This is a genomic window from Nocardia sp. NPDC058499, from assembly GCF_042719915.1.
Taxonomy (GTDB): domain Bacteria; phylum Actinomycetota; class Actinomycetes; order Mycobacteriales; family Mycobacteriaceae; genus Nocardia.
Genome location: NZ_JBHXMZ010000003.1, coordinates 221541 through 332428 on the forward strand (window position 1 = coordinate 221541; position 110888 = coordinate 332428).

At 65.8% G+C, this 110888-nt stretch carries 121 protein-coding genes and 3 pseudogenes (1 of these 124 only partly in view); 67 read left to right on the top strand and 57 right to left on the bottom strand.

What is annotated here, in order from left to right:
* Together ACFWPH_RS11135 and ACFWPH_RS11140 are read right to left on the bottom strand one after the other, a co-directional pair.
* Positions 1-324, bottom strand: partial view of a 3-oxoacyl-ACP reductase gene (locus tag ACFWPH_RS11135; RefSeq protein ID WP_378749871.1) — the start only. Its footprint begins 582 nt before the window's first position; only the first 324 of its 906 coding nucleotides appear in the window; it begins with the start codon at positions 322-324; its stop codon lies beyond the left edge, outside the window.
* Between the two features lie 44 nt (positions 325-368).
* Positions 369-557, bottom strand: coding sequence for a ferredoxin (locus ACFWPH_RS11140; protein ID WP_378749873.1), 189 nt, complete (start codon positions 555-557; stop codon positions 369-371).
* Positions 558-781: 224 nt separating this feature from the next.
* On the opposite strand from ACFWPH_RS11140, the gene ACFWPH_RS11145 reads away from it, so the two are divergent.
* Together ACFWPH_RS11145 and ACFWPH_RS11150 are read left to right on the top strand one after the other, a co-directional pair.
* Positions 782-1975, top strand: coding sequence for an acyl-CoA dehydrogenase family protein (locus tag ACFWPH_RS11145; protein ID WP_378749875.1), 1194 nt, complete (start codon positions 782-784; stop codon positions 1973-1975).
* A gap of 35 nt (positions 1976-2010) precedes the next feature.
* Complete coding sequence (locus ACFWPH_RS11150; protein ID WP_378749877.1) at positions 2011-3117, top strand: acyl-CoA dehydrogenase family protein; 1107 nt, start codon at positions 2011-2013, stop codon at positions 3115-3117.
* A gap of 314 nt (positions 3118-3431) precedes the next feature.
* Here ACFWPH_RS11150 and ACFWPH_RS11155 read toward each other — a convergent pair whose 3' ends face one another.
* The gene (locus ACFWPH_RS11155; protein WP_378749879.1) at positions 3432-4541 is read right to left on the bottom strand and encodes an alpha/beta hydrolase family protein; all 1110 of its coding nucleotides are present in this window, start codon (positions 4539-4541) and stop codon (positions 3432-3434) included.
* Between the two features lie 420 nt (positions 4542-4961).
* A complete protein-coding gene (locus ACFWPH_RS11160) occupies positions 4962-5789 on the bottom strand; it encodes an SDR family NAD(P)-dependent oxidoreductase (RefSeq protein ID WP_378749881.1) in 828 nt (275 codons plus the stop codon).
* Positions 5790-5861: 72 nt separating this feature from the next.
* Here ACFWPH_RS11160 and ACFWPH_RS11165 point away from each other — a divergent pair, with 72 nt between their 5' ends.
* Positions 5862-6278 carry a winged helix-turn-helix transcriptional regulator gene (locus tag ACFWPH_RS11165; protein WP_378749883.1) on the top strand — a complete coding sequence of 139 codons (417 nt, stop codon included), beginning with the start codon at positions 5862-5864 and terminating at the stop codon, positions 6276-6278.
* A complete protein-coding gene (locus ACFWPH_RS11170) occupies positions 6275-6526 on the top strand; it encodes an AbrB/MazE/SpoVT family DNA-binding domain-containing protein (protein WP_378749885.1) in 252 nt (83 codons plus the stop codon). Before ACFWPH_RS11165 ends, ACFWPH_RS11170 begins: the two co-directional genes overlap by 4 nt.
* Before the next feature lie 42 nt (positions 6527-6568).
* Here the strand turns inward: ACFWPH_RS11170 and ACFWPH_RS11175 are convergent, their stop codons facing one another.
* Genes ACFWPH_RS11175 through ACFWPH_RS11185 form a run of 3 tightly spaced genes read right to left on the bottom strand, consistent with a single transcriptional unit; the run spans position 6569 to position 8939 of the window.
* Positions 6569-6910 (bottom strand): type II toxin-antitoxin system death-on-curing family toxin, encoded by a 342-nt coding sequence (locus ACFWPH_RS11175; RefSeq protein WP_378750650.1) that lies wholly within the window; start codon positions 6908-6910, stop codon positions 6569-6571.
* Between the two features lie 26 nt (positions 6911-6936).
* The gene (locus tag ACFWPH_RS11180) at positions 6937-7263 is read right to left on the bottom strand and encodes a hypothetical protein (RefSeq protein WP_378749887.1); all 327 of its coding nucleotides are present in this window, start codon (positions 7261-7263) and stop codon (positions 6937-6939) included.
* Positions 7264-7292: 29 nt separating this feature from the next.
* Entirely contained in the window at positions 7293-8939 is a 1647-nt protein-coding gene (locus tag ACFWPH_RS11185) for an acyl-CoA synthetase (RefSeq protein WP_378749889.1), read from the bottom strand.
* A 61-nt stretch (positions 8940-9000) separates the two neighbouring features.
* On the opposite strand from ACFWPH_RS11185, the gene ACFWPH_RS11190 reads away from it, so the two are divergent.
* Positions 9001-9783 (top strand): crotonase/enoyl-CoA hydratase family protein, encoded by a 783-nt coding sequence (locus ACFWPH_RS11190; protein ID WP_280414535.1) that lies wholly within the window; start codon positions 9001-9003, stop codon positions 9781-9783.
* Positions 9784-10182: 399 nt separating this feature from the next.
* On the opposite strand, the gene ACFWPH_RS11195 is transcribed toward ACFWPH_RS11190, so the two are convergent.
* Positions 10183-10602 (bottom strand): VOC family protein, encoded by a 420-nt coding sequence (locus ACFWPH_RS11195; protein WP_378749891.1) that lies wholly within the window; start codon positions 10600-10602, stop codon positions 10183-10185.
* A gap of 197 nt (positions 10603-10799) precedes the next feature.
* Here ACFWPH_RS11195 and ACFWPH_RS11200 point away from each other — a divergent pair, with 197 nt between their 5' ends.
* The 5 genes from ACFWPH_RS11200 (at position 10800) to ACFWPH_RS11220 (ending at position 14531) form a co-directional block, all read left to right on the top strand.
* Complete coding sequence (locus tag ACFWPH_RS11200; RefSeq protein ID WP_378749893.1) at positions 10800-11144, top strand: helix-turn-helix domain-containing protein; 345 nt, start codon at positions 10800-10802, stop codon at positions 11142-11144.
* A complete protein-coding gene (locus ACFWPH_RS11205; RefSeq protein WP_378749895.1) occupies positions 11128-12375 on the top strand; it encodes a type II toxin-antitoxin system HipA family toxin in 1248 nt (415 codons plus the stop codon). The genes ACFWPH_RS11200 and ACFWPH_RS11205 overlap by 17 nt, the downstream gene beginning before the upstream one ends.
* A gap of 432 nt (positions 12376-12807) precedes the next feature.
* Entirely contained in the window at positions 12808-13812 is a 1005-nt protein-coding gene (locus ACFWPH_RS11210; RefSeq protein WP_378749897.1) for a sigma-70 family RNA polymerase sigma factor, read from the top strand.
* Positions 13813-13890: 78 nt separating this feature from the next.
* Positions 13891-14112 (top strand): Arc family DNA-binding protein, encoded by a 222-nt coding sequence (locus ACFWPH_RS11215; RefSeq protein ID WP_378749899.1) that lies wholly within the window; start codon positions 13891-13893, stop codon positions 14110-14112.
* Positions 14109-14531 (top strand): type II toxin-antitoxin system VapC family toxin, encoded by a 423-nt coding sequence (locus tag ACFWPH_RS11220; protein WP_378749901.1) that lies wholly within the window; start codon positions 14109-14111, stop codon positions 14529-14531. The genes ACFWPH_RS11215 and ACFWPH_RS11220 overlap by 4 nt, the downstream gene beginning before the upstream one ends.
* A gap of 129 nt (positions 14532-14660) precedes the next feature.
* On the opposite strand, the gene ACFWPH_RS11225 is transcribed toward ACFWPH_RS11220, so the two are convergent.
* From ACFWPH_RS11225 to ACFWPH_RS11250, 6 genes are all read right to left on the bottom strand, one after another.
* A complete protein-coding gene (locus ACFWPH_RS11225; protein ID WP_378749903.1) occupies positions 14661-15194 on the bottom strand; it encodes a DUF3558 domain-containing protein in 534 nt (177 codons plus the stop codon).
* On the bottom strand, positions 15191-15637 hold the full coding sequence (locus ACFWPH_RS11230) for a hypothetical protein (RefSeq protein WP_378749905.1): 447 nt from the start codon (positions 15635-15637) through the stop codon (positions 15191-15193). The genes ACFWPH_RS11225 and ACFWPH_RS11230 overlap by 4 nt, the downstream gene beginning before the upstream one ends.
* 42 nt (positions 15638-15679) lie before the next feature.
* Complete coding sequence (locus ACFWPH_RS11235; RefSeq protein WP_378749907.1) at positions 15680-16921, bottom strand: hypothetical protein; 1242 nt, start codon at positions 16919-16921, stop codon at positions 15680-15682.
* 26 nt (positions 16922-16947) lie between these two features.
* On the bottom strand, positions 16948-17754 hold the full coding sequence (locus ACFWPH_RS11240; protein ID WP_378749909.1) for a hypothetical protein: 807 nt from the start codon (positions 17752-17754) through the stop codon (positions 16948-16950).
* Positions 17755-18301: 547 nt separating this feature from the next.
* Positions 18302-18508 carry a DUF397 domain-containing protein gene (locus tag ACFWPH_RS11245; protein ID WP_378749911.1) on the bottom strand — a complete coding sequence of 69 codons (207 nt, stop codon included), beginning with the start codon at positions 18506-18508 and terminating at the stop codon, positions 18302-18304.
* On the bottom strand, positions 18505-19383 hold the full coding sequence (locus ACFWPH_RS11250) for a helix-turn-helix domain-containing protein (protein ID WP_378749913.1): 879 nt from the start codon (positions 19381-19383) through the stop codon (positions 18505-18507). Before ACFWPH_RS11250 ends, ACFWPH_RS11245 begins: the two co-directional genes overlap by 4 nt.
* 409 nt (positions 19384-19792) lie before the next feature.
* Here ACFWPH_RS11250 and ACFWPH_RS11255 point away from each other — a divergent pair, with 409 nt between their 5' ends.
* Both ACFWPH_RS11255 and ACFWPH_RS11260 read left to right on the top strand, forming a co-directional pair.
* On the top strand, positions 19793-20053 hold the full coding sequence (locus ACFWPH_RS11255) for a hypothetical protein (protein ID WP_378749915.1): 261 nt from the start codon (positions 19793-19795) through the stop codon (positions 20051-20053).
* Entirely contained in the window at positions 20043-20498 is a 456-nt protein-coding gene (locus tag ACFWPH_RS11260; RefSeq protein ID WP_378749917.1) for a hypothetical protein, read from the top strand. The genes ACFWPH_RS11255 and ACFWPH_RS11260 overlap by 11 nt, the downstream gene beginning before the upstream one ends.
* A 113-nt stretch (positions 20499-20611) precedes the next feature.
* Here the strand turns inward: ACFWPH_RS11260 and ACFWPH_RS11265 are convergent, their stop codons facing one another.
* From ACFWPH_RS11265 to ACFWPH_RS11280, 4 genes are all read right to left on the bottom strand, one after another.
* Positions 20612-21400 carry an ESX secretion-associated protein EspG gene (locus tag ACFWPH_RS11265; protein WP_378749919.1) on the bottom strand — a complete coding sequence of 263 codons (789 nt, stop codon included), beginning with the start codon at positions 21398-21400 and terminating at the stop codon, positions 20612-20614.
* A gap of 202 nt (positions 21401-21602) precedes the next feature.
* Complete coding sequence (locus tag ACFWPH_RS11270) at positions 21603-22784, bottom strand: hypothetical protein (RefSeq protein ID WP_378749921.1); 1182 nt, start codon at positions 22782-22784, stop codon at positions 21603-21605.
* Positions 22781-23233 (bottom strand): hypothetical protein, encoded by a 453-nt coding sequence (locus ACFWPH_RS11275; RefSeq protein WP_378749923.1) that lies wholly within the window; start codon positions 23231-23233, stop codon positions 22781-22783. The genes ACFWPH_RS11270 and ACFWPH_RS11275 overlap by 4 nt, the downstream gene beginning before the upstream one ends.
* Before the next feature lie 43 nt (positions 23234-23276).
* A complete protein-coding gene (locus ACFWPH_RS11280; RefSeq protein ID WP_378749925.1) occupies positions 23277-23876 on the bottom strand; it encodes a DUF3558 domain-containing protein in 600 nt (199 codons plus the stop codon).
* 636 nt (positions 23877-24512) lie between these two features.
* Between ACFWPH_RS11280 and ACFWPH_RS11285 the strand changes: the two genes are divergently transcribed.
* Positions 24513-24887, top strand: a complete 375-nt coding sequence (locus ACFWPH_RS11285; RefSeq protein ID WP_378749927.1) for a hypothetical protein — start codon at positions 24513-24515, stop codon at positions 24885-24887.
* A 131-nt stretch (positions 24888-25018) separates the two neighbouring features.
* On the opposite strand, the gene ACFWPH_RS11290 is transcribed toward ACFWPH_RS11285, so the two are convergent.
* The 4 genes from ACFWPH_RS11290 to ACFWPH_RS11305 form a co-directional block, all read right to left on the bottom strand.
* Positions 25019-26614, bottom strand: coding sequence for a serine/threonine-protein kinase (locus tag ACFWPH_RS11290; protein WP_378749929.1), 1596 nt, complete (start codon positions 26612-26614; stop codon positions 25019-25021).
* A gap of 1 nt (position 26615) precedes the next feature.
* Positions 26616-28232 carry a serine/threonine-protein kinase gene (locus ACFWPH_RS11295; RefSeq protein ID WP_378749931.1) on the bottom strand — a complete coding sequence of 539 codons (1617 nt, stop codon included), beginning with the start codon at positions 28230-28232 and terminating at the stop codon, positions 26616-26618.
* A 128-nt stretch (positions 28233-28360) separates the two neighbouring features.
* Positions 28361-28612, bottom strand: a complete 252-nt coding sequence (locus tag ACFWPH_RS11300) for a helix-turn-helix domain-containing protein (RefSeq protein ID WP_378749933.1) — start codon at positions 28610-28612, stop codon at positions 28361-28363.
* A gap of 89 nt (positions 28613-28701) precedes the next feature.
* A complete protein-coding gene (locus ACFWPH_RS11305; protein ID WP_378749935.1) occupies positions 28702-29742 on the bottom strand; it encodes an LLM class F420-dependent oxidoreductase in 1041 nt (346 codons plus the stop codon).
* Positions 29743-29803: 61 nt separating this feature from the next.
* On the opposite strand from ACFWPH_RS11305, the gene ACFWPH_RS11310 reads away from it, so the two are divergent.
* The 5 genes from ACFWPH_RS11310 to ACFWPH_RS11330 are packed head-to-tail and all read left to right on the top strand — an operon-like array spanning position 29804 to position 34389.
* Complete coding sequence (locus ACFWPH_RS11310; protein ID WP_378749937.1) at positions 29804-30817, top strand: Zn-ribbon domain-containing OB-fold protein; 1014 nt, start codon at positions 29804-29806, stop codon at positions 30815-30817.
* A 13-nt stretch (positions 30818-30830) separates the two neighbouring features.
* Positions 30831-31898 carry a thiolase domain-containing protein gene (locus ACFWPH_RS11315; protein ID WP_378749939.1) on the top strand — a complete coding sequence of 356 codons (1068 nt, stop codon included), beginning with the start codon at positions 30831-30833 and terminating at the stop codon, positions 31896-31898.
* Positions 31895-33061, top strand: coding sequence for a thiolase domain-containing protein (locus ACFWPH_RS11320; RefSeq protein WP_378749941.1), 1167 nt, complete (start codon positions 31895-31897; stop codon positions 33059-33061). The genes ACFWPH_RS11315 and ACFWPH_RS11320 overlap by 4 nt, the downstream gene beginning before the upstream one ends.
* 2 nt (positions 33062-33063) lie before the next feature.
* On the top strand, positions 33064-33939 hold the full coding sequence (locus ACFWPH_RS11325; RefSeq protein WP_378750652.1) for a TIGR03619 family F420-dependent LLM class oxidoreductase: 876 nt from the start codon (positions 33064-33066) through the stop codon (positions 33937-33939).
* Positions 33940-33972: 33 nt separating this feature from the next.
* On the top strand, positions 33973-34389 hold the full coding sequence (locus ACFWPH_RS11330; protein WP_033244047.1) for a nuclear transport factor 2 family protein: 417 nt from the start codon (positions 33973-33975) through the stop codon (positions 34387-34389).
* 465 nt (positions 34390-34854) lie between these two features.
* Here ACFWPH_RS11330 and ACFWPH_RS11335 read toward each other — a convergent pair whose 3' ends face one another.
* Positions 34855-36111, bottom strand: coding sequence for a cytochrome P450 (locus tag ACFWPH_RS11335; protein WP_378750654.1), 1257 nt, complete (start codon positions 36109-36111; stop codon positions 34855-34857).
* Positions 36112-36269: 158 nt separating this feature from the next.
* Between ACFWPH_RS11335 and ACFWPH_RS11340 the strand changes: the two genes are divergently transcribed.
* Positions 36270-37433 (top strand): steroid 3-ketoacyl-CoA thiolase, encoded by a 1164-nt coding sequence (locus tag ACFWPH_RS11340; RefSeq protein WP_378749943.1) that lies wholly within the window; start codon positions 36270-36272, stop codon positions 37431-37433.
* Positions 37434-37866: 433 nt separating this feature from the next.
* The gene (locus ACFWPH_RS11345) at positions 37867-38283 is read left to right on the top strand and encodes a helix-turn-helix domain-containing protein (RefSeq protein WP_033244044.1); all 417 of its coding nucleotides are present in this window, start codon (positions 37867-37869) and stop codon (positions 38281-38283) included.
* A 234-nt stretch (positions 38284-38517) separates the two neighbouring features.
* Here ACFWPH_RS11345 and ACFWPH_RS11350 read toward each other — a convergent pair whose 3' ends face one another.
* From ACFWPH_RS11350 to ACFWPH_RS11370, 5 genes are all read right to left on the bottom strand, one after another.
* On the bottom strand, positions 38518-39540 hold the full coding sequence (locus ACFWPH_RS11350; RefSeq protein WP_378749945.1) for a hypothetical protein: 1023 nt from the start codon (positions 39538-39540) through the stop codon (positions 38518-38520).
* Complete coding sequence (locus tag ACFWPH_RS11355) at positions 39537-40049, bottom strand: ImmA/IrrE family metallo-endopeptidase (RefSeq protein WP_378749947.1); 513 nt, start codon at positions 40047-40049, stop codon at positions 39537-39539. Before ACFWPH_RS11355 ends, ACFWPH_RS11350 begins: the two co-directional genes overlap by 4 nt.
* Before the next feature lie 5 nt (positions 40050-40054).
* A complete protein-coding gene (locus ACFWPH_RS11360; protein WP_378749949.1) occupies positions 40055-40894 on the bottom strand; it encodes a hypothetical protein in 840 nt (279 codons plus the stop codon).
* 1594 nt (positions 40895-42488) lie between these two features.
* A complete protein-coding gene (locus tag ACFWPH_RS11365) occupies positions 42489-43400 on the bottom strand; it encodes an SDR family oxidoreductase (RefSeq protein ID WP_378749951.1) in 912 nt (303 codons plus the stop codon).
* Between the two features lie 61 nt (positions 43401-43461).
* A complete protein-coding gene (locus ACFWPH_RS11370; protein WP_378749953.1) occupies positions 43462-44268 on the bottom strand; it encodes an SDR family oxidoreductase in 807 nt (268 codons plus the stop codon).
* A gap of 66 nt (positions 44269-44334) precedes the next feature.
* Between ACFWPH_RS11370 and ACFWPH_RS11375 the strand changes: the two genes are divergently transcribed.
* The 6 genes from ACFWPH_RS11375 to ACFWPH_RS11400 all read left to right on the top strand — a co-directional run bounded on the left by ACFWPH_RS11375 (position 44335) and on the right by ACFWPH_RS11400 (position 49290).
* Positions 44335-45099 carry an enoyl-CoA hydratase family protein gene (locus ACFWPH_RS11375; RefSeq protein WP_378750656.1) on the top strand — a complete coding sequence of 255 codons (765 nt, stop codon included), beginning with the start codon at positions 44335-44337 and terminating at the stop codon, positions 45097-45099.
* A gap of 41 nt (positions 45100-45140) precedes the next feature.
* Positions 45141-46022 carry a CoA transferase subunit A gene (locus ACFWPH_RS11380; protein ID WP_378750658.1) on the top strand — a complete coding sequence of 294 codons (882 nt, stop codon included), beginning with the start codon at positions 45141-45143 and terminating at the stop codon, positions 46020-46022.
* The gene (locus ACFWPH_RS11385) at positions 46019-46777 is read left to right on the top strand and encodes a CoA-transferase subunit beta (RefSeq protein WP_378749955.1); all 759 of its coding nucleotides are present in this window, start codon (positions 46019-46021) and stop codon (positions 46775-46777) included. Before ACFWPH_RS11380 ends, ACFWPH_RS11385 begins: the two co-directional genes overlap by 4 nt.
* A complete protein-coding gene (locus tag ACFWPH_RS11390; RefSeq protein ID WP_378749957.1) occupies positions 46774-47856 on the top strand; it encodes an NAD(P)H-dependent flavin oxidoreductase in 1083 nt (360 codons plus the stop codon). Before ACFWPH_RS11385 ends, ACFWPH_RS11390 begins: the two co-directional genes overlap by 4 nt.
* 202 nt (positions 47857-48058) lie before the next feature.
* Positions 48059-48328 carry a hypothetical protein gene (locus tag ACFWPH_RS11395; protein WP_378749959.1) on the top strand — a complete coding sequence of 90 codons (270 nt, stop codon included), beginning with the start codon at positions 48059-48061 and terminating at the stop codon, positions 48326-48328.
* 83 nt (positions 48329-48411) lie between these two features.
* On the top strand, positions 48412-49290 hold the full coding sequence (locus tag ACFWPH_RS11400; protein ID WP_378749961.1) for a hypothetical protein: 879 nt from the start codon (positions 48412-48414) through the stop codon (positions 49288-49290).
* Between the two features lie 74 nt (positions 49291-49364).
* Here ACFWPH_RS11400 and ACFWPH_RS11405 read toward each other — a convergent pair whose 3' ends face one another.
* The 5 genes from ACFWPH_RS11405 to ACFWPH_RS11425 form a co-directional block, all read right to left on the bottom strand.
* A complete protein-coding gene (locus ACFWPH_RS11405; protein WP_378749963.1) occupies positions 49365-50306 on the bottom strand; it encodes an esterase/lipase family protein in 942 nt (313 codons plus the stop codon).
* Positions 50307-50347: 41 nt separating this feature from the next.
* Positions 50348-51094 carry a DUF427 domain-containing protein gene (locus ACFWPH_RS11410; RefSeq protein WP_378749965.1) on the bottom strand — a complete coding sequence of 249 codons (747 nt, stop codon included), beginning with the start codon at positions 51092-51094 and terminating at the stop codon, positions 50348-50350.
* 94 nt (positions 51095-51188) lie between these two features.
* Positions 51189-52421, bottom strand: a complete 1233-nt coding sequence (locus ACFWPH_RS11415) for an MFS transporter (RefSeq protein WP_378749966.1) — start codon at positions 52419-52421, stop codon at positions 51189-51191.
* Entirely contained in the window at positions 52418-52888 is a 471-nt protein-coding gene (locus tag ACFWPH_RS11420; RefSeq protein ID WP_378749968.1) for a MarR family winged helix-turn-helix transcriptional regulator, read from the bottom strand. Before ACFWPH_RS11420 ends, ACFWPH_RS11415 begins: the two co-directional genes overlap by 4 nt.
* 19 nt (positions 52889-52907) lie before the next feature.
* Complete coding sequence (locus tag ACFWPH_RS11425) at positions 52908-53453, bottom strand: TetR/AcrR family transcriptional regulator (protein WP_378749970.1); 546 nt, start codon at positions 53451-53453, stop codon at positions 52908-52910.
* A 147-nt stretch (positions 53454-53600) separates the two neighbouring features.
* Here ACFWPH_RS11425 and ACFWPH_RS11430 point away from each other — a divergent pair, with 147 nt between their 5' ends.
* Positions 53601-54821: a cytochrome P450 gene (locus ACFWPH_RS11430; protein ID WP_378749972.1), complete on the top strand. Its 1221-nt coding sequence runs from the start codon at positions 53601-53603 to the stop codon at positions 54819-54821.
* Positions 54822-54879: 58 nt separating this feature from the next.
* Here the strand turns inward: ACFWPH_RS11430 and ACFWPH_RS11435 are convergent, their stop codons facing one another.
* Together ACFWPH_RS11435 and ACFWPH_RS11440 are read right to left on the bottom strand one after the other, a co-directional pair.
* Positions 54880-56034, bottom strand: a complete 1155-nt coding sequence (locus ACFWPH_RS11435; protein WP_378750660.1) for an acetyl-CoA C-acetyltransferase — start codon at positions 56032-56034, stop codon at positions 54880-54882.
* Positions 56035-56077: 43 nt separating this feature from the next.
* The gene (locus tag ACFWPH_RS11440; RefSeq protein WP_378749974.1) at positions 56078-56689 is read right to left on the bottom strand and encodes a TetR/AcrR family transcriptional regulator; all 612 of its coding nucleotides are present in this window, start codon (positions 56687-56689) and stop codon (positions 56078-56080) included.
* Positions 56690-56897: 208 nt separating this feature from the next.
* On the opposite strand from ACFWPH_RS11440, the gene ACFWPH_RS11445 reads away from it, so the two are divergent.
* Positions 56898-57404 (top strand): nitroreductase family deazaflavin-dependent oxidoreductase, encoded by a 507-nt coding sequence (locus ACFWPH_RS11445; RefSeq protein ID WP_378749976.1) that lies wholly within the window; start codon positions 56898-56900, stop codon positions 57402-57404.
* A gap of 122 nt (positions 57405-57526) precedes the next feature.
* On the opposite strand, the gene ACFWPH_RS11450 is transcribed toward ACFWPH_RS11445, so the two are convergent.
* Complete coding sequence (locus ACFWPH_RS11450) at positions 57527-58324, bottom strand: SDR family oxidoreductase (RefSeq protein WP_378749978.1); 798 nt, start codon at positions 58322-58324, stop codon at positions 57527-57529.
* Positions 58321-59481 (bottom strand): acyl-CoA dehydrogenase family protein, encoded by a 1161-nt coding sequence (locus ACFWPH_RS11455; protein ID WP_378750662.1) that lies wholly within the window; start codon positions 59479-59481, stop codon positions 58321-58323. Before ACFWPH_RS11455 ends, ACFWPH_RS11450 begins: the two co-directional genes overlap by 4 nt.
* A gap of 180 nt (positions 59482-59661) precedes the next feature.
* Between ACFWPH_RS11455 and ACFWPH_RS11460 the strand changes: the two genes are divergently transcribed.
* From ACFWPH_RS11460 to rsgA, 7 genes are all read left to right on the top strand, one after another.
* Positions 59662-61242, top strand: a complete 1581-nt coding sequence (locus ACFWPH_RS11460; protein ID WP_378749980.1) for a FadD3 family acyl-CoA ligase — start codon at positions 59662-59664, stop codon at positions 61240-61242.
* The gene (locus tag ACFWPH_RS11465; protein WP_378749982.1) at positions 61242-62153 is read left to right on the top strand and encodes an enoyl-CoA hydratase; all 912 of its coding nucleotides are present in this window, start codon (positions 61242-61244) and stop codon (positions 62151-62153) included. The genes ACFWPH_RS11460 and ACFWPH_RS11465 overlap by 1 nt, the downstream gene beginning before the upstream one ends.
* Positions 62154-63293: an acyl-CoA dehydrogenase family protein gene (locus ACFWPH_RS11470; RefSeq protein WP_378749984.1), complete on the top strand. Its 1140-nt coding sequence runs from the start codon at positions 62154-62156 to the stop codon at positions 63291-63293.
* Positions 63290-64324, top strand: a complete 1035-nt coding sequence (locus tag ACFWPH_RS11475) for an acyl-CoA dehydrogenase family protein (RefSeq protein WP_378749986.1) — start codon at positions 63290-63292, stop codon at positions 64322-64324. Before ACFWPH_RS11470 ends, ACFWPH_RS11475 begins: the two co-directional genes overlap by 4 nt.
* A gap of 147 nt (positions 64325-64471) precedes the next feature.
* Positions 64472-65524 carry an acyl-CoA dehydrogenase family protein gene (locus tag ACFWPH_RS11480; protein ID WP_378749988.1) on the top strand — a complete coding sequence of 351 codons (1053 nt, stop codon included), beginning with the start codon at positions 64472-64474 and terminating at the stop codon, positions 65522-65524.
* 217 nt (positions 65525-65741) lie between these two features.
* Positions 65742-65912: a hypothetical protein gene (locus tag ACFWPH_RS11485; protein WP_378749990.1), complete on the top strand. Its 171-nt coding sequence runs from the start codon at positions 65742-65744 to the stop codon at positions 65910-65912.
* A gap of 139 nt (positions 65913-66051) precedes the next feature.
* On the top strand, positions 66052-67095 hold the full coding sequence (gene rsgA / locus ACFWPH_RS11490) for a ribosome small subunit-dependent GTPase A (protein WP_378749992.1): 1044 nt from the start codon (positions 66052-66054) through the stop codon (positions 67093-67095).
* A 194-nt stretch (positions 67096-67289) separates the two neighbouring features.
* Here the strand turns inward: rsgA and ACFWPH_RS11495 are convergent, their stop codons facing one another.
* The 3 genes from ACFWPH_RS11495 to ACFWPH_RS11505 all read right to left on the bottom strand — a co-directional run bounded on the left by ACFWPH_RS11495 (position 67290) and on the right by ACFWPH_RS11505 (position 70348).
* Complete coding sequence (locus ACFWPH_RS11495; protein ID WP_378749994.1) at positions 67290-68711, bottom strand: hypothetical protein; 1422 nt, start codon at positions 68709-68711, stop codon at positions 67290-67292.
* Positions 68712-68802: 91 nt separating this feature from the next.
* A complete protein-coding gene (locus ACFWPH_RS11500) occupies positions 68803-69132 on the bottom strand; it encodes a hypothetical protein (protein ID WP_378749996.1) in 330 nt (109 codons plus the stop codon).
* A gap of 1 nt (position 69133) precedes the next feature.
* Positions 69134-70348: a Rieske 2Fe-2S domain-containing protein gene (locus ACFWPH_RS11505; protein ID WP_378749998.1), complete on the bottom strand. Its 1215-nt coding sequence runs from the start codon at positions 70346-70348 to the stop codon at positions 69134-69136.
* 215 nt (positions 70349-70563) lie between these two features.
* Here ACFWPH_RS11505 and hsaA point away from each other — a divergent pair, with 215 nt between their 5' ends.
* The 4 genes from hsaA (at position 70564) to hsaB (ending at position 74219) form a co-directional block, all read left to right on the top strand.
* Positions 70564-71727 carry a 3-hydroxy-9,10-secoandrosta-1,3,5(10)-triene-9,17-dione monooxygenase oxygenase subunit gene (gene hsaA, locus ACFWPH_RS11510; RefSeq protein WP_378750000.1) on the top strand — a complete coding sequence of 388 codons (1164 nt, stop codon included), beginning with the start codon at positions 70564-70566 and terminating at the stop codon, positions 71725-71727.
* The gene (hsaD, locus tag ACFWPH_RS11515; RefSeq protein WP_378750002.1) at positions 71727-72605 is read left to right on the top strand and encodes a 4,5:9,10-diseco-3-hydroxy-5,9,17-trioxoandrosta-1(10),2-diene-4-oate hydrolase; all 879 of its coding nucleotides are present in this window, start codon (positions 71727-71729) and stop codon (positions 72603-72605) included. Before hsaA ends, hsaD begins: the two co-directional genes overlap by 1 nt.
* A 2-nt stretch (positions 72606-72607) precedes the next feature.
* Positions 72608-73507: an iron-dependent extradiol dioxygenase HsaC gene (hsaC, locus tag ACFWPH_RS11520; protein ID WP_378750004.1), complete on the top strand. Its 900-nt coding sequence runs from the start codon at positions 72608-72610 to the stop codon at positions 73505-73507.
* Between the two features lie 91 nt (positions 73508-73598).
* Positions 73599-74219 (top strand): 3-hydroxy-9,10-secoandrosta-1,3,5(10)-triene-9,17-dione monooxygenase reductase subunit, encoded by a 621-nt coding sequence (gene hsaB / locus ACFWPH_RS11525; RefSeq protein ID WP_378750006.1) that lies wholly within the window; start codon positions 73599-73601, stop codon positions 74217-74219.
* On the opposite strand, the gene ACFWPH_RS11530 is transcribed toward hsaB, so the two are convergent.
* From ACFWPH_RS11530 to ACFWPH_RS11540, 3 genes are all read right to left on the bottom strand, one after another.
* The gene (locus ACFWPH_RS11530; RefSeq protein WP_378750008.1) at positions 74216-74632 is read right to left on the bottom strand and encodes a PIN domain nuclease; all 417 of its coding nucleotides are present in this window, start codon (positions 74630-74632) and stop codon (positions 74216-74218) included. The two genes, hsaB and ACFWPH_RS11530, sit on opposite strands and share 4 nt — an antisense overlap.
* The gene (locus ACFWPH_RS11535) at positions 74629-74844 is read right to left on the bottom strand and encodes a type II toxin-antitoxin system VapB family antitoxin (RefSeq protein ID WP_378750010.1); all 216 of its coding nucleotides are present in this window, start codon (positions 74842-74844) and stop codon (positions 74629-74631) included. The genes ACFWPH_RS11530 and ACFWPH_RS11535 overlap by 4 nt, the downstream gene beginning before the upstream one ends.
* 124 nt (positions 74845-74968) lie before the next feature.
* On the bottom strand, positions 74969-75544 hold the full coding sequence (locus tag ACFWPH_RS11540) for a TetR/AcrR family transcriptional regulator (RefSeq protein ID WP_378750012.1): 576 nt from the start codon (positions 75542-75544) through the stop codon (positions 74969-74971).
* A gap of 92 nt (positions 75545-75636) precedes the next feature.
* On the opposite strand from ACFWPH_RS11540, the gene ACFWPH_RS11545 reads away from it, so the two are divergent.
* Genes ACFWPH_RS11545 through ACFWPH_RS11555 form a run of 3 tightly spaced genes read left to right on the top strand, consistent with a single transcriptional unit; the run spans position 75637 to position 77112 of the window.
* Positions 75637-76026, top strand: a complete 390-nt coding sequence (locus ACFWPH_RS11545; RefSeq protein ID WP_378750014.1) for a hypothetical protein — start codon at positions 75637-75639, stop codon at positions 76024-76026.
* A 2-nt stretch (positions 76027-76028) separates the two neighbouring features.
* A complete protein-coding gene (locus ACFWPH_RS11550) occupies positions 76029-76631 on the top strand; it encodes a pyridoxamine 5'-phosphate oxidase family protein (RefSeq protein WP_378750016.1) in 603 nt (200 codons plus the stop codon).
* Between the two features lie 25 nt (positions 76632-76656).
* Positions 76657-77112, top strand: a complete 456-nt coding sequence (locus tag ACFWPH_RS11555; protein ID WP_378750018.1) for a nuclear transport factor 2 family protein — start codon at positions 76657-76659, stop codon at positions 77110-77112.
* A 221-nt stretch (positions 77113-77333) separates the two neighbouring features.
* Here the strand turns inward: ACFWPH_RS11555 and ACFWPH_RS11560 are convergent, their stop codons facing one another.
* On the bottom strand, positions 77334-77708 hold the full coding sequence (locus ACFWPH_RS11560; protein WP_378750664.1) for a MerR family transcriptional regulator: 375 nt from the start codon (positions 77706-77708) through the stop codon (positions 77334-77336).
* A gap of 65 nt (positions 77709-77773) precedes the next feature.
* Here ACFWPH_RS11560 and ACFWPH_RS11565 point away from each other — a divergent pair, with 65 nt between their 5' ends.
* Entirely contained in the window at positions 77774-78877 is a 1104-nt protein-coding gene (locus ACFWPH_RS11565; protein WP_378750020.1) for an alkene reductase, read from the top strand.
* 75 nt (positions 78878-78952) lie between these two features.
* Here ACFWPH_RS11565 and ACFWPH_RS11570 read toward each other — a convergent pair whose 3' ends face one another.
* The 5 genes from ACFWPH_RS11570 to ACFWPH_RS11590 form a co-directional block, all read right to left on the bottom strand.
* Positions 78953-79615: a GyrI-like domain-containing protein gene (locus tag ACFWPH_RS11570; protein ID WP_378750022.1), complete on the bottom strand. Its 663-nt coding sequence runs from the start codon at positions 79613-79615 to the stop codon at positions 78953-78955.
* Complete coding sequence (locus ACFWPH_RS11575) at positions 79612-80403, bottom strand: phytanoyl-CoA dioxygenase family protein (protein ID WP_378750024.1); 792 nt, start codon at positions 80401-80403, stop codon at positions 79612-79614. Before ACFWPH_RS11575 ends, ACFWPH_RS11570 begins: the two co-directional genes overlap by 4 nt.
* Before the next feature lie 330 nt (positions 80404-80733).
* Complete coding sequence (locus tag ACFWPH_RS11580) at positions 80734-81765, bottom strand: class I SAM-dependent DNA methyltransferase (protein ID WP_378750666.1); 1032 nt, start codon at positions 81763-81765, stop codon at positions 80734-80736.
* Positions 81668-82666: an NAD-dependent epimerase/dehydratase family protein gene (locus tag ACFWPH_RS11585; RefSeq protein ID WP_378750668.1), complete on the bottom strand. Its 999-nt coding sequence runs from the start codon at positions 82664-82666 to the stop codon at positions 81668-81670. Before ACFWPH_RS11585 ends, ACFWPH_RS11580 begins: the two co-directional genes overlap by 98 nt.
* 352 nt (positions 82667-83018) lie before the next feature.
* Positions 83019-83234, bottom strand: coding sequence for a hypothetical protein (locus ACFWPH_RS11590; protein WP_378750026.1), 216 nt, complete (start codon positions 83232-83234; stop codon positions 83019-83021).
* 453 nt (positions 83235-83687) lie between these two features.
* Between ACFWPH_RS11590 and ACFWPH_RS11595 the strand changes: the two genes are divergently transcribed.
* From ACFWPH_RS11595 to ACFWPH_RS11620, 6 genes are all read left to right on the top strand, one after another.
* Positions 83688-84584, top strand: a complete 897-nt coding sequence (locus tag ACFWPH_RS11595) for a helix-turn-helix domain-containing protein (protein WP_378750028.1) — start codon at positions 83688-83690, stop codon at positions 84582-84584.
* The gene (locus tag ACFWPH_RS11600) at positions 84581-84790 is read left to right on the top strand and encodes a DUF397 domain-containing protein (protein WP_378750030.1); all 210 of its coding nucleotides are present in this window, start codon (positions 84581-84583) and stop codon (positions 84788-84790) included. Before ACFWPH_RS11595 ends, ACFWPH_RS11600 begins: the two co-directional genes overlap by 4 nt.
* A gap of 317 nt (positions 84791-85107) precedes the next feature.
* The gene (locus ACFWPH_RS11605; protein ID WP_378750670.1) at positions 85108-85392 is read left to right on the top strand and encodes a WXG100 family type VII secretion target; all 285 of its coding nucleotides are present in this window, start codon (positions 85108-85110) and stop codon (positions 85390-85392) included.
* Positions 85393-85413: 21 nt separating this feature from the next.
* Positions 85414-85719, top strand: a complete 306-nt coding sequence (locus ACFWPH_RS11610; RefSeq protein WP_378750032.1) for a WXG100 family type VII secretion target — start codon at positions 85414-85416, stop codon at positions 85717-85719.
* Between the two features lie 129 nt (positions 85720-85848).
* Positions 85849-87048, top strand: a complete 1200-nt coding sequence (locus ACFWPH_RS11615) for a hypothetical protein (protein WP_378750034.1) — start codon at positions 85849-85851, stop codon at positions 87046-87048.
* 36 nt (positions 87049-87084) lie between these two features.
* Positions 87085-87621: a hypothetical protein gene (locus tag ACFWPH_RS11620; protein ID WP_378750036.1), complete on the top strand. Its 537-nt coding sequence runs from the start codon at positions 87085-87087 to the stop codon at positions 87619-87621.
* A 114-nt stretch (positions 87622-87735) separates the two neighbouring features.
* Here the strand turns inward: ACFWPH_RS11620 and ACFWPH_RS11625 are convergent, their stop codons facing one another.
* Positions 87736-87909, bottom strand: a complete 174-nt coding sequence (locus tag ACFWPH_RS11625; protein ID WP_378750038.1) for a hypothetical protein — start codon at positions 87907-87909, stop codon at positions 87736-87738.
* Between ACFWPH_RS11625 and ACFWPH_RS11630 the strand changes: the two genes are divergently transcribed.
* From ACFWPH_RS11630 to ACFWPH_RS11665, 8 genes and pseudogenes are all read left to right on the top strand, one after another.
* Positions 87892-88053 carry a colicin D domain-containing protein gene (locus ACFWPH_RS11630; protein WP_378750672.1) on the top strand — a complete coding sequence of 54 codons (162 nt, stop codon included), beginning with the start codon at positions 87892-87894 and terminating at the stop codon, positions 88051-88053. The genes ACFWPH_RS11625 and ACFWPH_RS11630 overlap by 18 nt on opposite strands.
* Positions 88050-88352, top strand: coding sequence for a colicin immunity domain-containing protein (locus tag ACFWPH_RS11635; protein ID WP_378750040.1), 303 nt, complete (start codon positions 88050-88052; stop codon positions 88350-88352). The genes ACFWPH_RS11630 and ACFWPH_RS11635 overlap by 4 nt, the downstream gene beginning before the upstream one ends.
* 310 nt (positions 88353-88662) lie before the next feature.
* Complete coding sequence (locus ACFWPH_RS11640) at positions 88663-89058, top strand: hypothetical protein (RefSeq protein ID WP_378750042.1); 396 nt, start codon at positions 88663-88665, stop codon at positions 89056-89058.
* A gap of 163 nt (positions 89059-89221) precedes the next feature.
* Positions 89222-89509, top strand: coding sequence for a hypothetical protein (locus tag ACFWPH_RS11645; RefSeq protein WP_378750044.1), 288 nt, complete (start codon positions 89222-89224; stop codon positions 89507-89509).
* 158 nt (positions 89510-89667) lie between these two features.
* Positions 89668-90765: pseudogene (locus ACFWPH_RS11650) on the top strand (DEAD/DEAH box helicase family protein); the annotation flags it as partial.
* 46 nt (positions 90766-90811) lie between these two features.
* Entirely contained in the window at positions 90812-91045 is a 234-nt protein-coding gene (locus ACFWPH_RS11655) for a type ISP restriction/modification enzyme (RefSeq protein WP_378750674.1), read from the top strand.
* A gap of 111 nt (positions 91046-91156) precedes the next feature.
* Complete coding sequence (locus ACFWPH_RS11660) at positions 91157-92149, top strand: Rpn family recombination-promoting nuclease/putative transposase (protein ID WP_378750046.1); 993 nt, start codon at positions 91157-91159, stop codon at positions 92147-92149.
* Positions 92150-92181: 32 nt separating this feature from the next.
* Positions 92182-92397 carry a hypothetical protein gene (locus ACFWPH_RS11665; RefSeq protein WP_378750048.1) on the top strand — a complete coding sequence of 72 codons (216 nt, stop codon included), beginning with the start codon at positions 92182-92184 and terminating at the stop codon, positions 92395-92397.
* A 60-nt stretch (positions 92398-92457) separates the two neighbouring features.
* Here ACFWPH_RS11665 and ACFWPH_RS11670 read toward each other — a convergent pair.
* Positions 92458-94078 (bottom strand): annotated as a pseudogene (locus ACFWPH_RS11670) (FAD-binding protein).
* Between the two features lie 104 nt (positions 94079-94182).
* On the opposite strand from ACFWPH_RS11670, the gene kstD reads away from it, so the two are divergent.
* The 7 genes from kstD (at position 94183) to ACFWPH_RS11705 (ending at position 101004) form a co-directional block, all read left to right on the top strand.
* The gene (kstD, locus tag ACFWPH_RS11675) at positions 94183-95892 is read left to right on the top strand and encodes a 3-oxosteroid 1-dehydrogenase (protein WP_378750050.1); all 1710 of its coding nucleotides are present in this window, start codon (positions 94183-94185) and stop codon (positions 95890-95892) included.
* Between the two features lie 14 nt (positions 95893-95906).
* Positions 95907-96770 (top strand): MaoC/PaaZ C-terminal domain-containing protein, encoded by an 864-nt coding sequence (locus ACFWPH_RS11680; RefSeq protein WP_378750052.1) that lies wholly within the window; start codon positions 95907-95909, stop codon positions 96768-96770.
* Positions 96771-96894: 124 nt separating this feature from the next.
* Positions 96895-97341, top strand: a complete 447-nt coding sequence (locus ACFWPH_RS11685; protein ID WP_378750054.1) for an Rrf2 family transcriptional regulator — start codon at positions 96895-96897, stop codon at positions 97339-97341.
* Between the two features lie 89 nt (positions 97342-97430).
* Positions 97431-98882: an MFS transporter gene (locus ACFWPH_RS11690; RefSeq protein ID WP_378750056.1), complete on the top strand. Its 1452-nt coding sequence runs from the start codon at positions 97431-97433 to the stop codon at positions 98880-98882.
* A gap of 110 nt (positions 98883-98992) precedes the next feature.
* On the top strand, positions 98993-99646 hold the full coding sequence (locus tag ACFWPH_RS11695; protein ID WP_378750058.1) for a Uma2 family endonuclease: 654 nt from the start codon (positions 98993-98995) through the stop codon (positions 99644-99646).
* A gap of 5 nt (positions 99647-99651) precedes the next feature.
* Positions 99652-100236, top strand: a complete 585-nt coding sequence (locus ACFWPH_RS11700; RefSeq protein ID WP_378750060.1) for a putative glycolipid-binding domain-containing protein — start codon at positions 99652-99654, stop codon at positions 100234-100236.
* Between the two features lie 162 nt (positions 100237-100398).
* Positions 100399-101004 (top strand): class I SAM-dependent methyltransferase, encoded by a 606-nt coding sequence (locus tag ACFWPH_RS11705; protein ID WP_378750676.1) that lies wholly within the window; start codon positions 100399-100401, stop codon positions 101002-101004.
* Between the two features lie 55 nt (positions 101005-101059).
* On the opposite strand, the gene ACFWPH_RS11710 is transcribed toward ACFWPH_RS11705, so the two are convergent.
* On the bottom strand, positions 101060-101806 hold the full coding sequence (locus tag ACFWPH_RS11710) for an esterase/lipase family protein (protein WP_378750062.1): 747 nt from the start codon (positions 101804-101806) through the stop codon (positions 101060-101062).
* Positions 101807-101996: 190 nt separating this feature from the next.
* On the opposite strand from ACFWPH_RS11710, the gene ACFWPH_RS11715 reads away from it, so the two are divergent.
* On the top strand, positions 101997-102152 hold the full coding sequence (locus tag ACFWPH_RS11715; protein ID WP_378750759.1) for a hypothetical protein: 156 nt from the start codon (positions 101997-101999) through the stop codon (positions 102150-102152).
* Positions 102153-102270: 118 nt separating this feature from the next.
* Here ACFWPH_RS11715 and ACFWPH_RS11720 read toward each other — a convergent pair.
* Positions 102271-102834: pseudogene (locus ACFWPH_RS11720) on the bottom strand (SDR family NAD(P)-dependent oxidoreductase); the annotation flags it as partial.
* A gap of 646 nt (positions 102835-103480) precedes the next feature.
* Between ACFWPH_RS11720 and ACFWPH_RS11725 the strand changes: the two are divergent.
* Both ACFWPH_RS11725 and ACFWPH_RS11730 read left to right on the top strand, forming a co-directional pair.
* A complete protein-coding gene (locus ACFWPH_RS11725; RefSeq protein WP_378750064.1) occupies positions 103481-104605 on the top strand; it encodes a lipase family protein in 1125 nt (374 codons plus the stop codon).
* A 97-nt stretch (positions 104606-104702) separates the two neighbouring features.
* Entirely contained in the window at positions 104703-106016 is a 1314-nt protein-coding gene (locus ACFWPH_RS11730; protein ID WP_378750678.1) for an alkane 1-monooxygenase, read from the top strand.
* A 323-nt stretch (positions 106017-106339) separates the two neighbouring features.
* Here the strand turns inward: ACFWPH_RS11730 and ACFWPH_RS11735 are convergent, their stop codons facing one another.
* From ACFWPH_RS11735 to ACFWPH_RS11750, 4 genes are read right to left on the bottom strand one after another with little or no spacing between them, the layout of a single operon-like run.
* Positions 106340-107614: a DUF58 domain-containing protein gene (locus tag ACFWPH_RS11735; protein ID WP_378750066.1), complete on the bottom strand. Its 1275-nt coding sequence runs from the start codon at positions 107612-107614 to the stop codon at positions 106340-106342.
* The gene (locus tag ACFWPH_RS11740) at positions 107611-108573 is read right to left on the bottom strand and encodes an AAA family ATPase (RefSeq protein WP_378750067.1); all 963 of its coding nucleotides are present in this window, start codon (positions 108571-108573) and stop codon (positions 107611-107613) included. Before ACFWPH_RS11740 ends, ACFWPH_RS11735 begins: the two co-directional genes overlap by 4 nt.
* Before the next feature lie 28 nt (positions 108574-108601).
* On the bottom strand, positions 108602-109096 hold the full coding sequence (locus tag ACFWPH_RS11745; protein ID WP_378750069.1) for a hypothetical protein: 495 nt from the start codon (positions 109094-109096) through the stop codon (positions 108602-108604).
* The gene (locus ACFWPH_RS11750; RefSeq protein ID WP_378750071.1) at positions 109093-110115 is read right to left on the bottom strand and encodes a DUF4129 domain-containing protein; all 1023 of its coding nucleotides are present in this window, start codon (positions 110113-110115) and stop codon (positions 109093-109095) included. Before ACFWPH_RS11750 ends, ACFWPH_RS11745 begins: the two co-directional genes overlap by 4 nt.
* Positions 110116-110888 lie beyond the last annotated feature (773 nt).

The window sequence follows — 110888 nt, forward strand, 5'->3', positions numbered from 1 at the left end:
GGACAGGTTGAACAGCATCTTGTCGCGGGTGATGCCCGCGTTGTTGACCACGATGTCCAGGCCGCCGAAGGACTCGTCGGCGGCGGTGATCAACGCGTCGGCGGTGGACCGCTCGGCGACACTGCCCGCGACGAACTCCGCTTTGGCACCGAGGGCCCGGATCTGCTCCAGCGTCTCGGTTACGGCGTCGGACTCGGCGAGGTCGTTGACCACCACCGAGGCCCCGGCTCCGGCCAGAGCGAGCGCTTCGGCCTTACCCAGGCCCGCACCCGCTCCGGTCACGATCGCAACTCGCCCGGCAAGGCTGGTATCTGTATCGCTCACCGGGCCGACTCTAGAACGTGTTCTTATTCACGGCAAGAGCAGATTCACAGCAAACGCAAAGCCGCTTTCGGACATTGCGCAACCGCGTCCGCGACTGCCGTCTCCTGATCGGGCGCCACCTCGCCCTCGGCGACGTGCAGCATGTCCTCGTCATCGAGTTCAAACACGTCGGGAGCGATTCCCGCGCAGATTCCGTTTGCTTCGCACTGATCGAAGTCAACGCTGACCTTCATCGAAACTCCTTTTCCCGCCCGATGGCGCAAGCCTAACAAGCGAGGTTCGCGCGGGCGGGCTACATGGGCTGATTACCTTTCAATACTGGAACATGTTTCAGCGCATATGCAATGATCGGAGCCAGGTATCGGAGATCCATTCCGCGCTCCACGAGGCCGAGCGCGGCACGATCCCACGTCCAGGCACATCTCCAACCCGCAGAACGAAGGCTCGAGGTACCGCCATGCGCATTGCGTATACCCCGGAACACGACCAGCTACGCGCCGAGTTGCGCGATTACTTCGCGCGTCTGATCACCCCGGAACGGCGGGCTGCTCTCAGCGCGCAGACCGGCGAATACGGCGAAGGAAATGTGTACCGTGAGGTCGTCGCCGAGATGGGCCGCGACGGCTGGCTCGCACTGGGCTGGCCCGAGGAGTACGGCGGCCAGAACCGGCCCATGCTGGACCAGCTGATCTTCACCGACGAGGCCGCCATCGCCGGCGCCCCGGTGCCGTTCCTGACCATCAACTCGGTCGCGCCGACGATCATGCACTACGGCAGCGAGGAGCAGAAGAAATTCTTCCTCCCCAAGATCGCCGCCGGTGAACTGCACTTCGCCATCGGCTACTCCGAGCCCGGCGCCGGTACCGATCTGGCCTCGCTGCGCACCACCGCCGTCCGCGACGGCGACGATTACGTGATCAACGGCCAGAAGATGTGGACCAGCCTCATCGCCTACGCCGACTACGTCTGGCTGGCCGTGCGCACCGACCCCGCCGCCAAGAAACACAAGGGCATCAGCATGCTGATCGTGCCCACCACCGCCGAAGGTTTCTCCTGGACCCCGGTGCACACCATGGCCGGCCCCGATACCAGCGCCACCTACTACCAGGATGTGCGCGTCCCGGTGACCTCCCTGGTCGGCCCGGAGAACGGCGGCTGGCCGCTGGTCACCAACCAGCTCAACCACGAGCGGGTCGCGCTGACCTCCGCCGCCGCCCTGCAGCTGGCCGTGGCGCAGACGACAGCATGGGCGAAGGAGACGAAGGCCGCCGACGGGTCACGGGTGTTCGACCGCGAATGGGTTCAGCTGAACCTGGCCCGCGTGCACGCCAAGGTCGAATACCTCAAGCTCATGAACTGGGAGATCGCCAGCCGGGCCGATGCCGGCGGCGACGCCGCACCCCGGCCGTGGGACGCCTCGGCGTGCAAGGTGTACGGCACCGAACTGTCCACCGAGGCCTACCGGCTGCTCATGGAGGTGCTCGGGCCGCAGGCGGCGCTGCGCCAGGACTCCCCCGGTTCGGTACTGCGCGGACGGTTGGAGCGGATGCACCGCTCCGCACTGATCCTCACCTTCGGTGGCGGAACCAACGAGGTACAGCGCGACATCATCGCCATGACCGCGCTGAAGCAGCCCGCCTCCGCCCGCTGACCTCCTCGCCCGATTCCAGAAGTAGGTAGTTCACCATGGATTTCACTCCCACCGAAGCCCAGCTGGACCTGGCCCGGCTCACCGGCGAGGTCTGCGAGAAACTGGTCACCGCCGACCGGCTGCGCGAACTGGACGGCGGCACCGCCAAATTCGACGAACCGCTGTGGAAATCGCTCGCCGAGACCGGGGTGCTGGCGGCCGCGCTGCCCGAGGAAATCGGCGGTAGCGGTTTCGGCACGCTGGAACAGACCGCGATCCTGCGCGAACTCGGAAAGTCCGTGGCGGCCGTCCCCTATCTGTGGTCGATCGCGCTCGGCGCGGGCGCGCTGGCCCGGTTCGGTTCCGCACCTCAGCGCGAACTCGCCGCCGCGGCCGCCGCCGGTACGTCGATTCTCACCGTCGCCGTGGCCGAGGAGCACAACTGGGATCCGGCCCGGCCCACCACCACTGCCGCCGAATCCGACGGTAACTGGCAGGTGACCGGCGTGAAAACCACCGTCCCCGTCGCCGACCGCGCCGCCCGCATCCTGGTGCCTGCCTCGGTGTCGGGTCAGCCGGCCGTTTTCCTGGTCGATCCGGCGCATGAATCCGTCACCGTGACCGCGCAGCAGGTCACCGACCGCAGTGCGGAATCGCTGGTCGAATTCGCCGGCGCCCCCGCCGAACTGCTCGGCACCGTGGCCGACGGCGCACAGATCCTGGCCTGGCTACTCGACCGCGCCTGGCTCGGCCTGGCCGCGCAGCAGCTGGGCACCCTGGAACGCTCGCTCGAGCTGGTCGCCGGTTACGGCCGCGAACGTGAACAGTTCGGCCGCGCCGTCGGCAGCTTCCAGGCCGTGGCCCAGCGCCTCTCCGACGCCTACATCAGCGTCCAGGGCCTGCGCCTCACCACCACCCAGGCCGCCTGGCAGCTCAGCGAAGACCTCGACGCCACCGGCGCCATCCACACCGCGAAGTTCTGGGCCGCCGAAGCCGGCCACCAGGTGGCGCACACGCTGGTCCATGTACACGGTGGGGTCGGGATCGACCGCGACCACATCGTGCACAACTACTTCACCGCAGCCAAACACAACGAATTCGCCCTCGGCGGAGCAACCAGCCACCTGCTCCCCCTGGCCGAGTTCGTTCCCGAAACCGCCTAGGGTCCGCGCGCTGGTCGGCGGAGTTTCCGCTGACCAGCCCGGAGGGAGCATGCCGACGGTCGCACAGTTCGACGGAGTGCTCGGTGTTCAGCGAAGGCGCGACCCCGTCCTCGCGAATGTGGCGCCCACACAACGGTGCCGGCCGGCGCCGAACGGGCTCCAGGTGGAGGGGCGCGGAAAAGGAGTAGTCGCTTCCTGTCCGGGTACAGATGCGGACCAGCGGTGGAACGTCGTAGCGGCGCAACCGGAAACCGCGGCCCGCGCCGGTTCACCGTTCCTCTGGATATGGCGACAAGGCGATCGGATCGCACCGATCAGTGGAAACGGACCTCGGGGTGGGCCGGATCCGGTGCATCGAGGAGCGGCTGCGGGATGCCGCGCAGGTGGAGGTCGACGAAGGCGGTGACGTATCGCCGGGTCAGATCCATCGCGCGGTTGCCGTCGATTGTCGTGTCCGGGACCTGGTAACCGAGTGCCGCGGCGATCGGCGCGTAGTCGGTGAAGGACGAATGTGACGTGCCGTCGACCGTCACCCAGCGTTTCCAACCGTGGAACGCATCGTAGGCGGTACCCCATCGGGCACCGGACTTTCCGTCGGGTGCGTGGCCCGGTGCGCCCATCATCAGGAACGGCCGGTCGACAGCGCGGCCGTAGGGCGCGGCGGGGAACGTTCCGTCCAGGTTGAATCCGGCGCTGATCCTGCCGTCCTCGGCGAGTGCGTACGGCGCGGTGAACCCACCCGCGGAATGACCGCCCATGGCTATCCGGGACAGATCGATCGGCAGGCGGCCGGTCAGTTCGTCGAGGACGAAGGACACGTCCTGTGCACGGCTACGCGCGACCGAAACGGCGTCCAGACGCCCCACGCACGCCTCGCATTCGGTGATGCGGCCATCCGGGAAGGTCACGGCGGAGGCCTCATATGTGTGGTCGATACCGAGCACGAGATAGCCGCGAGCGGCCAGTTCCTCGGCGAGGCCGGTGAGCGATGCCCGCGGCATGGTGAAGCCGGGCGAAAGCACGACCGTGGGCAGCGGGTGTCCCCACCGCGGCGCGTCCACATAGGCGTGCGTTCGTATCTTGCTGAGCGAGTCCGGTGCGAAGCCCGCCAATCCCAGCGAAGCGAGGATCAGCGCCGATTCCTCCGGTGTGGCATAGGGGTCCGGCCGGCCGATAGGTGCCAGTGCGGGATACCAGGCGGAGACCATCAATTCGCGGTCGCGATCCGGCATCCACGGGTCGGGCCGATCGTCGACGAGGTGGAACTCCTGAACACCGACCGGGAATGGGCCGGTCGGGGGCGGCAGCGCCACACCGAGATCGGACCCCGAGGTGATGGGCGCGGCCGTCGCGGGTGCGGTGGCCGCCGCCCCCAGCGCTACCGCGAGAATCGCTGCGAAGGCGAGGAAACGAGTGATACCCACGGACTCACTTTCGATCGGGACGATCACGTCCCGCCGAGTTTCGCAGACGGTTGTACTGACTGCATCAGGTGAATCCCCCAAATCTCGCCCCGGGGCCGATGAATCGGACAGCGAGCCGCAGAACATCGCGCCGATCGAACTCCGTCCTCTTGCGGCGCGGAACTCGCACCGCGCGACGTCGCGTCGCAACCAGCACGAGCGGCCCGGCTGTGCCCCGGACAGCCGGCCCTTCGCTCGAGTCCCGGGCCGACGCCACGAGGGAGGCAGAAGCGCTGCCGGCCGGCGATCTTGGTGGCGCGTAAGTCACCGCGACGCCATGAGGGTGGCAGGAACGGTTGCCTCCGCCCGCGCCCAGGGGTGACACTCCGGAACAGGCGGTTGGCGGACCCGGTGATCACCTCCAGGGCGTCCGGCAATCCTTTACGCCTGTGCTGCCAGCAGCTCCTCGGTGAGCTGGGAAAGGCGTTCGGCTGCCCCCGGATCGAGGGTGGGCAGCGACAGATCCAGGGAGCGGCCGCGATCGATTGCGCGGAGCGGCACCGCGGCCGGAGTATCGATGAAATCGTGGATCGGGTGAATCGCGGTGCGTACGGGCCGGGCGGCGAGCGCGGCGAGCGTTCTGATGACTGTCCTGGCGACCGGATTCAGTGGTGAGAGGTCGCCGCTGCGAGTGAATCCGGGGTGGTAGAGGACGTACCCGACCTTCCCGCCGCATTGTCCGGCGAACGAAACTCCCAACAGGTCGTTCGCCCGCCCGGCCTGCAACTGGGCGCGGACCACGCTGTAGTCCTGCGCGAGATGCGGATCTTCCCAGTTCACCGCCCCTTTCCGGACACCGACTCCGGCGATGTTCACGATCACCGGCTGTGCACTGCGCTCGAGCAGCGGAACCAACCCGTACGAGAGCAGATACCGGCTGAGGTAGTAGAGGGCGAAGGTGCGCTCGAATCCCTCCTCGGTCTGGATGCGCTGAGGTGAGGTGCGGTTCGCAAACAGCAGCAGCGCATCGACTACCTCGTACTCCGACGTTATTTCGGCGACGACTTTTCGCGTCGTCGCTACAGAACTCAGGTCGGCCCGCAGGAAACGCGCACGGTCCGAATCGGGTCCGGCGGCAGCCAGCAACGAATCACCCTTGGCCGGATTGCTGCCGATCGCCACGACCCGATCACCCCGGGCAAGCCGCTCCAGCGCGAACGCGCGCCCCATACCATCGGTACCACCACTGACAACAACGGTTTTCGTCATCGCACCTCCATCGGTCCACCTGTCGATCCCCATCCTCGACAACGGTTACCGACCCCGGAAGAAGGCACTTCTATGTTCCCCACCCCAGCGCAGGCCCCCTCCTTCGCCACGGCGGAACTCCCCGCGACCGTCCCCAGCGCCGACTATCAGGCCTGCCCGGTCACCGATATCGTCCGACTCCTCGGCGACAAATGGACCCTGCTGGTGATCGCCCGACTGGCCCGCCGCCCTTACCACTACAACGAACTACACCGTTCGATCGAGGACATCAGCCGCCGCATGCTGACCCGAACCCTGCGCACCCTCGAAGCCGACGGCCTCGTCGACCGGACGGCCTACCCGACCGTCCCACCAACGGTCCGATACAGCCTCACGCCCCTGGGCGAAACCCTCCTCGATCCCCTCTCGGCCATCGCCGGTTGGGCAGTGGATCATGCAGGCGATATCGCTGCCGCCAGACTGGCCCACACCGGAGCGGCCGCGCGGTGATACTGAACAGCAAAGGACAGGTCACGATCCCCTCGGCGCTACGCACCAAATTCAACCTTCACGAAGGAGACGACGTGGAGGTGATCGAGGTCGATGGCACACTTCGGATCGTCCGCAGCGATAACGCCCCCACCCGCGGCCGGCGCCTGGTCGATCGAATACGTGGCACCGCCGACAGCAAAGAGGTCGAAGGTATGAGTACCGACGAGATCATGGAATTGCTTCGCGGCGACCGACCTGAGCGATGAACCGCTGTCCGAGTTCCTGCCACACCGATTCGAAACCTGGAGTTACTGCTCGAACCTCGTCAGCTGCTCGGTGATTTTCGGCAGATCGAGCTGGCCTTGGGCAACGGCCAAGACGAACTGTTCGGCTTCGTCCACATCGAAGTTCCTGTCCAGCGGATGCCCGTTCATATGCAGGAACACCCATGTCGCGTACCAAGCCAGCCGCTTGTTCCCATCGATCATCGCGTGGTTCCGCGCAATCGACTCCATCAGTGCAGCGGCCTTCTGCCATAGATCCGGGTAGGCATCCTGGCCGAAAACGCTCGCTTGCGGACGCGCCAGCGCCGACTCCAACAGCCCATAGTCGCGTACCTCCGGTGTCCCGAGACGGTCGGCGAGATTCATCAACTCGACAAGCGTGAGGTACTTGATCAAGCGAGCCTCCGGTTCAGCTCTTCACTGGCCGCCAGCACATGATCTGCAGCCTCGTTGAACAAGCGCGAATGCTCGTTTATCGCGGTGATCACTGCGTCGTGCGCGAACTGTTGCATGCTCCTGCCCTCCCGCTCGGCCCGCTCTCGTAGGGCTTCCAGTTCCTCGTCGCTGAACCTGACATTCAAACCGGCCATACCGGACGGTACCACGTGGTACCACCAGATGCCACGACTGGTCGCGGCAGAAACACGCAGGTAGCGACCCGACAAGATGGCGACACCATCGAGTTCGCCGCCCGAGCACAAGACGAGGGGCTGCCGCATCCATGCGGCAACCCCTCGAGTCGTCCGAACTACGACGAACTACCCGCCTGGGAATGCTCGTCGGCGTCGCGTTCCTCGGTATACGCCTTCGCCCACTTGTAGTCGGGCTTACCGGCCGGGGACCGCTTGATCTCATCGACGAACCACAGGCTGCGGGGCATCTTGTAGGAGGAGATCTCCTGGGTCAGCACCGGACGCAGCTCCTCGAGGGTGGGTCGCTTGTCGCTGCGGCACTGCACCACGGCCGCCACCCGCTGGCCCCAGCGTTCGTCGGGAACACCGACCACCAGTACATCGAAGATCTCGGGGTGGCATTTCAGCGCGCCCTCGACCTCTTCGGGGTAGATCTTCTCGCCGCCGCTGTTGATGCTCACCGAGCCGCGGCCCAGCATCGTGACGCTGCCGTCTTCCTCGACCCGTGCGTAGTCGCCGGGAATCGAGTACCGGACGCCGTTGAACTCCTTGAACGTCGCCGCGGTCTTCACCGGGTCGTTGTAGTAGCCGACCGGGATATGCCCCTTACGGGCCAGCAGGCCGACCTGCCCGGAGCCGGGCGCCACCGGGTTGCCGTCGTCGTCGATCACGGCGGTGGAAGCGTCGATCTTCACACGCGGCCCACCGGTGTGGGTGGCGCCCTTGGCAGCGATGGAGATACCGCCGAACCCGGTCTCCGACGAGCCGATCGAATCGGTGATGACCGTATTCGGGAGCAGCTCGATATACCGGTCCTTGAGCGACGGGGAGAACAGCGCCGCGCTGCTGGCCATGGCCCACAGATTGGTGTGCTGGTAGGGCTCACCCTTCTCCGGATGGCCGGTCTCGAGCGCGTCCAGCATCGGCCGGGCCATGGCATCGCCGGTGATGAAGATCATGTTGATGCCGTGCGCGTCGACGGCCTGCCAGACGGTGTGCGCGTCGAACTCCGGGATCATGATGGTCTTGCCGCCGTCGAACAGACCGTGGAAGACGGCGGTCTGCGAACCACCGTGGATCAGCGGCGGGATCGGGTATCGCACCATCTGGCCGCCGGCCGCGCCGTTCTTGGCCTGCTGCCATTCGTCCTGCACGTATTCGCCGGTCATGAAGTTGATGCCGCCACCGAGCACGCGCCACCAGTCCTCGTGGCGCCACATGACGCCCTTCGGCATCCCGGTGGTGCCGCCGGTGTAGAGCATGAAGGTATCGTCGTTGGAGCGGTCGCCGAAATCGCGTTCGCCGGATGATTCCGCCAGGGCCGCTTCGTAATCCACCGAACCTTCGGCGGTGGCGGCGCCGGTGCCGTCGTCGACCACGAGCACGGTCTTCAACTGCTGCACCTTCGACCGGACATTGGTCACCTTGTCGGTGTAGCGGCGCTCGTGGATCAGCGCCACCATGTCCGAATTTTCGAAGATGTACTGCAACTCGTTCTCGACGTAGCGGAAGTTGACGTTGACCATCACTGCCCGCGCTTTGAAGACCGCCAGCATCGACTCGACGGCTTCGATGGTGTTGCGCGAGTAGATGCCGACCTTGTCGCCCGGCTGAACACCGTGTTCCAGCAGGTAGTGCGCCAGTCGGTTGGCACGGTCCTCCAGTTGGGCAAAGGTCTCCGAGCGGTGGTCGTCAGCCAGCGCAACCCGGTCCGGCACGAGATCGATTGTGTGTTCGACGAGGTCGGCTATGTTGTACGTCACAAGGTCAAAAATAGAACGTGTTACTGTTTCTTGCAAGGTCCGAGTAACAGGAGAAACAACGATGCCTCAATGCCTCGTCGAGAAGCGCGGCCACGTCCTCATCGTCACCATGAACCGCCCCGAGGCCCGTAACGCACTCTCGGGCGAAATGATGGCGATCATGCGCGACGCCTGGGATCAGGTGGACAACGATCCGGAGATCCGGGTCGCGATCCTGACCGGCGCCGGCGGCGCGTTCTGCGCGGGCGCCGACCTCAAGGGTATGACCCAGCAGCATCCCGGGGACTCGTTTGCCGGAGGCGGCTGGGATCTGTCCAAGATCGAGGCACTACTCAAGGGCCGCCGCCTCACGAAACCGCTCATCGCGGCTGTCGAGGGGGCTGCCATCGCCGGCGGTACCGAGATCCTGCAGGGCACCGATATCCGGGTCGCCGGTGAGAGCGCCAAGTTCGGCGTCTCCGAGGCGCGCTGGGGCCTGTTCCCGCTGGGCGGCTCCGCGGTCCGGCTGGTCCGTCAGGTCCCCTACACCGTCGCCGCCGATATTCTGCTCACCGGCCGGCATCTCAGCGCCGCGGAGGCCAAGGAGATCGGCCTCGTGGGCCATGTGGTGCCGGACGGCCAGGCGCTGGACAAGGCCCTCGAACTGGCCGACCTGATCGCCGCCAACGGACCGCTCGCGGTGCAGGCGATCCTGCAGACCATCCGCGATACCGAATGCATGCCCGAGGAGGAAGCGTTCCAGATCGACGCCAAGCTCGGTATGGCGGTCTTCCAGTCCGCGGACGCAAAGGAAGGCCCGAAGGCCTTCAAGGAGAAGCGCAAGCCCACCTTCAGCGGCAAGTGAGCTTCCAGGTTCACGCATAGCCACCGCCCTGTGCGGCTTCATGGCGGCGACCGCGTCAGCGTCCTGCTGGACGCCCTGGCCGTATCGGCGGGCGAGTTAGTCGAGTGAGCCGGGCGCCTCGAGCACCTGGTCCACCTGGGCCTGGCGGGATCGCGCAACCCTCCAGGTCGCAGAGCCCGCGGGGCTCCGCCCAAAACCAGCGAGGCTCCACAGGACCGAACCCGGAAAGGTGGTCCACGCAGACTGTGGTGCCGTGGTTGCGCGGGCCCGGAGGCACAGTCGCCGATTATGGACCCGGTAATACTTCTTCAGCCGGATCCTTTGTCGCCGCAGAGCCGAGACAGCAGAAATGTCCCGGTCGACAGCTGTCGACCGGGACATTCGCATAACGATGCGCTGTTATTCGGCGCCGGGGTAGTTCATGTAGAACGGCTCCCACTGGTGCCCGTCCGGATCCAGGAAGGTGCGGCCGTGCATCCCGACCTGCGCTTCCTGCGCCTGCTTATCGGTGTTGACCTCTTCGGTACCACCGGCGGCGACGGCCGCATCGGTGAGCCGGTCCACCTCGTCGGCGCTGCCGAGCGATAGTGCGTAAGCGGCTCCGGTGGCGGCCTTGGTGTCGGCGATCGGGCGCTTGCTGAACACCCCGAAGTGGTCGTGGGTGAGCAGCATCAGGCAGATATTGTCGTCGACCACGATGCAGGCGGCGTTCTCGTCGGTGAAATCGTCGTTCACCTTCCAGCCCAGCGATTCGTAGAAATTCTTGGAACGTGCCAGGTCGGTGACGGGCAGGTTCACGAAAATCATCTTGCTGCTCATGGTTTCGGTCCTCTCGAAGCGGTGGTCTGATCTCTGGCCGGCTTGTGGGTAGAGACGGCGGCCGCTTCGGAAACTCATCGGCGGCACCAAAAATCTATCCGCGGCGGCGGAAGTCCCAGATCGACGCCACAATCAACCCTTCATGGGTACTATAAAATGACAGTAGGTCTATCTACTTACTATTTATCGGAGGTTCGATGGCGAAGCGGGAGATTGCTCCGACTCGTGCGGCGACGGATGCGCTAGTGGTTCTCGGGACGCACATCCGGCTGGCCCGGCACGCGAACAACTGGACCGCAGCCGACCTCGCGGCGCGTATCGGCGTCGGACCCCGGACCGTCACCGCCATCGAGAAAGGCAGCCCCGGCACCGCCATCGGGACGGTTTTCAGCGCGGCGTCCGTCGTTGGAGTTTCGCTCTTCGGGGCAACCGATGATGAGCTGACCCGATTGCGTCGGCGGGGCGAGGAACGCGTCGCGCTGATCCCGGCCAGGGAATACCGGCCGCGAATGACAGGAGACGACGATGGCCTCGACTTCTGACCCGCATCGTGACGCCTACGTCTGGGTGTGGCTCCCGGGCCACACCGATCCGGTGGTCGCCGGCCGTGTGCAGCGTGACGGCAGCCGGTACCGCTTCGGATACGGGCGCAGCTACCTGAACCGGCAGGACGCCATCAGCCTGTACCCGCCCGAACTACCGTTGGTCAGCGGCTGGCAGGCACCGATCGGCAATATGCCGATAGCCTCCGTGCTCCGCGACAGTGGACCCGATTCGTGGGGCCAGCGAGTGATCCTGGAAAGGCTGCACGGCTATCGGGGCAGGGATGCCGACCCGGGCGAGCCGGACCAGATCACGTACTTCCTCGAATCCGGCTCCGACCGAATAGGCGGACTCGACTTCCAGGCGAGCCCGTCCACCTATGTCCCGCGCGGCACCACGGCCACGATCGATGAACTACATGCCGCCGCCGACGCGATACAGGAGGACCGGCCTATCGGGGAGGAGCTCGGGGCGGCGCTGGTGCGCGGGACCTCCATCGGCGGTGCACGGCCCAAAGCGCTGATCGATATCGACGGCGTCCCCGGCATTGCCAAATTCTCCTCGACGTCGGACCACTACCCTGTGGTAAATGCCGAAGCGCTGGCCTTCGAACTGGCTCGCCGGGTCGGCATCGACGCGCCGCGGTCGTTCGTCACTTCATCACTGGGCAAAGACGTGCTCGTGGTCGAACGGTTCGATCGTGGCCCCGAAGGCGAACGGCGCATCGTGGTCTCGGCGCTGACCATGCTGGGTCTCGACGAGATGGAAGCGCGATACGCCACCTACCCCGACCTGTTGGACGTGTTGCGCCGCGACGGCGCCGATCCGGATATCGGCCGAAAGCTTTTCGAACGCATAGTGTTCAACGTCGCCATCGGCAACAATGACGACCACGCACGCAACCACGCCGCGTTCTGGACCGGGCACGCCCTCGACCTCACCCCAGCCTACGATCTGTGCCCGCAACCGCGTTCTGGTGAGACTTCGGCGCAGGCCATGGCAGTCGGGCGGGATGGTCGGCGCGACAGTTCCTTCGCCGCGTGCCTGGAATGTTGCGCGGTCTATGGACTGTCCAAGGGCGAGGCCCGCACCATAATCGACAATCAGATCCACATCATCGAACGGGACTTCGCCGAGGTCGCCGACCTTGCCCGGCTGACGCGCGGCCAGCGGAACAGCCTGTGGCGCAGGCAGATACTCAATCCATTCGCCGGCTACGGCTACCGGTAGAGGCACGCCGACGCCGGTCGGCGTCGTCTCGGAGAGTTCGGTGAGGACGGCTTTTCCTTGCCCTTCCCACGGCACCTTGTCGGCTTCGACCTCAGCGGCGCCGCCTCCTCGGCGGGCGTCGATCTTCGAAAGAAGGGAAGACCGCGCTGTCCGCGTCCATAGGGGTGGACGCGGACACGGTGCGGGTGGTCCCCGGCACGTGATCCGCTCGGGAGAAGCAGCTCAGGCCCGGACGACCGGGCGCACCGCGACCGGAAGCGCGAGACCGGCAGTTTCGCGGCACAAACCCGCCGAACCGGGATACCGGCGGACAGCGCCTCGACGGATGTCGCACATGTGGCGGTTGTGCCTGCCGGGACTGCAGTGGCGCACCTGTGAACAGGCTTTTTCATCCTCTGTTCACGTGTCGGTGTGCTGTGCCACAGTGGCACCATGAGCGAGCAGACCGGCACGATCGACGCCGACGTACTGAGATCCTTCGAATCACATCGGCGTGAGCTCTGCGCCTACGCCTACCGCATGCTGGGTTCGTCCTTCGAGGCCGAGGACGCCGTCCAGGACGCCTTCACCCGCGCCTGGAAGTCCTACGACTCGTTCGAGGGCCGGTCCAGCCTGCGTTCCTGGCTGTACAAGATCACCACCAATATCTGCCTGGATATGCTCGACGGTCCGCAGCGCCGGGCCAGGCCGATGGATCTGTCCAGCCCCGGCACCCCTGATCATCCGCTCGGTCCGCCCAAACCCGATTACGTCTGGGTCGAACCCATCCCGAACTCGCTCGCCTTCGGGTCCGATCCGGCCGATCATGCCAGCGCCAAGGACAGCCTGCGCCTCGCCTTCGTCGCGGCCTGCCAGCACCTGCCCGCCACCCAGCGCGCCATCCTGATCATGCGCGAGGTCCTGCGTTTCTCGGCCAACGAAACCGCCGAGGCACTCACCATGAGCACCGCGTCGGTGAACAGTGCCCTGCAGCGCGCCCGCGCCACCATGAGCAAGGTCAAACCGGCCGAAACCGACAGCTACGACGAAACCGATACCGACCAGCGCAAACTGATCAACGATTTCGTCGCCGCCTTCGAGTCCTACGATATGGACGCGCTCACCGCGCTGCTGAAAACCGATGTGGCGCTGTCCATGCCGCCTTTCGATCTTTGGGTCTCCGGCCCGGAGAACGTGGCCGCCTTCATGCTCGGCACGGGCGCGGCCTGCCGCAATTCCCGGCTGGTCCCCCTGGGCGGCGCCAACGGCCACCCGGCTTTCGGCCATTACAAGCCGAGCGGCGAACCCGGCCGCTGGGTGCCGTGGTCGGTGACAGTGCTGGAAATGCAGGACGGCGTGATCGCGGGCCTGAACTTCTTCCTCGATACCGAACGGCTTTTCCCGCTGTTCGACCTGCCGCCGGAATGGACGGAGGAACCGACAAGCGAACCGGCGTGAGAATGCTGAGGTCGGAGGTATCGACCGTCGGCCTCAGCATAGCGACACCACGATGCAATCATTGCTAGCATTGATTGCATGGCAACGATCACTATCCGCGACCTCGACAGCGACGTCAAGGAACGGCTGCGCCGACGTGCAGCCGCACACGGGCGCAGCATGGAAGCAGAAGCCCGGGACATACTCGCCGCGGCAGTGCGTCCGAAACGGCTATTGCACGAGCTCTACGAACGCAGCCGGCCCTACGCCGCCGAGTTGGACATCCCGGATCAGCCCGAGGCCGGGTCGGTACAGCTGTGATCATCGCCGATACGAACGTGGTGTCCGAGCTCTTCAAACCCACTCCCGACGACCAAGTACTCACCTGGCTTGGGGAATCGGACGACGTCACGATCAGCACAGTGACCATCGGCGAGATCTGGGCAGGCATCGAGAATCTACCGGAAGGGGCGCGTAAGGCGGGCCTGGCCACATTGGCGACGGAACTGTTCGACGAATTCGGCGACGAGGTCGAAGCCTACGATTCCCGTGCGGCTCGTATCTACGGTCGAATTGTCGCCGAACGTCGTCGCCGAGGCCGGCCGATCGGATACGCGGATGCACAGATCGCCGCGATCTGCCTCGCCAACGACTGCCCGGTAGCGACCCGGAACGTCAAGGACTTCACCGATCTGGGCCTCGCCATCATCGACCCCTGGGAAACGACCGAAAAGCACTGAATCGGCACTCGATGTTCGATGTTCGGTACCGGCACGATCAGTGCGGTCCGGAACAGGTGACAGGCGCCTCGTCATCGGCGACAAGTTTGCGCAGAGCCACTTCTGTGTAGCGCAGGACAACTGCCGCGATCATTCCGGCAGATATGGGCTCAACTCGGTGGCTATGCGTTTCCCCTCGGCGCAGAGATCGCCTTTGGGCTCGTTCCCGCCGGGACCTACCGGTATCCGCGACCAGATCCACGCCATACCGTCCGGAATATCCACGGCGAAATAGCATCGCTCCTGGCGTTCCGGATCCAGTCTGTCCGCGAATTCTGCCGCCGGCCGGTCACCGACCGTAGTCGAGCCGACCGAACGATAATCCTGATATTTGGGGTCTTGCCGGAACGCGTCGACCGTGGCCGGGCCGAAGTAGACGGCTGCGTCGTACCATCCGGCGGTAGACTTCCACATGCATCCCTGCCAACCGGAGAACTCGACACCGAACGGCTCGGTCATCAGCGGCTTCGAATCCAGTCCGGCCTCGGTCAAGGCAGAATCCGGAACGTCGCAGGGGTGTTCGACGCTCGCAACCTCATCGACAGAACCACTCCCGCCCCCGCACGCTGCGCTCGCGGCCAGCACAACCCCGGCGATCGCCGTTCTAACGAGCGTTGTCTTCATACCAGCCATGTCCTCTGCGTCGGGTATTCGTCGAAGTCGTCGGGCCAGTCGCTCGGTCCGACGACGTTTTCTGTACGTTTGAGAACCGGTCGCGGTACCGGGGTTTCCGGGACCGGCGGCGCACCCCAGGCCCACGAGTACGAGGGCGAATTCTTCAATTCGGCGACCTCCGGCGGGACAGGACGCGCGATGTGCTCGATATCCGGCCACAAGCATTCACCTGCTGCCACACGTGCCGCGTAGCTTTTCAACTCTGCGGACGCATTCGGCATGGACGCCACAGCAGCCATGAGCCCCTCCGTCACCGGCACGGGCTCATTCCACAGATCCGCGAGATCCGTCCGTTCGACTCGCAGGCTCGCGGTTTCCAGCCGTTCGGCAGCCGCGAGAACACGACGGGCCATGCTCTCGACACCCTGGTCCAGGTTGGGATCATCGAACATCAGCGCCACCCCGGTCGCCTGTTACGAGACAGTTCCTGGTTGTCATACCGCGTTCTCCCACGGCGCGCGGCCCGACCCGACCTCATAGGCTTGGCCGGGGCGGTTCCTCGTATCCTCCGCGTGCGCGACCTTACTGACATCGTTGACCAGCGCCGCCCGCCGGGCGGCGTCGTCGATGCCACTGGTGACGGGCTCGAGTTTCTGAGCTACCCACTCTTTGCCTTTGCCGACAGGGTTGCCGAGCCACTCGAGGAACTCCTTCGCCCGATTCCGAACCTCTTCTATCTCGGTAATGATGGTCTGCACGAGGTCGACGATGTTCCAGATCTTTCTGGCCAGATCGGCGATCTCTATCGCGGTGCCGATACCAGGAATCTTCTTCACCAGCGCTTTGAAGATCTCTTTGGTACTGCGAAAATCGATGAACGATGCCACAAAATCTCGCAGCTTCTCGCAGGCACGCCGGACACCGTCACGGATCTTGTCCGCGATTATATTGAGGAGATCGGAAATTACCCGTCCTACAGGGCCTTCCCATTTCATTGCCGCGATCTGGTTGCCGGCCCATGTCTCGAAGGCAATGGCGGCCTTCCCGTCCCAGTGCGGTCCGGCCCGGCGCACCGCGTCTTCGAGATTCGCGCCACTACTTTCCATGGAGTTGCCGGCCACTTTGTAGGTTTCGCCGATCCGGCGCAACTCGTTCCAGTTCGCTTGAATTGGCGAGAGGACCATTTCGATGATGTTTACTTCACTTCCGGCCATCCTCGTGACGTTCTTTACCGCTTCGTTGACATCGCCGACCACGCCGGTGGTTTCCGCAATGAGATCCGCCAGCTCCGGCGGTGCGGCAGAAGGTGGGTCCAGTTGGATATCGTTCGGCTTGGGATACCCAACCGGGTCCGGATAGTCCTGCACCAGACCGGTGTTTTCGCGGTCGGCGTCCATCGCGACTGCCTCGCCGGTGATAAGGTTCGTCGTCGCCGCGTTGAGGGCTTCGTAGGTCTGGTTGTCCTGGCTGTGATACATCCACGCAGCCCGGTTCAACTCGTCACCGCTGTTTGCGGTGGTATTCCCGATACCCGCCATACGCGTTTTGAAGGAACCCGCCGCGAGCTCGAACGGCACGTTGAGCGGCTCGAGTATGGCCCCGCCGAGCCCGGCCGCGCCCACCGGACAGTGAGCGCCCACGAAATCGGATATCGCCTTGACGTCGGCCCCGATGGCATCGAGCGCATTGCCCAACCCGGCGATATGCGCCGGCTCCGCCACGAGCATCTCTGACATCTACCCCACCTTCTGTGCAATCACTATCAGCTGGTCCGTATCGAAGTCATAATCGTTTCGGCCTGCTTCTTGCTCAACGCTTCCGGTACATCAGTGCGCCGCTGCAGCACCAGTAACATCACCTCTGCCGAAGCCTTTGCCGGTGTTGCGATGACATCGAATTGCGCGGAGACCGGGTCACAGGGATTGTCCTGTACCGCACCGGTGATCGTCGCGGTGTACCGGATTGCCGGCATGCCACTGAGTTCGAGCTGCTCCGGACCACGAATTTCGACGTCGGGCTCAGTCCCCGAAGCATCGGCGAATATCGCCCCGGCTTTGCCGACCTCCGCGCGGGCTGCGGTATCGATATCGACTCCGTTACGGCCGGTCACTCCCACCCTCGCCAGGGCTGCCCCCTCGCTTTCCGGGCAAAACCCGTAGCCGTAATCGCTCACGGCACTGTACGCGGTGATCGATCGTCCGTCCCGCGACCAACTCACAGTCCGGTCGTTGGACGGACGCCAGCCGTTCCCGGCGGGGACCATATAGTCCAGCCCGTAACGGGTCGGGACCGGCTGCAGCCCTCCCTCAGGAGTTCCGGGCATCGGTGGCGGGAAGGCCATCGATGGAATGCCCGGCGGTAATGTCGCCTCCGGCGTCGGCGGCCCAACAGGTGGTGGCGGCAGCCAGGACGTCGCAGCCTCGCCGGCTTCTGACGCTTTCTCTGCGTAAGGGTTACCTACCCAGACAATGACAAGCATGACAACAGCGGCGGCCGCCATCCAGCCGGCAATCTTGACCAGCGGCGCGACCACCCCGGAGCGGAGCAAAGCGTCGAGAAAAGCACGCATGGTCGACTTACCGGCGTCGCTCTCGATGAACCCACAACCACCGCAAAACTTCCACCGCCCCCTCCTCACACGGACCGATCCTCGGTGCAGTCAACCACACACGAGACTCTGTGCGCAGCGCTGTCCAAAAGTACCGTCCAGACGGTACTCGGCAAATCAACCTACCCGCCACCGTTCTGGTCCGAGCACGTCGGTGCCGTTGGGCAGTCTCTGCTACGGGCCGATGCCCTGGTCCCGGGCGGGGCGTCGATAGAGTTGCCGAACGTAACTGCGATCGGGAGCCGTACCGCCGTATCGCCTACGCCCCGGCTGCACCGATCCGGCGGCGGCGGCCCCGCCACCACGAAGGCCGGCGGCGATGCCGCGTGCCTGTGCCGCAGGATCGGAACGAATCGCGATCGACACCGGCGTTCGGCCGTTCATGATTACTTCACCATCCCGCTCGACCAGGCGTCATAGAGCCGGAACCCATGGCCGCGGACGATTTCTCGGGTGTGGCGTGCACGCGGAGGGACAGGTGGTCGACTGCTGGACTTCCCGTTGTCGACTACGGCCGGTCGAATCGGCCGGAGCGGGTATTCGAGGTGAAGGCGTCCCAGGCCGCGGGAGTGAAGGACAAAGCCGGACCGCGGCGGTTCTTGGAATCGCGCACACCCACCACATCGCCCTCGATGAACGCCACCTCGACGCAATCCTGGCTGCCGCCGCTGTAGCTGCTCTTGAACCAGCGGGTTTCGGATCGATCGACGTTCATCTTGCGAACTCCCTTGCCTTCTCGCGTAGCAGTTGCCTGCTTTCCTGCTCACCCAACGCTACCCGCCACAGGCCCGCATGTGCGCCCCTATACCGGTCGATAAGTCGCAGGTCGTCGAAGTACATAGCTCCGGTGTACCCCTCGGCATAGACCACGGGTGGCGCGAAGGGACCGGCACCCGCAGGACCATCGAAGTCCAGGATTGTGAATGGCCCGGTCAGATCTCCCAACGGCACGCCTGCGCCGAACGGGAGGATTCGGATGCCGATATTCGCCCGCGTACCTATATCCGCCAAGTGTCGGAGCTGTGCTTCCATGATTCGACGGCTTCCGATCACCCTGTGCAGAACCGATTCATCCAGGATCACTTCGAACGGAACAGGATTGTTTTTCTTCGTCAGCATGATCTGGCGACGCCCGCGCAATTCGACCCGCCGAGCGATCTCACTGTCCGGTTCGGATGGGTGGGCAAGCCGGGTCAGCGTCCGTGCGTAATCCGAGGTCTGCAACAACCCTGGGACGAGCTCCTGGAACGAGGTCAGTTTTCGCGCGTCCGCTTCCAGGCCCATGTAGACGTCGAAGTTCAGCGGGATCAAGTCGCCGTACTGATGCCACCAGCTTTTGCTGTTGCCCTGTTGAGCAAGTCCTTTCAGCGCATCGATCGTTGTCTCATCGGCACCGCATACGCGGCAGATTGCTTCGATATCCCATAGCCGGATCCGTTCGGCTGCCCCGGTTTCCAGTCGTTGCACGGTGGTGGCGCCGCGTTCGATACGCCGCGCTACTTCCGCGATAGTGAGCCCGGCGCCCTGCCGTAGGTCCCGCAGATATCGCCCGATTTGGCGACGCGGAAGGGTCGACCCGATATCTGTCATGACAACCTACTTTCCCCTGAATCACGCCCTCGAATTTGTTCTGACCAGTCCGGTCGGATTCCCGCGCATCGCGCTGGAGCCAGCCGATACTCGCACCGATTACGACCAAAGCACAACTGCCCCACTGTGCATCGTTCCATTTGGATACGGCAGTTCCACCGTGGAACAGGTGGGCCGATGCGCGGTACACCGACCCGAGCCGATATCCACAAATGGCATCCGTTTTCTCTGGATGAGAGGGGTGCGGTTCGCGGACGAGCGTCCGACATCCGCCGGATCGTGTTCTCGGCCTTCGGATCACTTCGCTCGGATCATCCGCAGCACGGCCGGATTCGCCGGTGAATCCGCTCTAATGGGCCGGCGATAAAGCACGGCACCAACGAGAAGCGATCGACGAGCGGAGGCAATCATGCCGCGGATCCACACCGAACAATCCCAGACCGAGGCAGCCGCGCTACCGCAGCGCACGACACCGAGCCGCACGGCGACCAGGGCGGCGCGGCTGTGGCCAACGACCGAATGTGCCGACCTCGATGTTCTCGAGCGAGTTGCCCGCGGACTACGCGATCTCGACACCGGCAGCGCACCCGTGATCCGTACCCAATACGAAATCGACGGGGTCATCGCCCGATACCGCGCAACCCACCCCGAGGCGCGGCATGGCCGGTAACGGCTGCGAGCTGCATACCGAGCCGTGGGTCCCGCTGGTCGCGCTCACCATCACGCGACACGACCACAGTGAACTCATCGTCCGGTGCCCGGATTCGCTGTTCTGCCTGCGCGGCGCACTGGTCGCCGGTGGGCAGATCGCGCCGCATTTCCGTAATGTTGCCGGCCTGTGCCCATGGATCGGGGTGGGGGTTCGGCAGACCACGCCGCCGTGCGGTTGCGGACCGTTCATCACCACACGTCAACTACGCATCGTCACCCATCACGGTAGGACGCCGCGGGGGCCCATCGCCTCGATCGCCTGCCCCGGTGGATGCCGGGAGTTCGCCCCGATCCAGGCCGGCCAGATCGATCCGCACGGTCACCGGGCCTGCCCCTGGACCGGGATCCGAGTGGTCGAGAAGGGGCTGTATCCACCATTGCTGTGCGCCGAGGACTACCATTGAACACAGGTTGCGATCGAGCAACAGCGAGGGACGGATGCGTCCGGACAGCGCGCAGGACCTACGGCCGCAGGTGCCCTGAACACGCTCAGCGCGGTATCACCGTCAGCCTCAGATCAGTAAGCGGCTTCGTCCGCTTCTTCGCGGAGTGCGCGTTCGGCCTGTTCTATCCAGCCGGTGAACACGGCGGTGAAACTCTGCGCGGTCGCGGAGCGGAATTCGAGATGGGTGCGGTTTCGGTGTTCGAGGTAGCGGCCGTCGCCGGTGATATCGAACCATTGCAGGGCGCGGTACCGGTTGTGGGGTGCGTGGAAATTGCCGAGTCGCAGGATGGCGCGCCCGCCACCGTCGGCGGGGCGGCGGGCCAGTTGCGCGAATTTCCGGCGGGGGCTTCTCGGGTCGGTGTCGGCGAAATGTCCCTCGGCGGGTTTCACATCCGCCAGGTCGAAGGTGGCGGGCTTGTCGCGGCCGGGTTCGCAGGGCGGAAGGGCGGCGGCGAGGGCGGCGGGCAACTGGTCTGCGCGCAGCAACTGGGCCCGGATATCGCTGTCCTCGCCGCGGACAGCGGTCTGGCTCAGCACCACCGCGTGCGCGTAGGTTCGGGCGCCGACGACACGCAGATCCTTGCGAGTGTGGCCGTCGCCGCCCCGGTGTTTCACCGAACCGAACAGGATTTCGATCCGCATATCGCATTGCGTGAGGGTGTGCACGAGCAGGCCGATGCGCTCCCGCTCATCGATATCAGCACCGGCACGAACGGCCGCGCGGTGCGCCTCGAACCCGCCGACCGTGGGGAATCGGCTGCGGTAGCGCAGGGGTGCGGGCATCCGGTCGTTGCCCTCGTCGAACCAGTGCGCGGCAAAGGTGTCCGGTTCCCAGGTCCAGGCCATGCGGGTGAAATCCATTCCAGGAGAGCGTTCGCGGGCCGACGATCGGATGATCGCCGACCGAAGGACAGAAGTTTCAGCGGGCGGTATCGGATGGGTGTTGCGCAGCCGGGGAATGGTCATCTGCCGCAGCGCACCACCCGGCCGGTACCGCCCTGCAACGCGGCCCGACCGGCCCCGGCCGGGTGGTCGTCCGACCGCGCCAGGCGGTGCGGCGCGGTCAGTAACCCGGAGGTCGTTCGAGGGGCTGCGCGGAGGGGGCATCGGCGCCGAGCACACCGCCGGGCAGGCTCGGTGCCTCCTCCCCGAGGAGTTCGCGGGTGTTCTCCTCGTTGATCAGGTAATCCGGGGTCTGCCGGTCGCGATCGTCGTCACCGGAACCGCCGCGGGCCCCGCCAGGGGCGCCCATCATCGGCATACCGCCACGCCCGGCGGGCGCACCGGACGGTGCTTTGGCCCCGGCAGTGCCCGCCGGGACCCCGGCCGGTGCCGGCGAACCCTGCACGGTCTGGCCCGGTCCGGGCACACCCGGCCCCGGAGCCCCCGGGCCGGGAGTACCGGCCGGGCTTCCAGGGCCACCGGGGGCACTCGGCATCCCAGGGCTACCGGTCGTGCTCGGCACCGTGGATTGCGGTGTGGTACCGGCAGGTTCGGTGGATGCCGGCTGTGTATCTCCCGGGCCGGTTTCTTCCCCGGCCGGTTGCTGTGCGCCGGGCTGTTCTTCGCCGGGCTGGTCCGCACCGGGGAGTTCCTGCCCCGGTGCGCCCGACCCAGTCGAATCGTCCGAGGGGCCTGCCGGGCTTCCGCCGGTGCTGGTGTTCCCCGGGACTCCGGGATCACCCGAGCCGGGCTGCTCCACCGCCGCCGGGTCCTTTGGCAGCGGCAATGCCGGGATCTGGGAGTCCGCCGCCACCACACCGCTTCGGTAATGGGTGACGAACTGTTCACGAGCCTTCTCGTCGGCCTTACCCACGTCACCTTCGTGGTCGTCGAACCAGTCTCCGGGGTTCCACCAGCTCTGCGGATCGTCCACCACCGGCGGAAGGTTGCGCTGGGTGTTCAATACCGCGTTCGCCGCATCGTCGACCCGGTTCGCCAATCCCTGCAGGGCCGGAGTCAAGTTCGTGGCGTCGGTCGCGTAATCGTCGATCGCCTTCCGCGCGGACTCTGCCGCCGGGCCCTCCCACGCCGACTGGCTCGAACGCCGGATCCGGGCCGCGAACGTGGTGATGCCTTCTTCCCAGCCCGACGCGAGCGCCGCGTAGTCATCGCTGGCGGCGGAGGCCTCCGTCGGGATCATGGTGTCGAAAACCTGTTTGATCTCCACATGCGAATAGGCCGCCGGATTATCCTCCGCGTCCTGCCCTCGGATCCTCGACTGCTCGTAGCCGACGTCACTCACTGCTTCCCCTGAAATCCCTGCGGCGCGGACGCCATCACCTCGTTGTAGCGGGACGCGAACTCGCTATCGGTGTCCAGATAGCGTTGCGCGATCACCCGATGCAGCTCCTGGATACCGTCGATGATCTCGTAATGACGCTGCAGAATGGCGTGCGCGCTGTTGCCCGAATCGTCCCCCTTAGCTTTGTCGCGAAAACGCTTAACCAAGACCTTGCCCGATCTGATCCAGCTCGCCGGGGCCTCACCCAGACCCCATATCTCACGGCCTGAGATCCCTTCGGCGATGCGCTGGAGCTCGCCTATCTTGTCCTTCATCGCCTGGCAGTCTCGGTCCAGATAGACGAACTCCTCCGCGTTGAGCCGGACATCCGCACTGAACGACACCGACAACTGGCCCTCATTGGCCGCGTCGATGTGATTCTGGAAGGGACGCTTACCCTCATCCGCCATAGCCCACCCCTGAACGAGCGATCATATATGTCACTACACTCCCCTATGCGTCTGCCGGAACCAGCGGAAGCACCTTCTCCGCCAAACGAATCGCGATATCACACGGATCCTGATTCCCGGTCAAGCGCCGAGATGATGGATTGTCTACTCGGAATTCGAGGCTTCCCCCCACCAATTCCGCATTCAACCCGCACGCCTCCGGCCCCGTGGATTGGGTGATAACAACCGTTCGACCATCCACCACCTCTTCCCGCGCACCCGCCACACCCTTGTCCCGAACCATATCGATTGTCAGGTTCGTCGCACTGATGCTGGTGGAGTAACCGTCGGATACCACCCACCCGCAACCGCTCCACGCGATATCACCGCGCCGCATCTCATCCTTGGACGTAGAGCTATTCGTCGAATGCAGGTTTTCCGTATCGAGAATTTCCTGCGGGATGTCTACACAGGGGTCGAACTTTTCCGGTACCTGCGGCGCCACCGGCTGCCCGGCCGCCGACGTATCCGGCTCCGCAGACCCATCTGTGGAGCCCCCACACCCCGCCGCCAGAACGACACTCGCCCCCACCAGCACGGCGTACCCCGACCTTCGCCAGTTGCCCACTTTGCTCCCTGCACCGATCCGGAACGTCTCCCGCAAGACCGGACCGGCTCCTCCGCCCCCGCGAGCTTGCAGCGACGGTATCGGACGTTTGTCCACCACCGCAACCAGAACCGGAACCGAGGCCTGAGCCACACTGCACCGGTTCGGGATCGTTCCATTTGGATACGATAGTTCCACGGTGGAACAGCTGGGTCTACGAGACGGACGCCGAACCGATCCGATATCCACAAATGGCATCCGTGTTCTCTGGATGAGAGGGGTGCAATTCACGGACGAGCGTCCGACGTCCGCTGGATCGTGTTCTCGGCCTTCGAATCGATTCGATCGGATCATCCACAGCAGGACCGGATTGGCCACTGGATCCGCTCTACTGGGCCCGCGATAGAGCAGCGCCCCAACGAGAAGCGATCGACGCAACCATGCCGGGGACCCACACCGAGCAGTCCGAGACCTGGGCATCCGCGCTACCGCGGCGAACCACACCCAGCCGCCGAACGAAAGAGGCAGCGTCCCGACTTTGGCAGGCGGCCGAATGCTACGACCTCGGCGTGCTCGAACGAGTGGCGCGAAGCCTGCGCGACCTCGACACCGGGCGCGGATACCAGCCCCGGACCGAGCACGAAATCGACGGAGTCATCCCCCGATAGCGCGCGAACCATCCCGGGGCGCAGCGTGACCGTTGATACCTGCGACCTGCACACCGAGCCGTGGGTCCCGCTGGCCGCGCTGGACATTGCCCGGCATGACGAGGAAGAGCTCATCATCCGATGCCCGGAATCGCTGTTCTGCTTACGTGGCGCCCAGGTGATCGGTGGTCGGATCGCACCACATTTCCGCAACGTCGCCGGCCTGTGCCCCTGGATCGAGGTCGGGGTCCGGGACACCGCGCCGCCGTGCGGTTGCGAACCGTTCATCACCACAAGACAACTGCGGGTCGTCATTCATCACGGCGGCAGACCGTGGGTACCGATCGCATCGATCGTTTGTCCTGGTGGATGCCCGGAGTTCGCGCCGGTCCGAGCCGGCCGCATCGGCCCCGCGCGGTAACCGGATCTGCCCGTGGAACGGTATTCGGGTGGTCGAGAAGGGGCTGTATCCGCCAGTGTTGTGCGCCGAGGACTACCGATGAATCGGTGAGCCGTCGCGGCAAATGAACACGCCGACGGTCGCGGGTCGCCTCACCGGCCGAGCGGCGCCTTCCGCCACATATTTTCGATAACTTGCTCAGCAGAGAGAGCGTCACCCTTTTTGTAGAAGTTGATCACAAACCTGCCGCGTACCGGGTCGTCCGGAAACCCAGTAAGGATGTCGGTGCCTATGCCGGCAGAACCGTGGCTGACGATCGGAAGTGGTGTCGGAAGGTCGGGGTGCCGCTCATTCCAGACACGCGCACCGGGCAGGGCGGCGGTACCGTCGATGTATGCCTTGGCCGCATCGGGGCTACCGAAGTCGAATACCTTGATGTAGTGGCTGATGTCCGCGTCTTCGCAACTGATGCCGTTCACGTATACGTTATCTTCGAGCAATAGTCCTGGCGCCTGGCCCGGGATCGCCGCGATGCACTGCAATTCTAGCCATCCCTTTCCGAACTCGCGGGAGGAGACCAGCTGCGGAAACGTCTCCGCGAGGGCTTGGTTCCGGCTCCCCCATTCTCTGGTGTCCCACTGAGCGATCAACCCAGGGAGGAATGTCGCAGCGGCAACGCCGAGGACCACGATAACGCCGAGGATGCCCCCCACCGCGATCAGCGCTTTGCGAGGACCCCGTCGCGCCGGGCGTGACGAGGGCAGCCCTGGCACGTATTGCATCGAAGGTATGGACTGCACAGGCACCGGAGCGCCCGGTGATACTGGCGTCGTCGCAACCGGGTGCGACGGGGCCGAGAGAGGCTGCGCAAGCACCGTCGGCGCTACCCGGCGCGGAGCAGGAGCGAATTCGACGGCAAACGCAGCCCGAGCAGCCGCAACAAATTCGCCGCAGCTCGCGAATCGCTCATCTGGCTGCTTGGCCATAGCCCGCGCAATGACCTCGTCGAGTACAGCGGGCAAGTCCGACCGAACCTCGGTCGTTCGTGGCGGCGGCTTGACCAGGTGCGCTGTGATCACCTGTCCCGCGTTGGTGTAGTCGTACGGTGCTCGTCCGGTCAACAGCATAAACAGAGTGCAGGCCAGCGAGTATTGGTCGGAGCGGTGATCGACTGGTGCGCTGGACAACTGCTCAGGTGAGGCGTAGGCGATTGTCGCGGTATATGATCCGTCGGCGGTGAGTCCGGCATCGGATTCCATCAATCGTGCGATACCGAAGTCGGTGAGCACGGCGCGTTCTTCGCGTCCGGCGTCGGCAGCGGCGAGCAGGATGTTGGCCGGCTTGACGTCTCGGTGCAGGATGCCACACGAGTGGGCGTAATCCAGTGCGTCACCCGTTTGTGCGATAACGCTCAGGGTCCGCCCCGGAGGCGAGTTATGTGGTGTGAGCTGCCCGGTGTGACCACCGCGGATGTACTGCATTGCGATCCAAAGATGCCCATCCGTGGCGCCGCAGTCGTACACGTCGACGATGTTCGGATGTTCGAGGCGTGCGATGACACCAGCTTCCTGCTCGAACCGCTGCCGCAGTTCTTTGTCGGCCGACGCGGTCGGGACCAGCAGCTTGAGTGCGACCTGCATCGGTAACCGTGGATGCCGGGCGAGATAGACCGTCCCCATTCCGCCTTCGCCGAGCACGCCCTCGATATCGTAGCCGGCGAACGAGTCGCCGACTCCTAGCCTCATCATCTCAGTTCTCCGTCCCCGCTCCCAGCGGCGCCTGCGGCCACCACTGCTCGAATACATCGGAAGCGTGGTGGTTTGCCCATTCGATCTCGAAGACGAATCTGGACCGCTGTTCGTCATCCGGGAAGCGCGTGTAAACGACACCGTTGGCAAAGGTGCCCGGCGTCGGCGGCTCAATGGTCACCGTCACCTGGCCGCCGGCACTCGGGTGCGTGACAACCTGATCGGCCGCACGATCACGGACAAAGCTATCGACGGTAGCAGCCGCCTCGGCTTCGCTGCCGTACATCTTCACCTGGTAGCTGATCCCAGTGTCGTTGTTCGAACATCTGATCGCGACCACCCGGCCGTCCATATAACTCGTCGAGTAGCAGGTTGCACCGAGCCACCCGACCGCAAACTGCGCTTCTGCCAGTAGATTCGGGAAGGCATTCGCAACAACCTGGTGCTCATCATCCCACCGGTTGATCCAGGCGGTGATGGCGTCGCGCTGCACGAACACTCCCGCCGCAACCAAGACAACCACGGCACCGATGCCCGCGAGTATTCGGAATGCAGGTGACTTTCGGCGCGGTGCGGGTACGACTCGCGCCTGCGCAGGCACCGCCTGGTAGGGACGCCCGCCGTGCATGTGCTTCTCCGCCGGATCAGGTTGATACATCAGACCCGACAGTTGGTGCCCTGCCATCTGCGCTGCCGGATTCACCACTGTTGCTGCTGGATTCAGGGCGGTGGCGGCCTGATTCACCACGGTCGGACCGGTATAAGCAGGAATTGGAACCGCCTTGCCGGCCAGCGCATCGGATGCAGCTGCGGCGAATTCTCCGCAGCTTCCGAACCGCTCCTCACGGTTCTTGGCCAGCGCCCGCGCGAAAACCTGATCGAGTGCCGGCGGTAGATCGGAGCGGAAGTTCCTCAGCTGCGGCACCGGCTTACTCAGGTGACCAGCTACCACCTGCCCGGGGCTGGTGTTCGCGTAAGGAGTTTGCCCGGCCAGCAGGGCGAACAGTGTGCAGGCGAGCGAATACTGATCGGCGCGATGGTCCACGTGCTCAGCGGACAACTGCTCCGGCGAGGCATATGCCAAGGTGGCGGTAAATGTACCCGTGGCGGTGAGCTTGGTACTGGAATCGAGCATGCGCGCGATACCGAAATCCGTCAGTACCGCACGTTCTTCCCGGCCCGTTTCCGACTGCGCCAGCAAAATATTGGCCGGCTTGACATCGCGATGCAGCACACCCTGCGCGTGCGCGTGATCGAGTGCCGCCGCGGTTTGGGTCACGATCCGCAGCGCGCGATCGAGAGTCATAGATCGCGGATCCAACTTTGCGACATCGCTGCCCCGGATGTATTGCATAGCAATCCACAGGTGACCGTTATCGGCGCCGCGGTCGTAAATTCCTACGATGCCTGGGTGATCCAACCGGGCGACGACATTGCCCTCCTGCTCGAACCGCCGCCGTACCTCGGGGTCGGCCGAGACGTCACGATTGACCAGTTTGAGCGCCACCGAACGCGGCAATCGAGGATGCCGAGCAAGGTAAACCGTGCCCATTCCGCCTTGACCGAGCACGCTTTCAATGGTGTACCCGGCGAAGGACCCGCCGATGCCAGCCTCCACCCCCACCCCTCCCAGTCAGCACTGCGATATCGGCATGCAGTGTAATCGCACCCCCTACAGCAACGCCGAGTGGCACGGTGACGCCTCGGCAAGGGTCGGCTCGCGCCCGCTAGAGATGTCCAGGGCCGTCACTCGATTCGCTCATGTCGAGGACGAACGGTGAGCTCGAGTTCGAGAGCGGAGAGTACGTCGAACAGTCGCTCGATCGCTTTCGTCGTATCGCCCTCTTCGAGTTGAGCGAGCGAATAGCGATTGGTTCGGGCGAGTTCTGCCAGTTCGGACTGTGTCATCCCCTGCGACTGACGGGCAGCACGGACCACGCGACCCAGCGCGGACGCTGACCGCACACGCAGCCCATCAGCGCTGCCCACCGTTGCCATAACGCCACATTAGAACCGAGACCACCCGGCGCCAAGAAATCGCCACATTGACACACGCTTGATGGGATGTGGCGATTTCTGAAACAAGTTCACCCGGCGTCGAGCAGTGGCGCCACACGCTTCAGTTGATCTACGTCGGGCACCGAAACCAGCAGCATGGTGACACCCGAGGCTTCCCAGACACCGATCTGCTCGCGGACTTGCGCCTCGTTGCCGATGATCGCCGTCTCCAGGACCAGTTCGTCGGGGACCGCCGCGGCCGCCTCGGCCTTCTTGCCCGCCTGGAACAGCGTGCCGATCTCGTCGACCTCCTTCTCGTAGCCCATCCGGCGATACACCTGCGCGTGGAAGTTGAGTTCCGGTGCACCCATCCCGCCGATGTAGAGGGAGGTGATCCAGCGCATCCGTTCGATCTCGGCGGCGACATCGTCGGTGATGATGACCTGGGCGGTGGCGGCGATTTCGAAGTCTTCCCGCGAACGCCGGGCACCCGGGCGGGCGAACCCTTCGTCGAGCCATTCGTTGTATACGCCGGCCATGCGGGGCGTGTAGTAGATCGCGAGCCAGCCGTCGGCGATCTCGGCGGTGAGCGCCACGTTCTTCGGGCCTTCGGCGCCCAGCCAGATCGGCAGATCTGCACGTAGCGGGTGGGTTATCGGCTTGAGCGGTTTGCCCAGGCCTGTGGCGCCCGCACCGCTGTAGGGCAGCGGGTAGTTCGGCCCGTCGTTGGTCACCGGCCCTTTACGGGCCAGCACCTTGCGCACGATATCGACGTACTCACGAGTGCGCTGCAACGGTTTGGCAAACGGCTGCCCGTACCAGCCTTCGACCACCTGCGGACCGGAGACGCCGAGCCCCAGAATGGCCCGGCCGCCGCTGAGATGATCGAGGGTAAGCGCGTGCATGGCCGTGGCCGTGGGGGTACGTGCGGACAGCTGCACCACCGAGGTGCCCAGCCGGACCCGTTCGGTCGCCGAACCCCACCAGGCCAGCGGGGTGAAGGCGTCCGACCCCCAGGATTCGGCGGCGAACACCGCGTCGAACCCGGCTTTCTCGGCGGCCACCACGACCTCCGCGGCGTGTTGCGGCGGCGCGGCGCCCCAGTATCCGAGCTGCAATCCGAACTTCACAACCGACCCCTTTCCGGCCTACTGCTTGCCAGCAGAATAAGAACCTGTTCTACTCGATATCGTGACTCATGGGAATACTGCACCCACGGTAATTACGCAGGAACGCCCGCCAGGACTGAAACCGAGCGATGTGCTCAGTGCGCCCTTGCGGATGGAGTTCGACTACACGCGTTCTGTGGGACCCATCATCGGCAAGTTCCTCACCGGCCTGCGCGAACGACGCATCTTCGGTATCCGGGGCTCGGACGGCCGGGTGCTCGTGCCGCCGGCCGAATTCGACCCGGTGACCGCCGACCCGCTGTCGGAGTTCGTGGAGGTCGCCACCACCGGCACCGTCAAATCCTGGACCTGGGTTCGCGATGTGCTGCCCGACCAGCCCTTCGACCGGCCGTTCGCCTATGCGCTGATCCAGCTGGACGGCGCCGATACCGCACTGCTGCACGCGGTGGATGTGCAGAGCCCTGAGCAGATGAGCACCGGTATGCGGGTGACCGCCCGCTGGGCCGGCGAGCTCACCGGGACCATCCACGACATCGTCTGCTTCGAACCCGGTGACGCCCCGACGGCGGAACCGGCGCCGGCCTCGGATGCCGAACCGGTCACCATGATCACCACCCCCATCGGGATGGATTACAAGCACACCGCCTCGCCCGAGGAATCCGCCCTCCTGCGTGGTCTCAAAGAAGGCAAGATCACCGGCGCCCGGGCCGATGCGAACAGCAAGGTGTACTTCCCGCCGCGCGGCGTCGATCCCGTCGACGGCCGGTCCACCGGGGAAATCGTGGAACTGGCCGAGACCGGCACGGTCACCACCTTCTGCATCGTCAACGTGCCTTTCATGGGGCAGCGGATCAAGCCGCCCTATGTGGCCGCGTATGTGCTGCTCGACGGCGCGGATATCCCCTTCCTGCATCTGGTGCTCGGCTGCGACGCCAGCGAGGTGCGGATGGGGATGCGGGTCAAGCTGGTCTGGAAGCCGCGTGAGGAGTGGGGCCACACCATGGCCAATATCTCCCACTTCGAACCGACCGGCGAGCCGGATGCCGACTACGACACCTACAAGCATCACCTGTGAGAGGGCTCCCCGCGTGACCATCACCGAGCGTTCCATCGACAACGCCACCGAGATCGCCGTCGTCGGCTTCGCGCACGCACCGCATGTGTCGGAGACCTACGGCACCACCAACGGCGTGGAGATGCTGGTTCCCTGTTTCCAGCAGCTCTACGACCAGTTGGGTATCACCAAGTCCGATATCGGCTTCTGGTGCTCCGGCTCGTCGGATTACCTGGCCGGCCGGTCCTTCTCGTTCATCTCCGCGATCGACTCGATCGGCGCCGTCCCGCCGATCAACGAATCGCATGTGGAGATGGACGCTGCCTGGGCCCTGTACGAGGCGTGGGTGAAAATCCGCTCCGGACAGGTCGAGACGGCTCTCGTCTACGGCTTCGGAAAATCCTCCGCGAGCACCCTGCGCAAGGTCCTCACCACCCAGCTCGACCCCTACCTGGTCGCGCCGCTGTGGCCGGATTCGCTGTCCGTCGCCGGGCTGCAGGCCCGCGCCGGGCTCGACGCCGGACGCTGGACCGAACGCGATATGGCCGCGGTCTCGGCCGCCCACACCGTCGACGGTAAATCGGTCGACGATCTGCTCGCCGCGCCCTACGTCGCCGACCCGCTGCGGGAACACGACTGTGCCCCCATCACCGACGGCGCCGCCGCGATCGTGCTCGCCGCCGGCAACCGCGCCCGCGAACTGTGCGAACGTCCGGCCTGGATCACCGGAATATCGCATCGGATCGATTCCAGTGTGCTGGGCGCCCGCGATCTGACCGTCTCCCCCTCGGCGGCCGCCGCCGGGCAGGCCGTGACGAACGGCGATACCAGCGGTATCGACGTCGCCGAACTGCACGCACCCTTCAGCCACCAGCAGCTCATCCTCGCCGAGGCGCTGGGGCTGAAACCGGAGACCAAGGTCAATCCGACCGGCGGCGCGCTGGCCGCCAACCCCATGTTCGCCACCGGGCTGGAACGCATCGGCTACGCCGCGCTGCCCATCATGGCGGGCACCGCCGAGCGCACGCTGGCCCATGCCACCAGCGGCCCGGCCCTGCAACAGAACCTTGTGACAGTCCTGGATTCGGAGGCCCGCCGATGAGTTTCCCCGCCGCGGTGCTGGGCACCGGACAGACCCACCACGTCGCCAAGCGCGGCGATGTCTCGATGGCCGGGATGTGCCGGGAGGCGATCGACCGGGCGCTGACCGACTCCGGCCTGACCATGGCCGATATCGACGCCATCGTGATCGGTAAGGCCCCGGACATGTTCGAGGGCATGATGATGCCCGAGCTGTACCTGGCGGATGCGCTGGGTGCGCCCGGGAAACCGCTGCTTCGCGTGCACACCGCCGGTTCGGTCGGCGGTTCCACGGCATGCGTGGCCGCCAATATGGTGCAGGGCGGTGTGCACGAGAAGGTGCTCGCCATCACCTGGGAGAAGCAGTCGGAATCGAATGCCATGTGGGCACTGTCGATTCCGGTGCCGTTCACCATGCCGGTGGGCGCCGGTGCGGGCGGCTACTTCGCGCCCCATGTGCGGTCCTATATCCGCCGCTCGAACGCGCCGCTGCACGTGGGTGCGATGGTTGCCGCGAAGGATCGCCGCAACGGGGCGAAGAACCCGCACGCCCACCTCAAGCAGGGTGACAAAACCATGGAAGAGGTCCTCGCCTCGCAGATGCTGTGGGACCCCATCCGGTTCGACGAAACCTGCCCCTCCTCCGACGGCGCCTGCGCCGTGGTGGTCGGCGGCGAGGAATCGGCCACCGCGGTGGAGGCCTCCGGTAAGAAGGTCGGCTGGATCCACGCCACCGCCATGCGCACCGAACCGCTGGCCTACGCCGGCCGCGACCAGGTGAACCCGCAGGCCGGACAGGATGCGGCCAAGGCGCTCTGGGAGCAGGCCGGGATCACCGACCCGCTGGCCGAGATCGATGCCGCCGAAATCTATGTGCCCTTCTCCTGGTTCGAGCCGATGTGGCTGGAGAACCTCGGCTTCGCCGCCCAGGGCGACGGCTGGAAACTCACCGACAAAGGGGAAACCGAAATCGGCGGCACGCTGCCGGTGAACCCGTCGGGCGGGGTGCTCTCGTCCAACCCGATCGGCGCCTCCGGCATGATCCGCTTCGCCGAAGCCGCCAAACAGGTGATGGGCCGGGCCGGTGACTACCAGGTCGAGAACGCCCGCAAGGCGTTCGGCCACGCCTACGGTGGTGGCTCGCAGTACTTCTCGATGTGGGTCGTCGGGTCGGAACGCCGATGACGCTGAAGTTCAGCCTCGGGGTCGCGCTCAGCCCGCTGGAACAGCTGCCCGAACTGGCGAAAACGGCGGAGGAGGTCGGGTTCAGCTCGATCGCGCTGCCGGATTCGCTGTTCTATATGAAATCGCAGGCGGCGAAATATCCGTACACCCCGGACGGCGCCCGATTCTGGGGCCCGGACACCCCGTGGGTGGATCCGTTGATCGCCGCGACCGCCATGGCCGCGGTGACCACCCGGCTCCGCTTCTACACCAATGTGCTCAAACTGGGTTCCCGGAATCCGCTGCTGCTGGCCCGCCAGGTCGGTTCGGTGGCGAACCTGTCCGGCAACCGGTTCGGGTTCGGCGTGGGGATCGGCTGGGCGCCGGAGGAGTTCGAATGGTGCGGGGTGCCGTATGCGCGCCGCGGCGCGCGGGTCGACGAGATGATCGAGGTCATCAAGAAGGCCCTCGCGGGCGGCATGGTCGAGTACCACGGTGAGTTCTTCGATTTCGACGAACTGCAGATGAGTCCGGCGCCGAGCGAACCGGTTCCGTTCTACATCGGCGGGCATACCGAGGTAGCGCTGCGCCGGGCGGCCCGGGTGGGCGACGGCTGGACCTCGGCAATGATGAAATTCGATGATCTCCAGACCACCGTCGCCCGGCTCGGTGAACTACGCGCCGAACACGGCCGAGCCGACGTGCCGTTCGAAATCCAGGCGGTCTGCGTGGACAAGTTCGGCCGCGACGGCTACCAGGAGCAGTACGACGCCGGCGTCACCGACGCCATCGTGATCCCCTGGCTGGCCGCCGGTATCGGATTCGACGGAGATATCGAGGCGAAGAAGGACGCGCTACGCAAATTCGCCGACGAGAACATCCAGAACCCGATCACCTGAGCGCGCAACCAGCACGCTTGTCGAGAGGAACTCATGAGCAGCGACGAACATCCCGCACGCGCGGCCGGGCTGGCCTCGCAGGCCGCTGTCCGCGCCCGGGACAAGGACGCCTGGCTCGCGCTGTTCGCGCCGGACGGGATCGTGGAGGATCCGATCGGACCCTCCGGTTTCGACCCCGAAGGCAAGGGACACCGCGGCCCCGAGGCCATTTCGGCGTTCTGGGACAAGGCGATCGCGGGAACCGATTCGATCGAGTTCCTGTTCGGTGACTCCTTCGCCTGCGGCGCGGAGGTCGCGTTCACCGGCACGATCCGCAGCACCATCGGCGGGCATCGCATCGACGCCGAAGGTGTTTTCACCTACAAGGTGGACGACTCCGGGAAGATTCTGGCGCTGCGCGCGTTCTGGGAAGTAGATCGCGCGATGGCCACGGCCACCCCGGTCGGCTGATCGGCGCCGGGCCGACCCCTCACGGTCCGCCCGCCGATCGGCTTTTTGTACCGAATCGGCCCCGCACCCTTCTAGAGTGCGGGGCCGATTCGCGTTCGCCCAGTGACAACCCCGACCGCGACGATCCGTCACGCAGTTCGAAACGACAGGTACGCCCGCCTCGGAGAATCATCTGCCTGTTGCACCACGGACGGGGGGAATCCGGCCCCGCCGACGATCCCGGCCCTGACCGCCGGCCCTGACCGCCGGCCATGGCACCGGCCGGTGGGCGGCCCGATCGCCCCGGCCTCGAAGGGATCGCTCCTGGCCACTGGAAAAGAAAAGCTTCGGCCCCGCACCCGAAAGGATGCGGGGCCGAACTGTGGCCGCGCCGCCGCCACAACGGCGCGGCGCACACTTGATTCCGGCTACGGACCGGCCCCGGACACCAGCGGTGCCCGGGGCCGGAGGCTGATGCCGCGGCGCTCAGCTCGCGGTCTGCCCCGTCACCGGGCAGGTCTTGTAGTCGACCTGGAATTCCTTGACACCGTTCAGCCAGCCGGAACGCAGCCGCCGCGGATCGCCCAGCTTGGAGATATCGGGCATATGGTCGGCGATCGCGTTGAAGATCAGGTCGATCTCCAGCTTGGCCAGGTTGGCGCCGATGCAGTAGTGCGCCCCGGTACCACCGAAGGCCACATGCTGGTTGTCCTCGCGCAGGATGTCGAACTTCATGGGGTTCTCGAAGACATCTTCGTCGAAGTTCGCCGCCCGGTACACCATCAGTACCCGCTGGCCCTTCTTGATCTGGACACCGTTGAGTTCGGTGTCCTCGAGGGCGGTGCGCTGGAAGGTGGTGATCGGGCTGGCCCAGCGGATGATCTCGTCGGCCGTGGTCTTGGGGCGTTCCTTCTTGTAGAGCTCCCACTGATCCGGGTTCTCCAGGAAGGCGATCATGCCGTGGGTGATGGCGTTACGGGTGGTCTCGTTACCCGCGACCGCCAGCAGCATCACGAAGAATCCGAATTCCTCGGATTTGAGGGCTTCACCGTCGATATCGGCCTCGACCAGGGTGGTGACGATATCGTTGGCCGGGCAGGCCTTACGGGCCTCGGCCATCGCATAGGCGTAGCCGAGCAGTTCGGTGGAGGCCTGCACCGGGTCCACGTCGATTTCCGGATCGTCGTAGCCGGTCATCTCATTGGACCAGGTGAACACCTTCATCCGGTCTTCCTGCGGCACACCGATCAGCTCGGCGATCGCCTGCAGGGGCAGTTCGCAGGCGATCTGGGTGACGAAATCGCCCGACCCGGTCTCGGCCGCGGCCTTGACGATGGCCTCGGTGCGCTTGGACAGTTCGTCGCGCAGCGAGTTGATCGCGCGCGGCGTGAACCCACGCGAGATGATCTTGCGCATCCGGGTGTGCTCGGGCGGGTCCATGTTCAGCAGGATGAAACGCTGCAGTTCGATCTGCTCGCGCTCGATATCGTCGTTGAAACGCGGGAGCGCCGTGTTCTCGTAGGTCGAGAAGACATCACTGCGCCGCGAGACCTCCTTGATGTCGGCATGCTTGGTGACGACCCAGAAGCCGTCGTCGTGGAAACCACCGACCTCGGGCGATTTCTCCTGCCACCAGATCGGCGCGGTACGGCGGAGTTCGGCGAACTCTTCGACCGGTACCCGCTGCATGTACATATCGGGGTCCGTGACGTCGAACCCGTCCGGCAGGTTCGGCCGGCCCATGCGCGTATCCACCACCAGATGTCTCCTTCGACAAACTGAAACACGTTCTACAATCATTGAAGCACAGGCATAAGAACGAGGAAAGAAAGCGGACTGAACTTACCTCCGCCCATGTGCGGAACACGTTACAGTTTTCTGTCCGAAACGAAAGGTTCAAGATGGGCACACCCGTTATCGTCGAGGCAGCTCGCACCCCCATCGGTAAGCGCAACGGCTGGCTTTCCGGGCTCCACGCGGCCGAGATCCTCGGTCTCGCCCAGCGCGGACTGCTCGATCGCGCCCACCTCGATCCTGCCAAGGTCGAGCAGATCATCGGCGGCTGCGTCACCCAGGCCGGCGCCCAGTCCAACAACATCACGCGGACCGCCTGGCTCGCCGCCGGACTGCCGTGGCAGATCGGCGCCACGACCATCGACGCCCAGTGCGGTTCGGCCCAGCAGGCCAACCATCTCATCGCCGGGCTGATCGCCACCGACGCCATCGATATCGGGGTCGCGTGCGGTGTCGAGGCGATGAGCCAGGTGCCGCTGGGCGCCAACGTCGGCGACCAGGCCGGTCCGCGGCGGCCCGCCTCCTGGGATATCGATATGCCCAACCAGTTCGAGGCAGCCGAGCGGATCGCCAAGCGGCGCGGCATCACTCGCGAAGATGTCGACGCGCTCGGTGCCCGGTCGCAGCGGCTGGCCGCCCAGGCCTGGTCCGAGGGCCGCTTCGACCGCGAGGTACTCACGATCACCGCCCCGGTGGTCGACAAGGAGGGCAACCCGACCGGCGAGAAGCAGGAAGTAAGCCGCGACCAGGGGCTGCGGGAAACCAGCGCGGAGAGCCTGGCCAAGCTGAAGCCGGTACTGGAGGGCGGTATCCACACCGCCGGCACCTCCTCGCAGATCTCCGACGGTGCCGCGGCAGTACTGCTCATGGACGAGAAGGCCGCCGTACGAGAGGGTCTGCGGCCGCGGGCCCGGGTGGTGACCCAGTGCCTCGTGGGTTCGGAGCCGGAGTTCCACCTCGACGGACCCGTGCAGGCCTGCAGCCGGTTGCTCGAACGGTCCGGGATGAGCATCGGCGATATTGATCTGTTCGAGATCAATGAGGCTTTCGCCTCTGTCGCTTTGTCGTGGGCTCAGGTCCACAAGCCGGATTTCGACCGGGTAAATGTGAACGGCGGCGCGATCGCGCTGGGCCATCCGGTCGGCTCGACGGGATCCCGGTTGATCACCACCGCCCTGCATGAACTCGAACGGTCCGATCGCAGTACCGCAATGGTTCTCATGTGCGCCGGTGGCGCACTCGCGACCGGAACGATCATCGAACGGCTGTGACGGTCCGTCGAATTCGCCGACGATGATCCAGCGGATCCGGGGTGTTAGTGCCCCTTCACAGGCATGGGCCCCGGATCTCCGTAATTTCCACACGTAGGTTGAACGTTCATCTCACCGTTGAGCAGACGTGTCGTACGCCACACAAAGTGCTATACAGCGCCCCAGAAGGGGCATCAGCAATCCGAAGGCTACCCTCCGCCCGCCCGGGAAGACCCCCGGGAGGGGCGGCTACCTGGCGGTATTAGCAGCCCACAAGTTCCGTGCGGGGTAACCCGCAAACGCGATACCGCGGTCCACTTCCCCGGATACAACCTAGAAGCTTCAAGGAAATCCTGAATCAGGCGTAGGTTTTCAGTTACTGAGCCGCTAATATCAATGATAGGTATCCGAGATAACGACTGTTAGTACAGTGAAGGGAATTGGGCGGCTCACAATGGCTGATTTCGCGGCGCGGCTGAACAAGCTGTTCGAAACCGTGCATCCCCCGGGGCGTAAGCCGCACACCAATGCAGAGGTAGCGGCCGCACTGACGGCATCCGGTCATCCGATCTCCAAACCGTATCTGTCGCAGTTACGGTCGGGCCAGCGGACGAATCCGTCCGATGAGACGGTCGCCGCCCTGGCGAAGTTCTTCAAGGTCAAGCCCGACTACTTCTTCAACGACATCTACGCCGCGAAGATCGACCACGACCTCGAACTCCTGGCGCAGCTACAGGGTTACGGGCTGCGTCGGCTGTCCAGCCGGGCCTTCGACCTCTCCGAGGAGTCGCAGAACCTGCTGACCTCCATGGCGGAGAAACTGCGTGCCAGCGAGGGGTTGCCCGAAGTTCCTCCGGACGGAACGGAATAGAACCGGAAAACAGGCACGGTGCAGTCATCATCGGGATCGCACCGTGCCTGTTCCCGCCAGGGGCCACCGCCATACCGGCAGACTGGGCATGGAAAATTTCTACGGCATAAGAATCGAACGGCCTCGAGATCTGCGGTGTCCGATAATCACGGTACCGACCACTCGGCATGATTCCCGAGCCGCCCCGAGTGTTATCACAGTGACGTAACGGACGCACCTGCATACCTCGGGCAACTAGCGCGCAGCGGGCTCCGGTTGCGCGGCCTGTTCCGGCAGCGCGTCGAAGGCCTGGGCGATCGCCCGCACCCAGCCGCGCGGGCTGATCCCCTCCGGCGGGGCGATCCACCGGGCATCCACCACGGCCGGTCCCAGCGGATGTTTGGCCCACTCGGCAACACGCTCGGCCCGCCGGCCGATCGCCGCCGGGGGGTCACCGGCGGCAGCGATCTCCACCCCGCCCCCCGACTGCAAGTACAGTGCGTCCATGATCTGCGCCACCCGATCCGAGGCCTTGAGCTGGGTGGATGTCCCGGTCTCCTCCTGAACCACCTCCGGGAACCGCTTCACCATCACCTTGTGCAGGCTCTGCACGCGGCGCAGCAACAACCGCGCCCGCAACCACATCTCGACCACGATCCACACCGCACCGAACGCGATCAGCAGCGCGGCAACCTGCCACAGCGGCCACGCCCACGTCGGCTTACCCGGCTCGGCGCCGGGAGCATCGGTGAGGCCGCGCTGGATCTGCCCGGCAGCCAGCCCGATCACCAATGCCGTTCCGGCGATATAGATCGCGATACCACGGCCCAGCGCCGTCCAGCTGAGATTGCGCAGACCGGTCACGACAATGAAAATCCCTGCCGCCGCGACCACCGCCCAGCCGAGGGTGAACGACCACAGCACCGCGGCGACGATCGCCAGCACCCCGAGACCGTAAACCCCCCAGGCGATCTGGCGCAGATTCCGGCGGGAAACCACCGGCCAGGCCGCGGAGGCGACCACCGAGGTCGCGGTGACGAACAGCAACCAGGCACCGACGACCACGCCCTCGGACAGCAACCCACCGGGCAGACCGCCCGGCAATAAGTTGTCGATCGCCAGGCCCACATCGGGTATCGCCGCGGTACAGGCCAGAGCGACGGCAGCGACGGCGACCACGATCGCCACCCGGGCGGTCGTCGCCGGCTTGACGAGAACACGCCCCACCCGGGCGCCGGCGGCGACCCAAACCAGGAGGGCGGTCAACCAGAAGGTCATCCCAGAGCCTCATCGAATCGAAGGACCGAGACGCCCGCGCCCCGGCTGTTGAAAACGCGCAAACGTGTCATCAGCATGGCGGCGAACGTTTCGGCCTCCCATTCGGCTTGGTCGTTCTCGCCGTCCTCGACGGCGGTCTGATGCGCACGCTGGCTCAGCATGTAGGCGATCAGATCGTCACTCACCTCGAGCGTCACCTCGGTCGCCGGGGCACCCTCGTGGTCGAAGACGATATGGCCCAGCTCGTGCGCGAGCGTATGGTCGCGACTCGGCAGCGCGCTGGCCAGCACGATGATGTCCTTGGCCGGGTAGTACCGCCGCTGCCCGCAGACACCGGGGCCGAGATCGGCATCGGTGATCTCGATCGGCCGCCCCCGCTCGGCGGCCACCGCCTCCACCACCTGGTCCAAAGTGGTGGCGTCGGCGTCGGCGGCGATCGCGCACACCGCGTCCACGGCGGCCGCGACGCGGCGATAGGCACGAGTACTTTGTGTTTTGCTCTGTGTCATCGCAATCACGCACCCGTTCCGAAGAATTCGGAGCGCGCGGCATCGATCCGCGCCTGTGCCTGGGCGGCGCTCTGATAGCTCATCACGGCCGAACCGCCACCGGCGATGGCCAAGGCGACGAGCCCGCCGATCACCGACAGCAGCGCCGGTTCCGGCAGCACGCCTTCGGCGCTGGTCGGACGCACTGTGTGATTCGGCGGTGCGGCGGCCACCGGCGGCGCGCTCGGGGCCGGCGCCGGAGCACCGGGTGCGGCGGGGGCCGCGGGAGCGGGGAGACCCGCCCCTACCGCGACATCCACCACGCTGGGTGCGCCGGGGCCGGCACCGGCGCCGCCGGGCGCGGGCAGCGCCAGCGGCGGCCCGACCGGAGCGGGCGGTACCGGCGGCAGCGGTAACAGGAGAAGTAGCAGCGGGGCGGCCGAACCCACACCGGCCGACCCCAGGGCCGCCGAACCGGTCGCCGCGGAACCGGCGGCTGCCGACCCCGTGGCCGCGGAACCCACTGCGGCCGAACCGAGCCCGGCCGAACCGGTACCGAGCACTCCGACCCCGGCCGAACCGAGGGCCGCCGAGCCGGTGCCCAGCACCCCCGCACCAGCGGAACCCACTGCGGCCGAGCCCGTTCCGAGCAACGCCGAACCGGTACCGAGGCCGGCCGAACCGGTGGCCCCCAGACCGACTCCGGCGGAACCCACTGCGGCGGAACCGGTACCGAGTGCAGCAGAACCCGTTCCCGCAGCCGCGGAGCCGGTTACAGCCAGAGGCGCGAGCGCCGCCGAACCGACCGCTGCCGAACCGGTACCGAGAATCGTGCCGAGCGCGGTGCCCAGACCGATGGGGCCCACGGGTTCGGCAACCTCACTGGGTGCGGGCGCCGATGCGGCAGGAGCCGCGGAGTCAACTCTCGGACCGGTCTCTGCGGAGCTATCGCGGCCCGGGATATCCAGGGTCTGCCATTGCGCAACCTCGCCGGGTTCCGAACCACTGTTCCCGGTGGCGCCTGGCGACCCGCTCGACTCCGGGGCCGAGGGAACACCGGCCGGCGCGGGCGGCGCATCAGCGGGCGCGGGTGCGCCGGCACTGCCGGTACCGAGGCCGGCGTCCGGGCGGTCGCTCTGCCCCGGTGCGGCGACCCCGGGCCCTGCGGGTGCGCCCGGCGCCTCATGCGACCGGCCGGGAATCCCGAGGGGGGCGCTGGGGCCTGGTTCGGGCCCGGTATCGGCGGGCGGCATGAACCCGTTCCCACCACTTCCGGTCGGCCCCTGCTCCACCTTGGGCGAGCGGCCCGGTTCGGCGGCTGCGTATCCCGGCCCCCCGAGTAGCGCCAGGCAACCTACCGCCCCGGCTACTGCGAGTAATCGCTTGCTGCGACCAACGGCCATGCGCCAGCCATCCCCTCGATCGATATTGCGGATCCCCCGGTGATGACGCCTTCCGGGCAGAACGAACAGATGGTTGCCCATGGTAAACCAGGGCCCTGACCGGCGCATAACAAAGTCGCGAGACAACAGCCGACCCAGGCTCCGGCGCAGGTGGAGCGACAGGCCACAGCGGCGATATCACGATCGAGCATGGGATTACTCACAGTTACCACTCGGCGGATCAGGTAACTGCGCCCCCGTACACCGGCAGATTCCGGGCGGCGACCAATGCCCGTCACCCGCGGCCGGCGTCGTCGGATTCGGCCCGGCTCTGGTTGGCCGACCGGAGCTCGTCGCCGGCGCTGCGCCAAGGCACCCCCGGCCGGAGAACGCCATCGACCGCTCCGTACCAGTGGCCGGCGGCGAGCACTCCCCAGCTCTCCACACCCCCCGGACCGGGCAAATCTCCACACCCCCCGAACCGGGCAAACCATCCGTCCGCGCCCGGTGTCATCCGAAGTACGAGCTGCACCGGAAACGAACCCGCGGGTCACGCCCGAGCCGCCATCGTGGCGGAGGAACGGTTTCGCGGGTGCGCTCACCCGACCATCCGGGCTCCGGACCCGTCCCACCGCAGCGCGGGCGATGTCCAGAGACATCCCTGGCCCGTCGGCGGTGAATCGTGCATCGCCTGTGTACGCAGGCAGCAATCGGGCACAATCGCCGCGACAGTGGCTCAGCAAGCGCCGCGGGTGTTCGTTCAACGGCACCCGAATGTCTGCTAGTCCGGGCCGGGAAGTCGGGCATGCGGCCGCGGAGGTTGCAGCGCGCCCGAAACCATGCCGTCCCACGGCTTGCTCGACTGCATGGGACGCGACCGGATCGAGTACGGGGCTTCAACTGCGGAGCGGCGCTACTCGGGCTTGCGCCAGGGCGACCGCAGGCGCGCCGGACGGAGACGGCGGGTCGGCGCCCGCGCGGTACACCGCGTTCTGTCGCCAGTCCGTCAACGGGCGCAGAGCAACCCGGCGGGCGCAGACTCGACCATGCGGCCCGCCGGGTACTCGGAGAAGGCCGGCTACGCTCCGTAGACCGGCTCCGGCGCGGCGCCCTTCGAGATCAGTTCCGCCACCACCGGGCCGAGCTCGGCCGGGTCCCAGCGGGTTCCACGGTCCACCGGGACGCCGTGGTGCCAGCCTTCGGCCAGGGCGATACGACCGCCCTCGACCTCGAACATCCGGCCGGTGATCCCGGCCGATTCCGGGCTGCCCAGCCACACCACGATCGGCGAGATGTTCTCCGGCGCCATGGCGTCGAAACCATCCTCCGGCTTGGCCATCATGTCCGCGAAAACCGTTTCGGTCATCCGGGTGCGGGCCGAGGGCGCGATGGCGTTCACGGTGATGCCGTAGCGGCCGAATTCCGCCGACGCGGTGAGAGTCAGGCCGGCGATACCGGCTTTGGCGGCGCCGTAGTTGCCCTGGCCGACGCTGCCCTGCAGGCCGGCGCCGGAGCTGGTGTTGATGATCCGGGCGTCGACCGGACGGCCGGCCTTGGATTCCGCGCGCCAATACGCGGCCGCGTGCCGCATGGTGGCGAAATGGCCCTTCAGATGGACCCGGACCACCGAATCCCATTCGTCTTCGGCGAGATTGACCAGCATGCGGTCGCGGACGAAGCCGGCGTTGTTGACGAGTACATCGAGCCCGCCGAAGGTATCCACGGCCTGCTGGATCAGCCGCTGCGAACCGTCCCAGCTCGCCACATCGTCGCCGTTGGCGACGGCTTCGCCGCCGGCCGCGCGGATTTCGGAAACAACCTGCTCGGCAGGCGTTTCCGCCGTGGATTCACCGCTGAGGCTGGTGCCGATGTCATTGACCACGACCTTCGCGCCCGCGGCCGCGAAGGCCAATGCGTGCGCGCGGCCGATTCCCCGGCCGGCGCCGGTGACGATGACTATCCGTCCGGCGCAGATGCCCTCGGTTGCCATATCCGTTCCTATCGTCGATGGTCGTAACTGGTGTTGTCGCGTCGATGGGGCAGCGGCCGCGTCAGGGCTGTGCGGTTTTCGCCGTGCCGGTGGAATGGGTGGCGTTGGCGGCCGAGAGGAAGGCCGGCGGTTCGCCGCCGCCGTGGATCTGCAGGGTGGCACCGCTGATGTATCCGGCGAGCGGAGAAAGCAGGAACGCCACCCCGTTGCCGACATCGTCGGGCCGCGCCATCCGGCCCATCGGGATGGTCTGCCCGACCGCGGCCACCCCGTCGGCGTCGCCGTAGTGCAATTCGGCGAGCTCGGTTTCCACCGCGCCGACGACCAGCGAGTTGATCCGGACCCGGGGCGCCCATTCGGCAGCCAGGGAGACGGTGAGCGCGTCGACTCCGGCCTTGGCCGCACCGTAGGCGGCGGTACCGGGTGAGGGCCGGTGACCGCTCAGGCTGGAGATATTGACGATCGACCCGCCGGTTTCCTGTTCGTTCATCACCGCCTGCGCCGCCTGCGCGACGTGCAGGGCAGCGAGCAGATTCAATTCGATGATCTTGGTGTGGAATTTCGGGCTGGCATCGGCCGCCAGCGCGTACGGCGCTCCCCCGGCATTGTTCACCGCGGCGTCGAGCCGGCCGTACCGGCGCACGATCTCCGCGATCATCTCGCGCACTGCCTCGGCATCACGCACATCGCAGGGCAGGAAGTCGATGGCGCGCCCGTCCGCTTCCACCGGTGTTTCCGCCGGTCGGCGCGCACACGCCACCACGGTCGCGCCGGCGGTCAGCAGGACCCGGCTGATACCGGCGCCGACACCGCGGACGCCTCCGGTTACCAGAACGACGCGATCGGACAGGTCGATTTCGAGTGCCACCGTGTTAACCTACCAAGCAATTGCTTGCTTAGCCAAGATGCTCGAGAATGCGAGATGGGATACGCGATGGGGATCACCCGCCATTCGGAATCCGCCGGTATCGCCGTGGTCACGGTCGACTATCCGCCGGTCAACGCCATACCCTCGGACGGCTGGTTCACCCTCGCCGACGAGATCCGCGCCGCCGGGCGCGACCCGCAGACCCGGGTGGTGGTGTTGCGCGCGGAGAACCGGGGCTTCAACGCTGGCGTGGATATCAAGGAAATGCAGCGCACACCGGGCCACCAGGCGCTGATCGACGCCAACCACGGCTGCTACGAGGCCTTCGCCGCCGTCTACGACTGCCCGGTCCCGGTCGTCACCGCGGTCCAGGGCTTCTGCCTCGGCGGCGGGATCGGCCTCGTCGGCAACTCCGACATCATCATCGCCTCCGAGGACGCCACCTTCGGCCTGCCCGAGGTCGATCGCGGCGCGCTCGGCGCGGCGACCCACCTGTCCCGGCTGGTCCCGCAGCACCTCATGCGCGCGCTGTTCTTCACCGCGAGCACGGCCACCGCCCAGCAGCTGCATCACTACGGCTCGGTGCTGAAGGTGGTCCCCCGCGACGAACTCGACGCCGCGACGCTCGAGGTCGCCAAGGACATCGCCGCCAAGGACGGCCGCGTGATCCGGGCCGCCAAACGCGCGCTCAACGGAATCGACCTGCAGGACGTACACCGCAGCTACCGCTACGAGCAAGGGTTCACCTTCGAACTGAACCTCTCCGGCGCGTCGGACGAGATCCGCGAGCGGTTCGACGACGACCTGGCAGCGCAGAAAGACAAGAACTGACACCGATCCGGAGGATCGATGAATTGATGGAGCGTAAAACCATGCGAGACAAGCGGAAATCGCTGGACGAGATCGTCGGCGAACTGCGCAGCGGAATGACCATCGGCATCGGCGGCTGGGGGTCGCGGCGTAAGCCGATGGCCCTGGTGCGGGCGCTGCTGCGGTCGGATGTCACCGACCTCACCGTCGTCACCTACGGCGGCCCCGACCTCGGCCTGCTGCTTTCGGCCGGCAAGGTGCGCAAGGCCTACTACGGTTTCGTCTCCCTCGACTCGGCGCCGTTCTACGATCCGTGGTTCGCCAAGGCCCGCACCTCCGGGCAGATCGTGGCCCGGGAGATGGACGAGGGCATGCTCAAATGCGGGCTGGAGGCGGCCGCCGCGCGACTGCCGTTCCTGCCGATCCGCGCCGGCCTCGGCTCGGACGTGCCGAATTTCTGGGACGGCGAACTGACCACCGTCACCTCGCCCTACCCGGGCCCGGACGGTAAATCGGAAACCCTGATCGCCATGCCCGCGCTGAACCTCGACGCCGCGCTGGTGCACCTGAACATCGGCGACGCGCACGGGAACGCCGCATACCAGGGAGTGGATCCCTATATGGACGACCTGTTCTGCCTGGCGGCCGAGAAGCGATACCTGTCGGTGGAGCGCATCGTGGACACCGAGGAACTCGTGAAAACCGTGCCGCCGCAATCGCTGCTGCTCAACCGCATGATGGTCGACGCAGTCGCCGAAGCACCGAACGGCGCGCATTTCACCCTCGGCGGCGAAAGCTACGGACGCGACGAGAAGTTCCAGCGCCACTACGTCGAAGCCGCCAAATCGCCGGAAACCTGGCAGACCTTCGTCGACACCTACCTCAGCGGCTCCGAAAACGACTACCAGGCCGCCGTCGCGCGATTCAAGGAGGAGCAGTCGTGACCAGCACCGAAACCATCACCCGGGCCGAGGTGTGCGCGATCGCCTGCGCCGAGATCTTCCGGGATGCCGGGGAAATCTTCGCCAGCCCGATGACGCCGATGGCACAGTTGGGCGCCAGGCTCGCCAAACTCACCTTCGAACCCGATCTGCTGCTCTCCGACGGCGAGGCGTTCTTCCTCGCCGAAACACCGCCCATCGGCGGTAAGGCACCGGTGGAGGGCTGGATCCCGTTCCGCCGGGTTTTCGATGTCCTGGCCTCGGGCCGCCGCCATGTGGTCATGGGCGCCAACCAGATCGACCGCTTCGGCAACCAGAACCTCTCCGCCTTCGGCCCGCTGCAGCAGCCGACCCGGCAGATGTTCGGCGTCCGTGGCGCGCCCGGAAATACGATCAACCACCCGACGAGCTATTGGGTTGCGCGGCACACCAAACGGGTGTTCTGCGACCAGGTCGATATCGTCGCCGGGATCGGCTACGACAAGATCGACCCCGAGAACCCCGCCTACCGGTTCATGAAGGTCCACCATGTGGTCACCAACCTGGGCGTATTCGATTTCGGCGGGCCCGGCCACACCATGCGCGCGCTGAGCCTGCACCCCGGCGTCACCGCCGAAGAGGTCGCGGAGAACACCTCGTTCGAAATCGCCGACCTGGGAACCGCGGAGGAAAGCCGGCTGCCGAGTGACGAGGAACTGCGGATCATCCGTGAGGTCCTGGATCCCAAGAAGATCCGCGAGAAGGAGGTTCCGCAGTGACACCCCGGCTGCGGACCCCGCTGACCGAACTGGTCGGGATCGAACATCCCGTCGTGCAGACCGGTATGGGCTGGGTGGCGGGCCCGAGCCTGGTTTCGGCCACTTCCAACGCGGGCGGTCTGGGCATTCTGGCTTCGGCCACCATGACCTATGACGAGCTGGAAACGGCGATCGCGAAAACGAAGGCGCAGACCGATAAACCGTTCGGCGTGAACATTCGCGCCGACGCGTCCGATGCCCCCGAGCGGATCGACCTGCTGATCCGCGAGAACGTGAAAGTCGCATCGTTCGCGCTGGCGCCGAAGAAGGACCTCATCGCGAAGCTGAAAGACGCCGGTGTGGTGGTGGTCCCGTCGATCGGCGCCGCCAAGCACGCAGTGAAGGTCGCCTCGTGGGGCGCCGACGCCGTGGTCGTCCAGGGTGGTGAAGGCGGCGGGCACACCGGCCCCGTCGCGACCACCCTGCTGCTGCCGTCGGTCCTGGACGCCGTCGATATCCCGGTCGTCGCGGCCGGCGGTTTCTACGACGGACGCGGCCTGGCCGCCGCCCTTGCCTACGGCGCCGCCGGGGTCGCCATGGGCACCCGGTTCCTGCTCACCCAGGAGAGCAGTGTCCCGGATTCGGTGAAACAGGAGTACCTGCGCCGGCAGCTCGGCGAAACCGTGGTCTCGACAAAGGTCGACGGTATGCCGCATCGGGTGCTCAACACCGAACTCGTGCAGAAGCTGGAAGGTTCCGGCCGTATCCGCGGCCTCACCGCGGCAGTCGGCAACGCGACCAAGTTCAAGAGCATGACCGGTATGAAATGGTCGACCCTCGTCCGCGACGGCCTGGCCATGCGCAAGGCCAAGGACCTCACCTGGTCGCAGGTCATCATGGCGGCCAACACTCCGATGCTGCTGCGCGCCGGACTGGTCGAAGGCAACACCGAAGCCGGTGTGCTCGCGGCCGGTCAGGTGAGCGGCATCCTGGACGATCTCCCCACCTGCCAGGAACTCATCGACCGGGTCGTCACGGACGCGGTCGCCCGGATCGGCACCCTCGCCACCCTCCCCCAGAGCGCCGAATCGGCGAACTGACCCGGAACAAGTACAGGCCCCGCCCCGATGTGGGGCGGGGCCTTGTCGTACAGCACAGCCGTCGCAAGGGGCGCCGATCAGGCCGGCCGGACCGGTCCCGAACCTGCGGTAGTCGGTCAGGTCCGGGACATTGGGCACACCTCGCTCTGAGCGGCGCCGGGACGGAACGAACGGCCACCGGTTGTAATCGCATAATGGGCAGGTGTCGACTGCACATCCGGGCTCAACCTCCACCGTGTCGGTATCCATGCCGACCGGTCTACTGACCGCTGTCCGCGACCGGGCCGGTCAGCGCAACATGTCGGCATATATCACCGAAGCGGTGCGCCACCGGCTCGAGATGGACGGGTTGGCCGAGATCGTCGCCGAGTACGAATCGGCTCACGAGCCACTCACCGAAGCCGAGATCGAAGAGGCGTCGCGGGATTTGTTCGGTTCGGGCGGGGCGATCAACGACCGCGGCTCCGCCTAACCGAAACCTGGATTCTTTCGATGGTGCTCGGCGGACTGATGCGCCCTCAGGGACTGTCGGTACCGAGCGCTACCGTGCCTGCCATGCCTTCGACCCCGCATGAAGTGGTGATCGACATGTTCACGGAGAGACCGGGTCTGGTCGCTCCGCTACTTTCCGCGCTCGGCTGCGAGCTACCGGTCTACGACACCGTGAAAACCCGATCGGAGAGAGCAGCGGTTGTGGCGCCCACGGAGTACTACGCCGACGCGGTGGTTGCGTTCGAGCGTGGCGGCGCAACGGTGCTGGCAGTAGTAGTGGAGATTCAGTTACGCCGCGACCCGGACAAACTGTGGTCCTGGCCGGTATACACGGCGTCGCTGCGGGCGCGGATGAAGTGTCCGGTGTTGCTGTTGATCGTCTGCCCGGACAATGGCACGGCGAAATGGGCGGGCCAGCCGTTGACATTCGGGTACGGCAGCCCATCCACCACATTGCGGCCGTTGGTCCTGGCACCTTCCTCGGTTCCGGTAGTCACCGATCCGGACACGGCGACCGAGTTTCCGGAGCTGGCGGTGCTGTCCGCGGTAGCCCACCCGCAGCACCCCGACCACACTCAGATCTGGCGGGCGTTGGCCGCGGGTTTTCGAACTCTCGGGGAAGACCCCGCCCTGCGATACCATGATTTCATCCTGACGATGCTGCCGCGTGCTGTTCGTCCTGCTTGGGAGGCTTTTATGTCCACCGGTCTGCGTGACTACGACTTCACCAGCGACTTCGCCCGCAAGTACGTCGCCGAGGGGCGAGCCGAAGGGCGAGCACAGGGCGAAGCCGAATCGATCCTGACCGTGCTCGACGCCCGCGGAATCGACGTACCGGACCGGGTGCAGGAAACAATCACTTCCTGCGATGACCTCGACCAACTGCGGAAGTGGCTGCGCCGAGCCCTGGAAATCAACCGGGCCGACGAACTGCTCGACTGACGTAACGGCTTCTCAGACCCCTCTGGTGCACTGGCGACGCATACGGCTCGGTCTGTATGTTCACGGCCCGGCGATCAGAAAGACGCACCCGAGAAGGGGGCAGCGCGGTCGCAGGGTACGGGTTGCGGATGTTCGGGGTCGAGGGCGTTGAGCACGAAATAGGCCCCTCGGCGCGACCCGGCCAGTCCCGCGTGGTCCGTGTAGTCGACCGGGCATCCTTCCTGGACCACGATGTTGTGGACATTGCTACCGCCCGGTGGCAGACCGGATGTGTACGGAACGATGAGTTCGTCGTATTGCGTGGCGATATTGGTGTATTCGATCTCGGGCAGGTAGTACCCGCCTGCCCGGACCGCGTGCATGAACGGCGAGCCGGGGTCCAATTCGGCGCACGCGTGACAGATCGGGAAGTGCTCCGGTTGTATCCCGAGCCGCCGGGCGGTGTGCAAAATGATGTCCGCCCCGGCCACGGTGGTGCCGTTCCACGCGGGAGCCAGCGAGACGTATTTGTCGATTTTGTCCCGGCCGCCGAGGTACTTCGCGTAGTAGGCAGGCATCACCGTTCCCTGCGAATGGCCCACGATGTTCACCTGAGTCGCACCCGTCGCGGCGAGAACACCGTCGACGAACACACCCAACTGGCGGGCACTCTCGGTTATCTCGCCCATTCCTCCGACTGCTGTCGCCGGCCACGGCAGTCCGGACGGAGCACCGTAGGTGAGGGAGAATACGCAGTACCCCGCGTTTTTCAGCAACGGAACGTAGGCGCCCCAGTTGGTCTGTTGCGACCCTCCGGTGCCGTGAACAAGCACCACGGGCTCGGGGTGCGCGGGTGTCGGTATGCATCCGTAGTCGTTGGACCCGGGCAGTGAACCGCCTGGGTTCAGGAGTTCCGGTCCTATACCGGCGAAGAAATTGAAATCGACGGGAAGTTCGTCGGCGGTGGCTGTTCCGGCTCCGGCGACCACCGCCAGCCCCGTCACCACCGCACCGAAGACTGCCAGCAGCTTCCTCATGTGCGGAACCTAGCAAATGCTTGGTGGCCGCAGGGGTGATTTCAGCCGAACGGGGTCTCCGGGCGTTCCTGGAGTTCGTCGTCGATGTACAGATCCACCTTCTCGTTGTAGAAGCAGGCCGAGCCGGCGATCTTCTGACTCTCCGGGGTGGGCGTGCGGTAGATCCACACCAGATCCGGGTACTCAGCGCCGCCGACCTCGATGTTCCAGTAGTCGGCATTGCCCTTGTACGGGCAGCTGGTGTGGGTATCCGAGGGCCGCAGCAGGTCCATTCGGATATCCGTGAGCGGGAGGTAGTACCGGGCCGGCAGGCCGGTTTCGAAGAGGATGCGCGGCGTTCGCGAATCCGCCACGGTGACGCCGTCGATCTCCACTCGCACGTGCCGGGAACTGGCGAGGATATCGACGCGCGAGTACGGGTCGCGGGGGTGGACGTAGATCGGTTCGTCCTCCTCGAACCATTCGTCCATCGCGTTCCATTCGAGCCGCACCAGTTCACTCAGTTGCGGTGAATTCGGGTAGATACGCGCCGCACCGGCCGCGACGGCACCGTCGACCACGACGTCGTACCCGGCCCCCTCCCCGCGACGCCGCGAGGGGTGAATGGTGCCGTCCGATTCCAGTTTCGCGCGTAGATCGGCCACCGGTATGTAGTAGGCCGGATAGTAGGGAATCTCCCACACCAGCGCGGGTCGCACGGTATCGGCGACGAGCTGCCCGCCGAAGTAGACCCGCACCCGCTTCTGGATCGTCTCGACCCGGATCTCGTCTCGCTGCGCCTCGGTCATACCTCTCGAGCCTACGCCGGGCACAGCGTGGCCCGGATACAAAAAGGCAGGCCCCGCCGATGGGCGGGGCCTGCGCCGGGACCTCTTGTGGAGGTCAGTCTCCGACCGTCACCGCCTGCGCTTCCTCCACGCTGTGCGGGGCGGGGTCGTGGTCGTCGATATGGGCGAGGGCTTTCCGGCCGGCCAGCAGCACCACCACGCCCACGGCGGTACAGACGGCGCCGACCCAGAACGGCAGGGAGATGCTGGTCTCGCCGAGTTTGCCGGCCAGCCACGGCGCGGCGGCGCCGCCGGCGAACCGGACGAAGCTGTAGGCAGCGGACGCGGTGGAGCGTTCCACCGGCGCGGAGATCATGACGGCCTCGGTGATGAGGGTGTTGTTCACGCCCAGGAACAGTCCCGCGATCACCACACCGACGATCAGCACCGGCTTGTGGTCGGCGAACAGTGCCATCATGGCCAGGTCGGCGGCGAACAGGCCGACCGCGAGCGCGATCATCGGCAGGGTACCGAAACGGGCCTGCAGTTTCGGAGCGATGAACACCGAGGAGATCGCGAGCAGAATTCCCCAGCCGCAGAAAATGAAGCCGATGGCGTAGGTGCCCATATCCAGCGGGAACGGGGTGTAGGCGAGCAGGGTGAAGAAACCGAAGTTGTACAGCAGCGCGGTGATGCTCACGACCAGCAGTCCACGATGGCGCAGGGCTTTGAAGGGCGCGGCAAGCGAGGTGGGTTTCGCGGCCTTCGGCCCTTCGGGCAGCAGTACGACAATGGCGACCAGTGCGATGGCCATCAGCACCGAGACCCCGAAGAAGGGCCCACGCCAGCTGATCCCGCCCAGCAGGCCACCCACCAGCGGTCCGGTGGCGATACCGATCCCGAGTGCGGCCTCGTACAGGATGATGGCCCGCGCGACCCCACCGGTTGCGGAGCCGACGATGGTGGCGAGCGCGGTAGCGATGAACAGAGCGTTGCCCAGCCCCCAGCCGGCCCGGAAGCCGACGATCTGCCCGACCGTATTCGACAGTCCGGCCGCGGCGGCGAAGACGATGATCAGGGCCAGGCCGGCCAGCAAGGTTTTCTTCGCACCGAAGCGGCTGGAGATCACGCCGGTGATGAGCATCGCGACGCCGGTGACGAGCATATAGCTGGTGAACAGCAGCGATACCTGCGATGGGGAGGCGTTGAGCTGCTCGCCGATGGGTTTGAGAATCGGGTCGACCAGGCCGATGCCCATGAACGCGATAACGCTGGCGAAGGCGACCGCCCACACCGCTTTCGGCTGTTTGGCGCTGGTATCGGTGGCCGCGCTTGTCGTGGTGCTCATATAAGTGTCCTCGGTAGCGAATCCTGTTCGGCTGCTGCGTCTATCGCCGCCAGCAGGTCGCGAAGATCGCCCGTCATGCGGGTGAGTCGTTCCGCGTCGAATCCGGCCAGCCGTTCGCTGAGCGCGTTGCGCATGGCCGACCGGAAGGCGGCGAGCCGGGCGCGCCCGGCGGGGGTCAGTTCTACGAGTACGCCGCGGGAATCGCCGGGGTCGCGGCGCCGCGAGGCATAGCCCTGCGACACCAGCCGGCCGATCAACGCGGTCGCGCTCGGTTGTGACGAGCGATCGATCCGGGCGAAATCGCCGACCCGCAGCGCACCGTGATGGTCGAGTACCGCCAGGGCGCGCACTGTGGCGCGGGGTAGATCGTCGGCGCTGATCTCGCCGACCGATCGCGTGAGCCGCCCCGCGGTGACGATCAGGTCGACAACGGTGGCGTCCTTCTCGGTCACCGGGTACGGCTGCACCCCAATATTGTTACATAGGCTAACTATCTATTTCCAGCCCTGCCGGTGGGATACCCGCCACATGCCGCAACTGAGCCAGAAAGGTCGCGTGGTCGTCACCCGGAACCATGTAGTGGCACGCGGCAAGACGAATGATGGCCGCAGCGACGATATCGGCGTCCGCGCCCTCGATCATGGGCCGGATGAGGTCGCGCATCACCGGCATCACGCGAGCCAGTTCCGCCAGGACGTGATCCGGTTCCACATCGACCAGCCGCGCCAGCGAATACGACTGCTGATGATCGACCATGTAGCGCAACGCCGCGTCCAGCCGGGCAGCGCCCGTGAGCCCGCGGGTCGCGGCCGCGAAAGCATCCTCGGTGTTCTGCTGCTCGTACCGGCCGAAGGCGGCGAGCAGCTCCTGCTTGGAGGAGAAGAAACGGTACAGCGTCGGACGCGAAACCTTCGCCGTCGCGGCAACATCGGACAGGTTCAGTTTGCTGTGGCCGTGCCGGCTCAGCACCTCGAAGGTCGCCCGCAGGATCCGCACCCGGGTCGATCCGTTCGAGCTCTCCTCCAGTGCCATTTACATCCTTTACACTTTTTGTAAGTTATGTAACACTCTACCGGTACCGCTCCGATCGGTCCGACAGCCTTCCACAGGTCCGCAAGCCACCCGGACAGCTCGACGCGGCACATTCAATCCAGCTCTAGCTGCAGCGAGGTGAGTCCGATGACGGACACCTGCATATCGGGCGACGAGATCGACTTCGACCCGTTCTCCGACGCATTCTTCCGCGATCCGCACGATATCTACCGGCGACTACGCGCGCAGGCGCCGGTTCACTTCAACCCCACCTACGGCCTGTGGGCATTGTCGAGGTACGCCGATGTCGCGCCCGGCATGAAGGATTTCGCCACTTTCTCCTCGACCGAGGGCATCACCCTGGACATGGTCCTGAACCCCGGGCAGCCGAAACCGGCCACGCCCATGATGATCATGATGGACCCGCCCGAACACACCCGGATGCGCAATCTCGTGCGCAAGGTGTTCACGCCCCGCGCGATAGCGGAACTGGAACCGATGATCCGGAAGATCATCGGCTCCTATATCCGCCGGTTACCCAGCGGCGCATTCGATGTGGTGGCCGATTTCTCCACCCATTTCCCGATCGAAGTGATCAGCTCCATGCTCGGCGTACCCGAAGCAGACCGGGCCCGGCTGCGCGAACTACACGCCATACCGCTCGAGCGCCGGCCCGGGGAAACCGGTATGCGGCCCGAAGCCCAGCAAGCGCTGCAGGAGGTCGGGCGGTACCACTTCGCACTGATCCTGGAACGCCGGGCCCGCCCCCGCGACGATATGATCAGCCGGCTCATCGAGGCCGAAGTCGACCGCGGCGACGGGGTGGCGACCTCGCTCACCGATAACGAAATCGCCGGTTTCATTTCACTGTTGGGCGGCGCCGGGGCCGAAACCGTCGCGAAGTTCATCGGAATCGCCGCCGTGCTCTTCGCCGATCACCCGGAACAGTGGCAGGCCCTGCGCGCCGACCGCTCGAAAATTTCCGGAGCGTTCGAAGAAGTGCTGCGCTACGACGGGCCGGTGCAGTACGACCTGCGCTACACCCAGCGCGACGTGCAGTTCCACGGCCGGACCATCCCACAGGGCAGCCATGTCCTCATGCTGCTGGCCTCGGCCACCCGCGACGAGAACGCCTTCCACGACGCCGGCCGGTTCGATATCGACCGGGCGCACTCCGGGCACAACCTCGGTTTCGGCTACGGCATCCACAGCTGTCTCGGAGCTGCCCTGGCACGGCTGGAAGGCCGGATCGCACTCGACGCGCTGCTCGAGGTGATGCCCGAATACACCGTGGACCGGGCAGGCCTGCGCCGCGCCACGACAACGAATGTGGCCGGCTGGGCGAACGTCCCCGTCCGGGTCGGCTGAACGGAAAGCTGCCGCACCGTGGAGGTATCGCCGGTGCGGCGATACCTCCACGGCGTGATCAGCGCGCGATACGTTCGATGATCGTCGCGTTGGCAGTGCCGCCACCCTCGCAGATGGTGAGCAGGCCGTAGCGGCCGTTGATCCGCTCCAGTTCGTTGAGTAGGGTCGCGAACAGCTTCGCCCCGGTCGCGCCGAGCGGGTGGCCGAGCGCGATCGCGCCGCCGTTGACGTTCACCTTCTCCGGATCGGCGCCGGTCTCCTTCAACCAGGCCAGCACCACCGGTGCGAAGGCCTCGTTGATCTCGATCGCGTCGATATCGTCGATGGTCAGGCCGGTCTTTTCCAGCGCGAACTTGGTCGCCGGGATGGGCGCGGTGAGCATGTAGAGCGGGTCGGCGCCGCGGGCGCTGACGTGGATGATGCGGGCGCGGGGGGTCAGACCGTATTCCTCGACCGCCCATTCCGAGGCCAGCAGGGTCGCGCTGGCGCCGTCGGAGATCTGCGAGGCCACCGCCGCCGTCAGCGGACTGCCCTCCTCCAGCGCCGGCAGCGACGCCATCTTCTCCAGGCTGGTTTCGCGCGGGCCCTGGTCGATCCAGAAGTCGCCCACCGGCACAATTTCGGAGTCGAACCGGCCGGCCTGGATGGCGGCGCGGGCCCGCTCATGGCTGCGCAGCGCCCACCGCTCCATATCCTCGCGGCTGATCCCCCACTTCTCGGCGATCATCTGCGCGCCGCGGAACTGGGACACTTCACCGGTGCCGTACCGGTGGTCCCAGCCTTTCGCGCCGACGAACGGGGAATCGAAACCGTATTCCTTACCGGCGAGCATGGCCGCGGAAATCGGGATGGCACTCATGTTCTGCACACCACCGGCCACGATCACCTCGGCGGTACCGCTCATGATCGCCTGCGCGCCGAAGTTGATCGCCTGCTGGCTGGACCCGCACTGCCGGTCCACCGTCACACCGGGCACTTCCTCGGGGTAACCGGCGGCCAGCCACATCGTCCGGCCGATATTGCCGGCCTGCGGGCCCACATTGTCGACGCAGCCGACGATCACATCGTCGACATTCGCCGGGTCGAGCGGGTTACGCGACAACAGGCCCTGCAGAGCGGCCGCCCCGAGATCGGCGGGATGGACCTCGGCCAGCGCGCCACCGCGCTTACCGACCGGGGTGCGCACCGCGTCGACCACATAGGCCTCGCGCAGCGGCGTGTAGGGGCGGCGGGCAGCTGTAGCCATAGGTTTTCTCCTAATCGGTATGGCCCGGCACGGTGAGCCCGTCGAGCACAATGGTGAGGTACTGCTTGGCGAGGGTTTCGACAGTGACCGATCCGCCGCCCGGCTGGTACCAGCGGACCGCCACCCAGACGGTGTCACGCAGGAAGCGGTAGGCCAGATCGATATCGAGTTCGGGGCGGAAACTGCCGTCGGCGACACCGCTGGTGAGTACGCGCCGCCACAGTTCCCGGAATTCGCGGTTGTATTCGTCGATATAGGCGAAGCGTTCGGAGGTTTGCAGCCGTTTGGCCTCGGACTGGTAGATGGCGACCGCCGCATGCGAGCGATCGATCGCTTCGTAGGAGGCCAGCACCAGCGCTTCCAGGGTGGCGCGGCAGCTCAGGCCCGCCTCGGCGATTTCGCGGTAGCGGCCGAACAGTTCGTCGAGAAATCCGCGCAGGATCTCGTCTACCATCCCCTCTTTCGAGGAGAAATGATGATAGAGGCTGCCGGAGAGGATCCCGGCGGCGTCGGCGATATCTCGCACCGTGGTCGCGCGCACGCCCCGTTCGGCGAACAGGTCGGCCGCCAAGTCGAGGAGTTCGGTTCGCCGGGCCGATTTGGTGGGGTCGGGTGCGGTCACCCGGCCATAATACAACCAAGCATTTGCTTGGGTCCATGGTAGTGGGAAACGAATCGGGCCCGGCGTTTCCGGCTCCCCCCTCACGTATCGGAGCCGGACCCACCGGGCCCGAAGCACGGAACAGGACTGCCGCACTGTTTTCCGATCTGGTTGGACGCGCAGATCCGCGAATCGGTTCCATCGAAGCGGTGCCGGGTACATTCCACCCATGACGCAGCCGTTTCCGCAGTGGCAGTGGGGATCACCGGACAGCGCCCTGTCCCGGGTGGCAGGCAGGTTCGCCGCCACGACCGCCGGTTCCTGGATGATTCGCAAGCTCACGCCGCTGGATCGCCGGGTGCTGGAACGCACCGGCGCGAAGTACACGGTGCTGGGCCCGGTCGGGGCACCGGTACTGCTGCTCACCACGACGGGCCGCAAATCGCGGCTACCCCGGACCCAGCCGCTGCTGTACGTCCACGACGGTGACACGTTGTACGTCGTCGGCAGCAATTTCGGGCAAGCCCACCATCCGGCCTGGACCGGCAACCTGCTGGCCGAGCCCGGCGCGACCGTAGCCGTCGCGGGTGAACGGATCCCGATTACCGCCACCCCCATCGACGGTGCGGCGAAAGAAGAGATATTCCAACGTTTCGTCGAACTGACCGGCGCTTATGCCGCCTACCGCGACCGGACGACCCGAGACCTGCGAGTCTTCGCGCTGACCCGAGCCTGAACAGCCGGTTGCGAAACTCGGTGCGGCGCCGGATCCAGGGTCACGTGCGCCGGCGGGCACAAGCCATGGGGATCGGCTCGGTCAGGCCGGCCGGTGGCGCACACCCCCGGCCGGCCCACGTGTCAGGCGCGCTGGCTGCTGACCGAGACCACCTCGCCGGTCAGGTAGGTGGTGTAATCGCTGGCCAGCATGGCGATGGTCGCGGCCACCTCCCACGGTTCGGCCGCACGGCCGAAGGCTTCGCGCTCGGACAGGCTGTCCAGTAGATCGCTGGAACTGACCTTGTCGAGGAACGCGTGCCGGGCGATACTCGGCGCCACCGCATTGATCCGGACCCCGAATTCGGCAGCTTCCACCGCACTGCACCGGGTCAGGGCCATCACGCCGGCCTTCGCGGCGGCATAGTGCGCCTGGCCGTACTGGGCGCGCCAGCCCAGCACACTCGCGTTGTTGACGATTACGCCACCGTGCTTCGCGTCCCGGAAGTAGTTGAGCGCAGCCCGGGTGCAGCGGAAGGTGCCGTTGAGGGTGATATCGAGGACCTTGTCCCACTGCTCGTCGGTCATATCGGCCACCGGCGTCTCCCCGCCGAGGCCCGCATTGTTGACGAAGATCTCAACCCCGCCCAGCGCCGCGGCGGCACCCCGGACGAGTTCGTCGACCTGCGTGGTGCTGGTCACATCACAGACGATCGCGTGCACCTTGCGATCGGCGAACTCCTCGGACAGTTCCGCGCGGGTCGCTTCCAGACGCCGTTCGTGCCAGTCGGAGACCACCACGTCCGCGCCCTCGTTGAGCAGCCGGCGGGCGGTGGCGGAGCCGATTCCGGTCCCGGCAGCCGCGGTCACCACGGCGCGACGGCCGGTGAGCAGTCCGTGGCCGGGGGTCTGCGCCGGCGCCACCGACAGCGGCCCGCTCACTGCCGGGCCTCGCGCGGCAGGCCGAGCACACGCTCGGAAATGATGTTGCGCTGCACTTCGTTCGAACCTCCGTAGATCGTATCGGCGCGGGTGAACAGATACAGCCGCTGCCATTCGTCGAGATCACCGTCGGCGGCGACCAGGCCGGCCGCGCCGCGCACCGCCATGGCGAGTTCGCCGAGACCGCGATGCCAATTCGCCCAGAGCAGTTTGCCGACCGAGGCCTGTCCCCCGTCGTCGGCGGTTTCGGCCATCGTGCGCATGGCGTGCGCACGCAGCACACGCAGGCCCACCCAGGCGTGATCGACCTGTTCCGCGAGCAGCGGATCGTCGAGGGCGCCCGATTCGCGGGCCAGTTCCTCGATGGCCGCCAGTTCGCGGGCGAAGCGGATCTGCTGCCCGAGGGTCGAGATACCGCGTTCGACATTGAGTGTGCCCATGGCGACGCGCCAGCCGTCACCGGGGTCGCCGACCACCAGATCGGCTTCGGTGCGGGCGTCGTCGAAGAACACCTCGTTGAACTCGGAGGTCCCGGTGAGCTGCACGATGGGCCGGACCTCGATACCCGGCTGGTTCATCGGGACCAGCAGGTAGGACAGCCCTTTGTGGCGTTTCGAGCCGGGTTCGGTGCGGCAGACCGCAAAGCACCAGTCGGCCACATGAGCCAGCGAGGTCCAGATCTTCTGGCCGTTGATCGACCAGTGATCGCCGTCGAGGCGGGCCGAGGTGGAGACCGCGGCCAGATCGGATCCGGCGCCCGGTTCGGAGTAGCCCTGGCACCACAGTTCACTGACGGTGCGGATACCCGGCAGGAACCGGTCGCGCTGGGCGTCGGTACCGAAGGCCAGCAGCGTCGGGCCGAGCAGTTCCTCACCCACATGTGAGACGCGGGCCGGCGCGTTCGCCTTGGCGTACTCCTCATGGAAGATGATCTGCTGGCCTACGCTCGCCGCCCGCCCGCCGTATTCGACCGGCCAGCCGAGGCAGGTCCAGCCCGCGGCGGCCAGGGCGCGGTCCCATTCCAGGCGTTCGTCGAATGCCTCGTGCTCGCGGCCGGGTCCGCCGAGGCCGCGCAACTCCCGGAATTCGCCGTCGAGTTTTTCGTCGAGCCAACCGCGTACCTGCGCGGCGAACTCGTTGTCGCTCAGCGCGGCCACGCTGGTCCGCTCGACAGCTTCACGCGGCGCAGCGGCCGATTCGGCCGTTTGCCGCCCGCCGTCGGGACCGGTACCGGATTCTGAGGTCTGGATAGCACCCACGCCGGTAGGATAACCTACCAAGCACTTGCTTTGTAGACTCCGTTCGAGACCGCGCGCACCGCACACGGCCGCACGACCATGAGGACACCCGTGACAACCCCTGCGCAAACCCCGCCGGTGGCACAGACCATCCCCGCGGCACTGCACGCCGCCGCCCAGACCTTCGGTTCGGCGCCCGCACTGGCCGACGGACCCGTCCGGCTCGACTGGACCCAACTGCTCACCGAGGTCCAGGACGTGGCCCGGGCCCTGCTCGCCCGCGGAATCCAGGTCGGCGACCGCGTGGCGATCTGGTCGCCCAACACCTGGCACTGGGTCGTTGCCGCACTCGGCGCGCACTACGCGGGCGCGACACTGATTCCGCTCAACACCCGTTACGTCGCCGACGAGGTCGTCGACGTGCTGCGCCGGGTGGACGCCAAGGCACTGTTCATCGCCGGCACGTTCCTGAAACGCGATCGCCTCGCCGAACTGCGCGCGGCCGCACCCGACCTGCAGATCGACACCGTCGTAGTGCTGCCCGTCGAAGGTGCGCAGGACCGGATCGAGGGCGCGCTGAACTGGTCCGACCTGCCCGAAACCGCCGCGGCGGTGAGCCGGGAGCAGGTGATCGAACGCGGGGAATCGATCGGCGCCGAGAATCTGTCCGACATCCTGTTCACCTCCGGCACCACCGGCCGCAGCAAGGGCGTACTGATCGCGCACCGGCAGACACTGTCGACCGCGCGCGCATGGGCCGAATGCGCCACGCTGAACAGCGCCGACAACTACCTGATCGTCAACCCGTTCTTCCACAGCTTCGGCTACAAGGCCGGGATCATCACCTGCCTGCTGACCGGCGCCACCATCGTGCCGCAGATCGTCTTCGATGTGCCGACCACCATGCGCCTGATCGATCAGGAGAAGATCACCGTTCTGCCCGGCCCGCCCACGATCTACCAGACCATTCTCGATTTCCCGGACCGCGGCGAATTCGATCTCAGCGGTTTGCGGGTGGCGGTCACCGGCGCGGCGCAGGTACCGGTCGCGCTGGTCGAGCGGATGCGCGCGGAACTCGATTTCGATGTGGTCCTCACCGCCTACGGGCTCTCCGAATCGTCGGGTTTCGGCACCATGTGCCGGGTCGACGACGATGCCGAAACCATTTCCGGGACCAGCGGCCGGCCCATTGCCGGATTCGAACTGAAGCTGGGCGACGCAGGGGAAATCCTGCTGCGCGGACCCAATGTGATGCTCGGGTACCTCGACGATCCGGAATCCACCGCCAACACCATCGACGCCGACGGATGGCTGCACACCGGTGATATCGGCGTGGTCGACGAACGCGGATACCTGAAGATCACCGACCGGCTCAAGGATATGTACCTCAGCGGCGGATTCAATGTGTATCCCGCCGAAATAGAGCAGGCCCTCGCCAAACTCGACGGTGTCGCCACCTCCGCGGTGATCGGGGTGCCCGACCACCGGATGGGCGAGGTGGGCAAGGCCTATATCGTCCGCACACCGGGCGCGACGCTCACGGAGGACCAGGTGTTCTCCTACGCCACCAAGGTGCTGGCCAATTTCAAGGTGCCGCGGTTCGTCGAATTCCGCGATGAACTGCCCTACAACGCCAGCGGCAAGGTGCTCAAACGTCAGTTACGTGAGGAGAATTCGTAATGTCGGAGAACATATCCCCGACCGGGAACGGGAGCATTCCCTACGAACCCGATGTGGTGACCTATGAGCGCCGGGGCGCCGTCGCGGTAGTCACCTTGAACCGGCCGGACTACCGCAACGCGCAGAACTCCGTGATGACCTACGCGATCGACGCCGCGTTCGAGCGCGCGGTGGAAGATCCCGAGGTCAAGGTCATCGTGCTGGCCGGAAACGGGAAACATTTCAGCGCCGGCCATGATCTGGGCACACCGGGTCGCGACCATCACGTCAAGTACCAGAACAAGGCCGCGCTCTGGTGGGACCATGTGGACCGCCCCGGCGGCGATCAGCGCTTCGCCCGGGAGATGGAGGTGTACCTGGGGATGTGCCGCCGCTGGCGGGAGATCCCCAAACCGACCATCGCCATGGTGCAGGGCGCCTGTATCGCGGGCGGCCTCATGCTGGCCTGGGTCTGCGATCTGATCATCGCCTCCGACGATGCCTTCTTCTCCGATCCGGTGGTGCGTATGGGCATTCCGGGTGTCGAATATTTCGCGCACCCGTGGGTGATGGGACCGCGTGCCGCGAAGGAATTCCTGTACACCGGCGATCGATTCGACGCCGCGCAGGCCAAGGAATGGGGCATGGTCAACCGAGTGGTGCCCCGGGCCGAACTGGAATCGGAAACCATGGCAATGGCCGAGAAGATCGCGGCCATGCCGCAGTTCGGGCTGGCGTTGACGAAGAAGGCGGTCAACCAGTCCGAGGACCTCATGGGTATGCGGGCCGGCATGGATTCGGTATTCGGCCTGCACCATTTCGCGCACGCCCACAACGCCGAGGTCGGCACCGACTCCCTCGGCGGGTTGACCGCCAAATCTATGAAAGCGCAGGCGACCACCGCCGCGGAGACGAACGACGGGAAAGCCTGAATGGATCTCGATCTCGACGAAAGCACCCGGGAATTCCAGCGGGAAGTCCGCGAATTCCTGGCCGCCAATGTCCCCGCCGAACCGCTGCCCTCGATGGACACGGCGGCAGGATTCGAAGCACACCGCGAATGGGAGCACACGCTGGCCGAGGCCCGCCTGTCGGTGGTCTCCTGGGCGCCCGAATACGGCGGCCGCGACGCATCGCTACTGGAATGGGTGCTGTTCGAACAGGAGTACTACGCGGCGGCCGCGCCGGGCCGGGTGAGCCAGAACGGTATCTTCCTGCTCGCCCCCACCCTGTTCGAGCACGGCACACCGGAACAGCTGGCACGGATCATGCCGCGGATGGCGCGCGGCGACGATATCTGGGCGCAGGCCTGGTCGGAGCCGGAAGCCGGTAGCGACCTGGCCGGTATCCGCTCCACCGCGCGTCGCACCGACAGCGGCTGGGTACTGAGCGGGCAGAAGACCTGGAGCTCGCGGGCGGCGTTCGCGGACTGGGCGTTCGGCCTTTTCCGCAGCGACCCCGAAGCCGAACGGCATCGCGGGCTCACCTACCTGATGTTCCCGCTCACCGCCGACGGTGTGACGGTCCGGCCGATCCCTCAGCTCGACGGCGAGCCCGGTTTCGCGGAAATCTTCCTCGACGATGTCTTCGTCCCGGACAGCGATGTGATCGGCGCCCCCAACGAGGGCTGGCGGGTCGCGATGAGTACCTCCAGCAACGAACGCGGCCTGTCGCTGCGCAGCCCCGGCCGGTTCAGCGCGACCGCGCAGCGGCTGGTCGACCTGTGGACCGAAACCGGCGATACCGGTACCGCGGCCCGCGATTCGGTGGTGGACGCCTGGATCGGCAGCGAGGCCTACCGTTTGCACACCTTCGGCACCGTCACCCGGTTGAACGAGGGCGGCAAACTCGGCGCGGAATCCTCGATCACCAAGGTGTTCTGGTCCGAACTCGATATCGCCATGCACGAAACCGCGCTCGACCTGCTCGGTGCCGGCGCCGAACAGGCGAGCCGCTGGACCGACGGCTATCTGTTCTCGCTGTCCGGCCCGATCTACGCCGGTACCAACGAAATCCAACGCAACATCATCGCCGAGCGGCTCCTCGGCCTACCACGAGGAGGCAGCCGATGAAATTCGCGCTCAGCCCGGAGCATCTGGACTTCGGTGCCAGTATCCGCAAACTCTTCGAATCCGGTTCGACTCCCGCCGCGGTGCGCGCGTGGAGCGGTGCGGATCCCGCACCGGGCCGCGGCCTGATCGAACAGCTCGCCGCCGCCGGCGCCCTGGGCCTGACCATCGCCGAGGATTTCGGCGGTCTCGGTGCCGAACCGCTCGACCAGCTGGTCGCTTTCATCGAGATCGGGCGGGCAGCGGCGCCCGGCCCGCTGGTGGAAACCGCCGCGGCCGTACCGGCGCTGCTGCAGGCGCTGGCCGAGACCGACCCGGCGCCCGCGCAACGCTGGCTGCCCGGGATCTCCGAGGGCACCCTGTCGGCCACTATCGCCTTCGGCGAGGCCACCGGCACCGCGGTCGCCGTGGACGCAGACCGCGCCGACCTCGTACTCCTGGCCCAGGGCGATCGCCTGTCGACGGGTCGAGTGGGCGAACACGTGCGGTCGGTGGATCCGGCCCGGCGCCTGTTCGTCGTCGAAGCCGACGAGACCATCGCCGAAGGACCGCAGGCCCGCACGGCCATCGCCGCGGGATTCGATTTCGGTGCGCTGGCCAATGCCGCGCAGCTGCTCGGCGCCGGTAAGGCGCTGCTCGACGCCTCGACCGAGTACGTCAAACAGCGCAAACAGTTCGGCCGGCCGATCGGTGAGTTCCAGGCGGTCAAACAGAAACTGGCCGATGTCTTCATCGGCCTCGATCTGGCCGAACCACTGCTGTACCGGGCCGCGCTCACCACCGATGGGCCGAATCGGGTCCGCGATATCTCCGCGGCGGCAGTGGCCGCTGCCGATGCCGCCTACCGGGCGGCGCGGGCCGCGCTGCAAGTGCACGGCGCGATCGGCTATACCGCCGAATACGACCTGTCGCTGTGGCTCACCCGGGTCACCGCCCTGCGCTCCGCCTGGGGCACCCCGGACCTGCATCGCGGCCGGGTCGCCGAAGCACTGCGCGCCACCGGAGCGGTGGATCCGTCGGGCGCGCTCACCTGAGAACACACGCACCCGGGCGGCGGCGGGGGCCGCACGGGTGCACTGCCGGAGCATCCGGCGCGCTCGTCCGATGCGCCCCCGGTAAACAGTGGCAACAACCGGACGTAGGCGCCTCGGCATCCGTCCGTCAGACCTACGGGAGAAGAGATGATCAGCGAGGAACAGCAGGAGCTGGTGTCGGCAGTCCGGGGACTGCTGGCCAAACGCGATGCGCGGGCGGGTATTCGCCAGGCCATGGACACCGACCTGGGCTACGACCCGCAACTGTGGGCGCAGCTGTGCGAACAGGTCGGGGTGGCGGCACTGGCGATCCCCGAGGAGTACGGCGGCTTCGGCGCCGGCCTCCCCGAATCCTTGCTGGTCGTCGGGGAAATCGGCCGCACCCTCGCCGATGTGCCGATGCTCGGTTCGGCGGTCCTGGGCGCACAGGCAGTACTGCTGTCCGGTGACAGCGAAGCCTGTGAGCGATTGCTGCCCGGTATCGCCGAGGGCAGCCGCACCCTCGCCGTCTGCTGGGCCGGTGCCGCGGGCTGGGACGAGTTCGGGGTACGGGCCGACGGGGAAACCCTGCACGGCACCGCGCACTACGTCCTCGACGGCACCATCGCCGACACCCTGATCGTGCTCACGGACAGCGGTCTGTTCGAAGTCGACCCGTCGGCTGCCGGGGTCGAGCGCCGACGGGTGGCGGCGATGGACCCGTCCCGGGCGCTCTCCGAGATCACCTTCACCGACACCGCGGCCCAGCGGCTCGGCACCGCCGACCCCGCCGCGGTCGCCGACCGGCTCCGGCAGATCGCGTGGGCGGCGCTGGCCGCCGAACAGGTCGGCGCGGCCGAATACTGCCTGGAGGCGACGGTGGAATACACCAAGTCGCGGGTGCAGTTCGGTCGGGTCATCGGCAGCTTCCAGGCGCTCAAGCACCGGATGGCCGATATGTATGTCCTGGCCGAATCCGCCAAATCGACCGCCCTGACCGCCGCCATCGCCCTGGCGGAGGAAAGCCCCACGGCGGCCGAGGATGTCTGGGTCGCCCGCCGTCAGTGCACCGAAGCGTTCTCCACGATCGCGGCCGAAACGATCCAGCTGCACGGCGGTATCGCCATCACCTGGGAGCACGACGCCCACCTGTACTTCAAACGCGCCCACGGCGACGCCCACCTCTTCGGTACTCCGAAGCGGCCGGTGGCCCACAGCTGACGGCCCCGTAATGGTGGTCCTCGGCGCTGGTAGGGCAGGGACTACCGTGGCGGATCGAAATCGTCGGCGATCGTCTCGTTCGTTTCGTCGGAATCCCAGTCGGTATCGAGGATGAGCGTTCCGCGAAGGGAACCTCTTGCGGTGCGGTGGATATCGACCGGCTCGGGACCGTTGCTCGGCAGTTCGACCTCCTCGGCCGGGAAGTTCGCTCAACACCATGACCGGCACACCGCGCGACCTGGTGCATATCAATTGGCAGCATGCCGAACTGGGGGCGGGCGAGCAACTGCGGGTCAAGGCGTATGCGGCCGGCGGAGATCGGCGCGGAAAAACGCGTTGCGCGGGCAGTGGCACCGTGGCAGTGTGTCGGGACAACAGCGAGTCGTGAGGGAGGTGGAGAACGTGACAGTCGGTCGGATTGTCATGCCGCGGCGGGCCGTGCCGGTCGGCGCCGCAGCGTTCTCCATCCCGAACCTCCCTCGCTGAACCCGGTCGGGTTCGGCGCCCGACGAAGGAATTTCTCCACCATGGTCGACTACGACCTGCTCATCCCCTACGGCTGGACCGAAAGCGTCGCCGAGGATTATCTGCCGCATCTCGATCCCGGATCCATCCCCGCGCGCATCGTGCGGATGGACCGCGGCGAATGTGAGGTGGTCACCCCGGACGGTCCCGCCCGTGCCACCTGCCCACGCGCCGACTCCGAGGTCAGCGGTCTGTGCACCGGCGACTGGGTGGTCCTCGACGCCCGGTCCCACGTCCGGACGCTGCTGCCACGACGTTCGGTGATCGCGCGCTCCTCGGCATCCGGAAGGTCCGAGCGCCAGGTCCTGGCCGCCAATGTCGATACCGTGCTGATCTGCACGGCCGCCGACGGCGATGTGGATCTGGGGCGGATCGAACGAATGCTGGCCCTGGTCTGGGAGGGCGGCGCCCAACCGGTCGTCGCGCTCACCAAAGCCGATGCGGCGGACAACGTGCCGCTCGACGAGGTCCGCGCAGTGGCTCCGGGCGCTACGGTGCTGGCCGTCAGCGCAGAAACCGGCGCCGGTCTCGACGTGCTCGCCGCCGTACTCGACGGCACCGTCGCACTGCTCGGGCCGTCCGGCGCCGGGAAATCCACGCTCGCCAACGCCCTGCTGGGCGCGGATATCTTCGCCACGAATCAGGTGCGCGGCGCCGACAAGAAGGGCCGGCACACCACGGTGCACCGGGAACTGCGCCCACTCCCGGGCGGCGGCACACTCATCGACACTCCCGGCCTCCGAGGCGTGGGTGTTTGGGACGCCGCCGAAGGAATCGGCCGGACCTTCAGCGATATCGAGGAACTGGCCCGCGATTGCCGTTTCGACGATTGCGCACACGACCGCGAACCGGGCTGCGCAGTCCGCGATGCTGTCGACTCCGGCATCCTCACCCCGCGCCGCCTGCACAGCTACCGCAAGCTCGCACGGGAGAACGCCTGGTTGCAGGCCCGCTCCGATAAACGGCTGCAGGCCGAACGCGACCAGGCCTGGCGCAGTATCACCAAACAGCAGCGTCGCATGTACCGGGAACGCGGCACCCGCTGACCCTGGATCGCCGAAGGTGACCGTGTCGGGCGGCGGTCACGCGGAGCATCTCGCGTGACCGCCGCTCTGGGGCTCGTCGCGCAACGGCGCCGACGGATCGAGCAACCAACCTCGGATTCGGACCGAGCGCCCAGGAGACCAGCGGCCCGTAGCCGGAACCGACCACGCGACGAGCGCTGCACCGAAAAGCCGGGTCAGCGGATGCGCATGATGCCGGTGATGGTGCCCTGCCAGAGCTCGCCGTTCGTTGTTGTCAGGCCGGCCATCTGGAGGGTGTCGGCGACGATCGTGGCCGACATCGGTTGTTTGGCGGTGACCTCACCGGTGGCGGGGTCGATAACGCCGTAGGCATAGCCATCCAGAGGGGTGGTCAGGCCGAGACCGAGCCGGAGGACGGTGTAGATATTGCCGTCGGCGGCGGACAGTTTCGGTACCGCGGCGCTGCGGACATCGTTTTCCCACACGGTGTGACAGCCCTGGTCGTCGATATCGACGCGCGTCATCCCGCCCGAGAACGGCGCGATGGCGGGTTCGGCGGGGCCGGCGTCTTCAGGGACTGTCGGATACGGGTAGCCGTAGGTGCTCGCCACGAACACCGAGCGGCCGATACCGATGGGGGAATTCTCGCTGCCGGGGCCGCCTTCGGTGAGTACCGGCTGGTTGCAGACGAGTTCGCCGGTGCCGGCGCGGTAGACCAGCAGATGGACCTGGTCGGCGGCGTTGTCGACGATCGTGAGGTACTCGGTGCCGTCGCCGGGACCGAAGTAGGTGGGTGTCGAGCCGGTCCCCCAGCTGAGCTGGCCCGGTTTCCGGGCCGGGCCGCGATCGTAGGCGGCGCGCCACTTCGGCTTCGGCGCAGCGGATCCGCCGGCCGCGAATTCGTACAGTGCGTGGGTGGTTGCGACGGCCACACCGTCCGGTGACGCCGAAATGCTGTTCGCCACTCGCTCGCCGGCCGGCAGCTGATGAGTGGTCACCGCACCGTTACGCCCGACCTTGCCGACCAGTCCCCCGCCGGTGGCGAACCAGACGTTGCCCGACCAGTCCGGTACGAGACCGGTGACCGCGTCACCCTCCGGTATCACCGCGGTCAGGTCGGTGTTCTCGGCTACTGTCAGCCCCCATTTACCCGAGGCGTCGCGATTATGCGCGATCCGTAGCAGCCGCCGCTCTCCGTCGACGACAACCAAGCGGTTCTCGTTGTCGAGATAGGCGTACACGCCGCCCAGCAGGCTGCCCTTGGTGAGACTCATCTTCGCGGCCGCCGGCCCGATAGGCCCTTTCGCGGGATCGAACAGATAGACAGTCGGTGCGCGGTCGATGATTGCCGTGCACAGCGCGACGATCATTCCGTCCGACCCTTGCAGAATCGTGGGGCAGGCCGCCGCCATCGTGTCACCGGCGGGCACCACCCAGTCCGTGCCCGGCCCGGCGAGGGGGGTCACGTCCGAGGAGCCGGCGTCGCCGTGCATGGTTGCGGTACCGAGCGGGCCGAGATGTGGATTCGCCGGACCCAGTGGACCCCAGTTCGGTGCGGCACTCGACGGTACCGCGGTCAGTGCGAGCGCGGCGGCGAGCACCGGCAGCGCTCGCACGGCGGAACGGGCTATACGCATGGCGGCATATTAATGAAACCCGTTCTAGTTCGGGCGCAATCGAGCTATCTCGTTCCCGCCCGGTCAGAAGCGTGCAGGCACCGCCGGACCGTTACTCCGGGACGTGCAGAACGCCCTCGTCGACGGCCCATTTGATAGTTTTCTGCAACCGTTCGCAGGTGTCCGGGCGACCCGGACCGCGCCCTTTGGCGCTGATCTCGGCGAAGACCGGGCACTGGGACGCCGGATCCCCGGTCCATTGCACGGAGGTCTGCCGGGAACTGCTCTTACGAACCAGCACCTCGGTATGGCAGGCCTGACACCGCAACGGTGTCAGGCCTTCCTCCAGGTACCGTTCCCGGTCCACGACCGTCTGGGCCCGCACCGCGTCCCGCCGCGCGGGCTGGTCGGCGAAGTCGGGTGCTTTCGCCCAGCTGGGCATGTCAGACTCCCGCCTCCGCTTGGTCGGCGTCCGCCGCCGCCTCTTCTTCGCGCTTACGCCGCAGATTCTCCTCGACCTCGGCCTCCCACGCCTCGTTCGCCCTGGTCGTATCGACCTCGAACTCGAAGCGCTGAGTCATCTTCTCGGTCACGTCGGCGACATCGACGTAGAACTGGTCGTACCAGCGCCGCAGCTGGTAGACCGGGCCGTCTTCCTCGGTGAGCAGCGGGTTGTCGACCTTGGATTTGTGCTTCCAGATCTCCACGTCCTGCAGGAAACCGTCGCCGAAGAAATCGGCCATCGTCACCGCCAGTTTCTGCGCGGTGGCGTCGTCGAGGCCCTTCGGCTTCTCGACGGTCAGACCCCACTGCAGCATGAACGAATCCTGCGATACCGGGTAGTGGCAGTTGATCAGGTTGACCGTGATCTCGTAGCCCCCGTAGCTGTTGACCAACGGGTTGACCATGTACGACGGCCCGAAGTACGAGGCCTCCGATTTCAGGAGCTGATCACCGGCGTACTTGGCACCCATCCCGACGTCGGGACGCCCCTTGGTCTCCAGGAACTGAGTGGCGACGTGGCCCTCGAAAACGTTCTTGAAGTAGGTGGGGAAGGCGTAGTGGATATAGAAGAAGTGCGCCATATCCACCACGTTGTCGATGATCTCGCGGCAGTTCGCGCCCTCGATCAGCAACGAGTTCCAGGTCCACTGCGTCCAGCCGCTGTCGAGTTCCTCCACCGGGTTGCCGTCGGTATCGGTGTAGGGGCCCTCGATGTAGGGGATGGTGACCTCGGGCGGCGGTTCGTTGCCCTCGTGGTCGTGCCAGACGAAGAGCTGACCGTTGCGCTCCAGCGTGGTCCAGCGCCGCGTCCGGGCCAGCGGCGGAACCCGCCGGGCGTAGGGAATCGACGTGCATTTGCCGTTCGCGCCCCACCGCCAGTCGTGGAACGGGCAGGCGATATCGTCGCCCTTCACCTCGCCCATACTCAGATCTCCGCCCATATGGCGGCAGAACGCGTCGAGTACGTGTAATTCGCCGGCGCTGTCGGCCCAGATCACCAGTTTGGTGCCGAATGCCTGCACCGAATGCGGTTTGCCGTCCCGGAAATTCTGCGCCAGGCCCAGGCAATGCCATCCGCGCGCGTACCGGGTGGGGGTCGAACCGACGTCGAGCTCCCGCACCTTCGCACCACCGCTTGCCGGGGTTACTGCCATCGCGATTCCTCCTCCTGCTGTACTAGAACACGTTACAAAACTGGCGCCTCGAACGCCAGCCTATTCGCATCACTTCCAGCACAAGTCCCATTTCGGCAGCACACAGACACCGGTTCTCGACATGAACAAGAACCTGTTCTAGTCTCAGAGGTAAATTCTGCGCCGAGCAGATAACTACCGGTTAGCAAAACGACCAGGCAGGAGCAGGGCCGGAGATGACGCGAGAAGTGACCGAACGGGTCGAAGCGCTATTGCCCACGCTGCGCGCCCGCGCACAGGAAGCCGAAGACCTTCGGCAGATTCCCGACGAATCGATCAAGGACCTGCAGGAAGCCGGGTTCTTCCGGCTGTTGCAGCCCAAGCAGTGGGGCGGACTGGCGGCCGACCCGGTCGTCTTCTACGACACGGTCCGCAAGATCGCCAGCGCCTGCGGTTCCACCGGCTGGGTGGCCGGGATCATCGGCGTGCACAACTGGCATCTGGCCCTCTTCGGCCAGGAAGCCCAGGAAGAGGTGTGGGGCGAGGACACCGATGTGCGGATCTCCTCCTCCTACGCGCCGATGGGTGCGGGCACCGTGGTCGACGGCGGATACCAGGTCAGCGGATCCTGGGCCTGGTCGTCGGGTTCGGGTCACGCCGACTGGACCTTCGTCGGCGGACCGGTGATCAAGAACGGCAAACCGGTCGATTTCGGCAGCTTCCTGATCCCGCGCTCGGAATACGAGATCGACGATGTCTGGAACGTGGTCGGCCTGCGCGGCACCGGATCCAACACCCTCGTGGTGAAGGACGTTTTCGTGCCCACGCACCGGTTCCTGAGCTACAAGACCATGAACGACCTGACGTCGCCGGGTCTGGAACGCAACACCGACCCGGTCTACAAGATGCCGTGGGGCACCATCCACCCCACCACCATCTCCGCGCCGATCGTCGGTATGGCCTACGGCGCCTACGAGGCGCATGTCGAGCACCAGGGCAAGCGCGTCCGCGCGGCCTACGCCGGCGAGAAGGCCAAGGAGGATCCGTTCACCAAGGTGCGGATCGCCGAGGCGTCCAGCGATATCGACGCCGCGTGGCGGCAGCTGTCGGGCAATGTGGCCGACGAATACGCGCTGCTGCTCGAAGGTAAGGAAATCCCGTTCGACCTGCGGGTCCGCGCCCGGCGCGACCAGGTCCGCGCGACCGGCCGGGCCATCGCCTCGATCGATAAACTGTTCGAGAGCTCCGGCGCAACCGCCCTGGTCAACGGGACTCCGCTGCAGCGGTTCTGGCGTGACGCGCATGCCGGCCGGGTACACGCCTCCAACGATCCGGAGCGCGCGTACCTCATGTACGGCACCCACGAGTTCGGTCTGCCGGTTTCGGACGGGATGGTGTGATGACCTCGACCGCCGAACTCACCTACGAGTCCACCTCGAAGTTCGCGCAGGTCCGGCCGGATCTGAAACTGCATTATCACGAGGCCGGGGTCGGCAACGGCCCCACCATCGTGCTGCTGCACGGCGGCGGGCCGGGGGCTTCGTCGTGGTCGAACTTCTCCCGCAATATCCCGGTGCTGGCTCGCGATTTCCATGTGATCGCGGTGGACCAGCCCGGATACGGGCAGTCCGACAAGCCCACCGAACATCCGCAGTACTTCGTGCACAGCGCGTCGGCACTGAAGGATCTGCTGGACACCCTGGAGATCACCGATCGGGTTCACCTGCTGGGCAATTCACTCGGCGGCGGGGCGTCGGTGCGGTTCGCACTCGACTATCCCGACCGGGCCGGGAAGCTGGTCCTGATGGGCCCCGGCGGCCTGAGCACGAACCTGTTCGCGCCCGACCCGACCGAGGGCGTGCGACTGCTGTCGAAGTTCACCTATGAGCCGACGCGGGAAAATATCGAGGCCTTCCTGCGGATCATGGTCTTCGACCAGGCGCTGGTCACCGACGAACTGATCGATGAGCGTTTCGAATCGGCCAGGAAGCCGGAATCGATCGCGGCGATGCGGGCCATGGGCAAATCGTTCGCCAGTGCCGATTTCGAGAAGGGCATGCTCTGGCGTGATGCCTACAAGCTGCGTCAGCCGACACTGCTCATCTGGGGTCGCGAGGATCGGGTGAACCCGCTCGACGGTGCGCTGGTGGCGTTGAAGTCGGTTCCGCGCGCCCAGTTGCACGTGTTCGGGGGTTGCGGGCATTGGGCGCAGCTCGAGAAGTTCGCGGAATTCAACCGGCTTGCCACCGATTTCCTGCTCGGCGTCAAGGAGAAATGACAATGAGTATCAAGGCACTCGGCTATATGCGTATCGAAGCCACCGATATGGCGGCTTGGCGCGAGTACGGGCTGAAAGTGCTCGGCATGATGGAAGGTTCCGGCGCGAACCCCGATGCGCTCTACCTGCGCATGGACGATTTCGCCGCGCGCCTGGTGATCGTGCCCGGTGAGCAGGACCGGCTGCTGGTCTCCGGCTGGGAGGTCACCGACGGTCCCGCGTTGCAGCGGCTCCGGGAAACCCTCGAAAAGGAGGGCATCCCCTACACCGAGGGCACCAAGGAAGAGCTGGACGAACGCCGCGTAGAGGGCATGATCCGGTTCCAGGATCCCTCCGACAACACCCTCGAGGCGTTCTACGGTGCGCAGTACCTCGGCCGCCGGTTCGTCAGCCCCTACGGCCACAAGTTCGTCACCGCGGAGCAGGGCCTCGGACACGTGGTCCTGACCTGCACCGACGATGCAGCCGCGCAGGCGTTCTATCAGGACGTCCTCGGTTTCCGGCTGCGGGACTCCATGCGGTTGCCGCCGCAGTTGGTGGGTCGCCCGGAGGACGGGGACCCGGCCTGGCTGCGGTTCTACGGCTGCAACCCCCGCCACCACGCGCTGGCGTTCATGCCGCTGCCCAACCCGACCGGCATCGTGCATCTCATGGTCGAGGTGGAGAACTCCGACGATGTCGGCCTCTGCCTGGATCGCGCGCAGCGCAAGAAGGTGAAGATGTCGGCGACCCTGGGCCGTCATATCAACGACAAGATGCTGTCGTTCTATATGAAGACACCCGGCGGCTTCGACGTCGAATTCGGTTGTGAAGGACTGGAAGTCGACGACCACAGCTGGATTGCCCGCGAATCCACCGCGGTGAGCCTGTGGGGACACGACTTCTCCGTGGGATTCAAGTGATCTACGGCCGGCCCGGTGCGATACTCGCCCCGGGCCGGCCGCAATCCGGCGGTCCGCCCGCCGGCAGCTTTCGTGAACCAGCAAGGACGGTATGAACGTGACGGCATCAGCGGATCCGGCGGACGGCGCCTCCGAAGCGGCAGCCCTGCCCACCATCGACCCACGGCAGTTCCGCAATACCATCGGGCAGTTCTGCACCGGTATCACGGTGATCACCACATTCACCGACGACAACACCCCGGTCGGTTTCGCCTGCCAGTCCTTCGCATCGCTGTCCCTCGACCCGCCGCTGGTCCTGTTCTGCCCGACCAAGGGCTCACGTTCCTGGGCCGCGATCGAGGCCAACGGCCGGTTCTGCGCCAACGTCCTGGCCGAGGAGCAGCAACCGGTCTGCGCGAAATTCGGGTCCCGCGAACCGGACAAGTTCGCCGGAACCGATTGGCACACGTCCGAACTCGGCCTCCCCCGGCTCGACCACTCGCTGGCCACCATCGAATGCGAGGTGGACCGCGTGGTGGACGGCGGCGACCACTACATCGTCATCGGCCGGGTGCTGGCCATGACGGAAACCGCCGCGACGGCGAACGGCCGCCCGCTGCTGTTCTACCGCGGCCAGTACACCGCTATCGAACCGGAGAAGACCACCCCGGCCCCCTGGCGCGCCGACCTGGACGATTTCCTCACCACCACCACCCTGGACACCTGGCTCTAGTTCCGGCGACCGAGCCACTGCACCGACTGGCCGGTGACGGCCGCCACGCAGTCGAAGTCACCGTCGCGGTGCAGAAGCGTCAGCCCACGAAGTTCGGCGGTTGCCGCGATCACCAGGTCGACCGGGCCCGCGCTGCGATGTTCACCTCGGGCGGTCAGCAAGCCCTGCACCTCCCAGGCCCTGGCATACGCCCGGTCGTCCACCGGTTCCCACCCGAATAGGGTTCGCATCTCCTGAATCAACCGCTCACGGTCGGCCGCCGACCGAGCGCTGTAGAAAAATTCGAGTTCAGTGATCGGACAGACGGCGATAAGCCCGGCAGCGGCCGCGCCGAACCAGCTTGCCGCCGCCGCATCACGGCCGATCAGCGGTACCAGTGCACTGGTATCGATAAGGAACTCGGCCGCACTCACCGCCGGTAGTTTCGCTTGTCTTCGAACAGCGAAAGATCGAAAGCACCGTCGGCGGCGGCATCTTGCAGACGCGTCAAGGCCATTGCGCGCCTTCGCGTCTCCAGGACATCGCGTAGTGCAGCGTTGACGGTCTCTTTCTTCGTGCCCGTTCCGAGGGCTTTCGACACCTCGACGAGTAGCTCGTCATCGAGATCTATCACAGTCCTGGCCATATCCGCCTCCAAGATATCAATCTGAGCATCAATGATATCATTCAATATACATAACGTGACGGCGGAGTACCGCTGGACTCTTGCTCTGGCGATAGCGACCGAGAGGTGCTGGACCGCAGAGCGTTCACGAAATCTCGCGATGTTCGGCCGCGGCCAGCAAGGTCGCCGCCGCGGCGCGGGCGTGCCGCGCTGCGTGCGGACCGTCGCCCTGCACGGCAGCCGTGGCCATAGCGCCGTTGGCGAGAATCATCAGCTGGTCGGCCAGCTGGGCGGGATAGGAGCATGCGGTGACGAGTTCGGTCAGGTAATCACGCATCGCGAGTTTGTGCCGGCGGGCGATCCGGCCGACATCGTCGGAGGTACCACCCAGTTCGCCGACGGTGTTGATGAACAGGCACCCCCGGAACCCGGGTTCGGCGAACCATTCGAGCAGATAGTCGAATACGGCGAGGATCCGCTCGCCCGGTGTATCGGCCCGCGCCTCCACATATTCGGTGATCGCCGTGCGCACATCACGGTCGCGCTGTTCCAGTACCGCACACACCAGAGCGGATTTGGAAGGGAAGAGCCGGTAAAGCCGTTTCAGCGGTAGCTTCGCGGCGTCGCGGATGCTGTCCATTCCGACTGCCTGCACCCCGCGCTCGTTGAACAGCCGATCGGCGGCGGCGAGCACCTGCGCTGCTTCGGATTCGTCCGCCACAGTGACCTCCTTGCGTTGAGAACCATCGTTCTCCTAGACTACTCACGCCGGTGAGAACGTCCGTTCTCACCGAGGCTCCCAAGGAGACAACAATGAGTTCCGGCACCACGACCAAGACCGCAGTACTCGTACTGAGCGACCCGAACGGCGGCGACGAAGCCCTCGGCCGCATGTTCAACGCCCTCGCCGCCGCCTACGACTTCGACCAAGCCGGCGGCGAGGTCCGGGTGCAGTTCCAGGGCGCGGGCACCCGCTGGCCCGAGCTGCTGGAATCACCGGACCACCCCGCCTACGACGTCTACCAGGCAGTACGGCACACCATCGCCGGCATCTCCTGTGGCTGCAGCGATCTCTTCGGCGGCGGGGACGGCGCCCGGGCCGGCGGCCTCGAGCTGATCAAGGACAACCCCCTGCCGGGGACATCCGGTGTGGCCAGCCTGCGCATCCTCGTCGACAACGGATACTCGATCCTGGCGTTCTGACCATGCAGCATTTCTTTGCGCTCACATTCGGAGCGGACGAGCAGAGGCACCAGCGCCGCAAAGGCTCATACGATCGCTACGAACACGCGCGTTCCGCCGCGCCCGGGCCGGCCGGCCTGGGCGCGGCGGAGGCCGAGTTCCTGCAGCGCCGTGACAGTTTCTACATCGCGTCCACCGGCAGCAACGGCTGGCCCTACGTACAGCATCGCGGCGGCGCACCCGGTTTCGTGAAAGTCACCGGGCCGGCACAGTTGACCTGGGCGGAAAGCACCGGCAACCGTCAGTACATCACCGCCGGTCACCTCGATCACGACGACCGGGTCGCCATCATCGCGGTGGACTATCCGAACCGAAAGCGACTCAAACTACTCGGCCACGCCCGGTTCGACCCGGACCCGGCACCCGAATTACTCGACCGACTCGGAGCCACCGGCCGGCTCGAAGGCATCCTGACGGTCGATGTGGTGGCCTTCGACTGGAACTGCCCCAAGTTCATCACCCCGCGATTCACCGTCGACGAAATGCGGGCCGCTACCGAACCACTACGAGAACGAATCAGCCAACTCGAGACGGCGCTCGCCGCACAGCAGGCCGCACCGTCGTAACCGGTCCACACCATGAAAGGTCGTCATGACCGACACCCGACCACCGTTACCTCCGTTCACCGCGGAAACCGCGCTCCAGAAGGTCCGAGCTGCCGAGGCCGCCTGGAATACCCGCGACCCCCAGCGCGTGGCCCTGGCCTATACCTCGGACTCTGTCTGGCGCAACCGCGATCAGTTCGTCACCGGACGAGACGAGATCGTCGCGTTCCTCACCGCCAAATGGGAGCGCGAGCTGGAATACGCACTCCGCAAGAGTTTGTGGAGCTTCGGCGACAACCGCATCGCGGTCCGCTTCCAATACGAATGGCACGACACCGCGGGCCGCTGGTGGCGCAGCTACGGCAATGAACTGTGGGAGTTCGACGAGCACGGCCTGATGCGGCGCCGGGAGGCAAGTATCAACGATGTCGCGATGGCCGAAGCCGACCGCAGGATCCACGGTCCGCGCACCGAGCACGAGGGCGACATTCCGCTCGAGTAGATGCGCCGCTGCACTACGACGTGGCCGCGGCAGCATCGGGCCGACCGACGCTTCGGGTAGTCCCCGCCGGAACAGCGGACCGCGTGGGCCGGCGGCACATCGAACAGATGCTGCCGAACGCGTTCCCCACGGACCGACGCCACCGAACCACGAGGTCGAGCACCGGCCTGCCGGTACGCGGCGGCCGGATCGGTGTATCGGCGCGGTGGGTGCCGCGGTCATCACCGTGCGGTAGCGAACTCCGCGCCCGCCCGCTCGATCACCTCGTCGAGCACCTCCCGGGATCGGACGAGGTCGGCGATCATCCGGTTGATCCGGTCCCGCTCTACTTCCAGCTCGGTCACGAGCTCGGGTGTGGCGTGCTCGCCGGCGCCGCCGTCGGTATCGCGCATGCAGGGCAGGATCTGCACGATCTTCTTACTGCACAGCCCTGCCGCGAACAACTCCTGGATGTAGATCACCCGGTCCACCGCCGGTTCCGGGTAGTCGCGGTGACCGCCCGGTGTGCGGTCGGCCGTCAGCAGCATCTGCTCCTCGTAGTAGCGCAGTGAACGTTCACTGACTCCGGTCCGCCGCGCCAGCTCGCCGATTCGCATTCTCACCTCGCCGTTCCTCATTCGGACTTGAACCTCACATTGATGTGAAGTCTTACCGTCCAGACATGACAACCACAGCAACCGGCCGTCTATTCACTCCGGCCCGTCTCGGTGAACTCGAACTGTCGCATCGGCTCGTGATGGCGCCGCTCACGCGCAACCGCGCGGCCGCGGACGGCACACCAACCGGCCTGATGGCGACCTACTACGCCCAGCGCGCCACGGCCGGGCTGATCATCGCCGAGGCCGCCACCCCGAATCCGGTCGGTCAGACCTACCCGAACATCCCCGGTATCCACCGCGCAGAGCATGTCGCGGGCTGGCGGCAGGTCACCGAGGCCGTACAGCAGGGAGGCGGCCGGATGTTCCTGCAACTGCAGCACGGTGGCCGGGTCGGGCATCCCGACAACAGTGGGCTGACACCCGTCGCTCCCTCGCCGATCGCACTGCCCGAAACGATTCACACCCCGAACGGCCGCCGGGAAGCCGTAGTCCCGGAGGAGTTGACCGTCGACGATATCCAGCGGACGGTCGCCGATTTCGTGGCCGCCGCGCGCAATGCGGTTGTCGCCGGTTTCGCCGGGGTCGAGGTACACAGCGCGAACGGTTATCTGCTGCATCAATTCCTGGCCTCGAACACCAACCGGCGCACCGACGCCTACGGCGGCACGGCCGCGAACCGGATCCGGTTCACGGTCGAGGTCGTCGAAGCGGTCGCGGCCGCCATCGGCGCGCACCGCGTCGGGTTGCGCATCTCCCCGGCGAACCCTGTCAACGGGATCGAAGAAGACGACACAGCCGTCCTCTATCCAGCTCTCGCCACCGCACTCGCCGACCGAGGACTCGCCTACCTGCACATAGTCCGGTCCGACCCGGCCGACCCGCTGCTCCGCCGGCTCCGCGACGGCTGGTCCGGAACCCTCATCGCCAATCCCGCGAATTCGGGCGATTCCCGCGATCCGGCAGCGATCGTTTCCGAGGCCGAAGCCCTGCTCGCCGCCGGCGCCGACTTCATCGCCCTCGGCCGCGCCTTCTTGACCACCCCGGACCTGATCCGACGTCTGCGTATCGGCGCACCGCTGAACGAAATACGCGAGGGCGGGCTGATGTATGTGGGCGGAGCGGAGGGCTATATCGACTATCCGGCGCTGCCGGATATCGCGGCCTGATGCCGGGCATCGCGGCCTCGGTCGGAGGGCACGCGGCCGGAGCGAACGGCCCCGCGAATACAACCGAAGTGGCGTTCAGTCCGCCGAGCCCGACAAGGTCGGGTCGGTCGGAGAATTCGGCGAATCCTCGACGGGCTGGCGGAGGACCGTCCGCAGCTTCTCCGGCGCGACCTTGCGGAAATCGCTCAGGTAGATCTCGTGGTGCCTGCCGGCCATCCACAGTCCGTTGTCCGGAATGAACTCGTTGTGCATCCGCGCGAGCAGCGCCGCCTCGTCGTCGAAGGAGCCGATATGCAAGGTCTGCACACAACGTCCTTCGGACAATGTCTCCAGCCGTACGTCGTCCAGGCGGGCCGGGCGGTTCTTCGCCTCGGCCTGCTCGACGGCGGCCGCGAACATCTCCCGGTCGGTCCAGTCCGGGACCATGATCATCAGCGTCCAATTCCACCTGGATTTATCCCGCACCGCCGTGAAGAAATCCATATCGTCGGCCCACCACAGCCCCTCCAGCGGCATCACCACGTAATCGCGGCCGAGGTCGCGTTTACTGGCGAACTTCAGCTTGTAGGCCACCGGGTACAGGGCTTCGACCGCCGCGGTGAACACGGGTGAGGTGTTCGGATCCCCGTGGCCGTCGATCATGAGGTACTGCATATCGGGTACCTCCACGATCCGGAACCGGTCGCGTTTCGCCTGGTAGGCGTCGAGGGTCTTCTTGAAGTCGGTTTTGCCCGTCATCGGGCACCGCGGGCGGAACCGACCCGGGGGTAGCGATCGCTGTCCAGCGGTTGACCCGGTTCCCGGTCGGGCACCGGGTCGTAATAGGTCATTCCCGGAATCGGGCGGTAGATCGCCGCCGCGTCCATGTACACCGTCGCCAGCGAGATCCGGGCGGTATCGGTGGTATTGGCTCCGGCGCGATGGATGAGCCGTGAACTGTGGAAGGTGCAGTCGCCGGCCCGGATCGGCACGGTGACCTGCGGCCACCAGCGGGCTTCGGGAGCGGCCGCGAACGGGTCCTCGAACTGCGGAACCGTGCCCTCCGGCCACTGGTGCGATCCGGGTACGAAGGTCATACATCCGCGCTCGACGGGCACATCGACGAGCGCCACCCAGGCCGTAAGAGTTACCGGAGCGGCATCGAGCGGGAAGGCGGGGTCATCGGTGTGCAACGGCGTCGGCGCGCTACCGGAGGTTCCTTTGCGGAGCAGCTCGGATTTGTAGAGCCGCAGCGGCCGGCCCGCCAGGCGTTCCGCGATACCGGTGATTCCCGGATGTAATGCCAAGCGCCGCATCGGTTCGCTGACCCGCTCGGGCTCGACCACCCAGTCCATCACGTTCCCGTCCTCGGCATCCCAGGCAACCGTGCGCTGCCGGTCCAACTGGGTCCGAGCGTCGGCGAGGAACTCGGTCAGCTCGTCGGGGTCGAGGACATTGCGCACATGGAGATAGCCGTCGCGGCGGTAGCGGTCGACGAGGTCGTCGGAAAACAGAGGGGCGGGCGCGGTTTCTGCGGTATCCGTCACGAACACCAAGGTAGCGGCTCTTCCGGTCAGTTCTCGACCTCAATAACGAAAGAACCACAGTGGCAGTCGACCATGGGTCAACCGGTGGAGCCTCGGCGGCCGATCCACTGCACCGGCTGGCCGGTCACTGCCGCCACGCAGTCGAAGTCACGATCGCGAGCAACAGTTTGGACACCTCGGCGAGCAGCTCATCATCGAGATCTATCACAGTCCTGGCCACATCCACCTCCGAGATATCAACCCGTACACAAATGATATCACCACAGATATACCCCCTGGGATCGTCACTGTGATATGCCCCGTCCTGCCGGAACCGCCGATTGAAGCCCCTCAGTGGGCAGCCTCGGCCTCTGGCACCCCGTTTTTCTCCAGCGCCGCAGCGACCGCTTCGAACTCCGCCAAGGCGGCGGTCAGGTCTTCGACTATCTCGCGGGCGATGATTTCGGGGGCAGGCAGGTTGTCGGTGTCCTCCAAGGACTCGTCGCGCAACCAGGTGATATCGAGGTTGGTCTTGTCGCGCGCCATCAGTTCGTCGTAGCCGAACGATTTCCACCGCTCGGATTCCGTCCGCCGGGCACGGTCTTCGCCGGGCAAGTAGGCCGCGACGAACTCGTCGAGATGCCGGCGGCGTAGCGGGTTCTGTTTCAGGGTGAAGTGCTGGTTGGTGCGCAGGTCGTATACCCACAGTTTGCTGGTCCAGGGCTGTTCGGCGGCAGGCTTCTTATCGAAGAAAAGCACATTTGCTTTCACGCCCTGGGCGTAGAAGATGCCGGTGGGCAGCCGCAGAATCGTGTGCAGGTCGAAATCGGCCAGCAGTTTGCGGCGCAGGGTCTGCCCGGCCCCGCCCTCGAACAGCACATTGTCGGGCAGGACCACGGCGGCGCGGCCGTTCATGTCGAGGATCGTCATGATGTGCTGCAGGAAGTTGAGCTGTTTGTTGCTGGTGGTGACGACGAAATCCGAGCGTTCGATCTCCCGGTCTTCGCGTACCTCCCGCCCATCCGCCCCGACCATCGTCAGTGACGACTTCCGCCCGAACGGCGGATTCGACAGTACGGTGCTCCACCGCCTGCCGGGATCGGCGAGGAGCGCATCACGAACCTCGATGAGCGAATCACCGTCAGGGCGCCCGATGCCGTGCAGCAGCAGATTCATCGCCGCCAGCCGAGCAGTGCCGTCGACCAGCTCGAATCCGGTGGCGAAATCGTCGCGCAGATGGCCGCGCTGGGCGGGTGTGAGGTTTTCGGCGCCGCGCGAGGCGTGCTCATGGGCTACGAGCAGGAAGCCACCGGTTCCGCAGGCCGGGTCGACGACGGTATCGGTGGGCTGTGGGTCGATGACATCGACGATTCCTGTGATCAGCTCGCGCGGAGTGAAGTATTGGCCGGCGCATCCAGTCGAGGGTGTGGTGGATACCGACGGGCAGCGGCGTGGTGGGGTACCAGCCGAGTTCGGCGCGCGTGCGGGTGAGGGCCGGCGGGCGAATAATGGTGGCTGGGTCGACGGGAGCGAATTCGATCCAGCCTGTACCCGCGAGTTCGCATGCGGTACGGCCGAAGTCGGCGATCGATGCGGACGGACCGCCGAGGTCGATCGGACCGGGGATATCGGAATCGAGGACGGCCGACAAGCATTCGGTCGCGTCGGCGATGTAGACGAACGACCGGAAACTGGGATCGGTGAGGCGGATTGTCTGGTCGCGTAGCGCGGCAGCGCACAGGTGCGCGGTGACGCGACCGTCAGCCGGCCGCATATGTGGGCCGTAGACCTCGAAGGGCCGCACGATTGCGATGCGGGTATCGGGGAAATTGCGGGTCGCGGTTTCCATAAGCAGGTGCGCGGCCTTCTGCGCGCAGGGCGCCGCCCGCCCCCGGATGCCTTCCGACTCGATGTCGTGCGGTCCGCAACCGGAGGCGAGGACAAAGCGAGCCTGGTGCGCGGCGGCGACATCGAGGGCGGCAAGCGTGCCGGTGACGGCGGAGCGCAGGGTGGCGGTGGTTACGCGCGCCGCGGCGACCGGGCTGCCGGGACAGGCGAGGTGCGCGATATGGGTGACGATGCCGAGGTCGGCGAAAGTGCCGATATCGGCGGTGTCGGCGATACGCAGGGAGAAGCGCGGATGCTCGGTGAGCTCGGCGACGGCGGCTATACGACCGGTGCTGAGATTGTCGATCGCGGTGACCCGGTCGCCGCGCGCGAGCCGGGCGCGGCACAGGTGCGAGCCGAGAAAGCCCGCGCCGCCGGTGACGACGAGATGGTACATGGCCTGGCTTTCTGCCGGTAGTGACGACGAGCGGAATCGGGGACCATGCAGCCGTACGCGACGAGGGTTGCGTAGGCGGCACGTTTACGGGGACAGTCGTGATTGCGGTGGCGGCGCATGGCGCCGTGGGCGTCGTCGAGGTTCAGCGGTACCCCCGGCAGTCCGCAGGTCCAGGCGATCGGTGTGGGGATGGCGCCGATCGGCCGGTGCGATGGGTGCCGGCGGGGCGGGCGGTGTTCGAGTCGCTGGAGTGAGAGCGGCGGATCGGTGGGCCAGGCGCAGCCGAGAGCCGTGGCGGCGATTGCGGACAGCACGACGGTCAGGGCAATCGACGAGAGAATGTTCCAGACGCTCATATCGAGGCCACGTCCGCTACGACCGGCGGGACGCTGGGGGTCCACACCTGGTGCGGGCATACCGTTTCCAGCCGGTAACCGAGGTCGCAGAACAGGTGGGGCTGGTTGTCGACATGGCCGAGATCGAAGGCGATGATCACCCCGGCGCCGAGCTCGGTGGCGCGGGCACGGATATAGGCGAGCGGGTTCGCCCCGCCGGTCGGCGGATACACGGTAGACAGGTAGCGGTAACCGGCCTGCCCAGCATGCCAACGGATCTCACAGTCGTGACGGTATGCATGGTGAACCGAAATCTCGGCCCGTACGAACCCGATGGCGGCGGGTCTCCGCAAGGCCGGCGGCCTGCGGACAGGCGTGGACAGCATTATCCCTCCCGAGACATGTAGTGGAGAAATCGCGAATCGGCATGCGGCAACGAGGCACGGCCCGAAGTACGGCCGCCGACCACATTGCGGCGCTGCGGGTTCGGGATGGAGCCGGCCGGTAACTGCCTCTCCCGAACACCTGCCCACAGCAGACCATGAGATATACGCTGGTCCAAGCCGAATCGGGTATGCGAATCAAGTTGGTGCCAAGCCCCAGAACGTGATTCGAACCTCGATTCGGAATCGATTCGATTTCGGGGTACCAAATGATTCGTTTTCGGTTCGGATGGAGGGACGGGCATGACCAGTGACGAGGGGGCCGACCCATCGACCCTGCCCCGGCGGCAGCTGGGTCGATTCCTGCGCGAGCACCGCGAGGCGATCGGGCTGAGCCTGGCGAAGGCGGCTGCGCTGGCAGAGTTGAGTCAGGCGGCGCTACAACGCATCGAGACCGCCCGGACCAAGAAGATCCGCGCGCTCGATGTGCGCGGCCTGTGCGAGCTGTACGAGGTGACTGGGGATGAAACGCTGCGCGCGCTCGACCTGGCGGAACAGGCAAAGGTGACGTCGTGGTACACGGCATTCGCCGGGCTCTACAGTGATCCGACGTTCAACATGTACGTGGAGCTCGAGACGGTCACACAGAAGATGGTCATCTACAACGAAATCGTGCCTGGCCTGCTGCAAACCCCGGACTACGCACGCGCTTTGATCAGCGCGTTTTACAAGGACCACGACGACGAGGACATAGCCCGACGGCTGGATCTGAGGGTCAGACGGCAGGCCACAGTGACTCGCCGTGCGGCACCTGTCGAACTCGAAGTTCTCCTGCACGAATCAGCGCTTCATCGTCAGATCGGTTCTCCGCAGACCATGTCCGCGCAGCTCCATCACCTGGCCGAATTGAGCAAGCGGCCGAACGTCAGCCTGTTGATACACCCGTTCACCAGCGGATGCGCTCACGGCCTATTGCATGGCGCGTTCATGATCCTGAATTTCGGACAAGATGCCAAGGGAACCGCCTCCGAGCCGCCCTTGGTTTACTTCGAGGGTGCCGGAAAGCCGGACCTCTACCTGGAGAATCCAGCTGACATCCGTCGCTACACTGAAATCGCTTCGGAAGTTCGAACAGCAGCTCTCGACGAAGCGCGATCACGTGAGTTGCTCAGGAAAGCAGCGAGGAGTTTCACCGCATGAGTTTCGAAGCCTCCAAGGCCAATTGGTTCAAGAGCAGCCACAGCAGCGGCCAGACCGAATGCGTAGAGGTGGCTTGGTTGGAGGGCGACCTTGTCGGCGTTCGTGACTCCAAGAATGCGTCGGGCCCGGCTCTGGCCTTCGCGGCGGATACCTGGGTTGCCTTCACTGCATCCGCGCGCTCCGGCAAGTTCAGCAAACGAAAATGAGATTGGAAGCTCTCGTGACCTAATTCGAACCATGCCTGACCTGGCATTACAGGCACTTTGGTGGTGCGGGTCTGTGTCCGGGGCGATAGTTCTTAACGTGGTCCCCACCACCACCGACGACCTCGCCGCCCACCTCCAGAACAACCTCCTCGACCGCCCCCTGAGCGACCACCGTGAAGTCCGCGCAATGTGGGCTATCTGTGGGTCGTAACCGTTCGGTTGACAGTGCCCGCCGTGCCAGTAATGTTGGTACAGCGATTGTTCGATGAGTTCGGGGGGACGTTTTGTCAGAGGGGCCAGCGGATCCGGGCTTGCAGGTGGTTCCTGACCACGTCTTGGATGCGGGTAAGTTCGTTCAGCTCACCGCCGACCAGCTGGTGAACGCCCTCCACTCCCTCGACACCGATATCGACGCAGTGCTCGGCGTATGGAAAGGCCACTCCGCCACCGCCTACCGCGCCGGCTGGGACGAAACCAAACGTGGCGCTGTCGAGGTACTGGAAGCATTGTCGACCATCGCCGAACTCCTGGGCGTCACCACCGCATCGTTCGTCGAACAGGACGACACCAATTCCCAGAGCTTCCCATCGCTGAACCTTTAGCCATACCCCGGGGGATCCATCGTGCCCGACGATTCACAAGCCTTTCAGGTCGACCTCGGCCAACTCGACAACCTCACCGCCCGCGCAGGCAATTTCGTCGGCTTCCTCAACGACAGCCTCACCAGCCTCCAGCAACGCATGGACGCCCTGCAACACACCTGGACCGGTGACGCCGCCCGCGCCCAATCCGATGCCTACCGGCAATGGGCAACCGGCGCCACCGACGTAAACGACGGTGTCGATGCCATGCGCCAGGCCGCCGCCGACGCCCACACCCGCTACACCACCGCCCTCGACACCGTGGCGCGTATTCTCGGCCCCCGATAACCGTCGATGAACGTCATCAACGTCGACCCGGCCACCTACTACTAAGCCGCGAAGATCGTCAACCAGGCCGTATCCGCCTTCTTCTCCACCTACGCCGGGAAACTCAAAGGCCTGGAATCCACCAGCAAGATGGCGGGCAGCGTCGGCCCCGGCAAGGAATGGGCCCGCTCCTACGACGAACAGGTCCAAGGCACCAACAACCTCGTCACCGCCCTGGCCATGCTGGCCGACCGCTACACCAGCGCCCTCAATCAGATCGGCCACACCTACGCCCTCGCCGACCACGAACCCAGCACCGGCACCCCACCACCGGCCAAACCACCTAACCCCCCGCTGGCGTTCTCCTCCTGCCCGGTCCCACCGCCCTCGGCCGGGGGTCCCGGTAGCGGCCTGGTCGACGACGGCCTCGAACTCGCCAAGAAAATCGGCATCGACCTGCCCGTCCCCGACGGCGACACCGACAAACTCCATACCGCCGCCACCATCTGGAAAGCCATCGCCCAAGCCCCCGAAATCACCAACCTCCCCGCCGAACTCGAACGCGCCGCCACCCTGTTCCAGACTGTCACCGCCCCGGAAGTCGACACCATCGACGACGACCTACGGGTCATGAAAGCCGCCGCCGAAGACCTCATCGCCACCTTCACCGACCTCGCCAACGAATGCACCGCACAAGAAGGCGCACACGACAAGATGAAGGTCGACCTCCAGGAGGTCCTCGGCTGGTTCGCCGAAGAACTCCGCGACTACGCCCTGGTCACCGTCGCCTTCGCCGTCGCCGCCTCCTTCCTGTCCTTCGGCGTCGGCGGCGCCGCCGTCACCGCCGTCCGAGCAGGCAAAGCCGTCGACCTCGTCAACGACGTCATCGCCAGACTCCGCCACATCGTCTCCATCGCCGGCGTCCGCAAAGCCGTCAAACTCACCCGCGACACCACCGACAGCCGCACCAAACTCGAACGCCTCCACGACGCCATCGAAACCGCCGAAGACACCGTCGAAGCCGCCGGAAAGAAGCTGACGCCCGAGGAGGTTCGACAACGTGCGCAGCAGATCGGCGAAGAAGTGCAGTCACGTCCAAAGGATTCCGAACCCAGGAACCCGGAATACTTGGCGGCAAAGCTGAATGAGTTGAATTTATCCCATGACGAAGCAGTCGCGGCGACTGTAGTTGCCACCGAAACAGCCTTCGGCGAGAACGCGGGTACAGCACCGGCGCGGGATGGTGGCACTGTGCTCCTTCCAGCTTCCACGCATCATAAACTGGTTATGATAATCAAGCCGGACGGAACCGTGGTCGCCGCGCGAGGTAACGTAACGGAATTCCTGTAACAGCTCGAGCAGTAGACATCAACGATTGGAGAACCGGTGACAGAAGGTTCCATCCCCGGAACAATGGACTTCGAGATCTATCTCCTGATGAGCATGAGGCGAAACGCGAATATCAAACGGCATAAATTGAGGTCATTGGGGATCGATCAGAGCGAAGCGGAATCCCGCTCTCGCAGAGTGAAAGGCTTTCTCGGTTTCGGTCCGGACCGTTTCCTGAATTTGGCCTCGATTTTAAATATTCCCGTTTCCAAATCGAACACGAGCCTGCTTCATCCGCTGAAGCTATGGCCCGACTTTAACTTCTATGTAGAAAACGACGGCGGATTCTGGGGAATGGCAAAATTTGAACGCGCGTCCAGTGCCACCAGGCCGCAGATGGATTTACCGGAAAAGCTGGCGCCATGGAGTGTGGCGGTCGACGATTTCGAAGCCACCTTCAGCACCTTTCGCTGCACAGACGGGTTCCCCCCTTGGGAAGAATTTGTTTTTCAGGGCTTCGATGGCGTAGAATATGGCGCCGACTTCAGCTATCGACTTCTTCAAAAGATCGAGGTTATCACGCATTTACCATGACTCAAGACTATTCCAGTCTCGAAAAACTCTCCGGAGTCTACCTTATAGACCGAGATCTACAATCAATAATGCTTGTTGTCGCCGCGGACGACTGAACTGGACAATTATCCCTTTTCATCCTGACTGACGGCGGTCTGAGTTTTCGACTACGCGCTGGTCACCGTCGCCTTCGCCGTCGCTGCTTCCTTCCTGTCCTTCGGCGTCGGCGGCGCCGCCGTCACCTTCGACGATGCTGTAACAAAACACGTCGAGGATCCCGGAACCCTCCATATCGACGGAACCTACCATGGTAACCCCGCAATCCTGAACTATAATCCGAATAGCGGACTCGTTGTTGTACAATCTCCTTCTGGAGAATTTGTATCGGGATGGAAGCTGAGCGAGGGGCAAAAACAGAATGTACTCGATCGAGGAAAACTTGGCGGTGGATGATGACTGACAGTAGTGCTGCCATTGCACGAATGGTCGCGGGATACAAGCCCATATTGGAGTCTCTATTATCCGGCAAGTCGGGCGCCGACGAATTCGAACACAACTACCTTTACCACTTCAAGAATGACAAGAACCAAGTAACCGGACCAGACTTCGATATACTAGACGAGCTATTCGCATCTGTAGACGATTACGTGTCAGACCCAACCCGACGTGAAGAAGTCGGAGGAATAGACGAGAAGGAACTCAGAACCCGCGCATCAGAGGCCTATAGAAAGCTGTTCGGACAACACCCCTGATCCTGGACAGGCGGTGACCGGCCACGCGGCCCGACATTGGACTTCAATGGGGTTCCAAGGGTTCCAATAAAACGCTGGCATGTACTCGGCGGGTAGGATTCCAAAATGCGAGAGAAGGTATACCGATTGAACTCGACGACAAACATCGGATACCAAGGATCGTTCCTGATCAACTTTCGCCACTTCCAGTTCCCCGAAGGAGGCAACCCGAATTGGCAGTGGATCAGCGTAAAAGAATTTCGAATCCATGATCCCAACCCTAGTGATCAGCAAATTCTGATAACGATAATAGGAGCCGAAGAGTTCCGAGATGATTACGACCCCAGACTATTCCAGTCTCGAAAAACTTTCCGGAGTCTACCTTGAGGATAGTTACGTCCTGGCGGTGTGGGAAGGTGAAGATTATCTTCTGTTCGAACTTGATGCTGTGCTCACTCCGAAGAGCCCTGGGTATACGGACCCGAACCCTGGCGAGCAGTACTGCTATATGAGGAGCGAGCTGCTATTCGACAGCATTACAAGAATCGAATGGAGGCAGCGCACACTTCAACCATACCGCGACGCGACCGGTGAGGTAGATTACGGAAATATAGACGTTCTGGAAATCCTCGAGGACGGCTACCGGATAGAAGGGGATTGGGGATCTGTTCGCATCTGGAGTGAAGCACTGCCCCAATTCGAGCCCGGCGGTAACTTCCAACGGTAACCGCAAACTCAGGGACTGGCGCAAGCTTTCCGAAAACAGGAATTTCACCCTCGACGAGATCTTGGATCGGTCCCGGAGCGCAGATGCGCTCGTTCGGGACGAGGCAATATTTGGGTTAGCTGATTTCATCTCCGACGGCCGCGCGATTAGTCGACTCTATGAAATGCTGGACGACGAAATTGTCACGATGCAGATAGATGCCGCAGAAGTTCTCGCGAAGCACGGCGGAGCCGATGGGCTACTGCTGGTAATGGAGAAGCTCGGAGAACGAGGCAGCGACCCAGATGCCGACTATATTGCATATAAGCTGTATGAACTCGATGCGACCGGCGAAATGGAAGTGGTCGATACAATCGAGTCCTTCAAGAGGGATCTTTCGGAAATCGGCTCCACCGCTTTTGAGAACTTCAAGGTGTTACGATTCAGTGGCGGACAGGCCGATAAGCAATGATCGCCCCAAAAGCCACCGCCGAAACCATGAGATATAGCCCGTCGCCGGCCATACTCAGGTGGTGACCGGCGTCCTGGATCGGTACTGTTCATGCGGTTGCCGACCAGGCCGTATTGTGCGGTTGACGGGTGGGTGTCGACGGAGAGCAAGGGGTCAGGGTGTCACGTTCGGTTCACGAGGTCATCGAGGCGTTTCGGCAGGCTCCGTCGAATTCGGAGCGGGGCATGAAGTTCGAGCAGTTGATGGTGCGGTACCTCGAGCTCGATCCCCTGCTGTCGCAAGAATACGACTCGGTGTGGCGGTGGACCGATTGGCCCGGACGCGACGGCCGCCCCGATACCGGGATCGACCTGGTGGCCCGGCAGCGGGACACGGGAGAGTTCACGGCGATCCAGTGCAAGTTCTACGAGCCGACCCATACCCTGGCCAAGGGCGATATCGATTCGTTCTTCACCGCGTCGGGCAAACATCCGTTCACCAACCGAGTGATCATTTCCACCACCGACCGGTGGGGCAAGAACGCCGAGGAGGCGCTCGCCGGCCAGTCGATCCCGGTGCAGCGGATCGGGTTGGCCGAGATCGCCGATTCCCCGATCGACTGGGATATCGCGTGGCCGCAGGGCGAACTGCAGGTCACGCTTACCGAGGCCAAGCGGCACGATCCCCGCAAACATCAGATCGAGGCGATCGAGAAGGTGTTCGCCGGCTTCGCCGCCGGGGCCGACAGGGGCAAGCTCATCATGGCGTGCGGGACGGGAAAGACGTTCACCGCGTTGAAGATCGCCGAACGCACCGCCACCGAGAACGCCGGCAGTGCCCGGGTCCTGTTCGCGGTGCCGTCGATCTCGCTGTTGTCGCAGACGCTGCGGGAGTGGACCGCGCAAACTCAGATGGAGTTGCGGGCGTTCGCGGTGTGTTCGGATACGAAAGTTTCCCGGGCGGCCGAGGATATGGGTGTGCACGATGTGGCGATCCCGGTCACCACCGATGCGGCGGTGCTGGCGGCGGAGATGAGCCGCCGCGAGCATGCCGGCGGGTTGACCGTGGTGTTCACCACCTACCAGTCGCTGCCGGTGGTGGCGAAAGCGCAGGCGCAGGGGGTCACCGATTTCGATCTGGTGCTGTGCGACGAGGCCCATCGCACTACCGGCGTCACCCTGGCCGGTGCGGACGAGTCGAACTTCGTACGCGTCCACGATGCGGACTATCTGAAGGCGCGCCGACGCCTCTATATGACGGCGACCCCGCGCCTGTTCGACAACCGAGGACCGCACCACCATCATCTACAACCCGAACGTCACCATCACCGCGGTCCCGGCCGAAGCCGACCGATACATGCTCGGCTCCCGTTCGGCCCTCGCCTGGCTCATCGACCGCTACCAGGTCACCACGGATAAATCCTCGGGTATCACCAACGACCCCAACGACTGGTGCGATGAGCACGACGACCCGGCCCACATCGTCGAGCTGATCAAACGGGTCACCACCGTCGCAGTGGAAACGATGCGCATCGTCGACGCGCTCGAGCAAGGCTGAAACCGCAGCACTCTGGGCATGGCGTATGTGGGGCACCGGTCGGCGCGCCGGGTGTCGCCGCGCCGGAAGCGATGCCGACTCTGTCGATACCCGCCGCTACTTTGACCGGCTATGGCCGTGCAATCGTCGAGTCCACACGATGGGCTGTTCAAAGCGATCTGCTCCCGCAAAGCGGAGATCGCCGGCATACTGCGCGCCAACCTGCCCGAACCACTCGCCGCACGTCTGGACTTCGACTGTTTGGAGTTGCAACCGGCCGGTTTCATCGAGCAGAACCTGCGCGCGTTCTACAGTGACCTGCTGTTCCGTACCCACCTGTCGGGCCACGACGCCTACGTATATGTCCTCGTCGAGCACCAGTCGTGCCCGGACCGGTTCATGCCGATGCGGATGCTGCGCTACATACTCATGACCTGGACCCAGCACCTCGACGCGCACCCGAACAGCAAAGCCCTACCCGCTGTCATCCCGCTGGTCGTGCACTCCGGGCCCAGAGGCGAGCGGTGGAACTATCCGACCGAACTGGGCGAGCTGATCGATATCGACGACAAGGCTCGAGCCGAACTCGCCGAGCACCTACCGAGCTTGAAGATCCTGCTCGACGATCTGTCCCAGGTCGATATCGCCGCGATCCAAGCCCGTGACCTCACCCCACCGGCGCGGCTGGTACTGGTCCTGCACAAGATCACCGCCAAGAACACGAACCTCGGCCACGATCTGCAACGCTTTATCACCGATTTGAACGCGTTGACCGGGGATGACCTGTGGCGGGTATTCGAGTACATTTTCTTGGAGGGCGATACCGGTCTCGAAGACTTACAAGCCCTGTTGAATCAGCTCGGTCCGCGAGCCAAGGAGGTAGCTGTGACCACCGCAGAACGACTCCGCGCCGAAGGCCGAGTCGAAGGCTGGGCCCAAGGCCGCGCCGAAGGGCGGGCAGAAGGGGAAGCCCAGATGCTGCTCAAGCTGTTGACCTCCAAATACGGGATACTGCCCGCCGAGGCGGTCGACCGGGTGCGCTCCGCCGACACCGACGAACTGGAAGCATGGATGACGCGCGCACTCACCGCCGCCACCCTGAACGAGATCTTCACACCCGCCTGAATCAACTCGGTCCGCGAGCCAAGGAGGTAGCTGTGACCACCGCAGAACGACTCCGCGCCGAGGGATACGCCGAGGGATACGCCGAAGGGGCGGCGTGGGTGCTGCTCGAGTTGGCGGTAGCCAAGTTCGGGACGCTGTCCGCCGAAACGGTCCACCGGGTCCGCTCCGCCGACACCGACGAACGGGAAACGTGGGCACTCCGCGTACTCACCGCCAGTACTATCGACGAGGTCTTCGTCCCCGACTGAGCCGGCCGCAGAGCGCCCTCCGGCCTTGTGCGGCGATACTCCGGGCGGCTGTTCCCTTCGTCATTCCATGGCAGGACGGGCGGTAGTAGGCGTGGTGGCGGCAGACTGTTCCCCCGCCGCGCTGCGACCTGCGCGGCGGCCGGAGAAAATGCAGTCGGACAGGGACAGCCCGCTGACGTAGGAGTTGACGCAGATTCCGGCGGCTGTCCGGCCGGCGGCATACAGGCCCGGGATATCGGCGCCGTCGGCGCCCTTCACCGCGCCGGTGTCCTCGTCGACGACCAGCCCGCCGACGGTGAACATCGGGCAAGGGTTGGTCAGGCTTCGTTTGATCGAGACATCCACCAGCCAGTACGGCCCCGCCCCTACGGGACGGACATAGTCGGCGGGTTTACCGACCGGGTCGGGGGCGCCGGTGGCGTATGCGGAGTTGTGCGCGGCGACCGTTTCTCGCAGACCTGACGCGTCGATACCCGCCGCGGCGGCGACGGCATCCAGAGTCTTGCCTCGCTTAGCCTTTCGCCGCATGACCTCGAACTGCATCCGCTGGAACCAGGCCGCCTGCGGGCCGATCTGCGAAATCGCCTTCCGCATGAGTTCTTCGTCGGCGAGTAGGAAACCGATACCGTCGTGCCGGTTGATCAGGGCGGCACCGACCGCGGCACCGTAGCGGGTTTCGTCGATGACTCGCTGACCTTTCCCGTCCACCAATAGCGCACCGGCGAACGAGCTCGGCGGCAGCAGGAAGCGCCAGGCCGAGACATTGCCCATCCGGGCTGTGGCGGCGCCGGCGCTGCGACCCATTTCGATACCACTGCCGTCGTCACCGGAGCTGCCCAGCGCCAGCCCGTTCTGGTAGGCGGGGGCGTAGGCGCGCACCATTTCCCGGTTGGCGATGAAACCGCCCGCGGTGAGGACGACACCGCGCCGGGCGAGTACTCGGAGGGTGGCGCCGTAGCGGCGGTCCAGGCGGGCGAGCTGTTTCTCCAGTGCGCGACGCAGGGGCGGGTAGTAGATGCCGGGCTTGGCCGCGACGGCGGCCATTCGGATGTATCGTGCGCGCACCTGGGCCGGCGCATCGCGCAGTGTCCGGCACTGCACCCCGACAACGGCGCCGGTGTCGTCGGTGAGCAGCGCGGTCGCCGTGGTGAGCGATTCGACCCGGACGCCCTTGTTCGCCGCGGACCGGGCGAGCGGCGCGAACAGCTTCTTCCCCGAGGTACCCCACCCCTTGACCCGGTGGCCGCGTTGGGCGGGGGTGATGTCGTTGAAGGCGCCGGAGATCTCGCTGCCGGAGTAGTAGAGGTAGTAGTCGTTGTTCGGGTACGAGGTCTTGTAGGGGCACAGGGACGCCTCGAAGGGCACTCCGTGACCGGTCAGCCAGTCGATCATCGCCGGGCTGCCGTCCACGAACCGGCGCAGGGTCGCGGGCGCGACCGCATCGCCGACCTCACGTTCCAGGTAGGCCAGCATCTGCTCGGGAGTGTCCTCGACCCCGCCCGCGCGCTGTACCCAGGTTCCGCCGCCGGCGTAGATGATCCCGCCGGACAGTGCGGTCGCTCCCCCACCGGTGAACCGGTCCAGGACGAGGACCTGGGCACCGTCCTCGGTGGCCTGCAGCGCCGGCCGCTCCGTATCCGACGACGACCACGTCCGCGGTCAGGTCCCATTCCTGCGCCATATAGCCAACTCCACCGAAAATTGAAACGAGTTTCGCTGCCGTTTTCGCGACAGAACAAGTCTTCTGCCACACAACATAGACCAACAGCCGCATCATTCTATAACGTGTTCTACATGAACGATCGGGAATACGATGTGGTGGTGGTCGGCAGCGGCGCCGCCGGAATGACCGCCGCCCTCACCGCCGCGCACAACGGGCTGAGTGTGGTGCTCCTGGAGAAGGCGCCCTACTACGGTGGGTCCACCGCGCGCTCGGGCGGCGGGGTGTGGATCCCCGGCAACAAGGCCCTGCGCGATACCGGCGGTCCCGACGACCGCGAGGAAGCGCGGCGCTACCTGCACAGCATCATCGGCGACGTCGTGCCCGCCGAACGTATCGACACCTATATCGACCGCGGTGCGGAAGCCCTCGATTTCGTGCTGGCCAACAGCCCGCTGGAAATGGAATGGGTCAAGGGCTACTCCGACTACTACCCCGAAGCGCCCGGCGGCCGGGCCGGTGGCCGGTCCTGTGAACCCAAACCGTTCAACGCCATGATCCTCGGCGACGAACGCTTCAACATCCACCCGCCCTACTCCAAAGCTCCGCTGAACGTCGCCGTCACACAGGCCGATTTCGTCCGGCTGAACCTGATCCGCCGCCACCCCAAGGGCATGCTGCGGGCACTGCGGGTCGGCGTGCGCACCTACTGGGCCAAGTTCACCCGTAAGCATCTGATGGTGATGGGTCAGGCCATCATCGCGGGTATGCGCAAGGGTCTGATGGACGCGAACGTGCCCGTACTGCTCGACACCCCTATGAACAAACTGGTGATCGAGGACGGCAAGGTCACCGGCGTCGAAGCGACCCACAACGGCGAAACCGTCCGCTTCACCGCCCGCCACGGTGTGGTGCTGGGCAGCGGCGGGTTCGAGCACAACGCCGAGATGCGCGCCAAGTACCAGCGGGAGCCGATTACCACTGAGTGGACGACCGGTGCCGCGACCAACACCGGAGATGGCATCCTCGCCGGTATGGACGCGGGTGCCGCGATCGGCTTCATGGAGGACGCCTGGTGGGGTCCGACCATCTTCAAGGGTGGTAAGCCGTGGTTCGCGCTGTCCGAACGCAACCTGCCCGGTTCGATCATGATCAACCCGAAGGGTGAGCGGTTCGGCAACGAATCCGCACCCTACGTGGAGGCCGTGCACACCATGTACGGCGGTGAATACGGGCAGGGCGAGGGCCCGGGCGAGAACATCCCCACCTGGCTGGTTTTCGATCAGCGCTACCGCAACCGGTACATGTTCGCCAGCCTGCAGCCGGGCCTGAAGTTCCCGTCGCGCTGGATGGAGAACGACCTGATCGTCAAGGCCGCGACGCTGCAGGAGCTGGCCGAGAAGATCGGGGTTCCTGCCGATAAGCTCGCCGCGACCGTCGAACGGTTCAACAAGTTCGCCGATTCCGGTAAGGACGAGGACTACAACCGCGGCGACAGCCAGTACGACCGCTACTACGGCGACCCCACTGTCAAACCCAACCCGTGCCTCGCCTCGCTGGTCCAGGGCCCGTTCTACGCGGCCAAGATGGTGCCCGGCGATCTCGGCACCAAGGGGGGCCTGGTCGCCGATACCGCGGCTCGCGTACTCCGCGAGGACGGCACCCCGATCGACGGGCTCTACGCGTCCGGCAACGTGTCGACCCCGGTCATGGGTCACACCTACGCCGGCCCCGGCGCCACCATCGGCCCCGCCATCGCCTTCGGTTACCTCGCCGTCCACGACATCATCGACCGCAAGAAGGCCGGGTCCGCCACGTCCCCGGCCGAGGCCTGAGCCGAGGAGAAGTTATGCCCATCGATCCACAGGTAGCGCTCGGCGCGGAACTGCCGAGCAAGGAATTCTCCTGGACGGCCTCCGATATCGCGCTCTACCACCTGGGTATCGGGGCGGGGCACCGCTGGACCGATCCCGCCGAACTGCGCTACCTCGACGATCGGGAACCGCAGGTCCTGCCCACCTTCGCCACCGTCGCGCACACCCTGCGCGATACCGACCCACCGAAGGTGAAGTTCCCCGGCGTCGATATCGACCTCGCGAAGGTTGTGCACGGCGCACAGGAGATCCAGGTGCACCGGCCGCTGCCCGCTTCGGGTAAAGCGACCCGCACCGGCCGGATCAGCGAGATCTGGGACAAGGGATCCAACGCGGTGATCGTGCAGGAATTCACCGTCACCGGCTCCGACGGCGAAGCCCTGTGGACCGAACGGTCCTCCATCTTCGCCCGCGGTGAAGGCGGTTTCGGCGGCGAACGCGGCCCCAGTAACAAGGCCGAACTCCCCGACCGGGCACCGGATTTCGATGTCACCACCGCGACCCTGCCGCAGCAGGCGCTGCTCTACCGCCTCTGCGGCGACCGCAACCCGCTGCACTCCGACCCGGAATTCGCCAAGGGCGCCGGCTTCCCGGCACCGATCCTGCACGGTCTCTGCACGTACGGGATCATCTGCAAAACCGCCACCGATACGGTGCTGGAATCCGCAGCGGCCAAAGTCACCGGGTTCAAGGCGCGGTTCGCCGGGGTCCTGTTCCCCGGTGAGACGCTGCGGTCACGCATCTGGCAGGAACCGGGCAAGCTGACCATCAGCGCTACGGCCGTCGACCGCGAGGACGCGCCGGTGCTGGGAGACGTGGTCCTCACCTACGCCGACTGACGCGTCCCGCCCTGTGGCCGATGACCTGAAGGTTGTCGGCCACAGGCATTTCCGGTCCGATGTTGCACACCGAGGAAACTGCAACTATGTTGATTACAGTTTCCGCCGAGGGGGAAGGTTCAGCATGAGCGTCAGCAGCAGGAGCGCGGTGGCGATTCATGCCCTCACCATGCTGGGACGCTGGGAGGATCGCTCATTGACTTCCGCCGAGATCGCGGACAGCCTGGCAAGCAACCCGGTGCTCGTCCGGCGGATCCTCGGCAACCTACGTGACGCGGGCCTGGTGCGATCCACCGAGGGCAGGGGTGGCGGCTGGTCACTCGAACGTCCTTCCCACAAGATCACCCTGTTCGACGCCTATACCGCCGTCGAGGTGGGCCCCCTCCTTTCCCGGCACCCACACCCACCCAGCGGGCAGTGCGAGGTCGGGCGGAATATGCAGGCCTTGCTCGAGACGGAGTTCCGCGAGGCCGAGCAGGCGATGGAGGACCGTCTCGGCCGGACAACCATCGCACATCTGGTCCAGCGGGTACTGACCATCGAACGCGAGCTCGCACTACCGAATCGCTGATCGAACATCCGGCGGAGGTACACCCTCCGCCATTTTCTCACCCTAACTGCAACCAATTCAGTATCAGTTAATTGCGGAGGATCACCGATATGACCGGCAGACCCATCACAGCAGAGCGCAGCCGCTCCATACCGGCGCTTCTTGCGGTACTCATGGCGGCGGTACTCGTCACCGTCACCTCCAGCGACATGGTCAACCTCATGCTGCCGTCCATCGGCGCCGATTTCGGCGCGTCGGAAGCGGAACTCGCGTGGATCGTCACCGGTTTCCTGCTGATGTTCGCGATCGGTGTTCCCCTCTACGGCCGCCTGGCCGACCGAATCGGATTGCGACGACTCTTCGCCGCCGCGCTGGCCACCTACGCCGCAGGGAGCCTGATCTGCGCGCTTGCACCGGAACTGGCCGCCCTGGTCGGCGGCCGGATCGTCGCCGGAGCCGGCGCGGCAGCGATACCGGTGCTCTCGGTCGTCGCGGTCACCCGCCTCGTACCGCCCGAAAAGCGGACAGCCGCTATCGGAGTCGTCTCCGCGGCCGCCGGTATCGGTACCGCCGCCGGGCCGGCCGTCGGCGGCGGAATAGGCCAGCTGTTCGGCTGGCCGGCATTGTTCTGGATCATGGTGCCGGTCGCGGCGGCTCTGCTCATCCCGGTGTGGCGAATTCTGCCGGACGAAGCCCCCGCGAGCGGAACACCATCCGACCTGCTCGGTGGTGCCCTACTGGGTCTGGGTGCCGGGCTACCCCTGTTCGGCATGACACAGGCGCAGGTCTCCGGCTTCGCGGCGGTCACCTGCTGGGGCAGCCTGGTGGTAGCGATCGCGGCACTCGCCTTGTTCGGGTGGCGCACTGCCCGCGCACCCCACCCGTTCATCCCGCCCAGCCTGTTCACCAACCCGGCCTACCGCACCGCGGTCCTCGTCGTTTTCCTCGCCATGACGGTCAATCTCGGCGGACTTGTATTCGTTCCGCTGCTGGTGGTGGAGGTACACGGGCTCACGCCAGGATCGGGAGCCCTTGTCATGATCCCGGCCGGTATCGCCGTCGCCGCTCTCTCCCCCTTGCTCGGCAGGCTCGCCCGTCGCTTCGGAACAACCACCCTGGTATCGGCGGGGCTCGCCCTCACGGGCCTGTCCTCGGTGTTCCTGTCCGGCTGGGCGGGCGGATCGGTCGTCGCCGCCGGCACCGGCATCCTGGGGATCAGCCTGGGCTTCATCCTCGTACTCGCAACCCTCATCGATACCGCAGCCGGCGAACTGCCCACCGAACAGACCGGCGCAGGAATCGGGATCCTGCAGGGTGCGCAGTTCCTCGGCGCGGGAACCGGCCCCGCCCTGTTCGGTGTGCTGGTCAGCACCCGGCAGGACAGCGCGAACACCGCCCTCAACCCTATCTACAGCGGCTCTGAAGGGGCTGCCTACTCCGATGCGTTCCTTGCGATGGCAGCGGTCACGGGTATCGCGTTGCTCTTTGCACTCCGGCTGCGCCCCACTTCGGTAGACATCCGGCGCCGGGAGTCAGCCGATGGCCCCGGCCACGCCCTGTAGGAGTCGGGGCGACCGGTCACGACCTCCTCGGCAACTCGGACATGCGAACTCCAAACCTCTTGCCGGATTCTCGAACAGATCGCGTGCAGATTCCCGCTTACCATAGGGACATGTCCCTGCCGCGTATCGAACGGCCTGAACTCCCGGAATATATGACCTGGGAAGAGCTCGAGCAACTGCCCGAAGAGATCGCGGCACAGATCGAGCTGTGGGATGGGCGGGTGGTGTGGGTTCGCCGGGGGCCGGCCGAACATCAGGTTTTCACCAACCGGCTGTGGGCGGCGCTCGAACAACACACCCGCGAGATCAGCCGGACGACGCCGGACCAGTGCTGGCGAGTCACGACCGAGACGAATGTCTTCCTCGGGGCCGCGGGCAAGTCCGACTTCCTGACACCAGATTTTCTGGTACACCGATGCCTGGGCTCGCCTTACCAGGATATTCGCGTCCCCGACACCCTGCTGGTCGGCGAAGTGTTGTCACCGTCGAACACACAGTCGGACATGGAGGCCGAGAAAGCCCGATACGCGGGTGCGGGCATCCCGTGGTATTGGGAAGTGACACTCGCACGGGAGGAAAGCGCGATCGCCATGATCCGCGCCTACGCGCTCGAAACGAGGCCGGGCGACCTGCCGCCCGGAGTACGTCCGCTGCACGAGGCCAACTACCTGATGGCCGGGGAATGGACCCCCGCCGGTGGAGAAGGTGTCCGGATCGAGTTCCCGTTCCCTATCACCATCCCGTGGTCTGCGCTCCGATACTGAAGCCCGTGACGTCCTTTTCCGCCCTCCCCACAACGGCCGCATGGTCGCACCGAACTGCGAGGGCGGGCTTCGAGGTCTCCTACTTCGAACCGGTCGAGGGTGGTCACCGGATCGAGGGATGTACCACCGCGGTCGAGGACGGCCGCACATGGTTCGTCGCCTATGACATCGCGGTGGATTCGGCCTGGCGGACCCGTAAAGCGCGCGTGACCGGCCGTTCCGCAGCCGGCAGGCGCACCGTACTGCTCGAGGCCGACGGCGCCGGACACTGGCAGGTCAACGGTGAACCGGCGTCCCACCTGGACGGCTGCCTCGACGTGGATCTGGAGTCCTCCGCGATGACCAACACGTTTCCCGTCCACCGGACGTTGTTGCCGATCGGCGCACGCGCCGTGGCGCCGGCGGCCTATGTACGGGCCACCGATCTGTCCGTCGAACGGCTGGACCAGGAGTACCTCCGCGCACCCGACCGAGGAACCGGCCGATGCTTCGACTATGCGGCGCCCGCTTTCGACTTCTCGTGTCGCCTGGTCTACGACGCGGCGGGCCTCGTCCTGGACTATCCCGGAATCGCCTCGCGTATGGCTTGATCGGGGTCGCTCCTGCTCACTCCGGGTGCCGGAATACGCGAGAAGTGCCGCTCGCCGTGCCACGATGGACGGCCACGGCAGATCCGGGAGGTGGCGAAATTGCCGGGACAAACAGGACCGGACGACCGATTCGGTGGCCGGACCCCGACCAGCCACGAACGAATGGCCGGGCAGTCCTGGGATGCGTCGTACCGTAACGGGCCCGCACCCTGGGATATCGGCGGGCCACAACCCGCGGTGGAGCGCTTGGTCGCGGCCGGCGGTTTCACCGGCGCCGTGCTGGATGTGGGCTGCGGGACGGGCGAGAACACTCTCCTCATCGCCGCGCAGGGCCTGCCGGTACTCGGCGTCGATATCGCCGAAACCGCGTTGGAGACCGCGCGCAGCAAGGCCGCGGAACGCGGCATCGAAGCGGAATTCGCCACGGCTGACGCCCTCCACCTCGAACGTTCGGGGCGGCGGTTCGACACAGTGCTCGACAGCGGACTCTTCCACGCCTTGGATACCGGCGAGCGGGTCGAGTACGTACGAAGCGTGGCGGCCGTAACCGAACCCGGTGCCACGCTGTATGTGCTGTGCTTCAGCGATACCGGACCAGAACCCGGCCCGCATCCCGTCCGCCTCGACGAGTTGGTGGCCGCCTTCACGCCGAATGCCGGCTGGCGAATCGAATCGATCGAAACGGAACGGATCGGGACGAGGTTCCACGAGCACGGTGCGCCAGGCCGACTCGCCACTATGACGCGAGTCCCGGCGGACGCGTCCTAGCCGGACACACCAGCGAGCATGGCTGATGGAGTTCTGCGCTCCGGGAGGAGTATTGCTACGGACAGCTGGTGGCCAGCGGGCCCCCGCGCAAGGCCGAGACGATCAGCTCCTGGAACGCGCCGTCGCGTGGTTCGTCGCGGTGAATCACGTGCCGGCCGGGGCAGAAGTCCTGAACACTCGCATTGGTCGCGCCCGGCAGCGGCTCACGTTCCGGGCCTTCGTTCTCCGAGAACAGGTGGTAGGCGGGAAGTCCGGGCGGAACCGCGGGTGGTTCGTTGAGTGTCCGCAGGAACGGCGAACCGGGCGCGATATCCAGGCATCCGGGCCAGAACAGCGAACAGAGCAAGCCGAGCGATTGACCCGAGTTCGGTGTGCCGAAATCGACGTAAGTCCCCACCGAACCAGCGCCGCCGAGGAACTTGACGTAGTGCCGGGCAGCGAGCCCGCCCATCGAATGCGCGGCCACGTCGACCCGCGCGGCACCGGTCTCCCGGCGGATCTCGTCCACGGCCTGCGCAACCGCTTCGGCCGATTCGGCGATGGGCGCCGAGCCCGTCGGCGCACCCGAAAGGGACGGCACCGCAGGAAGAACCATGGAATACGCCGAATATCCCCACTCGTCCAAAGCCTCGCGCAGCTTCTCCAGGATCCCATGGTCGGCGTCGAATCCACCGATCACCAATACGGGATTCGATGCCGCGGGGCCGGGTTGGGCGAACGCGGCCGGTGCGGCCGCGGAACCGAGGCCCAGGCATACGAATACCAGGCCGATTCGAACTAGCAGCGCGAGAAAGGTTTTCATCGACCTGCTTTCTTTAGCCGGACGCCGACGATCTGCGGAAACCGAGACTGCTGAGCCAACGACCATGGATGCTAATGCGGCGGCACGGGAGTCGTGGGAGGCGCGGCGGTCAGCCCGTCCCGGCTGTCCGCTTCGCCGAGGCGATCACCGCGCGGCCAACCGGTTACGTTGTGTCTCGCACAGATCCCAGATGACGCTTCGCAGGGTCGGGTCCAAGACGGCATCGGGCCACGTGGCCGGCCTGGCCTTGCTGTTGAAGTACCTCCCGTGGACACCTGCGACCTCAGGACTGGACGCGAGGTACACGCTGGAGCGGATGGCCCTGAACAATGCCCGGTGGCCGTAGACGATCGGCATCGCGAGCCGCAGGAGAGGCACGATCGAACGTGCCACCGGAGGATAGGTGTCGGTAGTGAGGTGAGGTCCTTGTTCATCGACGTGTAGGCGTGCCCGGGGTAGGCCACGTTCACCGTCACTCGTGTGCCGTCGAGCGCCTGGGCGAAGCGGTAGCTCATCACCATCTGCGCCAGCTTGGTCTGGTTGTAGAACGACAGACCGACGTAGGACTTCTCCCCCTGAATATTCTCCAGGTCGATCTGCCCCTTCGGGATACCGCCGGTGATGTTGATGACCCGGGCCGGCCGCCGAATCGACCCGGCTGCCGTCAGAGCCGGCATCAGCCAATGCGTGAGACAGAACGGCGCGACCACATTGACCGCGAACGCCGTCTCCAGGCCGTCCTCGGTCAGTACCCGGTGAGATCGCGTGGCTCCCGCGTTGTTGATCAGCACGTCCACACCACCGGCCCGGTCGCCGGCCGCCTCGGCCAGGCGGCGCACGTCGCGGAGCCGGGACATATCGGCTGTGATCGCTTCGACGCGGCGATTCCCGGTGGACCCGCGGAGCTCGTCCACCGCCGCGGCAGCGCGGTCTTTGTCGCGGCCGACGAGTATGACACCGGCACCCAGGCCGGCCAGCGCTCGCGCGGTCTCCTTCCCGATTCCTCCGGTACTCCCGGTCACCAGCACGGTTTCGCGGACCTGCTCACCAACACAGCGACCGCGGTGCTCGATGCCGTATCCAGCGAGTGGGTGCGGACGGGCGGGAAGGCGGACCGGTCGGCACTACTGGACCGGGGGTTCGGCCAGGTCCGCGTCGATCCCCACCGGGTCGAACCAGCAGCTACCCGATGAACGCCCTGCCCCACAACAGCTGTGGGGCACCGGCCCAGCGCCTGCCGGCGTAGCGGCGGCAGGTGATCGCGAGCCCTGCCGGCTCTCGGCCACGTCGACCGAACTGGAACCGAACAGTTACCGGCCGGAGCCGGGTCTCGGATTCTTCGGCGACACGACGTGCATATAGGCCCGTTTCCGAGCTGGAACGGCGATACTCGCAAGTCGATCTAGATCTATTGAGTCGAGGCGCCACGTTTTCTGCTCGAAGCCCTTGGTGATGCGCTCGCGTTCACGGCGCCCTTCGGTTCGATAGCTGCCGGAATGAGCCGTACGCAGGAGGATCGCTATGAAGTCCGGAAAACGCGCGTGGGTCGCAGTGCTGTCGGGATCTCTCATGGTCGCCGGCGCCGTGGCGGTCGCACCATCCGCCTGGACACAACCGGGGCTATCGCAATCGCAAGGCGCCGGGGGCGAGATTCTTCGTACCGAGGTATCGCACGTGGCCTTGCCGGTGCCGGGGCTGCCCGGGACGACTCCGGTGCGGTCGACACGGCTCACCTATGCCAGTAGCGATACCCATGATGCCCCGACCACGGTCGTGGGCACGTATCTGGAACCGACCGCCCCGTGGCGGGGTCCGGGCGAACGCCCGTTGGTGGCTTATGCGGGCGGTACGCAGGGGCAGGGCCCCGAATGCGCGCCGTCGGCGATGCTGTCGCAGGTGGTCCGGTTCCAGCCGCCGGCCGATGTGGTTTTCGAATACGACGTCATGGCGATCCAATACCTGCTGGCCCAGGGGATGGCGGTGATGATGACCGACTATCACGACCTCGCCGCCCCGGGTGTCCACAACTTCCTCAATCGCAAGACCCAGGGTTACGCGGTCCTGGATGCCGCCCGTGCCGCGTTGCACCTGCCCGGCAGCGGTTTCCACCCCGCCTCGCCGGTCGTACTCTACGGCTACTCGCAGGGCGGGATGGCCGCGGCGGCCGCGGCGGAACTGCAACCGGCCTATGCCCCCGAGTTGAACATCCGCGGCGCCTACGTGGGTGGGCCCCCGGTCGGTCCCGCGGAATATATCGCGCGCAGCGACGGCATGCCCGGCGTCGCGCCGGCCATCGCGTGGATCCTCAACGGTATCGCTGCCGATTACCCCGAAACCCGGCCCGTACTCGATGCCGTCCTGAACGACACCGGTAAGGCGATCCTGAACGGTTCGATCGGCAAATGCGGCGGTGGCCTCTCCAACGCCCTCACGCAACCACAGCACACGTCCCGCTGGACCACCAGTGGACAGCCGATCAATGCGGTGATCGAAAGCTCGCCGGAATTGAAGAAGGCATTCGATGAGCAGCGGCTCGGCGGGACGGCTCCGGAGGTGCCGGTGCGGATCTACTCGGCGCGCAACGACGAGATGTTCCCGGCCTCTCGCGGTATCGCCGCGAGTTGGTGCGGTGGCGGTACGCCGGTTCAGCTGCAGGCCGATGCTGCCGTGCCTCCTATGGCGGGTTTCCTCAGCACACACGATGTGGCGTTCTTCCCGTCGATGACGACCTCGGTGCCCTGGGTGACCGATCGCCTCGCCGGTGTGCCCGCCCCGGTGAACTGCGCGGCACTGCCCTGATGCCGTGAAGACCAGATCGGTTCCGGTACTTCAGCACCCCGAACGGGCGGCGGGACTGCCACGATCCCGCGGCACCGGCTGGTCGCGGGCGCGTGATCTGGCAATCCTCAGACGGGCGAATGCGCGCGACCCCAAACGCTATCTGTGGATCCTGAGTACCGTGGCGCCCGGTTGCGCGCTGCTGCCGGCGCTACTGGTCGACCTCACGGGGCTGGCGTTGTTCTGGTGGATCGGGCCGATCGTGGTGTTCCTGGTGATTCCGCTCCTGGACGTCACGGTGGGCTGCGATGGAAGCAGCCCCCGGGACGAGGACTACGAGGCATTGTCCGGTGATCGTTACTACCGCTGGTGCACGTTCCTTTTCCTGCCGATGCAGTTCACCGGCCTGGCCATCGCGGGATACATGTGGTCCGAACCCGAACTGCAGCTCGTCGACAAACTGGGCCTGACCGTCACGATGGGACTCGTTTCCGGTATCGGCATCAACGCGGCCCACGAACTCGGCCATCGGGCCGAACATTTCGAACGCCGGCTGGCACAGATCGCACTGGCACAGTCCGGATACGGTCATTTCTTCGTCGAACACAATCGCGGCCACCATGTCCGTGTCGCGACACCCGGCGACCCGGCGAGCGCGCGCTTCGGCGAGTCGTTGTGGGCGTTCGTACCGCGCAGCGTCGTCGGCGGTTTCCGGTCGGCACTCAGGCTGGAGCGTGAGCGCTTGTCCCGTAAGGGCAAGAAGTGGTGGGGCCGCGACAATCAGCTGCTGCAGGCGTGGTCGATGAGCGTCGCGTTGTTCGGTTCGATGATTCTCGTCTTCGGGCCCGGCATCATCCCCTTTCTCGCGCTGCAGGCTGTGATCGGTATCGGATTGCTCGAAACCGTGAATTACCTCGAGCACTATGGGCTGCTGCGGGCACGCCGTCCCGACGGCCGATACGAGCGCTGCGCGCCCCGCCACAGCTGGAACAGTGACCGCCTGGTCACCAATATCTTCCTGCTCCACTTGCAACGCCACAGCGACCACCACGCCAATCCGGGCCGTCGCTACCAGACGCTTCGCAGCTCGGCGGAGGCCCCGCAGCTGCCGTTCGGCTACGCCACCATGGTCCTGCTCGCCGCTGTCCCACCACTGTGGCGCGCGGTAATGGATCCCCGGGTCCTGGACCACTACGGCGGTGACATCACGCTCGTCAACAGGAAACCCGGTAGAGGATCCTGCCGAGGACGCGGCCGGCGCACACGGCTACCGAGACTCGGCTCCGCTCTGCTCCGGCCGTTAGGCGCCGGACGCGGAAACCGTTTTCGCGGGACGGCGGCGGGTGGCGGTGATGCTGTAGGTGAGGATCGAGGACAGCAGGATCACCAGGACCGGTGCGACCACGGGCGACCAGGCCAGTTCGACGGGTAGCGCGGCCGCGCCGGCCGCGGCGACGGTCCAGACGACGGCGCCGATCACCGAGGGCAGCGTTGTCGGGACCACCCCGCGTGGAGCCGTGACGGTGGCGATGTTCAGCAGGTAGGTGGTGGCGACCAGGCCCGCGGCGGCGGCCGCGATCAGCCCGGCGTCGGACAGACCCAGGACCCCGATCACCAGCAGTACCGCGCCGACGGCGGCCAGACGCCACCACCAGCCGATGATCACCAGGACGATCGCGGCCGGGGCCGCCCACGGCTGGATCAACGCGACCAGTAGCACCAGCAGGGTTCCGGCGAGGTGGGCGAGGAATTTGGTCATCGGCGTACTCGCATCATCCGCCGGTGCCGTGGTAGCAGCCGCATGGTCTGGTCGAGCCGGGCGTCAGCGGCCCATCCGACGATATCGACGCCGACCGTGCTCATATCGCGGTACATCGACGTCCGCTCGAGCTGCCACATCTTCTCCATGGTGGGGTCGAGGTCGCCGGCGAACGGGCTGCCGCGCAGCACATCCACAGCCACCACCACGTGACCGCGTTTGCGCAGGTCGATGAGGGCGAGCGCGAACTGGGTGTCCAGCAGCGTGGAGAACGCGACGACGACCGCGCCGAGCGGGACCGCGGCCCACGGCGCGAGGGTGCCGGTGGTCGGGATGTGCTCGTCGCCGACGTCGAGGACGGTGTCGACGATGCGGTAGAACTGGCGGCGCCCGATATCGGGACGTAGCCAGCGGGGCGATCGGCCGAGGCAGACGACGGCGGTGCGGTCGCCGGCTTGCAACGTGGACTGCACCACCTGCGCGGCGCCACGGACCGATAGTTCGAGGGCGTCGGTGGCCGGCCCGGGCGCCTGCTGGGAAGTATCGACCAGGACGACGACGTCGGCGGAGCGGTTGGTCAGGCGTTCGGTCACATACAACCGGCCGCGGCGGGCGCTCACCGGCCAGTTCACGATGCGGAGCTGGTCGCCGGGGGCGTAGGCGCGGATATCGGCGTACTCCACGCCCGGGCCGTGCCGGCGGGTCAGGTGCACGCCGAGCCGTTCGGGAAGTTCGGTGCGCGGCAGGGGTATTCGCTGTGGGTCGGTGACCGGGTACACGAAGATTTCGCCGGCGGGCAGGTTTACGGTGGCCAGCGCCATCCCGGCGGGGCTCAACGCCTTCACCCGCACCGAGATCGGATAGCGACCCCACCGCTGCGCCGAAACCGTCAGCCGCAACCCGGCGGGCGCTGTCCCGGAATCCGACGATTCGTCGACGGTGACCGTCATACCGTCGGTGACCACCGGTTTGCAGCGCAGCAGGGCGTGCCCCTGGTCGACGAACGCGGCGATGGTGACCGTGACCTGCTCCCCCTCGAAACACCGCTGGGTGCCGCCGCCGTCCACCTGGATCCGGGTGCGCGATACCTGCCAGGGCGCGCCGGCCAGCACCCCGAGCATGGGCGCGGCGAAAACCACCAGCTGCCAGCTGGCCGAGATCACCGCGCCGAACAGCGCGACCGCCGAGGCGATGGCGAGCAGATAGGTCAGCGGGGCGGGGCGCCAGCGCAACCTCGCCTCTACGGTGGCGGTGGCGTCGCGGTGTCTCATGGCGTGGCGGCGCGCGGAACCGGGAGCCGGCGCAGGAGTTCGCCGATCACATCCTCGCCGCGGATCCGGCGCACCCACATTTCCGGCCGCAGGGTGATGCGATGCGCCATGGCGGGTACGGCGAGGGCTTTCACATCTTCGGGGATGACATAGTCGCGGCCGTTCAGCAGCGCACGGGCGCGCGCCATCTGCACCAGATCCAGTTCCGACCGCGGACTGGCCCCGACTTCCACCTGCGCATGCCCGCGGGTCGCCGAAGCCAGCGCCACCACGTAACCCACCACATCCGGGTGCACGGAAACGAATTCGACCGCGTGCCGCATCTCCAGCAGCCCCTTCGCGTCCACCACCTGGTGCACCCGCGGTTGCACCGCACCGCGTTCGAGCCTTCGCCGGATCATCTCGGTTTCATCCAGCTCGGAGAGATAACCGAGGCGCAATTGAATGGCGAAGCGGTCCAGCTGCGCTTCGGGCAGTGGGTAGGTGCCCTCGTATTCGATGGGGTTGTCTGTGGCGAGCACCACGAACGGCTGTGGCAGCGGGAACGTTTCGCCGTCGATACTCACCTGTCCCTCGGCCATCGCCTCCAGCAGCGCCGCCTGGGTTTTCGGCGGGGTGCGGTTCACCTCGTCGGCGAGCAGCATATGGGTGAACACCGGGCCCCGACGGAAGGTGAAGCGGCCGGTGGACATGTCGTAGATGGTGGAGCCGAGCAGATCGGCGGGCAACAGGTCGGGTGTGAACTGCACCCGGGTGAAATCCAGGCCGAGCGCCGCCGCGAACGAGCGGGCGATCAATGTCTTGCCCAGGCCGGGCAGGTCCTCGATGAGCACATGCCCGCCGGACAGGATCGCGATCATGATGAGCTGTAGCTCATCGCGTTTACCGACCACGACCCGGGAGACCTCCCGGAGCACGGCTTCGGTGCGTTGGACAGTCGCGTCCAAGGGCATCGTCATGTCTTTACTCGCAATGCGTCGACCCATCTCACATTCTTTGCAGGCGGCTCAGGATCTCGTCCAGAGCCGCGCGACCCGGCGCGGGCGTGTTCTGGTCACGCAACGCCGAATCCGCCGGATCCACCCAGCGCCACAATTCGGCGCCGAAAAGGTGGATACCGGCACTTTCCAGCGCCCGCCGGTTCTTGCTGACCCGCAATCCGGCGGACAATTGGAACTCCTTGGCCAGCAGCGGGCGCAGATGCCGGTCCCAGTCGGCACGGTTTCCGTCGGCGCGGTCGACGAGCATTTCGGCGCGGGCATGCCAGTGGCGCAGCATTTCGGCGGGCCCGTTCTCCATCTCGTCGACGAGTTCTCGCTCTTTCCTCTCCGGGCGCAGCAGCACCCAGACGAAGCAGCACAGCGCGATCGCCACCGGCACACCGGCGGCGATCAACATGAATTCGCGGGCCCGCAGATAGGCCACGATTTCGAAAACGGCGACGGCGAGGATCGCGGTCGCGACAATCCAGGGGCGGGTCATCGGGCCACCGTCCCGCCGGGCAGATATGCCACTTGATCAGGCAATTCTGTATCGGGCGCGCCGGGGATCGGCGTGCCTTGAAGATCGGAGAGCACCACGCGCAACAGCTGTTCGGCGCGCATCCGCTGCCACTCCAGCATGGCGTGCGGGCTGAACCGGGCTTCCTCGAACAACGCGACCAGCTCGCGGGCGGAGGCATCGTGCAGGGCGCCGTGTTCGAACGCCCGCGCCAGCACCTCCATGGGAGTGTCGGAGGCCAGTGGCGCGGCGGCGCGGGCGTAGACGAGTCCGCGTTCCATCGCCAGATAGCAGGCGATGATCGCGGTGCGCGGGTCCTGGCCGGGTGCGTTCATCGCGGCCAGCCCCATCTCGGCGGCCTTCACCAGGGACAGGGTTTCCTCGCGCAACTGCTCGCCGGTGACACCCGCGGCCTCCTCGGACTCGGTCTTGCGTTCCCGGCGCTGGGTGTTCACGGTGACGACCACCAGGCCTGTCACCGCCACAGCCACCAGGGTCGCGGCAGCGGCGGTGGCCAGGATCAGGCCGGTCCCGGTGAGGACCGGCTCGTCCTCTTCCATACCGGGCGGCATGACAGGCCGGGCGGGCTGTTCGGAACGCTGCTCCGGCGCCGCCGGAACCTGCTCGCCAGCGCGCTGGAACCCGATGAAATAGACGGCGAAAACAATCGAGGCCAGCACCCCGGCGACGGCCAGTACGAACAGCACGAACACCCCGAAGCGACCCAGCCGCCAGGTCTGTTCGGATTCGTCGGCGTCCAGGTCGGGCATGGCCAACGGCAGCCGGTGCTGGCTGGCGATGACCCCGGCCAGCAACACCACGATCGATACGGTGAGCAGAACGGGCATGAGGACGACCGACAGCACCGCGGATGCGCCACCGGCGTTTTCCGCCGGGTTTTCGGGCATCCCCGGAATATGTCCGCGCAGCGCGACGACAGCGCAGAACAGCAGCGCGAACACCGCCACAATGCGCGCGATCAGCGCCCGCGACCCGGCCAAAACTTCGACTCCACCATGTGTACTGCCAAGAACTGCCACATATTTACATGCCGGACGGCCGGTCCGGGAGCGATTCGAGAATATGAAATGACGAGTTTTCCACCTTTACCAGCCCCTTGCCGGCAAACCTACTGCCCATTGAGTAATCGACAGTTATATCTTGTTCCCGACTGTGAAAACTCACAAGCACCCGGGTGCACCGGGAACGGCCCCGCGAAACGCGTGGCGACGAGTCTCAACTCGCCCGACGCGCGAACCGCCGGTCATGAACGCCGGCCCGCGTCGCACGTCCACCAGGGTTGACGAAAACCCCGCCGGCCTCTGCCCGGCCGGAGGTTCCGCCCCGCCGGTTCCGCAGCCCGCCTCGTTCGGTTTCGACACCGGCCACGAACTGCCCCCAGCAGGGGGATCACCTTGGCCACGCGCCGAATTGCCCCGATGCGCCCCCTCGGCGCTCACGACTTTCGAACGCGACCTGCGGCTGGTGCGCACTCCCAACGGCACTTTCCCCGCGACCGACTCGGAGCAGACCGGCAATTGGCCGGGCCGCGTAGAAGGTGGCAGCCTCGCAAACCGCGCGGCCCCCGAGCGGCGAGACAGCCCGCACTCGGGACCGCCCTGCCGATCCGGTTCGGCCGACGCATTCGAAGCTCACAGGGCACTTGTCCTCCGCAGTTAGCGAGAGGCGTACACCTTGCGGCGTCCATGCGGGTGGTCCGATACGCGGTTACCACCGCATCGACCCGGGCGACCTCGAGCATTCGCTCCCGGCC

What these genes read in the sequence shown, in the direction of transcription:
- ACFWPH_RS11140 (WP_378749873.1), bottom strand. Translation starts at nt 557, where the DNA reads ATGAAGGTCAGCGTTGACTTCGATCAGTGCGAAGCAAACGGAATCTGC.
- ACFWPH_RS11145 (WP_378749875.1), top strand. Translation starts at nt 782, where the DNA reads ATGCGCATTGCGTATACCCCGGAACACGACCAGCTACGCGCCGAGTTG.
- ACFWPH_RS11150 (WP_378749877.1), top strand. Translation starts at nt 2,011, where the DNA reads ATGGATTTCACTCCCACCGAAGCCCAGCTGGACCTGGCCCGGCTCACC.
- ACFWPH_RS11160 (WP_378749881.1), bottom strand. Translation starts at nt 5,789, where the DNA reads ATGACGAAAACCGTTGTTGTCAGTGGTGGTACCGATGGTATGGGGCGC.
- ACFWPH_RS11165 (WP_378749883.1), top strand. Translation starts at nt 5,862, where the DNA reads ATGTTCCCCACCCCAGCGCAGGCCCCCTCCTTCGCCACGGCGGAACTC.
- ACFWPH_RS11175 (WP_378750650.1), bottom strand. Translation starts at nt 6,910, where the DNA reads ATGAATCTCGCCGACCGTCTCGGGACACCGGAGGTACGCGACTATGGG.
- ACFWPH_RS11180 (WP_378749887.1), bottom strand. Translation starts at nt 7,263, where the DNA reads ATGCGGCAGCCCCTCGTCTTGTGCTCGGGCGGCGAACTCGATGGTGTC.
- ACFWPH_RS11190 (WP_280414535.1), top strand. Translation starts at nt 9,001, where the DNA reads ATGCCTCAATGCCTCGTCGAGAAGCGCGGCCACGTCCTCATCGTCACC.
- ACFWPH_RS11195 (WP_378749891.1), bottom strand. Translation starts at nt 10,602, where the DNA reads ATGAGCAGCAAGATGATTTTCGTGAACCTGCCCGTCACCGACCTGGCA.
- ACFWPH_RS11200 (WP_378749893.1), top strand. Translation starts at nt 10,800, where the DNA reads ATGGCGAAGCGGGAGATTGCTCCGACTCGTGCGGCGACGGATGCGCTA.
- ACFWPH_RS11205 (WP_378749895.1), top strand. Translation starts at nt 11,128, where the DNA reads ATGGCCTCGACTTCTGACCCGCATCGTGACGCCTACGTCTGGGTGTGG.
- ACFWPH_RS11210 (WP_378749897.1), top strand. Translation starts at nt 12,808, where the DNA reads ATGAGCGAGCAGACCGGCACGATCGACGCCGACGTACTGAGATCCTTC.
- ACFWPH_RS11215 (WP_378749899.1), top strand. Translation starts at nt 13,891, where the DNA reads ATGGCAACGATCACTATCCGCGACCTCGACAGCGACGTCAAGGAACGG.
- ACFWPH_RS11225 (WP_378749903.1), bottom strand. Translation starts at nt 15,194, where the DNA reads ATGAAGACAACGCTCGTTAGAACGGCGATCGCCGGGGTTGTGCTGGCC.
- ACFWPH_RS11230 (WP_378749905.1), bottom strand. Translation starts at nt 15,637, where the DNA reads ATGTTCGATGATCCCAACCTGGACCAGGGTGTCGAGAGCATGGCCCGT.
- ACFWPH_RS11235 (WP_378749907.1), bottom strand. Translation starts at nt 16,921, where the DNA reads ATGTCAGAGATGCTCGTGGCGGAGCCGGCGCATATCGCCGGGTTGGGC.
- ACFWPH_RS11240 (WP_378749909.1), bottom strand. Translation starts at nt 17,754, where the DNA reads ATGCGTGCTTTTCTCGACGCTTTGCTCCGCTCCGGGGTGGTCGCGCCG.
- ACFWPH_RS11245 (WP_378749911.1), bottom strand. Translation starts at nt 18,508, where the DNA reads ATGAACGTCGATCGATCCGAAACCCGCTGGTTCAAGAGCAGCTACAGC.
- ACFWPH_RS11250 (WP_378749913.1), bottom strand. Translation starts at nt 19,383, where the DNA reads ATGACAGATATCGGGTCGACCCTTCCGCGTCGCCAAATCGGGCGATAT.
- ACFWPH_RS11255 (WP_378749915.1), top strand. Translation starts at nt 19,793, where the DNA reads ATGCCGCGGATCCACACCGAACAATCCCAGACCGAGGCAGCCGCGCTA.
- ACFWPH_RS11260 (WP_378749917.1), top strand. Translation starts at nt 20,043, where the DNA reads ATGGCCGGTAACGGCTGCGAGCTGCATACCGAGCCGTGGGTCCCGCTG.
- ACFWPH_RS11265 (WP_378749919.1), bottom strand. Translation starts at nt 21,400, where the DNA reads ATGGATTTCACCCGCATGGCCTGGACCTGGGAACCGGACACCTTTGCC.
- ACFWPH_RS11275 (WP_378749923.1), bottom strand. Translation starts at nt 23,233, where the DNA reads ATGGCGGATGAGGGTAAGCGTCCCTTCCAGAATCACATCGACGCGGCC.
- ACFWPH_RS11290 (WP_378749929.1), bottom strand. Translation starts at nt 26,614, where the DNA reads ATGATGAGGCTAGGAGTCGGCGACTCGTTCGCCGGCTACGATATCGAG.
- ACFWPH_RS11300 (WP_378749933.1), bottom strand. Translation starts at nt 28,612, where the DNA reads ATGGCAACGGTGGGCAGCGCTGATGGGCTGCGTGTGCGGTCAGCGTCC.
- ACFWPH_RS11320 (WP_378749941.1), top strand. Translation starts at nt 31,895, where the DNA reads ATGAGTTTCCCCGCCGCGGTGCTGGGCACCGGACAGACCCACCACGTC.
- ACFWPH_RS11330 (WP_033244047.1), top strand. Translation starts at nt 33,973, where the DNA reads ATGAGCAGCGACGAACATCCCGCACGCGCGGCCGGGCTGGCCTCGCAG.
- ACFWPH_RS11335 (WP_378750654.1), bottom strand. Translation starts at nt 36,111, where the DNA reads ATGGGCCGGCCGAACCTGCCGGACGGGTTCGACGTCACGGACCCCGAT.
- ACFWPH_RS11340 (WP_378749943.1), top strand. Translation starts at nt 36,270, where the DNA reads ATGGGCACACCCGTTATCGTCGAGGCAGCTCGCACCCCCATCGGTAAG.
- ACFWPH_RS11345 (WP_033244044.1), top strand. Translation starts at nt 37,867, where the DNA reads ATGGCTGATTTCGCGGCGCGGCTGAACAAGCTGTTCGAAACCGTGCAT.
- ACFWPH_RS11350 (WP_378749945.1), bottom strand. Translation starts at nt 39,540, where the DNA reads ATGACCTTCTGGTTGACCGCCCTCCTGGTTTGGGTCGCCGCCGGCGCC.
- ACFWPH_RS11355 (WP_378749947.1), bottom strand. Translation starts at nt 40,049, where the DNA reads ATGACACAGAGCAAAACACAAAGTACTCGTGCCTATCGCCGCGTCGCG.
- ACFWPH_RS11365 (WP_378749951.1), bottom strand. Translation starts at nt 43,400, where the DNA reads ATGGCAACCGAGGGCATCTGCGCCGGACGGATAGTCATCGTCACCGGC.
- ACFWPH_RS11375 (WP_378750656.1), top strand. Translation starts at nt 44,335, where the DNA reads ATGGGGATCACCCGCCATTCGGAATCCGCCGGTATCGCCGTGGTCACG.
- ACFWPH_RS11380 (WP_378750658.1), top strand. Translation starts at nt 45,141, where the DNA reads ATGCGAGACAAGCGGAAATCGCTGGACGAGATCGTCGGCGAACTGCGC.
- ACFWPH_RS11400 (WP_378749961.1), top strand. Translation starts at nt 48,412, where the DNA reads ATGCCTTCGACCCCGCATGAAGTGGTGATCGACATGTTCACGGAGAGA.
- ACFWPH_RS11405 (WP_378749963.1), bottom strand. Translation starts at nt 50,306, where the DNA reads ATGAGGAAGCTGCTGGCAGTCTTCGGTGCGGTGGTGACGGGGCTGGCG.
- ACFWPH_RS11410 (WP_378749965.1), bottom strand. Translation starts at nt 51,094, where the DNA reads ATGACCGAGGCGCAGCGAGACGAGATCCGGGTCGAGACGATCCAGAAG.
- ACFWPH_RS11415 (WP_378749966.1), bottom strand. Translation starts at nt 52,421, where the DNA reads ATGAGCACCACGACAAGCGCGGCCACCGATACCAGCGCCAAACAGCCG.
- ACFWPH_RS11425 (WP_378749970.1), bottom strand. Translation starts at nt 53,453, where the DNA reads ATGGCACTGGAGGAGAGCTCGAACGGATCGACCCGGGTGCGGATCCTG.
- ACFWPH_RS11430 (WP_378749972.1), top strand. Translation starts at nt 53,601, where the DNA reads ATGACGGACACCTGCATATCGGGCGACGAGATCGACTTCGACCCGTTC.
- ACFWPH_RS11445 (WP_378749976.1), top strand. Translation starts at nt 56,898, where the DNA reads ATGACGCAGCCGTTTCCGCAGTGGCAGTGGGGATCACCGGACAGCGCC.
- ACFWPH_RS11460 (WP_378749980.1), top strand. Translation starts at nt 59,662, where the DNA reads ATGAGGACACCCGTGACAACCCCTGCGCAAACCCCGCCGGTGGCACAG.
- ACFWPH_RS11465 (WP_378749982.1), top strand. Translation starts at nt 61,242, where the DNA reads ATGTCGGAGAACATATCCCCGACCGGGAACGGGAGCATTCCCTACGAA.
- ACFWPH_RS11470 (WP_378749984.1), top strand. Translation starts at nt 62,154, where the DNA reads ATGGATCTCGATCTCGACGAAAGCACCCGGGAATTCCAGCGGGAAGTC.
- ACFWPH_RS11475 (WP_378749986.1), top strand. Translation starts at nt 63,290, where the DNA reads ATGAAATTCGCGCTCAGCCCGGAGCATCTGGACTTCGGTGCCAGTATC.
- ACFWPH_RS11480 (WP_378749988.1), top strand. Translation starts at nt 64,472, where the DNA reads ATGATCAGCGAGGAACAGCAGGAGCTGGTGTCGGCAGTCCGGGGACTG.
- ACFWPH_RS11485 (WP_378749990.1), top strand. Translation starts at nt 65,742, where the DNA reads ATGACCGGCACACCGCGCGACCTGGTGCATATCAATTGGCAGCATGCC.
- rsgA (WP_378749992.1), top strand. Translation starts at nt 66,052, where the DNA reads ATGGTCGACTACGACCTGCTCATCCCCTACGGCTGGACCGAAAGCGTC.
- ACFWPH_RS11495 (WP_378749994.1), bottom strand. Translation starts at nt 68,711, where the DNA reads ATGCGTATAGCCCGTTCCGCCGTGCGAGCGCTGCCGGTGCTCGCCGCC.
- ACFWPH_RS11500 (WP_378749996.1), bottom strand. Translation starts at nt 69,132, where the DNA reads ATGCCCAGCTGGGCGAAAGCACCCGACTTCGCCGACCAGCCCGCGCGG.
- ACFWPH_RS11505 (WP_378749998.1), bottom strand. Translation starts at nt 70,348, where the DNA reads ATGGCAGTAACCCCGGCAAGCGGTGGTGCGAAGGTGCGGGAGCTCGAC.
- hsaA (WP_378750000.1), top strand. Translation starts at nt 70,564, where the DNA reads ATGACGCGAGAAGTGACCGAACGGGTCGAAGCGCTATTGCCCACGCTG.
- hsaD (WP_378750002.1), top strand. Translation starts at nt 71,727, where the DNA reads ATGACCTCGACCGCCGAACTCACCTACGAGTCCACCTCGAAGTTCGCG.
- hsaC (WP_378750004.1), top strand. Translation starts at nt 72,608, where the DNA reads ATGAGTATCAAGGCACTCGGCTATATGCGTATCGAAGCCACCGATATG.
- hsaB (WP_378750006.1), top strand. Translation starts at nt 73,599, where the DNA reads ATGAACGTGACGGCATCAGCGGATCCGGCGGACGGCGCCTCCGAAGCG.
- ACFWPH_RS11535 (WP_378750010.1), bottom strand. Translation starts at nt 74,844, where the DNA reads ATGGCCAGGACTGTGATAGATCTCGATGACGAGCTACTCGTCGAGGTG.
- ACFWPH_RS11545 (WP_378750014.1), top strand. Translation starts at nt 75,637, where the DNA reads ATGAGTTCCGGCACCACGACCAAGACCGCAGTACTCGTACTGAGCGAC.
- ACFWPH_RS11550 (WP_378750016.1), top strand. Translation starts at nt 76,029, where the DNA reads ATGCAGCATTTCTTTGCGCTCACATTCGGAGCGGACGAGCAGAGGCAC.
- ACFWPH_RS11555 (WP_378750018.1), top strand. Translation starts at nt 76,657, where the DNA reads ATGACCGACACCCGACCACCGTTACCTCCGTTCACCGCGGAAACCGCG.
- ACFWPH_RS11560 (WP_378750664.1), bottom strand. Translation starts at nt 77,708, where the DNA reads ATGCGAATCGGCGAGCTGGCGCGGCGGACCGGAGTCAGTGAACGTTCA.
- ACFWPH_RS11565 (WP_378750020.1), top strand. Translation starts at nt 77,774, where the DNA reads ATGACAACCACAGCAACCGGCCGTCTATTCACTCCGGCCCGTCTCGGT.
- ACFWPH_RS11570 (WP_378750022.1), bottom strand. Translation starts at nt 79,615, where the DNA reads ATGACGGGCAAAACCGACTTCAAGAAGACCCTCGACGCCTACCAGGCG.
- ACFWPH_RS11585 (WP_378750668.1), bottom strand. Translation starts at nt 82,666, where the DNA reads ATGTACCATCTCGTCGTCACCGGCGGCGCGGGCTTTCTCGGCTCGCAC.
- ACFWPH_RS11595 (WP_378750028.1), top strand. Translation starts at nt 83,688, where the DNA reads ATGACCAGTGACGAGGGGGCCGACCCATCGACCCTGCCCCGGCGGCAG.
- ACFWPH_RS11600 (WP_378750030.1), top strand. Translation starts at nt 84,581, where the DNA reads ATGAGTTTCGAAGCCTCCAAGGCCAATTGGTTCAAGAGCAGCCACAGC.
- ACFWPH_RS11615 (WP_378750034.1), top strand. Translation starts at nt 85,849, where the DNA reads ATGGCGGGCAGCGTCGGCCCCGGCAAGGAATGGGCCCGCTCCTACGAC.
- ACFWPH_RS11625 (WP_378750038.1), bottom strand. Translation starts at nt 87,909, where the DNA reads ATGGTAGGTTCCGTCGATATGGAGGGTTCCGGGATCCTCGACGTGTTT.
- ACFWPH_RS11635 (WP_378750040.1), top strand. Translation starts at nt 88,050, where the DNA reads ATGATGACTGACAGTAGTGCTGCCATTGCACGAATGGTCGCGGGATAC.
- ACFWPH_RS11640 (WP_378750042.1), top strand. Translation starts at nt 88,663, where the DNA reads ATGATTACGACCCCAGACTATTCCAGTCTCGAAAAACTTTCCGGAGTC.
- ACFWPH_RS11645 (WP_378750044.1), top strand. Translation starts at nt 89,222, where the DNA reads ATGCTGGACGACGAAATTGTCACGATGCAGATAGATGCCGCAGAAGTT.
- ACFWPH_RS11660 (WP_378750046.1), top strand. Translation starts at nt 91,157, where the DNA reads ATGGCCGTGCAATCGTCGAGTCCACACGATGGGCTGTTCAAAGCGATC.
- ACFWPH_RS11680 (WP_378750052.1), top strand. Translation starts at nt 95,907, where the DNA reads ATGCCCATCGATCCACAGGTAGCGCTCGGCGCGGAACTGCCGAGCAAG.
- ACFWPH_RS11685 (WP_378750054.1), top strand. Translation starts at nt 96,895, where the DNA reads ATGAGCGTCAGCAGCAGGAGCGCGGTGGCGATTCATGCCCTCACCATG.
- ACFWPH_RS11690 (WP_378750056.1), top strand. Translation starts at nt 97,431, where the DNA reads ATGACCGGCAGACCCATCACAGCAGAGCGCAGCCGCTCCATACCGGCG.
- ACFWPH_RS11695 (WP_378750058.1), top strand. Translation starts at nt 98,993, where the DNA reads ATGTCCCTGCCGCGTATCGAACGGCCTGAACTCCCGGAATATATGACC.
- ACFWPH_RS11705 (WP_378750676.1), top strand. Translation starts at nt 100,399, where the DNA reads ATGGCCGGGCAGTCCTGGGATGCGTCGTACCGTAACGGGCCCGCACCC.
- ACFWPH_RS11710 (WP_378750062.1), bottom strand. Translation starts at nt 101,806, where the DNA reads ATGAAAACCTTTCTCGCGCTGCTAGTTCGAATCGGCCTGGTATTCGTA.
- ACFWPH_RS11715 (WP_378750759.1), top strand. Translation starts at nt 101,997, where the DNA reads ATGACGCTTCGCAGGGTCGGGTCCAAGACGGCATCGGGCCACGTGGCC.
- ACFWPH_RS11735 (WP_378750066.1), bottom strand. Translation starts at nt 107,614, where the DNA reads ATGAGACACCGCGACGCCACCGCCACCGTAGAGGCGAGGTTGCGCTGG.
- ACFWPH_RS11740 (WP_378750067.1), bottom strand. Translation starts at nt 108,573, where the DNA reads ATGACGATGCCCTTGGACGCGACTGTCCAACGCACCGAAGCCGTGCTC.
- ACFWPH_RS11745 (WP_378750069.1), bottom strand. Translation starts at nt 109,096, where the DNA reads ATGACCCGCCCCTGGATTGTCGCGACCGCGATCCTCGCCGTCGCCGTT.